Genomic DNA, 115343 nt, shown 5'->3' with positions numbered 1-115343 from the left:
GGTGCTAGTTATGGTCAGACCGGTGAAGGCTGGTTCGATAGCTTGGGTATGCTCAACGGCTTCCGCCGTAAAGCTCGCTCGATGGGTATCGAGTACATTGAAAACGAGGTCGCTAGCATTCAGCGCGAAGGTGATCGCATTACCGGCGTTCAGCTCGCCAGCGGTGAGCGAATCGGTTGTGGTTTGCTGGTCAATTGTGCGGGAACTCGCGGGACCAAGGTTGCCCGTATGGCCGGCCTGGATATTCCGGTCGAGCCACGTCGCCGCTCGTTGTTTGTCTTCGATTGCCGCACGCCGCTCGAAGGGACGGTACCACTGACGATCGATCCGACTGGCGTGTTCTTCCGCCCTGAGGGCAAGTTCTACCTCGGTGGCACCTATCCGAAGAACGATCCAGAGGTGGATTTCGAAGATTTTGAAGTCCTGCACGACGAGTTTGACGAAGAAGTTTGGCCAATCCTGGCCGAGCGCGTGCCCGCCTTTGAAGGAATCAAAGTCGTCAACTACTGGGCTGGTCATTACGACTTCTGTGTGCTGGACCACAACGCCATTGTGGGGCCGCATAACGAAGTAAGTAACTTCCTGTTCTGTAACGGTTTCAGCGGCCATGGGCTGCAGCAAGCCCCCGCAATTGGCCGCGGCCTGTCCGAGCTGATCACCTACGGTGGCTATCGCTCGCTGGACCTCAGTGCGCTGTCCTATCAGCGCGTGATCGATAACAAGCCATTCCTGGAAGACTCGGTCATTTGACCCCAAGCCTGAGGAGAACAACACAATGAATAATCCATCCAAAGGCAAGCGCAGTGGCGGTCAGGTTTTGGTCGATGCGCTGCGTATTAACGGCGTAGATCGAGCGTTCTGCGTACCAGGTGAAAGCTATCTCGATGTGCTGGATGCCCTTCACGACGTGAAAGACGAGATTCAATTGATCGTCTGCCGCCAAGAAGGTGGGGCGTCCTACATGGCCGAGGCCTACGGCAAACTCACTGGTAAGCCTGGCATCTGCATGGTGACCCGCGGGCCCGGGGCAACCAACGCTTCGGTTGGGGTGCATACCGCTTTCCAAGATTCAACGCCGATGATCCTCTTCATCGGCCAGGTTGCCCGGGATCAAATCGAGCGCGAAGCTTTTCAGGAAGTGGACTACCGTCGCATGTTCGGCCAGATGGCCAAATGGGTTGTCCAGATCGACGACGCTGCTCGAATTCCTGAACTGGTAAACCAAGCGTTTCAGCGTGCAATCAGTGGCCGACCAGGCCCGGTCGTCGTAGCACTGCCGGAAGATATGTTGACCGATTTGGTGGATGTGCCCGATGCACGACCAGCAAAGCGTGTCGAAGCCGCACCTGCTCCGGGTCAGATGAGCGAGCTGCAAACTTTGCTGGCGAAGGCAAAGAAGCCACTGGTAATTGCCGGCGGTGGTGCTTGGAATAATGACGCCGTCGCTGACCTTCAGCAGTTCGTGCAAAAGCAGAATTTGCCATTGGCTGCTTCGTTCCGCTGCCAGGATCTGTTCGACAATACAGATCCGCACTATGCAGGGGACATGGGATTGGCTGCCGGGCCAGTGCTGGTCGATGCGGTGAAGCAGTCTGATCTGCTGATCGTGATCGGTGCGCGTTTAGGCGAAATGACCACTGGTGGATATGCGCTGGTGGACATTCCGGTTCCTCAGCAAACCCTGATCCATGTACACCCAAGCGCTGAAGAGATCGGACGCGTTTATCAGCCTACTCTGGGTATCAACGCGGGTCCCGCTAGCTTCCTCAGTCAAGCTGCCGACTTGTCCCCAGTGCAACCTGATGCATTCACCGACTGGGTGAGCAGCTTGAATCGTGGGTATCGCGGTAACTTCGAAACACCTCGTTCGCCGGGCGATGTGCAGATGAGCGAGGTGATTTCGTGGCTGAACAAGTCTTTGCCGATCGACAGCATTCTGACCTGCGGTGCGGGTAACTACACCGGATGGGTGCACCGTGGCTATCAGCACCAGACTTTCCGGACGCTGCTTGGACCAACCAACGGTTCCATGGGGTATGGCGTCCCGGCGGCTGTCGCGGCGAAGCTGACATATCCTCAACGTACGGTCGTAGCCTTCGCCGGCGATGGGTGCTTCCTGATGAATGGCCAGGAACTGGCAACTGCTGCGCACTACGACGCACGCCTGATCGTGATCGTTGTGAACAACGGGATGTACGGCACCATTCGGATGCACCAGGAGCGTAGCTACCCAGGCCGTGTGTCCGGGACCGAATTGCATAACCCTGACTTCGCAGCATTGGCTCGTGCGTTCGGCCTGCATGGCGAGACAGTCACCCGAACTGAGGACTTCGCCGCTGCGTTTGAGCGCTGCCAGGAGTCGGGTAAACCAGCGCTGATTGAAGTGCAGGTCGATCCCGAGGCTCTGACCCCACGGATGACGCTCAGCCAAATCCGCGAAAAGGCTCTGGCCTCCAAGTAAGGTTCACCTCAAGTGGGGCGCGGTACAGGCCCCACTTTTTTTATTTCTTCGAACGAGCTAATCGACATGAAACTTGCCGATTCTGGTTTGCTGCGTGAAGTTTGCTACATCAACGGTGATTGGGTGCCGGCAGACAACGGCCAGCGCATCAACGTAATTAACCCCGCCACTGGCGAGACGTTGGGATTTATCCCTCGAATGGGCGCTGCTGAGACGCGTCGTGCCATCGAGGGCGCCGAAAGGGCGCTGCCTGCGTGGCGTGCTCTGACCGCTAAAGAGCGGGCCGTTCGCTTGCAAGCGTGGTTCCACGAAATCATGAGCCATCAGGAAGACCTCGCTCAGATCATGACCGCTGAGCAGGGAAAGCCGCTAGCCGAGTCTCGTGGTGAGATCGCTTTCGCTGCGGCTTACGTTGAGTTCTATGCCGAGGAAGGGAAGCGGATTTATGGAGACGTTATCCCTTCTCCAAGCGGAGATCGTCGACTGCTCGTGACCAAGGAGCCTATTGGCGTATGTGCAGCGATCACGCCGTGGAATTTCCCGGCCGCGATGATCACTCGCAAAGCTGCACCTGCGTTAGCAGCCGGATGCACCCTGGTGCTTAAACCTGCATCACAAACTCCTTTCAGTGCTTTGGCACTGTGTGTGCTGGCTGAGCGCGCAGGTATCCCGGCAGGTGTGCTGAGCGTGGTCACGGGTGACTCTGCAGCCATTGGTGGCGAGATTACAGCCAGCCCTATCGTGCGAAAGCTGTCCTTCACGGGCTCTACGCCAATCGGTATCCAACTGCTGCAGCAATCCGCAGCGACGGTGAAGAAGGTGACAATGGAACTGGGCGGTAACGCTCCTTTTATTGTCTTCGATGACGCCGATCTGGAGAAAGCGGTAGAAGGGGCGTTGATCGCGAAATTCAGGAACAGCGGCCAAACATGTGTGTGCGCCAACCGTTTCTACATTCAGGATGGGATTTATGATCGCTTCGTTGAGCGCTTCGCTGAGCGTGTCAACGAGTTGGTAGTTGGGAAGGGAGACCAGCCTGGCACTCAGGTGGGGCCAATGATTGATGGCCGCGCAGCGACAGGTGTAGAACAGATGGTCGCAGAGGCTGTTGAGGCGGGCGCTCGCGTTGTTACCGGTGGACGCCGTCACGCGTTGGGCGAGGCTTTCTTCGAACCGACCCTGTTAGCCGATGTGCAACCGCAAATGCGTGTAGCTCGGGAAGAGATCTTCGGGCCGGTCGCACCAATCTTCCGCTTCACTACGGAGGAAGAGGTGATCGTTGAGGCCAACAATACGGAATTCGGCCTGGCATGCTACCTCTACGCCAGAGACGTCGGCCGCATTTGGCGAGTCTCGGAAGCGCTCGAATATGGCATGGTCGGAGTGAACGTCGGGGTGGTGGCAACCGAGGTTGCTCCATTCGGAGGGGTGAAGTCCTCCGGGCTTGGACGTGAAGGCTCTCGTTACGGGATTGAGGACTATCTCGAGATCAAGTACGTTTGCCTCGGGCTTTAACTGTCCCACTTCAGATTCAAACCGATTGCTGCGCCAGATTGGCTATGCGTCGGTTTGGACTGAAGTGTCTAGAGGCATACGCAATGGCGGAGCAATTAATTGCTTTCCGCCAACAGCCGTTGATAGCGAGAAAGACTTTCCTCAAGGTGCTTGCGCAGTGCATTCCGTGCGCCGGTCACGTCACCCATGGTGATAGCCGATAAGATAGCACCATGCTCTCGTCCTATTTTCTTGATGTGCGCCAGACGATTTTTTCCGCCAACCTGGCTGTGCTTGAGATTCAGATCCAGGATGATATCCGGGCCTAGTGCTTCAAGCAGCTGAGCGAAGTGAGGGTTGTTGGTTGCCTTGGCGATCGCGAGGTGGAATTCAAAGTCAGCCTTCGCTTCTTCTTCGAGATTTGAGCCATCCAGAGCGTTGAAGCGATCGAAGGCTTCAGTAATCATTGCCAGGCTTGCAGGGGTTCGTCGTTCGGCTGCGCGGGCTACAGATTCAGTCTCGATGCCGAGGCGCAATTCCAGCACGTGCGCAGCAGCGCGAACATCATCGACGATGCTGCTGATGGCGAACCCAATTCTTTTTACGTCCTGCTCCACAACGAAAACACCAACGCCTTGTCGAGCTATGAGCCGGCCTCCTAAGCGTAATGACGCCACGGCTTCGCGGATGACGGGGCGACTGACGTTGAATTCTTTACAGAGGGCTTGCTCGGACGGAAGCTTCTCTCCTGGGCCATAAATGCCAGAGTCGATGCGATTCGACAGCTCACGGATAACGGATTCTGCGAGGTTACCCCTCCGAGTGTTGATTACTACATCCATTGTTGGGTCTCCACAAAAGCTAGCGTGTCACGATCAATAATCTACGGCATGATATTATGCTTGTATGTTATCAAATAACTGACCAATCAGGTGGATTTTAGGATAGCCCCGCCCATTCGCAACCAAGGCCTCTAATACGCAGGTTGCAGCGGCATAGCTCCTGGCAATTCTCAAAAGACCGCCAAACGGTCAATGTACCCGGTGACGTCTTGCACTTCGGATCACGCCATGACCGCTTCGTCATGCCAGCGGAATCTAAGTTACTGCTACCTCCCTACCAGGTCAGGGCTAGCCGTCCAGCATTGCCTGATACCGGGAAAGACTTTCATCAAGGTGCTTGCGTACTGCTGCCCGCGCCCCAGCTACGTCGCCCAGACTGATGGCCGACAGGATTGCCCCATGCTCACGAGCGATTTTACGGGTGTGCGCTTGTCTGTTGCTGCCTCGGACGTGTCGATGCTTAAGGTTCAGGTCCAAGATGATCTCGGGACCTAATGCTTCGAGTAGCTCGGTGAAATGGGGGTTGTTAGTCGCTCGGGCAATAGCTAAATGAAACTGGAAGTCGGCTTCGGCTTCCTCCTGGAGTGAAACATCTTCTAGGGCGTTGAAGCGATCATACGCTTCCGTAATCAGTGCCAAGCTGGCTGGGCTGCGTCGTTCGGCAGCGCGGGCTACTGATTCACTCTCGACACCAAGACGTAGCTCAAGAATCTGTGCTGCGGCTCTCACATCGTCGACGACGCCGTCGATAGCGAAGCCAATTTTTTTTACGTCCTGCCCAACAACAAATACTCCGACACCCTGGCGGGCAAGCAGGCGTCCTCCTAGCCTCAGAGACGCCACGGCCTCTCTTACCACTGGCCGGCTGACACTGAACTCTCTGCATAGCTCTTGTTCCGACGGAAGTTTGTCACCTGGCCCCCATGTGCCGTTGTCGATCCGGTGAGTGAGCTCTTGAATTACCGTCTCGGCCAGATTTGCTCGTCGTGATCCCAAGGTCTCACTCATATCGATTTCTCCTCCTTCTGCAGATTTGATCACCAAAATTTCTTTTTTCTCCGACAACGGCCTTAAGAGTCGCCAACGGATGAGCTCGATCGCGCATGTTTGAAGGGTTTGTCAGCATTTTGGTGATTCCTGCTCCCGTTTTTCTGCGCCGTAGGTGTTTCACCCCACGGCCCCCGGTCGTGCCCTCATCATAGCCCTATTGACAGTTAGCTGCTGACTGTTATCTTACAAGTGCATTGTCGTTTTCGCCAATGCATGTGGTGAGCGATGGCGAGGGCTCGTATTGCTTTCTGGCTCCTCACCCGCTTGCTCAGTGTCCCGACGTTGATACGACTACTACTGGGAGCACCAGAAATGAAGAAAAACAACAAAGAACGTGGGCTGATCGCGCTCGCGTCTGCGATTACCTTAATCATGAGTATGGGAACGGCGCAGGCGGCAGAAAGCCAAGTCGTGAAAATCGGATTCGCCGGCCCTCTGACCGGTCCATCGGCGCACCAGGGACAGGACGTCGAGCATGGGATCCAAATAGCTATCGAGGAGGCCAACCAGCAGCACCTGAAAATTGGCGACAAAGAAGCAGAATTCAAGCTGGTTTCCGAAGACGATGTTGCAGATCCTCGTACTGGCACCGCAGTAGCCCAGCGGCTGGTGGACTCTAAGGTTGCCGTAGTCATCGGTCACTACAACTCAGGGACCAGTATTCCCGCTTCGAAGATCTATGGCGCTGCTGGCATTCCGCAAATCTCGCCTTCAGCAACAAACCCAGCTCTGACGCAGCAAGGTATCCCCTCGGTATTCCGCGTGGTCAACGACGATGCAACGCTCGGCCGATATGCGGGTAATTACCTGGTCAGCAAGCTGGAAGCCAAGCGTATCGCAATTTTTGACGACCGCACCGCTTACGGGCAGGGGCTGGCGGATGAGGTTACCAAGGCAGTGAAAGCTGCGGGTGGCAACGTAGTGGTCCGCGAATACACGAACGACAAATCGACAGACTTCAACGCCATTCTTACGACTGCCAAAGCTCAAAAGGCTGACGCAGTGTTCTTCGCAGCGCTCGATTATCAAGCAGCGCCGATGGCGAAGCAGATGAAAAATCTGGGCTTGAAAGCACGCTTCATGAACATCGGCAACCTTCCAAATGACTCCTTCAAGCAGATGGCTGGTAGTGCAGCTGAAGGTGTTTACGCCTGGAACTACGGTACGCCTCTTTTAGAGATGCCAAAAGGCGCCGCCTTCGAGCAGAAGCTCAAGGACAAGTTTGGCGTTGGTGTGGTCCAGTCCTCGCCAGCAGCCTATGACGCTACCTGGGCGGCGATTAATGCCATGGTGAAAGCGGGATCTGCAGATCCTAAGGTTTATCTGCCGGTGCTCAAGACCGAAACCTATGAAGGCGTAACTGGAAGCATCGCTTTTGATGAGAAGGGCAACCTGAAAAACCCAGCAGCCACCGTCTTCCAGTTCGAAGGTGGCGCATGGAAAACGCTGGCTGTTCAACGGGATTGAACGACGTAAAGCCCTCGGATAATTAGCAGGCGAGCCTGCAAAAAAAAACAAAAAGACTTTATCCATCTGCCAGTCCCGACAACACAGCTAACGCCTGTGTTGTCGTCAACGCAGTTTCGAGGATTCAGCTCGTGGACGGTAATTTCGATATTCTGTTGCAACAGGTGCTCAACGGTCTTGTGCTGGGCAGCATTTATGCTCTTGTAGCGCTGGGCTACACCATGGTTTACGGCATCATCGGCTTGATCAACTTCGCCCATGGCGAAGTCGTCATGGTCGGTGCAATGGTGACCATTTCCGTTCTCACGATGCTTGCCGGCGCAGGATTTGCCCCCGGTATCGTAACCCTTCTGATCGCCATCATGGCTGCAGCAGTGGTCTGCATGCTGTTGGCGCAAGGCATGGAAAAATACGCCTACCGACCGTTGCGCAAAGCGCCTCGACTGACCCCTTTGATTCTGGCGATTGGTATCTCCATCGCTTTGCAGAATCTGGCGATGATGATCTGGGGGCGGGGTTATAAAACCTTCCCTGAGGTCGTGGAAACGCAGCCGGTTGATGTCTTCGGCGCAACTATGACCAATGTCCAGCTAGCCATCATGCTCATCGCTGTTGTGATCATGTTCGGCCTCTGGCTTTTGGTTGATAAGACCCGCTTGGGTAAGGCCATGCGCGCAACTGCACAGAACCAGGAAGTTGCAGGGCTCATGGGCATCAACATCAACAGGGTCATCTCTGCGACCTTTTTGATCGGTGCCAGCCTGGGCGCCATTGCGGGCGTGATGCGCGCGATCAACTACGGACAAGCCGATGCGTACATGGGACTGCTGCTTGGTCTCAAGGCGTTCTCAGCGGCTGTGCTCGGTGGTATCGGCAACCTATTTGGTGCTATGGCGGGTGGCCTGCTGCTGGGTCTCATCGAATCGCTAGCGGCAGGCTATACCGGTCAACTCACCGGAGGTTTTTTGGGGGCCAACTATCAAGACATCTTTGCGTTCGCAGTCCTGATTTTGGTGCTGCTGTTCCGGCCCAACGGTCTGCTTGGTGAACGCCAGGCTGATCGGGCATAAGAGGGCAACTCACCATGAAAAGTCCTAAAGCTCACTATCTGTTGCTCATTCTTGCGTTCGTAGCTCTGCCTTTCATCGTCGATGCGATACCGGTGTTGGGCCCTACCTGGGTTCGTATTCTTGGTTTCGCGATGCTCTACGTTTTGCTTGCACTGGGCCTCAACATCGTTATCGGGTACGCCGGTCTTCTGGACATGGGATACATCGGCTTCTATGCAATCGGAGCCTATTTGTACGCCCTGCTGGCTTCGCCCCACCTGAATATGGTTGGCATCACGGCGGGGGTCCTGGACTGGCCCCTCTGGGTCATCATTCCGGTCGCAGCAGTGGTTGCCGCGGTATGTGGGGTGCTCATCGGAGCGCCTGTGCTGAAACTTCGGGGCGACTATCTCGCCATTGTGACGCTTGGCTTCGGCGAGATTATTCGGATCTTCATGAATAACCTCGACCAGCCTGTGAATCTCACAAATGGTCCTCAGGGCATCAGCAACATTGCCCCTTTGCACATTGATGGGGGACCCTGGATCCACGCAGCGGGAGAAGGAAAAGCGCCTCTGCTTTCCCTGCAACAGAACTGGAGCCTTTTTGGACTCGATGTCTCTCCGGTAATCAGCTACTACCTGTTCTTCCTCTTCATCGTGGTTCTCTGCATCGTCTTGTCCAAGCGATTGGAAGTGTCACGTATCGGTCGCGCTTGGATGGCGCTGCGCGAGGACGAGGTAGCTGCAGAGGCTATGGGGCTCAATAAGCGAAACCTCAAGCTGCTGGCCTTCGCCATGGGTGCCACGTTCGGTGGGGTTTCGGGTGTGCTGTTCTCCAGCTATCAGGGATTCGTTAGTCCGGAATCGTTCACACTCATGGAGTCCATTATGGTTCTCGCCATGGTTGTTCTGGGCGGTATGGGCTCGATCAGAGGCGTCGTGCTTGGGGCGCTCATTCTTTCAGTTATGCCTGAGCTGTTCCGCGATCTGGTGAACTGGGTCCAGCCTTGGGTAATGGATAACGTCACCTTCATCAGTCGCGATATTTTGCGCAATGTTCTCGATGCCTCGACTCTGCGGATGCTTGTGTTCGGCTTCGCTCTCATCTTGGTCATGCGCTTTAGACCTGAAGGGTTGTGGCCATCCGATCGTCGTCGTGCCGAGCTTCAGGAAGGTGATCCTGAGCTTGAAACCCCAACTGCAGCCTTGAGTACTGTTGTCCACGCACCGGGTACGCAAGCGTCTTTTGAACATACGGCTAAAGAGGCGAACAAGGCATGAGCGACGTCCTTCTGGAGCTTCACCAGGTCAGCAAATTTTTCGGCGGCCTGCAAGCACTGCACGGTATCGATCTCAATATCCGTCGGGGCGAAATCCGCGGCTTGCTCGGCCCCAACGGGGCAGGCAAGACCACGCTTTTCAACGTACTGACTGGGCTTTATCAAGCCGAGCAGGGCAGGGTAGTTTTCGACGGTAAACCGTTGCGGATTAGCAAGCCTCATAAAGTGGTGGAAGCTGGGATATCACGAACCTTCCAGAACATTCGTCTCTTTCACAACATGACCGCGCTCGAGAACGTGATGATCGGCCGACACGTTCGTACCCATAGTGGCGTTTTCGGGGCGATCCTGCGGACACCGGCATGCGTGAGGGAAGAGCGTGAAATTCGGCAAGCCGCCAGGCATTGGCTGAACTATGTGGGTATCGCTCATCTTTCTGGCGAATTGGCAAAGAATCTCTCTTATGGCGATCAGCGTCGCTTGGAGATTGCCCGCGCACTGGCTACTGAGCCCAAGCTGATCGCCTTGGATGAGCCTGCTGCGGGCATGAATGCTTCGGAGACAGAGGGCTTACGCCAACTCATGTGCAAGATGCAGGCTGACGGCAAAACGGTGTTGTTGATTGAGCACGATGTGAAACTTGTGATGGGGCTGTGCGATCAAGTAACCGTTTTGGAATTTGGACGCAAAATCGCTGATGGACTCCCTGCTGATGTTCAGAAGGATCCGAGAGTCATTGAGGCTTACCTGGGTTCGGAGGCCGTAGCATGAAAAGCATACTGCAAGTGAATGATCTCAAGGTTTCCTACGGGGCTATTCAGGCCATCAAAGGCATTGATCTCCAGGTCACTGAAGGCGAGATGGTCGCTCTCATTGGTGCGAACGGGGCGGGCAAAACCACCACCCTTAAAACATTGGCTGGTCTCCTGAAACCCAGCGCAGGTCAGATCATCTTTGCTGGCAAAACACACGCAACCATTAAGAGTCACGATTTGATCCGGGAAGGGTTAGCACTCGTGCCTGAGGGGAGAGGAATTTTCCCCAAGCTGACTGTGCACGAAAACCTCGAAATGGGCGCTTTTTCTCGCACAGATGGCAAAGATGCTGTCAACGCAGATATCGAACGTATGTATGCAATTTTCCCTCGTTTGAAAGAGCGCGCTCATCAACTCGCGGGGACGATGTCCGGTGGTGAGCAGCAAATGCTCGCTATCTCACGAGCTCTGATGGGGCGACCGAAACTCTTGCTGCTTGATGAGCCATCGATGGGCTTGGCACCGATCATCGTGCAGAAGATTTTCGAAACGATTCGCGACGTAGTGAAAGGCGGAGTGACGTTGCTTCTGGTGGAGCAGAACGCGCGACTAGCGCTGCAGACGTGTGATCGTGCGTACGTGATTGACTCAGGGCGCATTGCCTTGACCGGAGCTTGCCAAGATTTGCTGCATGACAAACAGGTGCAGAAAGCTTACCTCGGTGAGTGAAGCGAATATTCAGCAGCGACAATAATTGTAAGCGTGATTTGAATAAAAAGCCTGAACGGGGATGTTGTTTTGAGCGATATAGAACGTTACGAGTTTGATACACGCGTCCATCACGTCATCAAGCATAACGGCTTAGTGTATTTGACTGGGCAAGTGGGAACTCCTGGCCAATCAGCGGCTGAGCAGACTCGCGAAGTACTTAACAAAATTGACAGACTTCTGGAGATTGCCGGTTCCGATAAGACGAAGATCCTTAACGCCGTCCTCTGGTTGGATGATCTTAGAGATTTTGATGAGGTCAATAAAGTTTGGGATGCTTGGGTTGTGAAAGAACAAGCGCCAGCACGTTCGAGCGGCCAAGTCAGAATGGCCAAGCCCGGGATGCTGGTGGAAATCATCATCACTGCAGCTGTTTGAGTCTAGCGCTACCAGTCAGTGAAATCTCGATTCTATGGCTTGACTGAGCTTAGAAAAATAATGACAAAACTCGCCACAGCACCGCTGTGGCGCGGTTGATCGAAGGTTTAGATGATGTCGTTTCATACTGATGAGCAGAGCTCCCTTCAGCATGGCTTGACCTCGCGTCAAGTGTCCATGATTTCCATTGCTGGAATCATTGGGGCCGGCCTATTCATAGGCTCCTCCAGCGCCATCGCAGCGGCCGGTCCCGCAATTCTCATTTCCTACGCTATGACCGGTTTACTAGTGCTTCTGGTGATGCGGATGCTTGGTGAGATGGCCGTAGCCAATCCAAACAGTGGTTCGTTCTCGACCTACGCAGGGGAGGCAATTGGGCCCTGGGCGGGTTTCACCATCGGTTGGCTTTACTGGTGGTTCTGGGTCCTGATCATACCCGTCGAGGCGATAGCCGGAGGGGACATTCTCCACACATATTTCCCCTCTATTCCGTCTTGGGTTTTTGCATTTGCAATAATGCTTATTCTGGCTTGTAGCAATCTAGTCAGTGTTAAGAATTTCGGCGAATTCGAGTTCTGGTTCGCACTGATAAAAGTTCTAGCCATCATCGCGTTTATCGTTGTCGGGGCGATGGCCGTTTTAGGCGTTTGGCCTCTAGCAGAAGTTTCAGGTCTGTCGAAGTTGACCTCGAATGGTGGTTTCATGCCCAACGGATGGGGAGCAGTGCTTGGAGGAGTGTTGATTACGATATTCTCATTCTTCGGCGCGGAGGTGGTGACAATTGCTGCAGCTGAGACCACCAATCCTCAAGAAAAGATTCGTCGCGCCACGAAGCTGGTTGTTTATCGAATTGCCGTGTTCTATCTTGTATCAATATTCCTGGTGATCGCACTAGTGGCATGGGATGACCCTCGTTTAGTTGAGGTCGGGTCGTTCCAACGCGTGCTTGAGGTGCTGCACGTGCCGGCGGCTAAGGTAATCGTGGATCTAGTGGTACTGGTAGCGGTGACCAGCTGCATGAATTCAGGGCTATATACTGCATCGCGTATGCTTTATTCTCTCGGGTCAAGAGGGGAGGCGCTGCCGATTACTAGGTATGTGTCCAGGAATGGAGCACCTACTGTCGCAGTCCTGCTTTCCACACTTGCCGGTTTTGCCGGATGTTTGCTGAATTACCTTTTTCCTGGAAAGGTGTTTAGTTTTTTGTTGTCAACTACTGGGGCAATGGCGCTGCTGGTGTACTTAGTAATCGCGGTGTCGCAGTTGCGAATGCGCGCCCGGGCAGAGCGTAATGGCGTCCAGCTGTCATTTAAGATGTGGCTTTTTCCGTGGCTTACATGGGTCGTAATTGGCGCGATATTAATGGTTTTAGGTTATATGTTAACCAATGAGCTATATCGATATCAGGCATTTATGACGGCCGGAGTGGCATTGTTTATTATGACGGTCTACGTTATTCGACGGTGGAAGGCTAGTCGCGCTGAGCGTGATAATGCTCTTGTGCTGGAGCAAAGTCATCGCTAATTATTTAGCCAGCGAGCAGCGGTGAGTTCTACCGCTGCTTCTGACTGGCGTCTCGACTAACAAATGGCCTGTGCAGGTTAAAGGTTGATGTTAGGCGCGCTCCAGATCAAGCACGAATACATCGACACGTCCTTCGCCAGCTGACTTGCTTCCGGTAATAAGAATTTCCCGCAATTGCTCAGCTGTTTGAGGGGTTAACATTCCTCGTGGTGGATTTCTAAGGCGCTTGTTGGCTGCTTGCTGATCGCCAAACCAAAGGACGAGATAGATGCCCTGGTTTTCTGCTCGCCAATCTGGTGTGTAGAGCGCATCTAGCTGCTTGTCTGCCCCCCTCCAGAGTTCCGAGTGCCACTGTCCCTTCACTTCCACCGGCACTCGGAGTGTACCCGCCGAGCAGGCAATATCGACTTCTTTGTCAGCAGCGACGTGAGCCTCAGGATCAAACGTGATCAATTTCGATCCCTGGCGGAGCAGCCCCAGTAGGTGATCACGACAGCGTTCCTCTGCAAAAGGTACACCACTATCATCATAGAAGCCGCGCCACGATTCGGCGTCGTCGCTCTTGATCTTAGCTTGGGCAATCGAGAGCTCCTCGAGTACTAAAGCCTGTAGATCGGCTACGGTCACGGGAATAAGATTACACAATATGGCGTTTATCGCTTCAAGTGTGGGAGGGGCGTAAACTGCCTCGACACACATGCGTGATTGCTCTGCAACAACAATCTTGATTGATTCCGTATAGCCGTCGCTCGGAGCATACCTTAAACGCGCCAAAGCAGCGACCGCATCTTCGCAGATATCATTACCAAGTCGATGGATGAGATGGGTCAGATAGTTGCTTGCGTCCCAAGGGTTTGTATCGCCTCCGGTAGTTCCAATTGGACGTTCTACCTTTGGCCAGTATGTACGAAAGTTTGCGATAATCCATTCAAGCTGCATGGGACTATGTTTGACGGTACCCTCGCCGAAACGGCCACCTGTGCGATTCCGCAAATGCCAAAGCAGCTCGGGCTCAATCGGTGAATTATTAAGCCGCTCCAGAGTTGGCTCATCATCAATGACAATGCCAATCGCTTCCCAGTTGCGCCTTCTCTCATGGTCAGTCAGACCCAAGCGACCTGCGGCGGCGCGGCGTAACGCCTCGAATCTTCCCGTGCGGATAAGCCGATCAATCAATTCTGTTTCCGGTTCGATCGGCATATCTGGAAAGCGTTCTAACCATTCTGTAGCTAGCTCGGCAGCAAGCTCAGCATGACGTTCGTCTCGCATAAGCGCATACAGGCCATCCACGGAAGTACACTTAGCCTGAAGCTGAGGCTCATGGTACAGCCGCATCGCATCCTCCCAAATGCCGCGAACTTGGATAGCCGCTTCAATCGCATCTTTCAACCCAACAATTCCAGCGTGATCGTCAATGCGGGAGCGGCGCAGTTCGAACATACCTGCCATAAGACGCTCATCAGACAGATCGTCGAACCCGATAGCTTTCCGAAAACGCTCGGCGAGTGCGGAGACGATAATATAGCCGGCTTCATAGTACCGACCCTGTGCGAGGCTTTCCGCCATGTTGTGCGCCGTGGGCATGGCTGGATCGAGCAGCATAAAAGCTTCGAAACCTACATGTGCAACTTCCCCGATATCGTCTCCAAGCCATTGAGAGACTCGCTTGTGGGCTGGCACATCCTCTCCAATGTCATTGAACAGGTTGAGATAAGCTTTGGCAGGGTCGATGATAGAGCGGTAGTTTCCTCGTCGCACCTCCTCGATATGAGTCGCATAGTACTTGCGGTGTTCTGCATGCGCTTCAGTTTGCTTTGCTTGGCGAGCCCGTTCCCTTTCAGCTTGCTTGATCTGCCACTCTGACAAAACCGGCACACCAAGATTCTCAATCCATTCTGATAGCTCAGCGGAGTGCGCAGCGAAGCGCCTCGCAGCTGCGCGAACCTCAGAATGGTTATCTTCACCAGGCGGTGTGAGCTGAACCAAATCGCGCCAGCGCTCATCACTGTGATCCAAGTGATCAAGCGTATCGAGTAACGCAGTCACATCCGCGGCGCTGGGAGCAAAAGCTGACGACCGCTCGTTCAATCGCCAGGCTCGCTGCCAGGGATTGTGATTACTCGGTTGTTCGAGCAACACATATCGCTGTATGGCCTGGCGTAAGCCATCTTCGCGCTGGATGAGCGCCTCGAGTTGCTGACGAGATTCGCGGTGATATCCGACGCTAGCATCAAATGGTTCTAGCCAAGCCCAGAGCTTTTGGGCAGTAACGCCACCGGTTTCCACGCGACGTGCGATAAGGTGATAGGCGAAATCAGTTAGGACGTCATTTCCGGGGCGGTCGTACCGTTTGCCAAGTGTTTGTGCTGCTACGGCTAAGCGGTCAAGAACCCCTTCAATCCTAGAGTCAGGAAGCCGCGTTTTTAAGCCTAGCAATACGCCAACTGTACTGCTGTCTTTGAGGGCATGGGCGACCACTAACTCGACGATAAGTCTGTCCTCCACCCGCTCGTAGCCAATATCATCAGCCAGCTCGATGGCCAAACGAGTTGATAGCTCATCATCATATCTGTGTAGTGAATGCAGAATAGACGACCAATCATTTTCACCATCTATTTCGAAAAGAGCCTCGCCTGCGGCCCTTCGGATCGCGAAAATCGCCTCTGAGTCGAGAATGATTTTTTGCAAATCATCTTTTAACTGCGATGCAATCTTTTGTCCCTTGACTGCTTCGAGCACAAGAAGGCATAGACCAAACGGCGTGCCTGGCGTTGTAATCAACCGCCGTATGTCCCCGATTAGCTCGGCTTGTGTGATACCACGTACGGAATAGGGTCTCCAATCCCGAAAACGAGGATTGTCTGCAGCCAGGAGCTCTAGCGCTTGAAGTAGCGAACGAGCTTGCTCGACTGTGAGATCGTCTGCGTCACCATACTCGATTATGCCCATTGGATCAGTGGAAATTACCGCCGGAGCAAGAGCCGGGTCATGAGCGAGCCACGCATGAATGCCACGTAAACTTGCCGGCACGAGACCGTGGCTGTGGAACATTGAAAGCAGGCGTCTGCGTTTGTGCGTGGTGTCAGCCTGTTTCACAAGCCATCGAGCCCCTAAGTATTCGCCGACACGACGATGGAGATAGCCGAAGCGATCAGCGCCATCGGATTTGAATAAGCGTGTGCCAAGCATTGCCCCTATGTGCTCGCCCCCAGGAAGGCTAGATATATCGGCAAGCTGCAACTCGCCTTCAGCAGAGTTGGCTGCGGATGTTCGGACGATGGCTTCGCTGCCAGTAAGGATCAAGCCAGCGAAGGCAGCGCCTGCGGCGTCGAGGCCTGTTTCTCGTGCGACTTGGTCGTGGGCCTTTGAATCCCGGTGCTCGACCCGCAACACCTCAACTGCACGGCTGAAGAGTTCGCTACGTGTCTCAGGCAGACTTCCCGCTCCGGCGACCCGGGCGATGAGTTCGAGGGTCTGCGGATTACCAAGTAGTCCGTTGAGCCCGCGCGTGTTGAAATGCTCGATCACCGTCTTGGCAGTACTGGCCCCAAGCGAGGCGCTCAGGAAGTTTGCCACGTCGTCATCATTAAAGGGCTCTAGATGCAGCTCAAGCGGCTCCTCTGCGTACTGTTCCCGAATAGCCTCCATCCCGGTGGCGCTACGCCAGTCTGCGACACGGCAAGCCAGAACGAAGTTTGGGTAGCCAAGTCTTCCAAGCTGGCGTAGCACCGAGTCAACCGCATCACCCTCTTTTTGGGCGTTTACTTCGTCAAGTGCATCGATCACCAAAGTTTTGGCGTCGTTAAGTAGTGATCTCGGGTCATGACGATTGATCAATTTGCGAGCGGTGCAATGTGCATAGCCAGGAGCATTAGCAAGCCATTCGAGCAGATGTGACTTGCCCATTCCCGCTTCTCCGAGAATGAGTAAAGGTTCGGTCCTTTTACGCAGCTCGCCCTGAGTTAGCGTGGCTCGGTCGTTTTGGGTTTCGTACCAAAGAGTCCGTTCGATTATCTCGTGCACCATCAAGTTTGCGCATTCACTCATGTCGTTCCGAAGCCTCGCCTGGAGCCCAAACCTGATTCTATCCTGCCGAGATTCAAGGCCTGCCTTATAGAACATCAAGTTAGCATTTTGGATGACACATTGCCGTCCGCGAATTCGGGCCCACGCTTGCCCAATCTGTCAATGGGCGAACGGATGCAAGTCAGAATGTTGCTAGAGCGGTGTCAATCCACACCCGCAGAGGTGCGAAAAACTGTCAATGTTTGCAGGCAGTATTGACTGTCAATGTCTGAAGCTAGTGACGCCTTAATGCATTGATTTTGCGAGAAATTATTTCTGTCAATCTACTGAAGGTTAGATGATGTGGTCCATTACTGGCCGGACGACCCGTTGGTGGCCGAAGCTACCGCACGGGCGAAGCCGCGCGGCAGCTGAAGCGAGCGGACAATTCAGTTTGGCAGACTACGTTCGATCAAAAATTCGTGTAGCTGCCCTTCGCCTACGGTGAGGTAGGCCCTGTGGTCGCAAGCAAACGTTTCCGTGGCCTTAGCCTTCACCTGGTGTCCCAAATGGTCGCGCCAGCGGCATCGAATGAACCGTTCTGTGACTTCCAGGGGCTCGAGCTTGAAGTAGTCGCCTTGTGTTACTGGCAGGTAAAGGCCCAAGTAACCGTTGTCGCTGATCATCAGCTGTCGTTTCACGGCGTAATGGGTGCTGAAGATATGATGATGCAGTCGGTCTTTGGTCTTGGAATGAAACCTGAAGCTGAACTTGGTCGCTTTATCGCCCCCAGACTCCAACCAATCGTTGGCGATCAGGCTTGCCACGGGGATATCGGTTGCTTTGCTGAGATGGATCGGGATCTTGCGGTCCCCATGGATCATGTAGATGCGGCCAAGAAAACTCTGTGCCGGCCAGGAAGTGTCGCTGGAAATATCTTTCATCGTGGTGCCCACCCGTGAGGTTCAGTTTGTAGGTTTCAACAGGAAGGTCACGATTTGACCCTCGTCGACGTTTAGCAGGTCCACCTTGTCGCCGCTACGGTGGGGGCCATCCGGTATGGCGCCCACCCTGTATCCACGCTGGTCGCGCAGATGGCAGAGCAGCCCTTCAGCGCTCAGATGCAGTGGCTCGATCTTCCAGTAGTCGGTGACTTTGGCATGCAGGTAAAAGCCCAGGTAACCATTGCGGCTGACACCGAGTTTTTTAATTCCCGCCTCGCTTGCAATGCTGATGTGGTAATGCAGGCGGTCTTCGGTGCGTGAATCGAAGCGAAAGTCCATCACCGGCGATTCTTTCCTGCCACCTGCTTGCAGCCAGTCATCTTCCGGGGGGATCTGCCAGGTGAATTTGTCGTCGCGGTGGCTCAGGCGCAGTGGGATGTCCGAGCCCAAGGCACGCTGGTACAGCTTGCCGCGAAACGACTTGGCGTAGTTCGCAAGAATGTGTTCGTCCATGCTGTGCTCCTGTGTAGGCATGCAAGGTTCATCACCTTATTGCCAAGGCTGGGCACTACGCAGAACGAAGACTTTCCTTCATGCCCCAGGCTGTGCATGGCCGGGTGACCCATGGGTGGTCGAGGCGACGGCACGTGCCAAACCCCGAGGAACATGAAGGAACTGTGGCACTCAAGGCGGCGTGGCGCGTTGCATGGCGCGGGTTATGTGGCGTTCGGAGGGGTGTCCGGCATGTGAGGCTACCGAACGGGAACCTTTTCGTGCTGATGTTGGGCCGCAGCAATGAAAAGAATGGAGTGAGGCGGCGTCAGCTGCCTTTCTTCCCATTCACATCTTTGAGGCTCTACACGATGAATCTCAGCGATATCTCCACCGATGATCCGATGTCCTTCGAGGCACTGAAGCTGTTTGATTGCACCATTCATGTGCTTGACCAGGGAGTCGCCTATCCGATAGTGCTCAGCGTAGAGGAGGACTATGCCGAATCCATCGTCCCTGGGCGTTGGGACTGGCTGATCAAAGGCGACCCTGACCAAGCGTATGAGGACGGCCGTCGTATCTTCAAATTCCATTTCCGCTCAAGAGACAATGAGCGGTTGCACTACCTGATCAGTGGTACTTCAAGCCGCTACGGGCGCCGGCTCGCCTGCAGCCATAAAGGCTATGTCGGTATGTATACCGCTGCTGATGCGATCAACATCTTCAAGCTGCAACCGCTTGCGTGGGATGGACAGCAGCTTCGTTGCCGGTGGCGAGACCATCTCGGGCAGACTGTAGAAATAGGTGAATACCCGGGTGATCCTAGAAGTTCCGATCGAAAAGGTGGTTATCTCGACCACCTGAACGTCAATATCACGGGTCCTACCGAGTTCCTGATAACACCAATCGGGTAAGCCTGCTGCATATCAACGGTCAGGCAGGTTCCAGCAGCATGAACAGCCGATACAGCACTACCGTGCTGAACAGTTGCAGGAACCCGCTGAGGCTATCCAAGGCCAATTCAACCCCTGGCGCCGGCTCGGGGAAGGCCATCAGCAGCAGCCCGTCGATCAGCCAGATCGGTGCCAGCACGCCGACCACGCAAATCATGATGCGCATGAAATGCCCGGTGGTCATGCTGGCACTTTCGCGCATCGCCTGCACCACCGGCCGGCCGCGCAATACCAGCAAATACTCGGCGAACACCAGGTTGATCATGATCCACACGCCCGGGAAGATGAACAGCGCAAGGCCCGCCATGATCAGCAGTGAACTGATCAGTATCAGCAGTGCAAGTTGCGGCCACAGTTGCACGGCACGCGCGAGCAGGTCGCGCTTGGGTGTTTCCTGGCCATTGCTGCGGGTATCGAGGTACAGGATCAGCGCGGCGCTGTACAGCGGGTAGAACAGCAGGCTGACCAGCATGCCGTAGGCCGGCGATGCCTGGTCGCCCATTTGCCGGTACAGCAGCTGGGTAAACAGCGCTTCCAGCACCACCAATGGCAGGCACAGCTGGAGAATGTTCGGCAGGTGGCGGCGGAAGAAGTACAGGGAGTCGCGCAGGACGCTCAGCGGATTCATCGGTCAACATCGCATGGCAGTAAAAACAGGGAGTCAACTTTAGCCCAAAGCAGGCTTGTGGCTGTCATTTGCTGAAAAAAGTTTCACGCCGCCGTAATTGAATCCCCCGCCTGCAGACCTCATCTTTGACGCTATCCGTTGTCCTGCTACCCACGAGGTCGCCCCATGAATACTGAAGAACAAACCCTGATCGACGGCCTGTTCAGCCGTATCAAGCAAGCCGAGGACCCGAGCCAGCCACGTGATGCTCAGGCTCAGGCGCGTATCGAGGAGCACTTGCGCCAGCAGCCGGCGGCACCTTACTACATGGCCCAGGCGATCCTGGTCCAGGAGGCTGCGCTCAAGCGCCTCGACGAGCAGAACAAGCAACTGGAAGCCGAGCTGAAGCAGGCGCGTGCCCAGGCTGAGGCCGCCCGCGCCAGTAGCGCGCCAAGCAGTGGTGGCGGTGGTTTCCTTTCCAGCATTTTTGGTTCGGGCGGCCGCAATACAGCTGCGGCCGTGCAGCCGCAACCAGTCGCTGCCGCCCCGGCACCATCGGCTGGCGGCTGGCGCGAACCAGCGGCCCCCGGCTATTCCCAACCGCAAATGCAGCAGCCCGGTTTTGCCGCCGCGCCGGCGCGCAGTGGTGCCAGCAGTTTCCTCGGTGGGGCGATGCAGACTGCAGCCGGCGTGGCCGGCGGTGTCTTGCTGGCGCAGGGCATCAGCAGCCTGTTCCATCATGATGCGCAGCCGCAGGAGGTGGTCGAAGTGATCAAGGAAGAGCCGGCACCCGCCAGTGACAGCGCTGGCTGGAACGACTCGGGCGCACAGCAGCACGTAGCCGACAACGGTGGTTGGGGCAGTGACCAGGGTGGTTATGCCGACACTGATTATGGCAGCGATGATGGCGGGTTCTTCGCGGACGACGATTCGTACGTCTGACAGGTCTGGCATACTGCTAGCATTTCTGGGGGCGCTTGGCGCCCCTTTCGCGACACAAGGCCGTTTCCTACCGCAGGAGCGGCCTTGCGTCGTGAAAGGGCTGCAACGCAGCCCCCGGATCCCCAGACCGGATATGAGGCACCAGGGTGAAAAAGATCGCGCTGTTCGCCGACGTGCAGAACCTCTACTACACCGTGCGCCAGGCCTACGGTTGCCATTTCAACTACACCGCGTTGTGGAACGCTGTCAGTCGCGAAGGCCAGATCGTCGAAGCCGTGGCCTATGCCATCGATCGTGGCGACAGCAAGCAGCAGCAGTTCCAGCAGATCTTGCGCAACCTCGGTTTCGACGTGCGGCTCAAGCCCTTCATCCAGCGCAGCGACGGCTCGGCCAAAGGTGACTGGGATGTCGGCATTACCCTGGACGTGATGGATGCCGCCAGTCGTGTCGACCAGGTGGTGCTGGCTTCCGGCGACGGTGACTTCGACCTGCTGCTGGAGCGGGTGATCCAGCGTCATGGCACCGAGGCAGTGGTGTATGGTGTGCCCGGGCTCACGGCACTGTCGCTGATCCGTGCCGCCACCCATTATGTGCCCATCGAGGGTGCGCTGTTGCTCAAACACTGAGGCCCTTGCATGGAACGTATCGCTGTCATCGACTTTGAAACCACCGGCATCAGCCCCGGCGCTGGCTGCCGCGCCACCGAAGTGGCGGTGGTGATGCTGGAGCGCGGGCGCATCGTCGAGCGCTACCAGAGCCTGATGAACGCAGGTGTTCCAGTGCCAGCTTTCGTTGCCGGGCTGACCGGCATCACCACCGCCATGCTGCGCAGTGCCCCGCCGGTAGACGAGGTGATGAACGAAGTGGCCGAGTTCGTCGGCGGCACCCCGCTGCTGGCGCACAACGCTGCGTTCGACCAGAAGTTCTGGGACTATGAACTGAGCCGCATCGGCCGTAGCCGTAGCCAGGCCTTTGCCTGTTCGCTGTTGTTGTCCCGGCGCCTGTTGCCGGCGGCACCGAACCACAAGCTGGGTACCTTGACCCGCTGGGCCGGGCTGCCGCATACGGGGACCGCGCACCGGGCCATGGCCGATGCCGAAATGGCCGCCAACCTGTTGCAGCACCTGGCCGGCGTGCTGCGCCACAGCCACGGTGTGCAGCAGCTGTCCCACGAGCTGCTCTGCCGCCTGCAGAAAACCCCGGCGGCGAAGGTTCGCGAAACCCTGGCCAGGTACAACTAGGGCTTCTTCTCCAGCTGCGCCAGCGGCACTCGCCGTTCCACGGCGCTGGAAAGAATGATCGAGGTTTTGCTGAAGCCGAACTGCGCGACCCGGTTGATCAGCTCTTCCAGCTCGGGCATCGAGCCCACCGCGGCCTGCATGATCACGCAGGGGTCACCGGTGACCCGGTGGCATTCAGTCAGCTGGGGGATCTGGGTCAATGCTTCATAGGCCTGCTGGTTACCGTGGCTGGCCAGGCGTAGCTCGATCACGCACTGGATCGGCAGGCCGATCTTGCTCATGTCGACCTTGGCCTGGTAGCCGGTGATGACCCCGCTGGCCTCCAGCTTGGCCACCCGTTCGGCCACCGCTGGCGCCGACAGGTTCACCTGGCGCGCCAGTTGCGCGAAGGTGGCACGGCCATTTTCGAGCAGGGCGGCGAGCAGCATGCGGTCGTATTTGTCCATGGGTTGTTCCTGCCTGGTTTCGATTCGCTGGAAAAGTGCCCGAATTACCATGAAATAAAAAGTGTTCTGGCGATTTAAAGCAGTTTTGTAACTTAAGTTTACACCGCAGCCTTTCTAAACTAAGCCACCCGTAAACGGATTTCGAGTGTGCCCCATGCCTGCCTCCCGTCGCTTCCCGCTGTTGCTCATCGGCGCTTTCCTGGCTTTGTACCTGGTCTGGGGGTCTACCTACCTGTTCATCCGTATCGGCGTCGAAAGCTGGCCGCCGATGCTCATGGCCGGGGTACGCTTCCTGATTGCCGGCGGCTTGCTGTATGGCTTCCTGCGCTGGCGCGGTGTGCCGGCGCCGACCTGGCCGCAGTGGCGGGCGGCGGGGGCGATCGGCTTCCTGCTGCTCAGTTGCGGCAACGGCGGCGTCACCGTGGCCGAACATGCCGGGGTGGCCTCGGGTGTGGCGGCGCTGGCAGTCGCGACGGTGCCGCTGTTTACCTTGCTGTTCGGCCTGCTGTTCGGGCACCGCAACTCCAGGCTGGAATGGGCGGGCATCGCCCTTGGGCTGGTGGGGATTGGCCTGCTGAACCTGGGCTCCAACCTGCAGGCCAGCCCGATAGGCGCGGCGCTGATCATTTTTGCCGCAGCGTCCTGGGCATTCGGCTCGGTGTGGAGCAAGACCCTGCCATTACCCCAGGGGCCGATGGCCAGTGCCGCGGAAATGCTGGTCGGTGGTGCCGTGCTGTTGCTGGGCAGCGTGCTGTCTGGCGAACGCATGACACAGATGCCTAGCGCCGCCGGCTGGGGGGCATTGGCCTACCTGGTGCTGTTCGGCTCGATCCTGGCCTTCAGTGCCTACATGTACCTGCTCAAGCATGTGCGCCCGGCGGCCGCCACCAGCTATGCCTACGTCAACCCGGCGGTGGCGGTGCTGCTGGGCATTATCTTTGCCGGGGAGCAGATCGGTGCCGAAGAGTGCGTGGCGATGGCGGTAATTATCGGCGCGGTGGTGTTGATCGGCCTGCCGCAGTGGCGCAGGGCGCCCGAACCTGCGCAGCCGCTGAAAGGTGAAATCTGCAAGTAGACAGGGGCGATGCGGTAAACTTGCCGCCTTCGCTGAACCCCCTGACGGTATTGCCATGAATTTCGCCAAACTCGGCCTGATCGAACCGCTGCTGCGCACCTTGCAGCAGCTGGACTACACCACCCCGACCCCGGTGCAGGCCAAAGCCATCCCCGCCGTGCTGGCTGGCCGTGACCTGATGGCCGCAGCCCAGACCGGCACCGGCAAGACCGCCGGCTTTGCCTTGCCCGTGCTGCAGCGCCTGGCTCTGGAAGGCGAGAAGGTGGCCAGCAACTCGATCCGCGCGCTGGTGCTGGTCCCTACCCGTGAACTGGCCGAGCAGGTGCACAACAATGTGCGCGAATACGCCGAGAACCTGCCGCTGAGCACCTACGCGGTGTACGGCGGGGTCAGTATCAACCCGCAGATGATGCGCCTGCGTCGCGGTGTCGACCTGCTGGTGGCTACCCCGGGGCGTCTGCTCGACCTGTTCCGCCAGAACGCGGTGAAGTTCAACCAGGTGCAGACCCTGGTGCTGGACGAGGCCGACCGCATGCTCGACCTGGGCTTTGCCGAAGAACTGCAGTCGGTGTACGCCGCACTGCCACGCAAGCGCCAGACGTTGCTGTTCTCGGCTACCTTCTCCGAGCAGATCCGCATGCTGGCGGGGCTGGCCTTGAATGACCCGCTGAGTATCGAAGTCAGCCCGCGCAATGCCACGGCCAGCAGCGTCAAGCAGTGGCTGGTGCCGGTGGACAAGAAGCGCAAGGTCGACCTGTTCTGCCACCTGCTGCGCAAGCAACGCTGGAAGCAGGTGCTGGTGTTCGCCAAGACCCGCAATGGTGTCGACCAACTGGTGGAGCGCTTGCTGGCCGAGGGTGTGAATGCCGACGGCATCCACGGTGACCGCCCGCAAGCCACCCGCCAGCGCGCCCTGGACAGCTTCAAGGCCCGGGAAATCCAGGTGCTGGTGGCCACCGACGTGGCGGCCCGCGGCCTGGATATCGATGACTTGCCCCTGGTGGTCAACCTCGACCTGCCGATCGTTGCCGAGGACTATGTGCACCGCATCGGGCGTACCGGGCGTGCCGGCAACAAGGGCGAGGCGATTTCGCTGGTGTGTGCCGATGAAGTGCAGTTGCTGGGAGCAATCGAAGTGCTGACCCGGCAGACCCTGCCGCGGCATGAGGAGCCGGATTTCATTCCCGACCACCGCGTACCGATGACCGATGCCAGCGGCCAGGTGATCAAGAAGCCGAAAAAGCCCAAGAAGCCGAAGGAAAACAGCGCCAAGCGTGGCTTGGGGCGTTGGATGGACAGTGCCGAGGCGGGCAGTGCAGCGCCAGCGGTGAAGGCGGTGCGCAAGGTGCCGAGCTTCAACGGTGGGCCGCGCAAGCGTAAGCCGTAGCCTGGGGAAGCTTGGCCCCTGTGGGAGCGGGCATGCCCGCGAAGCAGGCACCGCGATGCATGGCACGGGCTTCGCCCGTGTTCGCGGGCACGCCCGCTCCCACAGTGGATCGAGTATGTGTCAGGATTTGAGCCAGTCCGCCGCCGCCCGCCCGGCGCGCAAGCCGCTGGCAAAGCATGCCGTCAGCAGATAGCCCCCGGTCGGCGCTTCCCAGTCCAGCATCTCGCCAGCGCAGAACACCCCCGGCATGCTCTGCAGCATCAGGCCTTCATCCAGGGCCTCGAAACGCACCCCACCGGCGCTGCTGATCGCTTCATCCAGCGGCCGGGTGCGTACCAGCGTGATCGGCAATGCCTTGATCGCCGTCGCCAGCGCTTCAGGGTCGGCAAAGGTCGCCTGATCGGTCAGTTCGCGCAACAGCGCCGCCTTGACCCCATCGATACCCAGCTGGCTGTGCAGGTGCTTGGCCATGGAGCGCGAGCCACGGGGCCTGGCCAGCGCCTGGGCGACTTTTTCCACCGGCTTGTCCGGCAACAGGTCAAGCAACAGCTGCCCTTGGCCGGTACGGTTGATGGCTTCGCGCACCGGTGCTGACCAGGCATACACCAGGCTGCCTTCCACACCCTGGGCCGTGAGAATGAACTCGCCTTTGCGCGGCGTGCTGCCAGGGACGCTCAAGGCAATGTTCTTCAGCGGCGCACCGGCGAACTTTTCCTTCAGTAGCGTGCTCCAGCCGGCCACTTCGAAACCGCAGTTGCTCGGCCGCAGCGGCGAGATATCCACACCCCGTTCGGCCAGCAGCGCTTGCCAGCTGCCGTCGGAACCCAATCGCGCCCAACTGCCGCCGCCCAGTGCCAATACCACCACGGCAGGGGTGAGCAACCGTTCTCCCTGTGGATAAGCCATCCGCAACGCCCCTTCGGCATTCCAGCCCAACCAGCGGTGACGGGTGTGGATAACCACCCCGCTGTCGCGCAGGCGCTTGAGCCAGGCGCGCAGCAATGGCGCGGCTTTCATGTCGGTGGGGAACACCCGGCCCGAAGTGCCGACGAAGGTCTCGATGCCCAGGCCATGAATCCACTGGCGCAAGGCCTCGGCATCGAAGTCGCGCAGCAGGGCGTCGATATTGGCCTGGCGCTCGGCATAACGGCCGACGAAGGCCGGGTAAGGCTCGGAATGGGTGATGTTCATGCCGCCGACACCCGCCAGCAGGAACTTGCGGCCGACCGAGGGCATGGCATCAAACACTTCCACCGTCAGGCCCGCCTGGGCCAGTGCTTCTGCCGCCATCAGGCCGGCGGGGCCAGCGCCGATGACGGCAGCAAGGGAAGGGGCGGCGGGTTTCAGATCGGACATGGTGGGCAGCAGGCTGTGGAAAAGAGGCGCATTCTAGCGCAGCGTGGCCCATGGAAGCACTGGTCAGAAAATGATCAAGTGCTTCCAGGCCTCGGCCATCAAGGACTGCAGCGCCTTTCCCGCAGGTTATCCACAAGCGGCTCCACAGTCATTGTGAACAACCGATGACACGCGCCGCACTGTGGTGGAGGATGCCATGACGCTTGGCCAGCGCTACCCGGTCCTTGCTGTAACCGCCGCCGATCACCCCCACCACCGGAATGTCGCGGCCCAGGCAATGGCGCAGCACCGCTTCGTCACGCGCGGCAACGCCTGCGTCGGTCAGTTGCAGGTAGCCCAGGGCGTCGTCCTTGTGCACATCGACACCGGCGTCATACAGCACCAGGTCGGGACGATACAGCGGCAGCAGGTAGTTCAGGGCATCGTCGACCACCTTCAGGTAGGCCGCGTCACCCATGCCGCGTGGCAAGGGGATGTCCCAGTCGCTCTGCGCCTTGCGGGCCGGGAAGTTCTGTTCGCAGTGCAGTGATACGGTGATGGCATCTGGCGTGTCGTGCAGGATGCGCGCGGTGCCGTCGCCCTGGTGCACATCGCAGTCGAAGATCAGCACCCGGTGAACCCGGCCGGCCTCCAGCAGGTAGCGGCTGATCACCGCCAGGTCGTTGAAGATGCAGAAGCCGGCAGGGTGATCGTAATGGGCGTGGTGGGTACCACCGGCAAGGTGGCAGGCGATGCCATGCTGCAGCGCCATCTCGGCGCTCAGCAACGAGCCACCTACGGCGCGGACGGTGCGCCGGGCCAAGGCTTCGCTCCAGGGCAGGCCGAGGCGACGCTGGTCCTCACGGGACAGGTCGCCGTTCAGGTAGCGCTCGATGTAGCTGCGGTCGTGAGCCAGGGCGAGGATGTCGTTGGGGCAGATCTGCGGGCGCAGCAGGGCCTGGTCGGTGGTCAGCCCGCTGTCGACCAGGTGGTCATGCAGCAGGCGGAACTTGTCCATCGGGAAGCGGTGTTCGGCAGGGAACTCCGGGCTGTAGTCTTCGTGGTAGATCAGCGGCAGCGGCATGGCGGTTTCGCAATCGGGGCCAGCGCTGATCTTGCCAGTTCCGGGGTTGTGGTTGCTATCGCAATGCGAGCCGTGCAGGAGCGGCCTTGTGTCGCGAAAGGGCTGCACAGCAGCCCCGTCGCGTTGTGCATGTACGCCAGCACCTTGGGGCTGCTGCGCAGCCCTTTCGCGACACAAGGCCGCTCCTACAAGGGCGCAGTGTTATTTCGCGGTACCAGACCGGGCACAACAAAGGGCGCAGTGTTAATTCGCGGTACCAGACCGGGCACAACAAAGGACGCAGTGTTAATTCGCGGTACCAGGCCGGGCACAACAGAGGGCGCAGTGTTGTTTCGCGGTACCAGGCCGGGCACAGCAAAGTGCGCAGTGTTATTTCGCGATGCTGGACAGTACCCGCTGCCAGTCGGGCTCGTTCAGGCGCCCGAGGATACGCGCCTTGCCATTGCCATCCACCGAGACGAACAGCGCGCTGGCATACCCGCTTTCACGCTCGCCACCCACCACCTTTTGCTGGCGGGCAAAATGGTCGATGCAACCATTGTGGGTCACCAGCACCAGGTTATGCCCGGGCCGCTTGCGTGCCATCGCCTCCCGAGCGAACTGGCTATCACACCCTTCCAGCCAGTCCTCACTGGCCACCGCCTGGCCAAGAATGAAGTGCGCAGTCTGCCGCGTGCGCAATTTCGGGCTGCTGAGCATGTCGGCGTCGGCCAGGCCCAACTGCTGCAGCCCCTGGCCAACCCGGCTGGCGGCCTGGCTGCCAGCCACGGTGATACCGGTGGGGTCGTCCAGGCATGGCCCGGGGGCGCTGTCGCAGCGCTCGGCGTGACGAATCATCACGATCACCGCACCGTCGGCCCAGTCCTGCAGCAGGCCGCTATCGCTCAGTTGTTGCCCGTTGCCAAGGTCCACGATATGCGTCCTCGTCGCCAGCCAGGTGGTCAATGCCGCCACGACCATGCACAGGCCAAGTGCGGCGCCGAGGGTTTTGCGGGTCAGGCGTCGCTTGCGCCGGGCGTGGATGGCGGGGTGCCCCAGGGTGTTGCTCGATAGCATGCATGGCTCCGTTGGCATGGCCGCGCCTGGCGCGGCGGTGAATGGCGGCATCCTCTCAGGCCGGCTGTCGGGGGGCGGTGAAGGCCATGTGAAAATTGCATTCGGGGTGTGCACCGGCTAGGTGAAAGCCACGCCCGCGCCTACGCTGTAAACTGCAAGACAGTAAAACCGGAGCACGCCTCATGACCCCCATCCTGCAACTGGAAAGCGCACGCCTGGTGCTGCGCCAATGGCGCGACGAAGACCTGCGCGAGTTCGCCGCGATGTGCGCCGACCCGCAGGTGATGCGCTACTTCCCGGCGCCGCTGACACGCCTGGAGGCGGCTGCGCTGATCGGCCGCGTGCGCGGCCATTTCAACGAATACGGCTTCGGCCTGTGGGCGCTGGAGCGCAAGGACAGCGGTGCGTTCATTGGCATGACCGGGCTGTTGCACGTGGGCTTCGATGCCCATTTCACACCTGCGGTGGAAATCGGCTGGCGCCTGGCACGCCGCCACTGGGGCCTGGGTTTCGCCAGCGAAGCGGCGTGGACCTGCCTGCGTTGTGCTTTCGCCCAATTGCGCCTGGAAGAGGTGGTGTCGTTCACTAGCGAGAGCAACCTGCCGTCACAGAAGGTCATGCAGGCCATCGGCATGCAGCAGGACCTGCATGGCAGTTTCCAGCACCCCCGCCTGCCTGTAGGCCACCCGCTGCGCCCGCATGTGCTGTACCGCATCGACCGCGCTCACTGGGAGCAGACCCTGCGCGCCTGAATGCATGGCCATGCCCGGCAACAATGACAAACCCTGTATCATTTGCCCTCATAACAGCGCTGTAGAGATGTGTTGCCTTGCTAGGAGAACCCCCGATGAGTCATGTGTTGGACGACCTGGTCGACCTGTTGAGCCTCGAACCCATCGAGGAAAACCTGTTCCGTGGACGCAGCCAGGACCTGGGCTTCCGCCAGTTGTATGGTGGGCAAGTGCTGGGCCAGTCGTTGTCGGCAGCCAGCCAGACGGTCGAAGACGCACGCCATGTTCATTCATTGCACGGTTACTTCCTGCGCCCTGGCGATGCCAGCCTGCCGGTGGTGTATTCGGTGGACCGCGTGCGCGATGGCGGTAGCTTCAGCACCCGGCGGGTGACGGCGATCCAGAAGGGCCAGACCATCTTCACCTGCAGCGCCTCGTTCCAGTACGACGAGGACGGTTTCCAGCACCAGGCACCGATGCCTGAAGTGGTCGGCCCGGAGAACCTGCCCAGTGAAGTCGAACTGGCCCGGGCCATGGCCGAGCAACTGCCCGAGCGCATCCGCGACAAGGTGCTGTGTGCCAAACCGATCGAGATCCGCCCGGTCACCGAGCGCGACCCGTTCAACCCCAAGCCCGGCGACCCGGTGAAGTACGCCTGGTTCCGCGCCGACGGCAACCTGCCTGACATTCCGGCCCTGCACAAATACCTGCTGGCCTATGCTTCGGACTTCGGCCTGTTGACCACTGCGTTGCTGCCGCATGGCAAATCGGTGTGGCAACGCGACATGCAGATCGCCAGCCTCGACCATTCGCTGTGGTTCCACGGCAACCTGCGTGCCGATGAGTGGCTGCTGTACGCTACCGACAGCCCCTGGGCGGGCAATGCCCGTGGCTTCTGCCGTGGCAACATCTTCAACCAGGCCGGGCAACTGGTGGCGTCGTCGTGCCAGGAAGGCCTGATCCGCCATCGCAAGGACTGGGCATGAGCCTGGGCGAGGTCCGCAACTGGGTGTTCGACATGGACGGCACCCTGACCGTGGCCGTGCACGACTTCGCCGCCATCCGCGTGGCGCTGGACATCCCGGCCGAGCACGACATCCTCACCCACCTGGCGGCCCTGCCGGCCGACGAGGCGGCGGCCAAGCATGCCTGGCTGCTGGAGCACGAGCGCGACCTGGCGGTTGCCTCCAGGGCGGCGACCGGGGCGGTGGAGCTGGTGCGCGAGCTGGCCGAGCGGGGTTGCCGATTGGGCATTCTGACCCGCAATGCCCGTGAGCTTGCGCATGTGACGCTGGAGGCCATCGGCCTGGCGGACTGCTTCCCGGTCGAGCACATTCTCGGGCGCGACGAAGCCGCGCCCAAGCCGAGCCCGGACGGCTTGTTGAAGATCGCCAGTGCCTGGGGTGTGGCACCCCATGAGCTGGTGATGGTGGGGGATTATCGGTTCGACCTGGACTGTGGGCGTGCAGCAGGGGCGCGCACGGTGCTGGTGAACTTGCCGGACAACCCATGGCCGGAACTGGTGGACTGGCATGCGGCCGATTGCCGGGCCTTGAAGGTAATGCTGGGCTGAGTTTCTTGGCAGTGCTGGCCCTATCGCCGCCAAGCCCGCTGCCACAGGTACTGCACAGCTCTCAGGGCCAGTGGCGCCCTTGTGGGCGCTGGCTTGCCGGCGACAGGGCCGGACCTGTCTATGCTGAACCTCATTCTTTTCCCTGAACGGAGACCCCACCCATGACCAGCAAGGCCATCTACGTACAACCCGGCGGCGGCTACGACAAGGTCGAAGTCGGCACCTGCGAGGCCCCCGCACCCCAGGCCGGCGAGATCACCGTTCGCCTGCACGCCAGCTCCCTCAACTACCACGACTTCGCGGTGGTCAGCGGCATGTGGGGGCCGAGCGAGCGGCGCATTCCCATGGCCGATGGCGCAGGCGAAGTGGTCGCGGTGGGGAGCGGTGTCAGCGAGTTCCAGGTCGGCGACAGTGTGGTCAGCACCTTCTTCCCCGACTGGCTGGATGGCCAGGCCAATGTCGAGGGTTTCGCCAGGGTGCCTGGCGATGGTCTCGATGGTTATGCCCGCGAACAGGTCACCGCCCGTGCCAGCGCCTTCACCCTGGCGCCCAAGGGCTTCAGCCACGCCGAAGCCGCTACCCTGACCACCGCCGGCCTCACCGCCTGGCGCGCGCTGATGAGCGATGACCACCTCAAGCCCGGCGATACGGTGCTGGTGCAAGGTACCGGCGGCGTGTCGATCTTCGCCCTGCAGTTCGCCAAGCTCGCCGGCGCCACGGTGATCGCTACCTCGTCCAGCGACGCCAAGCTCGAACGTTTGAAGGCCCTGGGGGCCGATCACCTGATCAACTACAAGAGCACCCCGGCCTGGGGTGAGAAAGCGCGCGAGCTGACCGGCAACCGCGGCGTCGACCATGTGATCGAAGTGGGCGGCCCGGCGACGTTGGAGCAGTCGATGATTGCCGCGCGCATCGGTGGGCATGTGTCGTTGATCGGTATCCTCACCGGCGTGGCCGGGCAGTTGCCGCTGGTGCAGGCGCTGGTGCGGCAGATTCGCCTGCAGGGCGTGCTGGTGGGCAGCCGCGCCCAGCAGCAGGCCATGGTGCGGGCAATCGATGCCAATGGTTTGCGGCCGGTAGTGGACAAACATTTCGAGCTGGAACAGATCGTCGAGGCGTTCCGCTACCAGGAGAGCAACCGGCATTTCGGCAAGATCTGCCTGACCTGGTAACTACGCCTGCAAGGGCTTCGTGCAGGAGCGGCCTTGCGTCGCGATGGGCTGCGTAGCAGCCCCTCGGCTTGCGCACACAAGCTGAAAACCGGCGGCCGCTTTGCGGCCCTGTCGCGACGCAAGGCCGCGTCTACCGGAGAGGGTCAGGCCTGTTCGGGCAGCAGGCGATCGCGGCTATTGGACAGGTGCAGGCAAATGGCCGCCCGTGCCGCGTCCGGGTCTCGCCGGCGAATCGCATTGAGGATCGCCTCATGCTCGAGGTTGGCCAGGTACGCTTGCCGCGCCAGCTTCGCCCCGCTGCGCTCAGCCAACGCCATGCGGTTGCGCGGGATCAGGCCATTGCCCAGTTGCAGCAGCATCTCGGTGAAGTACAGGTTGCCGGTGGCCTCGGCAATCAACAGGTGAAAGCGCCGATCGGCCTCGATGCAGCTGTCGCCCGCGGCGGCCAGGTCCTGGTAGTCATCCAGCGCCTGGCGCATGCGTGCCAGGTGCCCATCATCACGGCGCAGCGCGGCCAGGGCGGCAGCCTGGCCTTCCAGGCCAATGCGCAGCTCCAGCAGGTCGCGCACATTTGCCGCGCTTTCCGCCGCGATGCGCAGGCCAGCCTGGGCCTGGCGCTCCATCACGAAGGTCCCGATACCGTGGCGTGGTTCCACCAGCCCCGATGCTTGCAGTTTCGACAAGGCTTCGCGGACAACGGTGCGGCTGACCCCGTGTTCGCGTACCAAGGTGTTCTCCGAGGGCAGTTTGTCGCCTGGCTTGAAGGTGCCCAGCAAAATCTGCTGGGTCAGGCTGGAGACCAGGTCGTGGGCTCGGCTGTGGCCGTATTTGCGTACGCGTTCGGGTTCCATGATGTGATCCGTTGCTGTCAGTGCTTGTATGACAAGTTAATCGATAGAAATATTTTTTGCTGATTTTTGCCACGCTCCAGACGTTCCATAGCGTGGCTATTCCTGCACGTTTTCGACAATTTTCCATTTTGACAGCTTGTATTTTGCAATTTTGACGACATTGTTGAGCTTGTCGTACAACTGCGCCGCGCATATGCTCCCTCCCACTGCCATGTCAGACAACTCCGCCCCGCACAAAAACAATTAGTGGGAGATCCGCAAGTGAACGATACCCTCGCTCCATCGACCCGGACTGACGGCGACGCGCTGGCCAGCGCCGTGGCCAAGGTCAAACGCCACGTCCTGCCGCTGTTCGTCATCATGTTCATCGTCAACTACCTCGACCGCGTCAACATCGGCTTTGTCCGCCCGCATCTGGAAAGCGACCTGGGCATCAGTGCCGCGGCGTATGGCTTTGGCGCCGGGTTGTTCTTCATCGGCTATGCGTTGTTCGAGGTGCCTTCGAACATGCTGCTGCAAAAGGTCGGCGCGCGCCTGTGGCTGACCCGCATCATGTTCACCTGGGGACTGGTGGCCACGGCCATGGCCTTCGTGCAGAACGAAACCCAGTTCTACGTGCTGCGCTTTCTGCTCGGCGTGGCCGAAGCGGGCTTTTTCCCCGGGGTAATCTACTACTTCACCCGCTGGCTGCCTGCCGCCGAGCGTGGCAAGGCAATTGCCATCTTCCTCAGTGGTTCGGCGCTGGCCTCGCTGATTTCCGGGCCGCTGGCCGGGGCGCTGATGCAGCTTCAGGGCCTGGGCATGCATGGCTGGCAATGGATGCTGTTCATCGAAGGCATGGCCTCGGTGGCGCTGTGTTTCTTCGTGTTCTTCTGGCTCGATTCCAGGCCACAGGATGCCAAGTGGCTGAGCCAGGCCGAGCAGGACGCGCTGGTGGCCACCATCGATCGCGAGCAGCGTGAACGCGAAGCCGTTGCAGCGGACAAGCCATCGACCTGGAGCCTGCTCAAGGACCGCCAGATCCTGCTGTTCTGCCTGATCTACTTCTGCATCCAGCTGACCATCTACGCCGCCACCTTCTGGCTGCCGAGCATCATCAAGCGCATGGGCGACCTCAGCGACCTGCAGGTCGGTTTGTTCAACTCGATCCCCTGGCTGATCTCGATCCTGGCCATGTATGCCTTCGCCGCCGGCTCCGCGCGCTGGAAGTTCCAGCAGGCCTGGGTAGCGGGGGCGCTGGTGGTCGCAGCCATCGGCATGTTCATGTCCACCACCGGCGGGCCGGTGTTCGCCTTTGTTGCGGTGTGCTTCGCGGCGATTGGTTTCAAGTCGGCGTCTTCGCTGTTCTGGCCGATCCCGCAGGGTTACCTGGATGCACGCATCGCCGCAGCGGTGATCGCCCTGATCAACTCGATCGGCAACCTCGGTGGCTTCGTCGCCCCCACCACCTTCGGCCTACTGGAGCAGCAGACCGGGTCGATCCAGGGCGGCTTGTACGGCCTGGCGGTGACCTCGGTGCTGGCCGCGATTGCCGTGTTCTTCATACGCACGCGCCCGAAGGGCGCCCCTTCCGACGACCTCAAGGCCCCTTCGGCCTTGGGCCAGAGCCACTGATGACTGCGAGACAACAACCATGAACCTGCAGACAACCCCCGCCATCCACACCGACACCCCGGTGGTCACCGACCTGCGCGTCGTCCCCGTCGCCGGCCATGACAGCATGCTGCTCAACCTCAGTGGCGCGCATGGCCCGTTCTTCACCCGTAACGTGGTGATATTGCGCGACAGCGCTGGCAATACCGGCCTGGGCGAAGTGCCCGGTGGCGAAAAGATTCGCCAGACCCTGGAAGACGCCCGCAGCCTGGTGCTTGGCCAGCCGATCGGCCATTACCAGCGCGTGCTCAATGCCATGCGCCAGACCTTCGCTGCCCGCGATTCGGCCGGGCGTGGCCTGCAGACCTTCGACCTGCGCATTACCGTGCATGCGGTGACCGCCATGGAGTCGGCGCTGCTCGACCTGCTCGGCCAGCACCTGAACGTGCCGATGGCGGCACTGCTGGGCGAAGGGCAGCAACGCGATGCGGTGAAGATGCTTGGCTACCTGTTCTACATCGGCGACCGCAAGCAGACCGACCTGGCCTACCGCAACGAAGCCGACAGCGACGATGACTGGTTTCGCCTGCGCCACGAAACAGCGCTGAGCCCCGACGCGGTGGTGCGCCTGGCCGAGGCCGCCGAGGCGCGCTACGGCTTCAGCGACTTCAAGCTCAAGGGCGGGGTGCTGCGTGGCGAGGAGGAAATGGAAGCGGTGACGGCCCTGGCCGAACGCTTCCCGCAAGCGCGCATCACTCTAGACCCGAACGGCGCCTGGTCGTTGCAGCAGGCTATTGCCCTGTGCCGTGACAAGCACGCTGTGCTGGCTTACGCCGAGGACCCGTGTGGTGCCGAGGACGGTTATTCGGGCCGTGAGGTGATGGCCGAGTTCCGCCGCGCTACCGGCTTGCCCACGGCGACCAACATGATCGCCACCGACTGGCGGCAGATGGGCCATGCGATCCAGTCACAGGCGGTCGACATTCCCTTGGCCGACCCGCATTTCTGGACCTTGCAGGGCTCGGTACGGGTGGCGCAGATGTGCAACGACTGGGGGCTGACCTGGGGGTCGCACTCCAACAACCACTTCGATATTTCGCTGGCGATGTTCACTCAGGTGGCGGCGGCAGCGCCGGGCGAGATCACCGCAATCGATACCCACTGGATCTGGCAGGACGGCCAGTGGCTGACCCGCGAGCCGCTGCGCATCGTCGATGGCCATGTGCGTGTGCCGGCGCGGCCAGGGCTGGGGGTGGAGCTGGATGAAGCGCAATTGGCCAAGGCCCATGAGTGCTACCGCAACATGGGCCTGGGCGCGCGCGATGACAGCGTGGCGATGCAGTTCCTGATTCCTGGCTGGCGCTTTGATAACAAGCGGCCTTGCCTGGTGCGCTGAGGCGGGTACAGGCCAGATGTAGCAAATGGGGCCCCGGTAAACCGGGGCTTTTTTGTTGATGCTGAACGTGGCTGGCCATGGCAGCACACATCCAGATGAAGAAACAAAAGCCGCGGATTGGCCGTTGTCGCCAGCGGACACGCCATTGGCAAAATCTGGCGCTGGTGAAAACGGCCTGTCGTGATCGAACAGTTCCGGGGCGTTCTCGTGTAATTTCCCACAGCCCTGCGCGGCTTAAATGAACCCCGACCTATGCGGACACCTGCTCTGTGACGCGTGCCAAATATCAACAACAGTGCGCGAGTAATGTGTCGACTTATTGATTTCAAAGGAGATATTTTCGCCTACGCCTGCCCGTCCTTCCTTGTGTCAGCAAAAAGAGAACAACATCAATGAACACCGTGGGATCTGATGGCAACCTTGCCCAAGGTTTCAAGCCTCGTCATGTAACGATGCTGTCCATTGCCGGCATCATCGGCGCCGGACTTTTCGTCGGCTCTGGCCATGCCATCGCGGCAGCCGGGCCAGCTACCATACTCTCCTATTTCGTGGCCGGGGCCCTGGTGGTGCTGGTCATGCGCATGCTCGGCGAAATGGCCGTTGCACACCCCGACACCGGTTCGTTTTCAACCTATGCCGACCAGGCCATCGGCCGCTGGGCCGGCTATACCATCGGCTGGCTGTACTGGTGGTTCTGGGTACTGGTGATTCCCATCGAAGCGCTGGCCGCCGGGCATGTACTGAATGCCTGGTTCCCGCAGGTGGACAGCTGGATCTTCGCCCTGGCCTCGGTGTTGCTGCTGGCCGGCACCAACCTGTTCAGCGTGGCCAAGTACGGCGAGTTCGAGTTCTGGTTCGCGATCCTCAAGGTCACTGCCATTCTCGGTTTCATCGGCCTGGGCTTCGCTGCGCTGATGGGCTGGTTGCCCAACCGCGAAGTCAGCGGCCTGAGCAGCCTGATGGCCGAGCATGGCGGCTTCGCACCGAAGGGCTGGTCGGCGGTGGTTGGCGCGTTCATTACCGTGATGTTCAGCTTCATCGGTACCGAGGCGGTGACCATCGCCGCCTCCGAGTCCAGCGACCCGTCGCGCAACATCGCCAAGGCCACCCGCTCGGTGATCTGGCGCATCAGCACCTTCTACATCCTGTCGATCTTCGTGATCATTTCGGTGGTGCCGTGGAACGACCCGCAACTGGCCGTGGTGGGCTCGTACCAGCGCGCACTGGAGATCATGAACATCCCCAACGCGGCCTTCATGGTCGACCTGGTGGTGCTGGTGGCGGTGACCAGCTGCATGAACTCGTCGATCTACATCGCCTCGCGGATGATGTATTCGCTGGCCAAGCGTGGTGACGCGCCGGCCATGCTCAACAAGACCTCCAAGGTCGGCGTGCCGCGTGCCGCAGTATTCGGCAGCACCCTGATCGGCGCGGCCATCGCTGTCCTCAACTACTTCGCGCCGAAGGGCGTGTTCGAGTTCCTGCTGGCCAGCTCCGGTGCCATCGCCTTGCTGGTGTACCTGGTCATCGCCATTTCCCAGCTGCGCATGCGCCGCCGCCTGGAGCGCGAGAACACCGAACTGAAGTTCCGCATGTGGCTGTTCCCGTACCTGACCTGGGCGGTGATCCTGTTCATTGGCGGGGCACTGGCAGTGATGATGTTTACGCCTGAACACCGGGCGGAAGTCAGCTCGACGTTGGGCCTGGCGATCGTGATTTCCTTCCTTGGGATCGTCACTTCGCGAGGCCACGCGCAACCCGTAGGGGTGCGTTCGATGGGGTGATTGGGTTCACCTGGCGGTAAGGCAAAGGGCACCAGTGGATGGTGCCCTTTGTTTTTTGCAGGTTTGTCGCCACCAAAAAAAGTCTCACCGCAGGCGAGACAATCTTGAAAATAAATGAGGTGATTTCTCATTCTCGTTCGGCATGTAGGGAAGGCCGGAATACAGGCCAGTCTGCCGATCCCTCTACGGAGCGAGAAAATGAGTTCGACCCCGGTTCCACAGCGCCATCCCTTGAGCCGCGCTTTGCACGGTGTTTTCCTGGGCCTGGTTGTCAGCAATTGTGCGCTACCTGCGCTGGCGCAATCTGCAACGTCCGAGCCCGACAGCCAGCTACAGCAGTGGAATATTCCTGCTGGCCCGCTGGCGCCAGCGCTTGACCGCTTTGCCCGCCAGGCAGGTGTCAGCCTGTCCTTCGATGCACAAGCCGTGGCCAACCGCAGCACTACTGGGGTGCAGGGGACGCTGGGCACCTCGGCTGCACTCTCGTCACTGCTACAGGGCACCCAGCTTCAGGCGGAGCAACAAGGACCGGGCGCCTATTTCGTGGCGCCACAACCCGCGCCTGCCGGCCCGCTGGAGCTTGGCGCCAGCGAGGACTACCGCCTGGCACCGGTGATCATCAACGCCAAGGTAAAGGCCAGCGCCGACGATGACAGCAACTCGGTGGTCGCCAAGGAGCTGTGGGTGGGCGGCAAGGTGGCCACCAGCATCCTCAATACGCCCGCTTCCGTGTCTGTGGTGACCAGCAAGGAAATGCAACAGCGCAGCGTCAGCACCACGGAAGAAGCGTTGCAATATACGCCGGGGGTAGTCAGCGACTACTACGGTTCGGACGACCGCAACGACTACTTTCTGATCCGTGGTTTCCAGGCCACCACCTACCGTGACGGCCTGACCTTGAGCTCGATGCGGGGTGTGCGGGAAGACCCTTACGCTTACGAGCGCATCGAGGTATTGCGCGGCGCCAACTCCACGCTGTTTGGCCCGGCAGACCCGGGCGGCTCGGTCAACTTCGTCAGCAAGCAGCCGCGTTTCGAGCAGTTTGGCCAGGGCTACGTGACATACGGCTCGTTCGACCATGCCGAAACCGGCATCGATGTCGGCGATGCACTCAACGAGGAAAAGACCTTGGCCGGGCGCTTCACCGCCAAGCTGCAGAACAGCGACCGAGAGTATGACCACTCCCAGGACGACAACCGCTTCGTCATGGGCGGCCTGACCTGGGCGCCTACCGACTACACCTCGGCCACGATGATCGTGGACTACCTGAAAACCAACAGTTCGCCGAACAGCGGTGGTTATCCACTGGACAAGGAATACGACCGCAGCGATTTCTATGGTGAGCCAGGCTACAACTTCCATGACGTGGAGCGCACCAGCCTCAGCGGCAACATCACCCACGACTTCGACAATGGCTTTGTGCTGCGCAGCAACCTGCGCTACAGCGAGCTGACCGATGACTTCGGCTACGCCTACCTGAGCGACAGCCCCGCGCGGGTTGGCACCGTCATTCCGCGTTACGTGTTCGGCACTGACAGCGATGCCGACCAGCTCAACGGTAACCTGATGCTGCAATACGATGCGCAGTTCGAGCATGTCGACAGCAGCACGTTGGTCGGTGTGGAGTACCTCGATTCGACTACCAGACAAAGCTCGATCTACGGCCTGGCGCCCTCCATCGACATTGCCAACCCGGTATTCACCGGCGTACCGGGCGGCCTTACGCCCTATACCCGGCAGAAGAACGATGCCACTACCAAGGCGGTTTTCCTGCAGCAGAACCTGTCGTTCTACGACCGCGTGATCGCCACTGCCGGCGTGCGCAATGACTCGATGGAGCTGTCGAGCAAGGAATACGTCGGTGGTGTCCAGGAAGAGAAGGACAACTTCTCGGAAACCTCCTACCGGGCTGCGCTGACCTACATCGTCAACGACGAGGTTTCCACCTATGTGAGCATGGTGGAATCCGTATCGCCGCCACAGGTTGGCGTTACACCGCAAACGGGCAAGCAGTACGAAGTGGGCGTGAAGTATTCGCCGATGGGGATGGACGCGTTGTTCTCGGCGGCGGTGTATGACCTCACCCAGGAGAACGTCACCATCGCCGTGGTACTGCCCAGCGGCATCATCGAGCAACAGACAGTGGGCGAGTCGCGCGTGCGCGGCCTGGACCTGGAAGCCAAGGCGCAGGTCACCCAGGACTTCAGCGTGATTGGCGCCTACTCGTACATGCAGTCCGAGGTGCTGCGCGGGGCGTTGTATGACGGGTCTTCGCTCAAGGGCAACGAATTCGCCACGGCGCCGAAGCACTCGGGGTCCTTGTGGGGCTACTACAGCATCCCGGGCACCGATGTGAGCGTTGGCCTCGGGGCGCGCTATGTGGGGGCCTACTATATGGACGCGGCCAACACCAAGAAGAGCGATGGCACTACGTTGTTCGACGCTGCGCTGAATTACCAGATCGCCAAGGGGACTGACTTGGCACTTAACGTCAGCAACCTGTTTGACGAGCAGCATGTGGTGGGCTCGGGGACAGCGAACTACTACAACCCGGGGCGGGAGGTGACGGCCAAGCTGAGTTATAGCTGGTAAGGCTGAGGGCGCGGTATCCCGGCCCAACGCCGGGATACCGGGCGTCCGCCAGTAAAATTCGGAGTATCGCAGCGAGGGTGAGCGAGGTGATGACTTTGCAACATAATGTTGCAACAGTTAATCAGTATCATTAACATTCATGTCGCAAGGAGCGCATTTGTCCCTATAAAAACAAGGTCGAAAGAATGCTGAAGATGCTCCTCGTGTACGTTCACCTGATCGCCACCTGTATCGCCCTGGGCAGGGTATTGCTTGCCGATCACAAGCTTTGGAGCTGGCGCAAAGAAGCGCTGGACCAGGCAAAGCAAGAGTACCTGGAAGAAACCAGGAAAATTGCCACCCTCGCATTACTGGCCCTTTGGGGCAGCGGTCTGCTGTTGGTACTTCAGGGGTATCTTCTTGAGGGCACGGCCTACTTGCTCAACCAGAAACTCTGGGCCAAGGTTGCCGTCGTCACGCTGCTGACGCTGAACGGCGGTCTTTTGCATCGCATCGGCTTCCCGTTGTTGCAAAAAGCGCTTTTCGTCCTGTTGCCACGTTCGGACCGTGGCCGTCTGGCACTCCTGGGTGCGTTCTCCATGAGTGGTTGGCTGTTTGCCGCTTTCCTGGGGGTAGCTCGTGCCTGGAACCATGTCATGCCATGCATGCATGTGTTGGCGGTGTTCACGGCCTTCGCTTTGCTGGCTTGTATCGTCGCGCTGGTGGTCGCCAGCAGCGCCGGTACGCTGGAGACTAGCGCTTCATAGTGGCGGACCGACTCGGTTGAGGCTGTTTCCGAGGATGGCCCTGCACCCCTAGCAGGGCCGTGCGGTGTTCAGCGCATCATGCCCAGTTCGGCATCATCCAGCAGCGCCTTGCCCAAGGCGCACAGGTAGTGCGCGGCCCAGATCAGCTTCGGTTTGTCTTCCATCAAACCCTCGATCGTCAGGTCCCGCGCATAGCCCATCAGTTCCGAGGCTTGCTCGCGGGCGTTCTGGCAGGGGATGCCGGGCTCGATGCGGAACAGTGGGTGGGTCTGGTTTTCACCTTGGTAGAAGATGGTTTTACCGACAGTGCATTTGTCGTCTTCGGTAGCCATTGAGCGATTTCCCTGGTGTGTTAGATGCCTGGGCTGGCGCTATCGCCGGCAAGCCGGGCTCCCACGCGTTTGGCGCCAGCCGGCCCATTGGCTAATCAGTGCACTTGCTGCGGGTGCGCTGGCTTTTGGATCTGCGCCAGCGCTGAGTCGAGCAGTTTGCGCAAGGCTTCAAGCTCGTGCATCGATGCCGTGATCAATAGCGATACCGGCGATCTCGGCTGCATCAGTACTGCCTGCTGGGCTACCGCTTCTGCACAGAGCGCGTAGTCCGAGGCCAGCATGAGGGTATCTTCCAGGGAATGGAGGTAATGGGGTGGATCGGGGACGATCTTAAGCATGGTGTGGCTCCTGTCGTAGTGAAGCGACCACCCGCCGCGGCTAAACAGTAGGGTGGCAGCTGTACGCGGGTTAGCCGACCGGGACGTCAGGCACCCGGCGCACCCGAAGGTGCCCCACGCACAGCCGCCATAAGGCGCCAATGCCGATTGCTCGGGATTGCACGGCTGTAGTGTCTGACGATGTCGGGCGGCTAAACCCGGTCGTTGGAGGGCAACGACACGCCGAGACTAGAGCCCGCATCCAGCACCTGCAACGGAAAACAGGCGCTGGGAGTATCTTTGGGAAACGGCCTACAAGGAAGGGGATAAATCCGATTTTTCGGCGCGCACACCTAAAACCCAGGCACAAAAAAAAGACGCTCGAGGGCGTCTTTTTTCTGGAATTTGGTGGAGCCGGGGGGATTTGAACCCCCGTCCGCCAGTACTCCGCTGTCGGTACTACATGCTTAGCCGTGTCTACTGAGTTAATCCGCAGCCGCCCGACGGGCAGGGTGCTTTGGACGAGTTGGGTGAGTTTTAGTCGCTTTGCCCCCAACGTGCTACACGACGATCCTGTTCTGTATGACAATCATTTCGGGTTTACAGGCATCCCCTGATGATTGCTGGAGCCGAAGCTACCAGGAGAGCGGGCTCAGCTGCTTACGCAGCGAGAGCGTAACCCTCGTAGTTTTCGTCATTGGCAACTATAGAAAGTTGCAACAGTGGATTTACGAGTTCTGTTACCAACTCGGCATGCACCTAGAGTTTCGCTACCGGCGTCGAATCCTAATCGGCCCCACACTAGCTCTAAGCTAACGCACCTTACGGTACGTGAGGCGGAGTATACGCCATTGTGCGGGCGACGTCGACAGCAGGGCCCGTCGCCCGCGCCTGGGGTCACGAGCCGCTGTTGCTGTCGCTGCCTTTTTCGGTCTTGTCCAGGCGCTCCAGCACCTTGCTGGTGATGGCGATGCATTCCTTGGTGTCGCCTGCGGCCTGGGCAGCCTTGGCCTTGTCGACGTGCTCGGTGATGGCCTTGTCCAGGCCTTCGGACGTGGCGCCGAGGGTGGCCATGTTGTCGTCGATCTTCTGCAGGTTGGTGGCGCAGAGGTCTTCGGCGGCAAACACCGGTGAAGCCAGCAGGGTGGCGGCCGCGAACAGGGCCGAAAGCGCGGTACCTTTCATGGGAGTCTCCTCTGGGGCCTCTGGAAGGTGGGCCTGTAAGGTGGACTGCGGGGGATTGGTGAGGGTTCCGTCGGGATGGTGGCGGGGTGAAATGAAGGGGATGGCACCGGCTTTGCCGGTGTTCGCGGGTGAACCCGCTCCCACAGGTACAGCGTGGGCCCAAAGCCGGAGCAATATCTGTGGGAGCGGGCGTGCCCGCGAAACAGACACCGCGGTGTATGGCACCGGCTGCGCCGGTGTTCGCGGGCATGCCCGCTCCCACACAGATTGCAGCGGCCGCTGGATTGCGTAAACGCTCAGATACGGCGCGGGCGGGTGACGCGGTCTACCAGGTAGACCAGGCCGTGGTAGTCGATGCCGCTGTGGCTGGACAGCCCGATCTCGCAGGTGCGGCTGGTGGAAATGCCTTCGCTGCAGTACTGCACCGCGTCCTTGAGGCTGCGCAGCGAGTGGGCGTTGAGCTCGGGGGTGGTGAAGCCTTTGTCGCCGGCAAAGCCGCAGCAATGAATGCCTTCGGGGATCACCACCTGCTTGCTGCAACGCCGCGCCAAGTCGATCAGCGCCTGGCTTTCCCCCAGGTGCTGGGTACTGCAGGTGACGTGCACGGCCACGGGCTCGTCCTGAGGGGTGAACTCCAGGCGGTCGAGCAGGTGGGTGCGGATGAAGCGCACCGGGTCGTACAGGTCCAGCCGGCTTTCACCCAGGTCCTGGACCAGGCGCAGCGTGCACGGGCTGGTGTCGCAGTAGACCGGGTCGAGGCCACCGCGGCTGGCGTGCAGCAGGGCATTGATCAGCTCCTGGCGCTTGTGTTCGGCCTGCTCGGGGTAGCCCTTGGAGGCGAACGGCTGGCCGCAGCACAGGCTGTCGGCGTTGTCGGGAAACACCACCTGGTAGCCGGCCTTTTCCAGCAACGCGCGGGTTTTGTCCAGTAGCGAACTTTGCTCGCGGTCGGCATAGGCCGGGCCCATCACCCGTGAAACGCACGCCGCCAGGTACACCACGCGCGGGCGGGCGTCGTGGCTGGCCGGGCCGACGGGCAGCGGGCGCAGGGGTTGCGGCATGGCCGGGGTCCACTGTGGCAGGCGGCCCTTGCTGGCCTTGCTCAACGTGGCGCTCAGGCGGCCCAGGCGCGGGGCACCAAGCAACTTGCGCGCGGTGTTGGCAGCGCTCAGGGTCAGGCGTGCGCCACCCAGGGCGGTGTGGAAGTTGTCGGCCAGCCAGTCGGCGGTCTTGGTGTGGTCAGCGGCCTGGTTGCGCAGTTTCTTCACCAGTTCACCGGTGTTGATGCCCACCGGGCAGCGCTGGGCGCACAGGCCGGTGGCGGCGCAGGTGTCGATGCCCTGGTACTGGTAGGCCCGGCGCAGCTCCCGGGTGTCGATGCCGGCGCGTTGCTTGGCCTGGATGTCACGCCACATGACGATGCGTTGGCGCGGGCTGAGGGTCAGGCCCTTGGAGGGGCACACTGGCTCGCAGAAACCGCATTCGATGCACTTGTCGACGATCTCGTCGGCGGCCGGCAGCGGCTTGAGGTTCTTCAGGTGGATGTCCGGGTCTTCGCTCAGCACCACGTCGGGGTTGAGGATGCCGTTGGGGTCGAGCAGGCGCTTGAGTTTCCACATCAGCTGGTAGGCGTCACTGCCCCATTCCAGCTCGACGAACGGCGCCATGTTGCGCCCGGTGCCGTGCTCGGCCTTGAGTGAACCACCGAACTCCACTGCCACCAGCTGTGCCACGTCGTCCATGAACGCCTGGTAACGGGCGACTTCCGCGGCGCTGTTGAAGCCTTGGGTGAAAACGAAGTGCAGGTTGCCTTCCAGCGCATGGCCGAAAATGATCGCTTCGTCATAGCGGTGCTTGTCGAACAGCTGGATCAGCCGGTTGACGCCTTCGGCCAACTGCTCGACCGGGAAGGTGACGTCTTCGATGATCACCGTGGTGCCGGTCTGGCGCACGGCGCCGACGGCGGGGAAGGTGTCCTTGCGGATTTTCCACAACTGGTTGTACACGGCCGGGTCTTCGCTGAAGTCGACCTGCTGTTCCAGCGGGAAGTCGGCGATCGCGGCCATTACCTGTTGCAGCTGTTCGTGCAGCAGGCTCTGGCTGGCGGCGCGGGATTCGATCAGCAGGGCGCAGGCGTTGCCCGACAGGCCTTTTACCCACAACGGCATGCCGGGCATGTTCTGCACCGAGCGCAGGCTGCGGCGGTCGAGCAGCTCTACCGCCGAAACCGGTTGCTGCTTGAGCACGGTCACCGCGCGGCAGCAGCTTTCGACGCTGGGGAACACCAGTAGGGCGCTGGCCTTGTGCGGGTGGTCGGGCACGGTGTTGTAGGTGACTGCGCTGATGAAGCCGAGGGTGCCTTCGGAGCCGACCAGCAGGTGCTGCAGGATGTCCAGCGGTTGGTCGTAGTCGACCAGTGCATTCAGCGACAGGCCGGTGGTGTTCTTCAGCCGGTACTTGTGCCGGATGCGCTCGGCCAGTGCGGTGTTGGCACGGGTCTCGCGGCCCAGGCGGGCCAGCGCTTCCAGCAGCTCGGCGTGGCTGGTTTCGAAGGCGGCGACACTGGCCGGGTCTTCGCTGTCCAGGCGCGTGCCGTCGGCCAGCACCAGGCGCAGGCCGGCCAGGGTTTGGTAGGTATTCTGCGCGGTGCCGCAGCACATGCCACTGGCGTTGTTGGCGACGATACCGCCGATCTTGCAGGCGTTGATCGAGGCCGGGTCGGGGCCGATCTTGCGCCCGAACGGGGCCAGCCAGGCGTTGGCCTGGGCGCCGATGACCCCTGGCTGCAGGCGGATCTGCTCACCCTGGCCACGGATTTCGCGGCCGTTCCAGTTGTCACCGAGCACGATCAGCACCGAGTCGCTGATGGCCTGGCCGGACAGGCTGGTGCCAGCGGCGCGGAAGGTGACCGGCACCCGCTCGCGCTGGGCCAGTTTGATCAGGCCGACCACTTCGTCCTCGCTCTCGACGCGTACCACCAGCTTGGGGATCAGCCGGTAGAAGCTGGCGTCAGTGCCGAAGGCCAGGGTGGCTGTAGGGTCGTCGAAGCGGCGTTCGGCGGGGATCAGGCGCTCGGCATCACGCAGGAACGCGGCAGGCAGGCTCATGCAGTCTCCTCGCGGGGCTGTGGCATCTTTGCACCACATGCCCCGGGTCAATCAGGCGGTCGTTGTTGCAGGCGTCAGGCGCCCAGTTCGCGTACCAGCGAGTCGCGGGTGATTTCGCTGATCGACTTGGCACCGGTCAGCACCATGGCCACGCGCATTTCCTTCTCGAACAGCTCCAGCAGGTTCTTAACCCCGGCCTGGCCGTGTACGGCCAAGGCGTAGAGGAAGGCGCGGCCGATCAGCACGGTGTCGGCGCCCAGGGCGATCATGCGCACCACGTCGAGGCCGCTGCGGATGCCCGAGTCAGCGAGGATCTTCAGCTCACCCTTGACCGCGTCGGCAATCGCCGGCAGGGCACGGGCGCTGGACAGCACGCCGTCGAGCTGACGGCCGCCATGGTTGGATACGACAATACCGTCGGCGCCGAACCTGACCGCATCACGAGCATCATCGGCATCGAGGATGCCCTTGATAATCATCGGGCCGTCCCAGAAGTCGCGGATCCATTCCAGGTCTTTCCACGAAATCGACGGGTCGAAGTTGTTGGCCAGCCAGCCGATGTAGTCGGCCAGGCCGGTAGGGTTGCCACGGTAGGCGGAAATATTGCCCAGGTCGTGTGGGCGGCCCATCACGCCGACATCCCACGCCCACTCGGGGTGGGTCATGGCCTGCAGCACGCGGCGCAGTGGGCCGTGCTTGCCGCTCATGCCGGAATGCGCGTCGCGGTAGCGGGCGCCGGGGGTGGGCATGTCGACGGTGAACACCAGGGTCTTGACCCCGGCAGCCTTGGCCCGCTCCAGGGCGTTGCGCATGAAGCCACGGTCCTTGAGCACGTACAGCTGGAACCACATCGGCCGGTCGATGGCTGGCGCTACTTCTTCGATCGGGCACACCGACACCGTGGACATGGTGAACGGAATGCCATGCGCCGCCGCCGCGCGCGCCGCCTGCACTTCGCCACGGCGGGCGTACATGCCGGTGAGGCCGACCGGGGCCAGGGCCACCGGCATGCTCAGGGTTTCGTCGAACAGGCGGGTCTCGAGGCTGAGCTCGGACATGTTCTTCAGCACGCGCTGGCGCAGGGCGATGCCGGCCAGGTCGGAGACGTTGTGGCGCAGGGTGTGCTCGGCGTAGGCACCGCCGTCGGCATAGTGGAACAGGAAAGGAGGCAGCTTGCGTTGGGCCGCGGCGCGATAGTCGGTAGAGGCGGAAATGATCATGGATTCTCGCAGCGTTGCTTGTGGGGGATTGCCGGGCGCACCAGGGCGCCCGGCCCCTTTCACTTTAGTGATGGACCAGCATGCCGGTCAGCCAGTAGGCCTGGATCAGGGTGATCAGGCCGACGAGGGTGGCGAAGAACAGGCTGTGCTTGACGGTGAAGCGGAACAGGTCGGATTCCTTGCCGACCAGGCCAGTGGCGGCGCAGGCCACGGCGATCGATTGCGGCGAGATCATCTTGCCGGTTACCCCGCCGCTGGTGTTGGCTGCAACCAGCAAGGTGTCGTTGACCCCGATCTGGTGCGCGGTGGTGGCCTGCAGCGAGCTGAACAAGGCGTTGGACGAGGTGTCCGAGCCGGTCAGGAACACGCCCAGCCAGCCGAGGAACGGCGAGAAGAACGGGAACGCCGCGCCGGTACCGGCCAGCACCAGGGCCATGGTGGAGGACATGCCCGAGTAGTTGGTGACGAAGGCGAACGCCAGCACCATGCCGATCGACAGGATCGGCCAGCGCAGTTCCCAGAAGGTTTCCTTGAAAGTGGTCAGACCAGTTTTGAAGTTGATCTTCAGCACCGCCATGGAAATCAGCGCCGAGAGGAAGATCGCGGTGCCGGTGGCAGAGATCGGGTCCAGCTTGAACACCGCCGGCATGGCGGTTGGCGCAGCCACGATTGGTGCGGCCTTGATCACCAGCTGGTCGAGGTGCGGGATGGCGAAGTTGAACACGAAGTTGTACATCGAGCCGCCTGCCGCAAAGGCCGCCTTGAACGGCTTCAGGGTCCAGATGGTGACCAGTACGGTGAGGATCAGGAACGGCGACCAGGCCTTGAAGATCTGGCCAAGGCTGTAGGGGCTTGGCTGGCTGCCACTTGGCTGCACCACGGCGGCGCCCACGCTGCCTTTGGCTTCGGCGAACGAGCGCTTGGGCTGCCAGACTTTCAGGAACAGGGTCAGGGCGATCAGGCTGGCCAGGGCCGAGGTGATGTCCGGCAGCTCCGGGCCGATGAAGTTCGAGGTGAAGTACTGGGTAACGGCGAAGCTCAGGCCGGCAACCAGGGCGGCAGGCCAGGTTTCCTTCACGCCGCGCAGGCCGTCCATCATGAATACCAGCCAGAATGGCACGAACAGCGACAGCAGCGGCAGCTGGCGACCGGTCATGGCGCCGATGTGGAAGGCGTCGATGCCGGTGACCTGGCCGGCCACGATGATCGGGATGCCCAGGGCGCCGAAGGCCACGGGCGCGGTGTTGGCGATCAGGCACAGGCCGGCGGCGTACAGCGGGTTGAAGCCCAGGCCCACCAGCAGCGCGGCAGTGATTGCCACCGGTGCGCCAAAGCCCGCCGCACCTTCCAGGAAGGCACCGAAGCAGAAGCCGATCAGCAGCACTTGCAGGCGCTGGTCGTCGGTAATCGACAGCACCGAGCTGCGGATCACTTCGAACTGGCCGCTCTTGACCGTGAGTTTGTACAGGAACACCGCGGCAACGATGATCCAGGCGATTGGCCAGAGGCCATAGAGGAAGCCGTACCCGGCGGCGGCGAACGCCATGTCGACAGGCATCTGGAAGGCAAAGATTGCCACCAGGATCGACAACGCCAGGGTGATGCTGCCGGCCACGTGGCCTTTGAGGCGGAACACGGCCAGGGCAAGGAAGAAGAACACGATGGGGATGACCGCCGCCAGTGCGGACAGGCCGAGACTACCAAGCGGGCTATAGAATTGTTGCCAGGTTTGCATATGGGGTGGCCCCTAATTGTTGTTGGTCAGGCACTGGCATTGGATAATTGGTAAGACCAATTTACAATGACTGGTCGCTAGGTTAAAAGCGCTGTCGTGGGTGTGTCAATTTGTCCCGTGCAAAACTTTGGTCGTGTGCCGATGAGTGGGCGCCTGATGCGCAGGGAAAAACATCACCTGATGGTGTTTGCACAGCCCTGGATCGGCGAGAATAGGCACCCCCGGAAATCTGCCGGGGGTTTGTGGAGAGCATGTGATGGTTTTTGATCAGGTCCGCCAACGGCGCCTGTCCGATGACATCGTCGATCGGTTGGAAGGGATGATTCTGGAAGGCACGCTGACCTCCGGGCAGCGGCTGCCGGCCGAGCGCGTCCTGGCCGAGCAGTTCGGCGTGTCCCGCCCGTCACTGCGTGAGGCGATCCAGAAGCTGGTGGCCAAGGGGCTGTTGGTCAGCCGCCAGGGCGGGGGCAATTTCGTTGCCGAGTCGCTGGGCTCGACTTTCAGCGACCCGTTGCTGCAGTTGCTCGAACACAGCGCCGAGGCGCAACGTGACCTGCTCGAGTTTCGCCATACCCTGGAAGCATCTTGCGCCTATTACGCCGCCCAGCGTGCCACCGAGCCAGACCGGGCGCGGCTGAAGGCGGCCTTCGATGCGTTGCAGGACTGCTATGCCCGGGCCGATGAAGTGACCCGGGTGGAAGAGGGCGCGGCCGATGCGCGCTTCCACCTGGCGATTGCCGAGGCCAGCCATAACGCTGTGCTGCTGCACACCATTCGGGGCTTGTTCGACCTGCTCAAGCGCAACGTGGTGACCAACATCGGTGGGATGTACCAGCAACGGGCCGAGACCCGCGACATGCTGATCAGCCAGCACCGGGAGCTGTACCTGGCCATTGTCGAGGGCAGGGCGGACGATGCGCGGGAGGTGTCCAGCCGGCACATTCTGTATGTGCAGGAGGTGCTGGAAGAGGCGCAGGAAGAAGCGCAACGGGTGGCGCGGGCGGAGCGGCGTAGCGGGCGCTGACGCAGTGTCTTCAGGCCTGGTGTAGGGGCGGCCTTGCGTCGCGATGGGGGCGAAGTAGCCCCAAGGCATCGGTCATCGGCCGAAATAGCTGGGGCTGCTTTGCAGCCCATCGCGACGCGAGGCCGCTCCTACACTGACCGTGGCGCCGGGTGGGGAGGTCAGTCTCCCTTGCCCTTGTTGCGCACGGCCCGCTGCAGCTCGCGGTTGGAATCGCGCTCGCGCATGGTGTCGCGCTTGTCGTATTCCTTCTTGCCCTTGCCCAGTGCGATTTCGCACTTGATCAGGTGCTTGCTCCAGTACAGCGCCAAGGCCACACAGGTGTAGCCTTTTTGCGCCACGGCCGCTTCCAGGCGTTCGAGCTCACGCTTGTTCAGCAGCAGCTTGCGCGTACGGATGGGGTCGGCGATGACGTGGGTGCTGGCCGTGGTCAGCGGGGTGATGTGGCTGCCGAACAGCCAGGCCTCACCATCCTTCAGCAGCACGTAGCTGTCAGTCAGGTGTGCCTTGCCGGCTCGCAGGCTTTTTACTTCCCAGCCGGACAGGACCAGCCCGGCCTCGAACTTGTGTTCGATGAAGTAATCGTGTCGCGCCTTCTTGTTTTGCGCGATGGTCCCGGTCGGATGTTTTTTTTGCTTAGCCATAGGGGCGGCATTATAGGCAAGTCGGAGCGTCGTCCGCTATGGGATTTCGGTGTGCTTGAGCCACCGGAATGAATACCGGACAATACGAACGCTGTCATAGCTACACAAACTGTTTTCGGCACGCTGCGAAGCACCGCCACCCAGCCCTGGAAGTGACGCCTGGATGACTACCCATATTCAACGCTCGGCCCTGCTGCCATACCCCGCCAAGGCGCTCTACGACCTGGTCAACGATGTCGCCAGCTACCCGGAATTCTTGCCTTGGTGCTCTGACTCCACGGTGCTCGAAGCCAGCGACACGCAAATGCGCGCCAAGCTTGAAGTGGCCAAGGGTGGCATGAGCCAGCAGTTCGTTACGCGTAACGTGCTGGTGCCGGGGCAGTCCATCGAGATGAACCTTGAGGAAGGGCCATTCACCCAGCTGCATGGCCTGTGGGTGTTCAAGCCGCTCGGGGAAAAAGCCTGCAAGATCAGCCTCGACCTGTCCTTTGATTACGCCGGGCCGATCGTGCGTGCCACGCTGGGCCCGCTGTTCAACCAGGCGGCCAACACCCTGGTCGATGCGTTCTGTCAGCGTGCCAAGCAGCTGAACAGCTGATTGCAAAAGCGGAAATAAAAAGCCCGGAACTGGTCCGGGCTTTTTTGTACCTGCTCGCCGCTTACTGAGGCGAGGTTTCCAGCGGTGCGGGGGTTGGCACCGGGGTGGTCTCGATGGTGTCGATCTCGCGCTGGATGGATTCTTCCACCGAACCTGGCTTGGCCGGTTTCTCTTCTGGCTGCGCGCTAGGCTGCCCTGGCTGAGTGGCCGGGCTGACCGTGGTGTCGCCGCTGCCACCGAGGATTTCCTGGTCGCGGCTGACGCCTGGCATGAAGTCGCCGGACAGGCTCACCAGCTGGTCGCTTTCGTTGAAGAACACGCTCATGCGTTCCTGCTGACGTTTGCCGCCGCCGGGCTGGATGCTGTACAGGTAATCCCAGCGATTGGTGTGGAAGGTGTCCTGGATCAGCGGGTTACCCATGATAAACCTTACTTGCCGACGGGTCATTCCGGGGCGCAATTGGTCTATCATGTCTTGCGTAACGACATTGCCCTGCTGGATGTCGATTTTGTAAACCCCGGGAAACGAGCAACCGGCGAGTGCGAGCAGTCCCACTAGGGTGAGGCTGGTTAGCAAGAGCTTGGTGTTTTGCATCGGTGGGCGACTTCCACTATCTTGGCTGGACAACGTAAACCCCGATCATACCCGTATTAAGAGAAGCTGCGAAGCAGCATCGGCGAGAAAGCTGACCATGGTTGAAAATAGCGAATTGCGCAAAGCCGGTCTCAAGGTGACCCTGCCTCGAGTCAAGATCCTACAGATGCTCGACTCGACCGAGCAGCGTCACATGAGCGCCGAGGATGTCTACAAGGCGCTGATGGAGGCTGGCGAAGACGTGGGCCTGGCCACCGTCTACCGCGTACTGACCCAGTTCGAAGCGGCGGGTCTGGTGGTTCGCCACAACTTCGACGGCGGTCACGCAGTATTTGAATTGGCTGACGGTGGCCACCACGACCATATGGTCAACGTGGATACCAGCGAAGTCATCGAGTTCATGGATGCCGAGATCGAAAAGCGTCAGCGCGAAATCGTGGCCGAGCATGGCTATGAGCTGGTTGACCACAACCTGGTCTTGTATGTGCGTAAGAAGAAATAACGTTTTTCTATCGTTATGAATGACAAAGGCGACCTTCGGGTCGCCTTTGTGCTTTGTGCGGTCTTGAGGTGTTGCGGGCTTCTGTAGGAGCGGCCTTGTGTCGCGAAAGGGCCGCAACGCGGCCCCAGGATTTCGGTATCGATGCATCAATTGCCGGGGCTGCTCTGCAGCCCTTTCGCGACACAAGGCCGCTCCTACAGAAAGCGCGGCATCAGGCCTTGCCGCTTACCACCATCTTGCGCGCATGCGCCAGCGATTCCTTGGTCAGGTCGATGCCACCGAGCATCCGTGCCACTTCCTCGACTCGCTCGCGCTTGCCCAGGCTGGTCACGGCAGTGTGGGTGGTGTCGCTGTTACGCACCTTGTGCACGAACAGGTGATGATGCCCTTGTGCGGCAACCTGCGGCAGGTGAGTCACGGTCAGCACCTGGCCGCGTTCGCCCAGGCGGCGCAACAGCTGGCCGACGATTTCCGCAGTCGGCCCACCGATACCGACGTCGACTTCGTCGAACACCAGGGTGGGAATGCGCGAGGTCTGCGCAGTGATGACCTGGATCGCCAGGCTGATGCGCGACAGCTCGCCACCTGAAGCGACCTTGGCCAGGGCCTTCAGCGGCTGGCCGGGGTTGGCGCTGACCAGCAGTTCGATCTGCTCCAGGCCATGCGGTGACAGGTCGCTGCCCTCGTTTGGTGTCAGGGCGATGCAGAAGCGCCCGCCGGGCATGCCCAGGCGCTGGATCTCCTGCTCTACAGCTACCGCCAGCTGTTGCGCGGCCTGCTGGCGCAGGGCGCTGAGCTCGCGGGCCTTCTCTTTATAGTGCTGGGCGAAGGCAGCCAGCTCCTCACCCAGCCGTTCGATCGATTCGTCACTGGCGTTCAGGCTTTCCAGCTCTTCCATCAACTGCTGCTGCAGGTGGGGCAGTTCGGTGGGGTGTACGCGGTGCTTGCGCGCCAGTGTATAGATGGTGTCGAGGCGTTCTTCCAGGGCCTGCAGGCGCATGGGGTCGGCGTCGAAGTTGTCGAGGAAGCGGTTGAGCTCGCCGACGGCCTCCTCGACCTGGATCTGTGCGCTGGCGATCAGGTTGGCCGCCTCGCTCAGTGCCTTGGGCGCGTGGGTGGCGGCACCCAGGCGGTTGAGGCTGGCGGTGAGGGCGCTGAGCACGTTGCCCGAATCGCTTTCGCTGCATTGGTCGATGACCTGGCGGCAGATGCCGAACAGGGCTTCGGCGCTGGTCAGTTGCTTGTGTTCCTGCTCCAGTTGCTCCAGTTCGTGCTCGCCCAGGCCGAGGTTGTCCAGCTCTTCCAGCTGGTAGCTGAGCAACTGGTGGCGGGCGCGTTGCTCGTCGCCGGAATTGGACAGGCGCTCCAGCTCCAGGCGGGTCTGGTTCCAGCGCTTGGCGGCCAGCTGCACCTGGCGGGCCAGGTCGACGGCACCGGCGTACTCGTCGAGCAGGCGACGGTGGGTGTCGGTCTTCAGCAGCGACTGGTGCTCATGCTGGCTGTGGATATCGATCAGCAGTTCGCCCAGCGCCTTGAGGTCGCCGAGCGGGCAGGGCGTGCCGTTGATGTAGCCGCGGCTGCGGCCTTCGGCGGTGATCACCCGGCGCAGGATGCACAGGCCGTCGTTGTCCAGGTCGCGCTCGGCCAGCCAGGCATGGGCCTCGGGAATGTCCACCAGGTCGAAGGTGGCGAGGATGTCTGCCTTGTCCGTGCCGGGGCGCACCACGCCGCTGTCGGCCCGGTCGCCCAGGGCCAGGCCGAGGGCATCGAGCATGATCGATTTGCCGGCGCCGGTTTCGCCGGTGATGACGGACATGCCGCGGGCGATCTCGAGGTCGAGGTGTTCGACGATGGCGTAGTTGTGGATGGACAGGTGCACCAGCATGAGGGCAGCTCCCGAAAGTCAGGTCTGGTTATTTATACAGTACTTTTTTCAGGCCTGCCAATGCCCTCTGGCGGATTCTGTTGCGACCGGCAAAACCCACGTGCCCCTTGAAGCTGGTTTTTTCGGCCCCATATAGCCGGCAGACACGGCGAGCTTTGCTCGTACAACCGAAATTGCGGAGGAGAGACCCATGGCTGACGAACAGCTGAATGAACAGGACCTTAACGCCGAAGAGGCCGGTGCAGTGGATAACGGCGCCCGCATTCAGGAGCTCGAGGAGCAGCTGGCCGCCGCCAAGGATCAGTCCCTGCGTGTCGCTGCTGAAGCGCAGAACAGCATTCGTCGCGCCGAGCAGGAAGTCGACAAGGCGCGCAAGTTCGCTCTCGAGAAGTTTGCTGGCGACCTGCTGCCGGTGATCGACAGCCTGGAAATGGCCCTGTCGCACCTCAACCCAGAGGACGAACAGGTCAAGAACACGCGTGAAGGCGTCGAGCTGACCCTGAAGATGTTCCAGGACACCCTCAAGCGCTACAACCTCGAAGCCATCGACCCGCACGGCCAGCCGTTCAACCCTGAGCATCACCAGGCCATGGCCATGCAGGAAAACGCCGAGGTAGAGCCGAACAGCGTGCTCAACGTATTCCAGAAGGGTTACCTGCTCAATGGCCGTCTGCTGCGCCCCGCCATGGTGGTGGTCAGCAAGGCGCCGAGCGCGCCGCAACCCTCTATCGATGAAAAGGCTTGAAATCCTTCCGGGCATCCCCATCTAGGTGTCAAGCCTTCAAGTATTACCGCAGTTGGCCAAAGTAGTCGCTGCTACCAAATTCAAGTTTCGGGAGAGTTAACATGGGCAAAATCATCGGTATCGACCTGGGGACCACCAACTCGTGCGTCTCCGTTCTGGAAAACGGTAACGTCAAGGTCATCGAAAACGCCGAAGGCGCGCGTACCACCCCTTCGATCGTGGCCTACGCCAACGACGGCGAAATCCTGGTAGGTCAGTCGGCCAAGCGCCAGGCTGTGACCAACCCGCACAACACCCTGTTCGCAGTGAAGCGCCTGATCGGCCGCCGCTTCGAAGAAGACGTCGTGCAGAAAGACATCAAGCTGGTGCCGTACAAGATCGTCAAGGCCGGCAACGGCGACGCCTGGGTGCAGGCCAGTGGCAAGGACATGGCACCGCCGCAGATCAGCGCCGAAGTGCTGAAAAAGATGAAGAAAACCGCCGAAGACTACCTCGGCGAGCCAGTTACCGAAGCGGTCATCACCGTTCCGGCCTACTTCAACGACAGCCAGCGCCAGGCCACCAAGGACGCTGGTCGCATCGCCGGCCTGGACGTGAAGCGCATCATCAACGAACCGACCGCCGCTGCGCTGGCCTATGGCATGGACAAGGCCAAGGGCGACCACACCGTCATCGTCTATGACCTGGGTGGTGGTACCTTCGACGTATCGGTCATCGAAATCGCCGAAGTCGACGGTGAGCACCAGTTCGAAGTACTGGCCACCAACGGGGACACCTTCCTCGGTGGTGAAGACTTCGACATGCGCCTGATCGACTACCTCGTCGACGAGTTCAAGAAAGAGTCCGGCATGGACCTGAAGAACGATCCGCTGGCTCTGCAGCGCCTGAAGGAAGCTGCCGAGAAGGCCAAGATCGAGCTGTCGTCCTCGCAGTCGACCGACGTCAACCTGCCGTACATCACCGCTGACGCTACCGGTCCGAAGCACCTGAACGTGAAGATCTCCCGCGCCAAGCTGGAATCGCTGGTCGAAGACCTGGTTCAGCGCACCATCGAGCCGTGCCGTATTGCCCTGAAAGACGCTGGCATCGACGTCGGCAAGATCGACGACGTGATCCTGGTCGGCGGCCAGACCCGCATGCCGATGGTGCAGAAGGCCGTTGCCGACTTCTTCGGCAAGGAAGCCCGCAAGGACGTCAACCCGGACGAAGCCGTGGCCATGGGTGCTGCCATCCAGGGCGCCGTACTGGCTGGTGACGTGAAGGACGTACTGCTGCTGGACGTCAGCCCGCTGACCCTGGGTATCGAAACCATGGGCGGCGTGATGACCTCGCTGATCGAGAAGAACACCACCATTCCGACCAAGAAGTCGCAGGTGTTCTCGACTGCCGACGACAACCAGGCTGCCGTGACCATTCACGTGCTGCAGGGTGAGCGCAAGCAGGCTGCGCAGAACAAGTCGCTGGGCAAGTTCGACCTGGCTGACATCCCGCCGGCTCCGCGTGGCGTACCGCAGATCGAAGTGACCTTCGACATCGACGCCAACGGCATCCTGCACGTCAGCGCGAAAGACAAGGCCACCGGCAAGTCGCAGTCGATCGTGATCAAGGCCAACTCCGGCCTGTCGGACGAAGAAATCGAGCGCATGGTGCGTGACGCCGAGGCCAACGCCGAGGAAGACCGCAAGTTCGAAGAGCTGGCCGCTGCCCGTAACCAGGGTGACGCGCTGGTTCACTCGACCCGCAAGATGGTCGCTGACGCCGGTGACAAGGTTACCGCCGAAGAAAAAACCGCCATCGAGGCTGCCGTGGTTGCCCTGGAAGCCGCTGTCAAAGGCGACGACAAGGCTGCCATCGACGCCAAGGTCGAAGAGCTGTCCAAGGTTTCGGCACCGGTTGCCCAGAAGATGTACGCCGAGCAGTCGGCCGAACAGCCTCAGGGTGGCGCGCAGCACGCCGAGCCGGAAGCCAAGCACGATGACGTGGTTGACGCCGAGTTCGAAGAAGTGAAAGACAACAACAAGCAGTAATCCCTGCATGTTGTCGGCCAGTTCACCGTCGTTTGCCGGTGAGCTGGTAGGATGTCGCCGCGCGGGGGCTTGCTCCCGCGTTGGCGTATCTGGAATTCGAGAATCTTTACAGCATCTGTCAGCAGCCCCGGTGGGCAAACGGCAGGTGCTGATGGCGTGGCGCAGATGCCAGACGCCCAACAAGGTGCAAATGACCTATGTCCAAGCGTGATTATTATGAGGTCCTGGGTGTCGAGCGCGGCGCCAGCGAAGCTGACCTCAAGAAGGCTTATCGCCGTCTGGCGATGAAGTACCACCCTGACCGCAACCCCGGCGACAAGGAGTCGGAAGACAAGTTCAAGGAGGCCAACGAGGCCTACGAAGTGCTGTCTGACGCGAGCAAGCGCGCGGCGTTCGACCAGTATGGTCATGCTGGCGTGGACCCGAGCATGGGTGGCGGTGGTGCCGGTTTCGGCGGCGCCAACTTCTCCGACATCTTTGGCGATGTGTTCAGCGACTTCTTCGGCGGTGGCCGCGGCGGTGGACGTGGCGGCGCCCAGCGTGGCAGCGACCTGCGCTACACCCTGGAGCTGAACCTGGAAGAAGCGGTGCGTGGCACCACGGTCAGCATCCGTGTGCCTACCCTGGTCAACTGCCAGCCGTGCGACGGCTCCGGTGCCAAGAAGGGCTCCACGCCGTCGACCTGCCCGACCTGTGGCGGTATCGGCCAGGTACGCATGCAGCAGGGCTTCTTCTCGGTGCAGCAGACCTGCCCGCGCTGCCATGGCCAGGGCAAGATCATCACCGACCCGTGCCCTTCGTGCCACGGCGAAGGCCGTGTCGAGGAATACAAGACGCTGTCGGTCAAGGTGCCAGCGGGTGTCGATACCGGCGACCGTATCCGCTTGTCGGGCGAAGGCGAGGCCGGTACCCATGGTGGCCCGACCGGCGACCTGTACGTGGTGATCAATGTGCGTGAGCACGAGATCTTCCAGCGTGATGGCAAGCATCTGTACTGCGAAGTGCCGATCAGCTTCACTGATGCCGCCCTGGGTGGTGAACTGGAAGTGCCCACGCTCGATGGCCGGGTGAAGCTGAAGATCCCCGAAGGCACCCAGACCGGCAAGCAGTTCCGCCTGCGCGGCAAGGGCGTTGCCCCGGTGCGCGGTGGTGGTGCCGGTGACCTGTTGTGCCGGGTGGCGGTGGAAACCCCGGTCAACCTCAGTCGCCGCCAGCGCGAGCTGCTGGAAGAGCTGCGTGATTCACTGGAAGGCGACAGCTCCCACTCGCCCAAGGCCAGTGGCTGGTTCGATGGCGTGAAGCGCTTCTTCGGCGACCTCTGACAAGGAAATGGCTATGCGACGTATTGCAGTGATGGGCGCGGCAGGGCGAATGGGCAAGACCCTCGTCGAGGCCGTGCAGCAACAGGCGCCACAGGCTGGCCTGACCGCGGCGATCGATCGCCCGGACAGTACGCTGGTGGGGGCTGATGCCGGTGAGCTGGCGGCCCTGGGCCGTATCGGCGTGCCAATTTCCGACGACCTGGCCAAGGTGGTCGACGAATTCGACGTGCTGATCGACTTCACCCATCCCTCGGTCACCCTGAAAAACCTGGCGTTCTGCCGCAAGGCGGGCAAGGCCATGGTCATCGGTACCACAGGCTTCACGCCGGAAGAGAAGCAGCAGCTGGTCGACGCCGGCAAGGAAATCCCGATCGTCTTCGCCGCCAACTTCAGCGTTGGCGTCAACCTCTGCCTGAAGCTGCTGGATACCGCGGCGCGCGTGCTGGGTGACGATGTGGATATCGAAATCCTCGAGGCGCATCACCGGCACAAGGTCGATGCGCCGTCCGGCACTGCGCTGCGCATGGGGGAGGTGGTTGCCCAGGCGCTGGGGCGCAACCTGCAGGAAGTGGCTGTGTATGGTCGCGAAGGGCAGACTGGGGCGCGTGAGCGCCAGACCATCGGCTTCGCCACCGTGCGGGCGGGTGACGTGGTGGGTGACCATACCGTGCTGTTTGCCGCCGAGGGCGAGCGCGTCGAGATTACCCACAAGGCCTCCAGCCGCATGACTTTCGCCAAGGGTGCCGTGCGTGCGGCGTTGTGGCTGGACGGGCGCGAGCCTGGCCTGTACGACATGCAGGATGTGCTCGAGCTGCGTTAAGCAGTTCGAGCGGTGCTGGCTTCTTCGCGGGCTTGCCCGCTCCCACACGGATTGTGAAGCTCCTGTGGGAGCGGGCAAGCCCGCGAAGAAGCCAACGCCGATGTCAGCCTGTCGCATTGATGTGTTTTAGAGACACATCTGCGGTAGACCGAAAACGCACTTTTCTGTAAGCTACAGCTTTAGTGTGTCCACTAAAAGCGCGCAGCGAATTGAATTCAGCACATGAAAGCGGGGTGACGTGTCCATACGTCACTCCGCTTTTTTGCAACCTGCGATCGCCCTTTCATGCTTGATTAACGGGAGGTCTTCTTGACAAAGCCAGCCATACTCGCCCTTGCCGACGGCAGTATTTTCCGCGGTGAAGCCATCGGTGCCGACGGTCAGACCGTTGGTGAGGTGGTCTTCAACACCGCTATGACCGGCTACCAGGAAATCCTTACAGACCCTTCCTATGCGCAGCAAATCGTTACCCTGACCTACCCGCACATCGGCAACACCGGCACTACCCCGGAAGACGCCGAGTCCAACCGCGTCTGGTCCGCTGGCCTGGTCATCCGTGACCTGCCGCTGCTGGCCAGCAACTGGCGTAACACCCAGTCGCTGCCGGAGTACCTCAAGGCCAACAACGTCGTTGCCATCGCCGGCATCGACACCCGTCGCCTGACCCGAATCCTGCGTGAAAAGGGCGCTCAGAACGGTTGCATCCTCGCCGGTGACAACATCAGCGAAGAAGCCGCCATCGCCGCTGCCCGTGCCTTCCCCGGCCTGAAGGGCATGGACCTGGCCAAGGTCGTTTCCACCAAGGAACGCTACGAGTGGCGCTCCAGCGTGTGGGAGCTGAAGACCGACAGCCACCCGACCATCGACGCTGCCGACCTGCCATACCACGTGGTCGCCTTCGACTACGGCGTCAAGCTGAACATCCTGCGCATGCTGGTCGCTCGTGGCTGCCGCGTGACCGTGGTGCCGGCCCAGACCCCGGCCAGCGAAGTGCTGGCACTCAACCCGGACGGCGTGTTCCTGTCCAACGGCCCTGGCGACCCCGAGCCGTGCGACTACGCCATCCAGGCGATCAAGGACATCCTCGAGACCGAGATCCCGGTGTTCGGCATCTGCCTCGGCCACCAGCTGCTGGCCCTGGCCTCCGGCGCCAAGACCGTGAAGATGGGCCACGGCCACCACGGCGCCAACCACCCGGTGCAGGACCTGGATACCGGCGTGGTCATGATCACCAGCCAGAACCACGGCTTTGCCGTTGACGAGGCCACCCTGCCGGGCAACGTCCGCGCCATCCACAAGTCGCTGTTCGACGGCACCCTGCAGGGTATCGAGCGCACCGACAAGAGCGCGTTCAGCTTCCAGGGTCACCCTGAAGCGAGCCCTGGCCCGACCGATGTCGCGCCTCTGTTCGATCGTTTCATCGATGCCATGGCCAAGCGCCGCTGAGCATCCTGCTTCAAGGCCCCGGGCCGGCTCGCGCCGCGCCCGGAAGCGCCTGACCCAGATTGTTCAAGGCGGCTTGCCGACTGACCCCGGATTTGAGTGACAACCATGCCAAAACGTACAGACATCAAAAGCATCCTGATTCTCGGCGCCGGCCCGATCGTGATCGGCCAGGCCTGCGAGTTCGACTACTCCGGCGCCCAGGCCTGTAAAGCCCTGCGCGAGGAAGGTTTCCGCGTCATCCTGGTGAACTCCAACCCGGCCACCATCATGACCGACCCGGCCATGGCCGACGCCACCTACATCGAGCCGATCAAGTGGCAGTCGGTGGCCAAGATCATCGAGAAAGAGCGCCCTGACGCGCTGCTGCCGACCATGGGTGGCCAGACTGCGCTGAACTGCGCCCTGGACCTGGAGCGCCACGGCGTTCTGGAAAAGTTCGGCGTGGAAATGATCGGTGCCAACGCCGATACCATCGACAAGGCCGAAGACCGCTCGCGCTTCGACAAGGCGATGAAGGACATCGGCCTGGAGTGCCCACGCTCCGGTATCGCCCACAGCATGGAAGAAGCCAACGCGGTGCTCGAGCGCCTGGGCTTCCCGTGCATCATCCGTCCGTCGTTCACCATGGGTGGCACCGGTGGCGGCATCGCCTACAACCGTGAAGAGTTCGAAGAAATCTGCGCCCGTGGTCTGGACCTGTCGCCGACCAAGGAACTGCTGATCGACGAATCGCTGATCGGCTGGAAGGAATACGAGATGGAGGTGGTCCGCGACAAGAAGGACAACTGCATCATCGTCTGCTCGATCGAGAACTTCGACCCGATGGGCGTGCACACCGGCGACTCGATCACCGTTGCCCCGGCACAGACCCTGACCGACAAGGAATACCAGATCATGCGCAACGCCTCGCTGGCGGTGCTGCGTGAGATCGGTGTGGAAACCGGCGGTTCCAACGTGCAGTTCGGTATCTGCCCGAACACCGGCCGCATGGTCGTGATCGAGATGAACCCGCGGGTTTCGCGTTCCTCGGCACTGGCCTCCAAGGCTACCGGTTTCCCGATCGCCAAGATCGCTGCCAAGCTGGCGGTCGGCTACACCCTCGACGAACTGCAGAACGACATCACTGGCGGCCGCACTCCGGCATCCTTCGAGCCGTCGATCGACTACGTCGTCACCAAGCTGCCACGCTTCGCCTTCGAGAAGTTCCCGAAAGCCGACGCCCGCCTGACCACCCAGATGAAATCCGTGGGTGAAGTGATGGCCATCGGCCGTACCTTCCAGGAATCCCTGCAGAAAGCCCTGCGCGGCCTGGAAGTCGGCGCCTGCGGCCTCGACCCGAAAGTCGACCTGGCCAACCCGGAAGCCTCCAGCATCCTCAAGCGCGAGCTGACCGTACCGGGCGCCGAGCGTATCTGGTATGTGGCTGATGCCATGCGCGCCGGCATGACCTGCGAGCAGATCTTCGACCTGACCGGCATCGACATGTGGTTCCTGGTGCAGATGGAAGACCTGATCAAGGAAGAAGAGAAGGTCAAGACCCTGGCCCTGTCGTCGATCGACAAGGACTACATGCTGCGCCTCAAGCGCAAGGGCTTCTCTGACCAGCGCCTGGCCAAGCTGTTGGGTATCACCGACAAGAACCTGCGCCGTCACCGCCACAAGCTGGAAGTGTTCCCGGTGTACAAGCGCGTCGACACCTGCGCTGCCGAGTTCGCCACCGACACCGCCTACCTGTACTCCACCTATGAGGAAGAGTGCGAGGCCAACCCGTCGACCCGCGACAAGATCATGATCCTGGGTGGCGGCCCCAACCGTATCGGCCAGGGTATCGAGTTCGACTACTGCTGCGTACACGCCGCGCTGGCGCTGCGTGAAGACGGTTACGAGACCATCATGGTCAACTGCAACCCGGAAACCGTCTCCACCGACTACGACACCTCCGACCGCCTGTACTTCGAGCCGCTGACCCTCGAGGACGTGCTGGAAGTGTGCCGCGTCGAGAAGCCGAAAGGCGTGATCGTCCACTACGGCGGCCAGACCCCGCTGAAACTGGCCCGCGCCCTGGAAGAAGCCGGCGTACCGATTATCGGCACCAGCCCGGATGCCATCGACCGTGCCGAAGACCGTGAGCGTTTCCAGCAGATGGTGCAGCGCCTGAACCTGCTGCAGCCGCCAAACGCTACCGTGCGCAGCGAAGAAGAAGCCATCAGCGCTGCTGGCGGCATCGGCTACCCGCTGGTGGTGCGCCCGTCCTACGTGCTGGGTGGCCGCGCCATGGAAATCGTCTACGAACTGGACGAGCTCAAGCGCTACCTGCGTGAAGCTGTACAGGTGTCGAACGACAGCCCGGTACTGCTCGACCACTTCCTCAACTGCGCCATCGAGATGGACGTGGATGCGGTGTGCGACGGTACCGACGTGGTGATCGGCGCCATCATGCAGCACATCGAGCAGGCCGGCGTGCACTCCGGCGACTCGGCATGCTCGCTGCCACCTTACTCGCTGAGCAAGGAAGTGCAGGACGAGGTCCGCGTACAGGTCAAGAAAATGGCCCTGGAGCTGGGCGTGGTCGGCCTGATGAACGTGCAGCTGGCCCTGCAGGGCGACAAGATCTACGTGATCGAAGTCAACCCGCGCGCCTCGCGTACCGTGCCGTTCGTGTCCAAGTGCATCGGCACCTCCCTGGCGATGATCGCGGCCCGCGTCATGGCCGGCAAAACCCTGAAAGAGCTGGGCTTCACCCAGGAAATCATCCCCAACTTCTACAGCGTCAAGGAAGCCGTCTTCCCGTTCGCCAAGTTCCCAGGGGTTGACCCGATCCTCGGCCCTGAGATGAAATCGACCGGTGAAGTCATGGGTGTCGGTGACAGCTTCGGTGAAGCCTTCGCCAAGGCCCAGATGGGTGCCAGCGAAGTGCTGCCGACCGGCGGTACCGCGTTCATCAGCGTGCGCGACGACGACAAGCCGCAAGTGGCTGGCGTTGCCCGCGACCTGATCGCCCTTGGCTTCGAAGTGGTCGCTACTGCCGGCACCGCCAAGGTTATCGAGGCGGCTGGCCTGAAAGTGCGCCGTGTGAACAAGGTGACCGAAGGTCGCCCGCACGTGGTCGACATGATCAAGAACGACGAGGTGTCGCTGATCATCAACACCACCGAAGGCCGCCAGTCGATCGCCGATTCCTACTCGATTCGTCGCAATGCGCTGCAGCACAAGATTTACTGCACCACCACCATTGCGGCCGGTGAAGCCATCTGCGAGGCGCTGAAATTCGGTCCGGAAAAGACCGTTCGTCGCCTGCAGGATCTGCACGCAGGATTGAAAGCATGAGCATTACCAAGTACCCGATGACCGTCCAGGGCGCTCGCGCCCTGGAAGAGGAGCTGCTGTTCCTGAGCAAGACCGAGCGCCCGCGCCTGAGCCAGGCCATTGGCGAAGCGCGCGAGCTGGGTGACCTCAAGGAAAACGCCGAATACCACGCCGCTCGTGAAGAGCAGGGCATGGTCGAGGCGCGTATCCGCGATATCGAAGGTCGCCTGCAGAACTCGGTGGTGATCGACGTGACCACCATTGCGCACACCGGCAAGGTGATTTTCGGCACTACCGTGGTGCTGGCCAACACCGAAACCGATGACGAAGTGACCTACCAGATCGTTGGCGAAGATGAAGCCGACGTGAAGAAAGGCAAGCTGTCGAACAGCGCCCCGATCGCCCGTGCCATCATCGGCAAGGAAGAAGGGGATACCGTTGTCGTGAAGACGCCGAACGGTACGGTCGAGTACGAGATTGTCGAAGTCAAGCACATCTGACCGGCGCCTGCGGGCGCCATCCCTCGAGGGGATCCTCTGGCAACTGGCCCAGGTTTTCTGGGTCGGTGGCCTGTGGGTGTTCCACGTTGGGTTGGTGCCTGCGCTCAAGGTCAGTGGCCTGGCGCCGCTGCTGGTGCAGGACATCGCCGGGCAGATCGACCGCTGGTTGATCGGTGTGGCGATGCTTGGCTTGCTGATCCAGTTGGCCGTGCTGGCCAGAGTGGACGGCCTGGCGGCCTGGTGGCGGCAGTTCCGGGGCCAGATGCTGTTGCTCGGCCTTGGCGCCTGCGTGGGGTATTACACCTTGCGCTACGGCATTTCCGTGGGCGAGCGCTGGCAGATGTTCTGCTTCCTGGTGCTGGGCTTTTCAGGGATTGTGCTGGTGGCCCAGCCGGTTCCGGTCAAAGTGCGCCGCTAGCCCAGGCTGTCACGGGCGTTGTAGGAGCGGCCTTGTGTCGCGATGGGCTGCGAAGCAGCCCCCTGGATATCAGCTTCGCCGCAGATACTGCAGGGGGCTGCTTCGCAGCCCATCGCGACACAAGGCCGCTCCTACAGGTAGCCCGCCGATCCGGGCGCCAAGCCGTTACTTGTAACGGTGAATGTTGGACAGCTGCTTGTTCGGCTGTGGGTTCTTGCGGTAGATCAGGGCTTTCTTGCCGATGGTCTGCACCAGCTCGGCGCGGCCGGCCTTGCACAGCTCGGCAATGGTCTCGGCGCGTTCTTCGCGGTCTTCCGAACGAATCTCGACCTTGATCAGCTCGTGGTCGACCAGGGCGCGCTCCAGTTCGGCAATGACGCCTTCATTCAAACCGTTGCCAGCAACGATCAGGACCGGCTTCAGGTCGTGACCAATGGACTTGTATTGCTTCTTCTGCTCGTTATTGAGCGGCATAATCTGACCCTTTCCGTCTGATTCTGTAAAATTGACCGGCATTTTACCCGAGGGCCACCGGCTCCGCCCAGTCAATCACGACGCATATCATCGAGGTGCCCCGTGGTACAACGTTCCAAAAGCAGCGCCAACTGGCTGCGAGAACACTTCAACGATCCTTTTGTGAAACAGGCGCAAAAGGACGGCTACCGCTCACGTGCGAGCTACAAACTGCTGGAGATCCAGGAAAAGGACCGGCTGATCCGCCCAGGCATGAGCGTGATCGACCTCGGCGCCGCCCCCGGCGGCTGGTCGCAGGTGACCAGTCGTCTGATTGGTGGCCAGGGGCGACTGATCGCTTCCGACATCCTGGAGATGGACTCGATCCCCGACGTGACCTTCATCCAGGGCGATTTCACCCAGGACGAAGTGCTGCAGCGCATCCTCGAGGCGGTCGGCGATTCGCACGTAGACCTTGTGATTTCCGACATGGCCCCCAATATGAGTGGTACGCCCGCGGTGGACATGCCGCGTGCGATGTTCCTCTGCGAGCTGGCGCTCGATCTGGCAACCCGCGTGCTGAAGCCTGGCGGCGATTTCCTGATCAAGATCTTTCAGGGCGAAGGCTTTGACGTATACCTCAAGGACGTGCGCAGCAAGTTCGACAAGGTGCAGATGCGCAAGCCGTCGTCGTCGCGGGACCGTTCCCGTGAGCAGTACCTGCTGGGCCGGGGTTTCAAAGGGGCATGAAAGGTTTCAAGCGGGGTGGCCGATAGTTATTTCCAATCGGCCGCCGCGTCAGGATCGTCCGAACTTCGTGTAGTCTAGCTTTCACAAAGGGTTACAGACGGTGCCTGCGTCTGCGTAGGTAATGTAGTAAGTTAGGGCGATGAATATCATGCGAGGAACGGCTGCGTCGTGCGCCGACCTCAGAGGGTAGCGAATTGAACGACATGGCAAAGAATCTGATCCTGTGGTTGATCATCGCAGCTGTCCTGGTGACGGTGATGAACAACTTCTCCAGCCCTAACGAGCCGCAGACCCTCAACTATTCCGACTTCATCCAGCAGGTCAAGGATGGCAAGGTCGAGCGCGTGACCGTCGACGGCTACATCATTACCGGCAAGCGCGCCGACGGCGACAACTTCAAGACTGTGCGTCCGGCCATTACCGACAACGGCCTGATCGGTGACCTGGTGGACAACCACGTCATCATCGAAGGCAAGCAGCCCGAGCAGCAGAGCATCTGGACCCAGCTGCTGGTGGCCAGCTTCCCGATCCTGGTGATCATCGCCGTGTTCATGTTCTTCATGCGCCAGATGCAGGGCGGTGCGGGCGGCAAGGGCGGGCCGATGAGCTTCGGCAAGAGCAAGGCGCGCCTGCTGTCCGAAGACCAGGTCAAGACCACCTTGGCAGACGTTGCAGGCTGTGACGAAGCCAAGGAAGAGGTTGGCGAGCTGGTCGAGTTCCTGCGCGACCCAGGCAAGTTCCAGCGCCTGGGTGGCCGTATCCCCCGCGGTGTGCTGATGGTCGGCCCGCCCGGTACCGGCAAGACCCTGCTGGCCAAGGCCATCGCCGGCGAGGCGAAGGTGCCGTTCTTCACCATTTCCGGTTCCGACTTCGTGGAAATGTTCGTGGGTGTCGGTGCCAGCCGTGTGCGCGACATGTTCGAGCAGGCCAAGAAGCACGCCCCCTGCATCATCTTCATCGACGAGATCGACGCCGTTGGTCGCCACCGTGGCGCCGGCATGGGCGGTGGTCACGACGAGCGTGAGCAAACCCTCAACCAGCTGCTGGTGGAGATGGACGGCTTCGAAATGAATGATGGCATCATCGTCATTGCCGCCACCAACCGTCCGGACGTGCTCGACCCGGCGCTGCTGCGCCCGGGCCGTTTCGACCGCCAGGTGGTGGTTGGCCTGCCGGACATCCGCGGCCGCGAGCAGATCCTCAAGGTGCACATGCGCAAGGTGCCGGTCGGCGAGAACGTCAACCCGGCGGTCATTGCCCGTGGTACCCCTGGCTTCTCCGGCGCCGACCTGGCCAACCTGGTCAACGAGGCCTCGCTGTTTGCCGCGCGTGCCAACAAGCGCCTGGTCGAAATGAAAGAGTTCGAGCTGGCCAAGGACAAGATCATGATGGGCGCCGAGCGCAAGACCATGGTCATGTCCGAGAAAGAGAAGCAGAACACCGCCTACCACGAAGCTGGCCATGCCATCGTTGGCCGCCTGGTGCCTGAACACGATCCGGTCTACAAGGTGTCGATCATTCCGCGTGGCCGTGCCTTGGGCGTGACCATGTTCCTGCCGGAAGAAGACCGCTACAGCCTGTCCAAGCGCGCACTGATCAGCCAGATCTGCTCGTTGTACGGCGGCCGTATCGCCGAGGAAATGACCTTGGGCTTCGACGGGGTTACCACTGGCGCGTCCAACGACATCATGCGGGCCAGCCAGATCGCCCGAAACATGGTGACCAAGTGGGGCCTGTCCGAAAAGCTCGGCCCGCTGATGTACGCCGAGGAAGAAGGCGAGGTGTTCCTGGGCCGCAGTGCTGCCAGCCAGCATGCCAGCGTTTCCGGCGAAACCGCCAAGCTGATCGACTCGGAAGTTCGCAGCATCATCGACCAGTGCTATGCCACGGCCAAGCAGTTGCTCACCGACAACCGCGACAAGCTCGACGCCATGGCCGAAGCGCTGATGAAGTACGAGACCATCGACGCCGAGCAGATTGACGATATCATGGCCGGCCGTACCCCTCGCGAGCCGCGCGATTGGGATGATGACTCCGCTTCGGGCAAGCCTGCCACCCAGGGCGATCGCCCGGAATCGCCGATCGGCGGTCCGGCGGCTCAACACTAAGGGCGTCTATGAGCTCAGTGCAGTACCCGACCCGGTTGCCTTGCGGCAACCGGGTTCTTGATTTGTCGCGTACCCATGTCATGGGTATTCTCAACGTCACCCCCGATTCCTTCTCCGACGGTGGCCGCTTCAACCAGCGCGACGAAGCGTTGCGCCATGCCGAAGCGATGGTTGCCGCTGGCGCCACGCTGATCGACATCGGCGGAGAGTCCACGCGGCCAGGCGCGCGCGCGGTGTCGGTGACCGAAGAGCTGGAACGGGTGGCGCCCATGGTCGAGGCCATTAACAGCCGCCTCGACGTGGTCATCTCGGTCGATACCTCCACGCCAGCGGTCATGCGAGAAGCGGCGCGCCTCGGTGCCGGGCTGATCAACGACGTACGTGCCCTGGAGCGCGATGGTGCCTTGGATGCTGCTGCCGATACTGGCCTGCCGGTGTGCCTCATGCACATGCGTGGCGAGCCGGGTAACATGCAGGACAATCCCCAGTACCAGGATGTGACCGCCGACGTTGCGCGTTATCTTGAACAGCGGATGGCCGCCTGTGCTGCGGCGGGTATCGAAGCTGACAGAATCATCCTTGACCCGGGCTTCGGTTTCGCCAAGACACTGGCGCACAACCTGAGCCTGTTCAAGCACATGGAAGCGCTCTATCGCCTTGGGCGCCCGCTGCTGGTGGGTGTTTCACGCAAGAGCATGATCGGCCTGACGCTGGAACGTCCGGTCGGCGAGCGGTTGTACGGCAGCCTGGCGCTGGCGGCATTGGCCATGACCAAGGGGGCGAGCATCCTGCGTGTCCACGACGTGGCCGAAACCGTTGATGTGGTGCGCATGATCGCTGCGGTGCAGAACGCCGAATAAGAACATTGGAGTCCCTATGAGCAGAAAATACTTTGGTACCGACGGCATCCGTGGCCGTGTCGGCGAATACCCGATCACGCCAGACTTCATGCTGAAGCTCGGCTGGGCAGCCGGCATGGCTTTCCGCAAGCAGGGCCACTGCCGGGTACTGGTGGGCAAGGACACGCGTATCTCCGGCTACATGTTCGAGTCCGCACTCGAGGCCGGCCTGTCTGCGGCAGGTGCCGACGTGATGCTGCTCGGGCCGATGCCGACCCCGGCCATCGCCTACCTGACGCGTACCTTCCACGCCGAAGCCGGTATTGTCATCAGCGCCTCGCACAACCCGCACGATGACAACGGCATCAAGTTCTTCTCGGGCCAGGGGACCAAGCTGCCGGACGAAGTCGAGCTGATGATCGAGGAGCTGCTCGACCAGCCCATGACCGTTGTCGAGTCGAGCAAGCTGGGCAAGGTTTCGCGCATCAACGATGCTGCCGGCCGCTACATCGAGTTCTGCAAGAGCAGCGTGCCCACCAGCACCAGCTTCGATGGCCTCAAGCTGGTGGTCGACTGCGCCCATGGCGCCACCTACAAGGTTGCGCCAAGCGTATTCCGCGAGCTGGGCGCCGAGGTGACCGTGCTGCATGCCCAGCCGGACGGCCTCAACATCAACGAAAACTGCGGCTCGACACACATCGAATCGCTGCAGGCCGCCGTGCTGGTAGGGCATGCCGACCTGGGCATCGCTTTCGACGGTGACGGCGACCGGGTGCTGATGGTCGACCATACAGGCGCTATCGTCGACGGTGACGAACTGTTGTTCATCATCGCTCGCGACCTGCACGAGCGCGGCAAGCTGCAGGGCGGGGTCGTGGGTACGCTGATGAGCAACCTGGGCCTGGAGCTTGCGCTGAAGGAGCTGGGCATCCCGTTCGTGCGTGCCAAAGTCGGTGACCGTTACGTCATGGCCGAGCTGCTGGAGCGCGAGTGGCTGCTTGGTGGTGAGAGTTCCGGTCACGTGGTGTGCTGCAACAACACCACCACCGGTGACGCGATCGTTGCCGCGCTGCAAGTGCTGATGGCGCTGAAGCGCCGTGGTGAAACCCTGGCCCAGGCCCGTCAGGCCCTGCGCAAATGCCCGCAGGTGTTGATCAATGTGCGCTACGGCGCCAGCAAGGTCGACCCGCTGCAGCACCCCTCGGTCAAGGAAGCCAGTGCCAAGGTAACCGAGGCGTTGGCTGGCCGTGGTCGCGTGCTGCTGCGCAAATCCGGTACCGAGCCTCTGGTGCGGGTCATGGTCGAAGGCGAGGACGAAAGCCAGGTGCGTGCCCATGCCGAAGCGCTGGCCAAACTGGTCGGCGAAGTTTGTGTCTGAAGGCGCTTGCCAGCGCAGATAGGGTTGGGTACTATCTGCGCCCACTTTGACCGACGAGGTAAAGCATGCGTCGCCCCATGGTAGCTGGTAACTGGAAGATGCACGGTACCCGCGCTAGCGTCGCTGAGCTGACCGAAGGCTTGAGAAATCTGGCCTTGCCGAGCGGAGTGGAAGTCGCGGTGTTCCCACCGGCCCTGTTCATCAATCAAGTGATCGATGGTCTGGCAGATAAGGGAATCATCGTCGGCGCACAGAATTCTGCAATACAGCCCGAACAGGGCGCGCTGACCGGGGAAGTTGCTCCGGAACAGCTGGTTGAAGCAGGTTGCAAGTTGGTCTTGATTGGTCATTCGGAGCGTCGCCAGATTGTTGGTGAAAGCGACGAAGTGCTCAATCGCAAGTTTGCAGCTGCCCAGGCCAAAGGTTTGAAGCCAGTGCTTTGCATCGGGGAAACCCTGGAAGAGCGCGAGGCTGGCAAAACGCTCGAAGTTGTCGGGCGTCAACTAAGCAGTATCATCGAAACATTCGGTGTTAAAGCTTTTGCCAATGCAGTAATTGCCTATGAGCCTGTATGGGCCATCGGCACCGGCCTTACGGCCACGCCGCAGCAGGCTCAGGATGTGCACGCAGCCATCCGCAGCCAGCTGGCGGCAGAAGATGCTGAAGTGGCTGCGAAGGTGCAGCTGCTCTACGGCGGCAGCGTGAAGGCGGCCAATGCGGCCGAACTGTTCGGCATGCCGGATATCGATGGGGGGCTCATTGGTGGGGCTTCCCTGAACGCAGACGAATTCGGTGCAATTTGTCGCGCCGCAGGAAACTGAACAAATGCTGGAAACAGTCATCGTTGTTTTTCATCTGTTGGCAGCGCTGTCGCTTGTAGTGCTGGTTCTGTTGCAACAGGGTAAGGGTGCGGAAGCAGGTGCATCTTTCGGCGCGGGTGCTTCAAATACCGTGTTCGGGAGCCAAGGTTCTGCAACCTTCCTGAGTAAATTAACTGCTGTACTCGCTGCCACTTTCTTTTTGACAGCACTTGGGTTAGGATACTTCGCGAAGCAACAAGCTCACCAGCTTAGCCAAGCAGGTCTTCCAGATCCAGCAGTGCTAGAAGTGAAAGAGCCGCAGAAACCGGCAGTTAATGATGATGTACCGGTGCTCCAGCAGCAGAAGAGCGAAACCACCACGAACACTGGTGATGTACCTCCTCCGGCACAAGAGCAGAAGTAACGGGTTTCAAGTAGTAGTATTGCCGAGGTGGTGGAATTGGTAGACACGCAACCTTGAGGTGGTTGTGCCCATAGGGTGTAGGGGTTCGAGTCCCCTTCTCGGTACCAATTAAAGCTTGAGAGCCCGCTTTAGCGGGCTTTCTTGCAGGTGAAGGTTCGGATTTGACCCTTGAGAGGGTTCGGTCTTATACTTTTGCCCCAGCTTTGTCGCGGGGTGGAGCAGCTTGGTAGCTCGTCGGGCTCATAACCCGAAGGTCGTTGGTTCAAATCCAGCCCCCGCAACCAGCTTCAGCGGAGCCCCTTTTCAGGGGCTTTTTGCTAACCGAACAGTTTTCGGCGTCGTTGTCCAACGGCGCTTTCAGGGATGGGCGCTTTGCCCATTTTTTATTTGCACAGCATGCACGAGGGGGTTCAGGTGTCGAGCAAGCTAGAACAGTTGCAGGCCTTGTTGGCCCCGGTTGTCGAGGGTCTGGGCTATCAATGCTGGGGGATCGAATACGTTTCCCAAGGTAAGCATTCGGTACTGCGCATCTACATCGACAAGGAAGGCGGCATCCTGGTGGACGACTGCGAAGCGGTCAGCCGTCAGGCCAGCGCAATCCTCGATGTAGAAGATCCGATCAGCAGTGAGTACACCCTCGAGGTGTCTTCTCCAGGCATGGATCGCCCACTGTTCACTCTGGAACAGTTTGCCTCGCATGCCGGCGAACAAGTGAAGATCAAGCTGCGCTCACCCTTCGAGGGTCGTCGTAACTTCCAGGGCCTTCTCCGCGGTGTGGAGGAGCAGGACGTGGTGGTCCAGGTGGACAATCAGGAATTCCTGTTGCCGATCGACTCGATCGACAAGGCCAATATTATTCCCAGTTTTGACTGAGACGTGCCGGGCCCGGCGGACTATCCGGGCCCAATGGCTTGCGCAAGGCGAGGCGTACGATGAGCAAAGAAGTACTGCTGGTTGTTGAATCGGTATCCAACGAAAAAGGTGTACCGCCCGGCGTCATTTTCGAAGCGCTGGAAGTGGCCCTGGCCACTGCAACCAAAAAACGTTTTGAAGACGAAGTCGACCTGCGTGTGGAAATCAACCGCCACACCGGTAGCTACGAGACCTTCCGTCGCTGGACCGTGGTCGACGAGGCCGATCTTGATGATCCGGCGATCGAGACCTGGCTGGACAAGATCAAGGACACCCACCCCGAAGCCAAGGTCGGTGACGTGATCGAAGAGAAGATCGAGTCGATCGAGTTCGGCCGTATCGCCGCCCAGACCGCCAAGCAGGTCATCGTGCAGAAGGTCCGTGAGGCCGAGCGTGCCCAGGTGGTGGATGCCTACCGCGAACGCGTTGGCGAGATCATTTCCGGCACCGTCAAGAAGGTTACCCGCGACAACGTCATCGTTGACCTGGGCAACAACGCCGAGGCCCTGCTGGCCCGCGAAGACATCATTCCGCGCGAGACCTTCCGTGTTGGCGTGCGCCTGCGTGCGCTGCTGAAGGAAATTCGCACCGAAAACCGTGGCCCACAGCTGATCCTGTCGCGCACCGCGCCGCAGATGCTGATCGAGCTTTTCCGCATTGAAGTGCCGGAAATTGCCGAGGGCCTGATCGAAGTCATGGCTGCCTCCCGTGATCCGGGTTCGCGAGCCAAGATCGCCGTCCGCTCCAAGGACAAGCGCATCGACCCGCAAGGTGCCTGCATCGGCATGCGTGGTTCGCGCGTCCAGGCCGTATCCGGGGAGCTGGGTGGTGAGCGTGTGGATATCGTCCTGTGGGACGATAACCCGGCGCAGTTCGTCATCAACGCCATGTCGCCGGCTGAAGTCGCGGCGATCATCGTTGATGAAGATGCCCATGCCATGGACATCGCCGTCGCCGAGGACAACCTGGCCCAGGCCATTGGCCGTGGCGGTCAGAACGTTCGCCTGGCCAGTCAGCTGACCGGCTGGACCCTGAACGTGATGACCGAGAAGGACATCCAGGCCAAGCAGCAGGCCGAAACCGGTGACATCCTGCGCAATTTCATCGATGAACTGGAAGTCGACGAGGAGCTGGCCCAAGTGCTGGTCGACGAAGGCTTCACCAGCCTCGAAGAAATTGCCTACGTACCGTTGGAAGAAATGCTCAACATCGATGGCTTTGACGAAGAGATCGTCAACGAGCTCCGCGCTCGAGCCAAGGACCGTTTGTTGACCAAGGCCATCGCTACCGAAGAAAAACTGGCAGATGCCCACCCAGCCGAAGACCTGCTCTCCCTCGAGGGCATGGACAAGGACCTGGCGGCGGAACTGGCGGTGCGCGGCGTGGTTAACCGCGAAGACCTGGCCGAGCAGTCGATTGACGATCTGCTCGACATCGACGGCATCGACGAAGAGCGTGCCGGCAAGTTGATCATGGCCGCCCGAGCCCACTGGTTCGAGTAATTAGGCGCGGCCTGAGGAGAGAAGTGCATGACGCAAGTCACGGTGAAAGAACTGGCCCAAGAGGTCGAGGCACCGGTAGAGCGCCTGCTGCAGCAGATGCGTGAGGCAGGTCTGCCGCACACCGACGCCGGTCAGGTAGTGACCGACAATGAGAAGCAGACCCTGCTGACTCATTTGAAGAGCAGCCACAAGAGCAAGGCGGAAGAGCCGCGCAAGATTACCTTGCAGCGCAAAACCACCAGCACCCTGCGTGTCGCCGGTAGCAAGAGCATCAGCGTAGAAGTACGCAAGAAGAAAGTATTCGTGCAGCGCAGCCCGGAAGAAATCCAGGCTGAGCAGAAGCGTGAGCTGGAAGAGCGTCGCGCGGCCGAAAACGCCGCTCGCGAGAAGGTCGAGGCCGAAGTTCGCCAGCGCAACGAAGAGCAGGCTCGCCGTCAGGCTGCCGAAACCGCTGCTGCCGCACCTGCACCTGCTGCCAAGCCAGAGCCGGCACCTGCCGCTGCCCCGGCCCCGGTAGTTGCCGACGCCCCGGCCTCCGAAGACGCCGCAGCCCGTGCTGCCGAGCGCAAGAAGGACGAAGCCCGTCGTAACGAAGGTCGCACCCGTGACGAAGACCGTCGCGGTGGTGAGCGTCGTGGCGAGGCCCCGCGCGTGTCGATCAAGGTCAAGGTCAAGGAGAAGGAAAAGGCTCCGACGCCTCGTGCCGCGCCGCGCACCACCGATGAAGAGAGCGATGGCGTACGCCGTGGCCGCGGTGGCAAGAGCAAGCTTAAGAAACGCAACCAGCACGGCTTCCAGAACCCGACCGGTCCGGTCATTCGTGACGTGACCATCGGCGAGACCATCACCGTCTCGGAACTGGCCCAGCAGATGTCGGTCAAGGCCGCTGAAGTGGTCAAGTTCATGTTCAAGCTGGGTACCCCGGTTACCATCAACCAGGTGCTCGACCAGGAAACCGCTCAGCTGGTCGCCGAAGAACTGGGCCACAAGGTGACCCTGGTCAGCGATACCGCCCTGGAAGACTCCCTGGCCGAATCGCTGAAATTCGAAGGCGAAGTCGAATCGCGTGCACCGGTCGTTACCGTCATGGGTCACGTTGACCACGGTAAGACCTCGCTGCTCGACTACATCCGTCGTGCCAAGGTTGCCGCAGGCGAAGCCGGTGGTATCACCCAGCACATCGGTGCCTACCACGTGGAAACCGACCGCGGCATGGTCACCTTCCTCGACACCCCTGGCCACGCCGCGTTCACCGCAATGCGTGCCCGAGGTGCCAAGGCCACCGACATCGTCATCCTGGTGGTGGCAGCGGACGACGGCGTGATGCCGCAAACTCGCGAAGCCGTTCAGCATGCCAAGGCAGCTGGCGTTCCGCTGGTGGTCGCGGTGAACAAAATCGACAAGCCGGGTGCCGACATCGACCGCATCCGTAACGAGCTGGCCGTCGAAGGCGTGACCTCCGAGGACTGGGGTGGTGACACGCCATTCGTCAAGGTTTCGGCGAAGATGGGTACCGGTGTCGACGAGCTGCTCGAAGCCGTCCTGCTGCAGGCCGAGATCCTCGAGCTGACCGCTACCCCGACCGCTCCAGGTCGTGGCGTGGTCGTCGAATCGCGCCTGGACAAGGGCCGCGGCCCGGTGGCTACCATCCTGGTTCAGGACGGTACCCTGCGTCAGGGCGACATGGTCCTGTGCGGCTCCAACTATGGCCGCGTGCGTGCCATGCTCGACGAGAACGGCAAGCCTGTGAAGGAAGCCGGCCCGTCGATCCCGGTCGAGATTCTCGGCCTGGACGGTACCCCGGAAGCCGGTGACGAGCTGTCGGTGGTGGCCGACGAGAAGAAGGCCCGTGAAGTGGCCCTGTTCCGTCAAGGCAAGTACCGCGAGGTCAAGCTGGCCCGTGCTCACGCCGGCAAGCTGGAAAACATCTTCGAGACCATGGGTCAGGAAGAGAAGAAGACCCTCAACATCGTCCTCAAGACCGACGTGCGTGGTTCCCTGGAAGCACTGCAGGGTTCGCTGTCGGGCCTGGGCAACGACGAAGTTCAGGTGCGCGTGATCGGTGGCGGCGTCGGTGGTATCACCGAAAGCGATGCCAACCTGGCGCTGGCTTCGAATGCAGTACTGTTCGGCTTCAACGTGCGTGCCGATGCCGGCGCGCGCAAGATCGTCGAGCAGGAAGGTCTGGATATGCGTTACTACAACGTGATCTACGACATCATCGAAGACGTCAAGAAGGCCCTGACCGGCATGCTCGGCAGCGATGTTCGCGAGAACATCCTGGGTGTCGCCGAAGTGCGTGACGTGTTCCGTTCGCCGAAGTTCGGCGCCATCGCTGGCTGTATGGTCATCGAGGGTACCGTGTACCGCAACCGTCCGATCCGCGTACTGCGCGAAGACGTTGTGATCTTCGAAGGCGAGCTGGAATCGCTGCGTCGCTTCAAGGACGACGCCTCCGAAGTCCGTTCGGGCATGGAGTGCGGTATTGGCGTGAAGAGCTACAACGACGTCAAGGTCGGCGACAAGATCGAAGTCTTCGAGAAAGTCCAGGTGGCTCGTACCCTGTAAGGGGCGAGCGTGGTGCAGGCCCCGCCCCAGGGCGGCTGGCAGCACCTCTGAAGGTAGCGCCCGGTCAGGCTTCAGCCTGACCGGGCGTTTGCCGCTTTAAGTTACAGGTAGCAAGAATGGCAAAAGAATATAGCCGTACCCAACGCATCGGCGACCAGATGCAGCGCGAGCTGTCGGAGCTGATCCGCCGTGAAGTCAAAGACCCGCGCGTCGGCCTGGTGACCATCACGGCCGTCGACGTCAGCCGCGACCTTGGCCACGCCAAGGTGTTCATCACCGTGATGGGCGCGGACGGCAGCGACGCCGTACCGCAGACCCTCAAGGCCCTGACCAGCGCCGCAAGCTTCCTGCGCCTGCACCTGGGCCGGGTAATGCAACTGCGCAGCGTGCCGCAACTGCATTTCCACTTCGACGAAAGCGTCAGCCGTGGTGCCCACCTGTCGGCACTGATCGAGCGCGCGGTCGCCGAAGACCGTCAGCACAAGGATGCCGACCAGCCGGACACCGAGGAGTAAGCGGTGGCCCAGGTCAAACGTATCCGCCGCAACGTCAGCGGCATCATCCTGCTCGACAAGCCGCTGGGCTTCACCTCCAACGCTGCGCTGCAAAAGGTGCGCTGGCTGCTCAACGCGGAAAAGGCCGGCCACACCGGCAGCCTCGACCCGTTGGCCACCGGCGTGCTGCCGCTGTGCTTTGGCGAAGCGACCAAGTTTTCGCAGTACCTGCTCGATTCGGACAAGGGCTACGAAACGGTCATGCAGATGGGGCAGACGACCAACACCGGCGATGCCGAAGGTGAAGTGTTGCAGACCCGCGAAGTGACCGTTGGTCGTGCCGACATCGAGGCACTGCTGCCGCGTTTTCGCGGCCAGATCAGCCAGATACCGCCGATGTACTCGGCGCTCAAGCGTGACGGCCAGCCACTGTACAAGCTGGCACGTGCAGGAGAGGTAGTGGAGCGCGAGGCGCGTTCTGTTACTATTGGCCGCTTGGAGTTGCTCGAGTGCGAAGGCACCCGTGCACGGCTGAGCGTAGGATGCAGCAAAGGCACCTATATCCGCACCCTGGTGGAGGATATCGGCGAAGCCCTTGGCTGCGGCGCCTATGTCGCCGAGCTGCGCAGGACCCAGGCCGGGCCCTTCGTGCTGGCACAAACGGTCACCCTCGAGGAACTCGAACAGGCCCACGCCGAAGGTGGTAACGAAGCGCTCGACCGCTTCCTGATGCCTTCGGACAGCGGCCTGCAGGACTGGCCACTGGTGTGCCTGTCCGAGCACAGTGCGTTCTACTGGCTGCATGGCCAGGCGGTACGCGCGCCGGACGCACCCCAATTTGGCATGGTCCGGGTACAGGATCACAATGCACGCTTCATCGGTATCGGTGAAGTGAGCGAAGACGGGCGCATTGCGCCGCGTCGGCTGATTCGGTCGGAATGACCGAAACCGTAGGGCCAGGCAACCGCCAAACCCCACGGCAACAAGGGTGGCTGTCAGTAGGCACGGTCACACCTTTTTTATTAATACAGGGATTTGTCCCTGGCCTATTGGACCCCGCGTGCGGGATCCGTTATCAGGAGAAGCCACATGGCCCTCAGCGTTGAAGAAAAAGCTCAGATCGTTGCCGAATACCAGCAAGCCGCCGGCGATACCGGTAGCCCGGAAGTGCAGGTTGCTCTGCTGACCGCCAACATCAACAAGCTGCAAGGCCACTTCAAGGCCAACGACAAAGACCACCACTCCCGTCGTGGTCTGATCCGTATGGTCAACCAGCGTCGTAAGCTGCTGGATTACCTGAAGGGCAAAGACACCACTCGTTACAGCGCCCTGATCGGTCGCCTGGGTCTGCGTCGCTAATAGCGGCCTGGCCAGTGGTGTGCATGGCGTGTCGCAGGCTTCGGCAGGGCTGTTTTGCAGTGCTGCCGTTGGACACGCCACGCGTATCTCCGAGGTTGGCAGCCTGGCAATGCTGAGCGGATCTTCCGTTTGGTGCCAGGCTCCCAGCCTCGTGTTGTATCTGGACGGTCAATGGGGCCGATTCCCCGTTCTGCCCAAGAATTCGCAAGAAACCAGTTCCCCCAGAGCCACTGAAAAAAGGTAGGAAACCGTGAACCCGGTAATCAAGAAATTCCAGTTCGGTCAATCGACCGTTACTCTCGAAACGGGCCGTATTGCCCGTCAGGCAACCGGCGCCGTGCTGGTTACCGTCGACAACGACGTCACCGTGCTGGTGACCGTGGTCGGTGCCAAACAGGCCGATCCAGGCAAGGGCTTCTTCCCGCTGTCGGTCCACTATCAGGAAAAGACCTACGCCGCCGGCAAGATCCCAGGTGGCTTCTTCAAGCGTGAAGGCCGTCCTTCCGAGAAAGAGACGCTGACCTCGCGCCTGATCGACCGTCCGATCCGCCCGCTGTTCCCAGAAGGCTTCATGAACGAAGTGCAGGTCGTCTGCACCGTGGTTTCCACCAGCAAGAAGACCGACCCGGACATCGCCGCGATGATCGGTACCTCGGCTGCCCTGGCCATTTCCGGCATTCCGTTCGAAGGCCCGATCGGCGCCGCCCGCGTTGCCTTCCACGAAAGCACCGGCTACCTGCTGAACCCAACCTACGAGCAACTGGCTGCCTCGAGCCTGGACATGGTCGTTGCCGGTACCGAGTCGGCCGTACTGATGGTTGAATCGGAAGCCAAGGAGCTGACCGAAGACCAGATGCTGGGCGCCGTGCTGTTCGCCCACGACGAATTCCAGGCGGTGATCCAGGCCGTCAAGGAACTGGCCGCCGAAGCCGGCAAACCGACCTGGGACTGGCAGCCAGCCCCGGCCAACACCGAGCTGATGAACCTGGTGCGTGCCGAGTTCGGCGAAGCCGTTTCGCAGGCCTACACCATCACCCAGAAGGCCGACCGCTACAACCGCCTGGGCCAGCTGCGCGACGAGGCCGTTGCCCGTCTGAGCAACGAAGAGACCGGCCCGTCCGCTGGTGCCATCAAGGAGATCTTCGGCGAGCTGGAATACCGCACCGTCCGCGAGAACATCGTCAACGGCAAGCCGCGTATCGACGGCCGCGACACTCGCACCGTGCGCCCGCTGAACATCGAAGTTGGCGTTCTGCCGAAAACCCACGGTTCGGCACTGTTCACCCGTGGCGAGACCCAGGCCCTGGTCGTCGCGACCCTGGGTACTGCCCGTGACGCGCAGTTGCTGGACACCCTGGAAGGCGAGAAGAAAGACGCCTTCATGCTGCACTACAACTTCCCACCGTTCTCGGTAGGTGAGTGCGGCCGCATGGGCGGCGCTGGCCGTCGTGAAATCGGCCACGGCCGCCTGGCCCGTCGTGGCGTGCAGGCCATGCTGCCGAGCGACAGCGAGTTCCCGTACACCATCCGCGTGGTTTCGGAAATCACCGAATCCAACGGTTCCAGCTCCATGGCTTCGGTGTGTGGTGCTTCCCTGGCCCTGATGGACGCTGGCGTGCCGATGAAGGCGCCGGTTGCCGGTATCGCCATGGGCCTGGTCAAGGAAGGTGACAAGTTCGCCGTCCTGACCGACATCCTGGGTGACGAAGACCACCTGGGCGACATGGACTTCAAGGTAGCCGGTACCGCCAAAGGCGTCACCGCGCTGCAGATGGACATCAAGATCAACGGCATCACCGAAGAGATCATGGAAATCGCCCTGGGCCAGGCCCTGGAAGCGCGCCTGAACATCCTCGGCCAGATGAACCAGATCATCGCCCAGTCGCGCAGCGAGCTGTCGGCCAACGCCCCGACCATGATCGCGATGAAGATCGACACCGACAAGATTCGTGACGTCATCGGCAAGGGCGGCGCCACTATCCGCGCCATCTGCGAAGAGACCAAGGCTTCGATCGATATCGAAGACGACGGCTCGATCAAGATCTTCGGCGAAACCAAGGAAGCGGCAGATGCTGCCAAGCAGCGCATCCTGGGCATCACCGCCGAGGCCGAGATCGGCAAGATCTATGTCGGCAAGGTCGAGCGCATCGTCGACTTCGGCGCCTTCGTCAACATCCTGCCGGGCAAGGACGGCCTGGTGCACATCTCCATGCTGAGCGATGCTCGCGTCGAGAAAGTCACCGACGTGCTCAAGGAAGGCCAGGAAGTCGAAGTACTGGTACTGGACGTGGATAACCGCGGCCGTATCAAGCTGTCGATCAAGGACGTTGCCGCGGCCAAGGCCTCGGGCGTCTAAGCGACTGCCGAGCAATGGAAAAGGGCCCTTCGGGGCCCTTTTTTCATGGCCGCAAGGGAACCTTTTGCGGACTTGCATCTTGCATGCAGGTTTACCGTGCAGATTGCAAAATGCACGACCCCGGGCGCTTTCTGATGTTTGTAACTCATTGATTTATAATGGAAAAAGCGAAACGGTAAAGCTGGCATAGCGCATGCAACTACTCTTGTACCTGTCGCCAGGACATACGGCGCAGACCTTTCGAAAAACAGGAGTGACCCACATGAAGAAGTTCGCCATTGCTGCCGCTACTGCTACCGCTCTGACCCTGACCATGGCTAACGCGGCATTCGCCCAGCAATCCACCCAAGCCCCGATGACGCTGGCGGCTGGTGAGGTGACCAAAACCAAGGAAGCGGCCTCCGATACCTGGATCACCACCAAGGTGAAAGCTGACCTGATGACCGAGAAAGGTGTGCCTGGAAGCGATATCAAGGTCGAAACCAACAAAGGCGTCGTGTCGCTTTCCTCTGACACGCCGGTGACCTCTGCACAGAAAGAGATGGCGATTTCCATCGCCAAGAAGATCAAAGGCGTACAGGCTGTTTCGGCTGATGGTCTGAAAGCCGAATAAGGAATGTCCCGTCGGCCAAAGGGATTTGGCCACCTCTTCCGGAAGGGGCCGCTGTGCGGCCCCTTTTCAATTACAGCATCGGGTTGCGTGACAGCACATCGCTTTCGAAGCATTCCTGCTCGATGATCAATGGCTCCACCAACGGGCGGCTGTCGCGAAAATGCGCCGTGCGGGTATGCGCTTCATAGGCAGCGTCGTCACGGTAGATCTCGTACAGGTAGATCACCTCCGGGTCGACCCGGTCCTGTGCCACATCGAAGACCAGACAACCGGGCTCGGTAGCAACGGAAGCCTCGGCATTGGCTTTGATCGCGGCCAGGAAGTCCTCCACGCAACCGCGTTTCACGCGGGTCTTGATGAACAGGCTATACACAAGGCGTTCCTTTTGTTTTAAATTCGTTTTCGAATTGTATACAAAAAAGGAACCCTGCCAATGTCCGAATTGCCTGCCCGTCCTGGTCGCTTGAACGGCCTGCGCCACATTGCCTTGCTGGTACCCAACCTGGAGGAGTGCGAGCGCTTCTACGTCGATGTGCTGGGCATGGAAGTGCTGAATCGCGCCAACGAGGACCTGGTGTACCTGACCTGTGGTAACGACAACCTGTCGCTGGGGCGTGGGGCAGGGGCGGCCAATGGCTTGCAGACCCTCGACCACTATGGGTTCATCGTCGACAGCGTGGAGGAACTGGAGGCTTGGTACCAGTACTTCAAGGCGCGTGGCGTGACCTTGCTCGACAAGCCGTTCAACCACGGTGACGGCGCGCGCAGCTTCCACCTGTTGGACCCGGCTGGGAACAAGGTGCAGCCGCTGTATCACCCGGCGGTGTCGGGGCAGCGGCTGGTCCAATAGCTTATACGTGGCCATTGTGGGAGCGGCCTTGCGTCGCGAAAGGGCCGCGAAGCGGCCCCCGGTCCCTGGCACTGATGCAATGGCTGGGGCCGCTTCGCGGCCCTTTCGCGACGCAAGGCCGCCTACAGATCCGCGGTCAGGCTGCTATCTACTCAGCATCCAGGTGCATCGGCGTCACCACCCGCCCATCGCTCTCAGGCTGCCCCAGGTTGGTATCGATGAAATACACCCGGTCATCTTCCAGCTGGCCTTTGTCGACCAGGTAATCCTTGATGCTGCTGGCCCGTTCCTGGCCCAATGTGCGTAGCAGCGCAGTGCTCTCGGCCCACGACTTGATCACCGCCTCGCGCAACTTGGCAGTGCGCTCTTCGCGGCCCAGTTGCTCCCATTCGGCAGGTGGTTGCTGCTTCAGGCGGTTGCGGTAGATGCCTTCGAGCATCGCCGGTTTGTCACGCTCATCGACCACCAGCATGGAGGCATTGGCCGGCACCTTGTCACCCCGGCGTTGCAGGATCTTGTACCAGGTAGCCTGGTATTCGCGTTCCAGCCGTTGCTGGGCGATCAGTGGGCCGTCGCTGGCCTGGGCGCTGGTGCCTTCGATTTCCAGACGCAGCTCCGGGCGTTCCTTCAGCGCCGAAGCCAGCTTGTCCAGCGAGGCCTGGGCGTCCTGGCCTAGCTCGCTGGAGCCCGGGGCGAAAGCCACGCTGCCCAGGTCTTCCGAGCCGCCGCCAGTAACCAGCCCGCCGATGAACTTGAAGGGTGCCTGTGCCGCGCGCAGTACCAGGTTGCGCAGGGTCTGCCAAACGATCGGCATTACGCTGAACTGTGGGTTGTTGAGGTCGCCGGACACCGGCAGCTCGATCGAGATCTTGCCTTCGGTATCCTTCAGCAGCGCCACCGCCAGACGGATCGGCAGGTCCACTGCATCCGGGCTGTCGACCTTCTCGCCCAACTGCAGCTGTTCTACCACCACCTTGTTCTCGGCCTTGAGCTGGCCATTGGTGATCAGATAGTGCAAGTCGAGGTTGAGCCGGCCCTTGCGGATGCGGAAACCGGCGAACTTGCCAGAATAAGGCGTCAGGGTGGTCAACTCGACGCGCCTGAAACTGGTGGCGATGTCCAGGCTGGCCAGCGGGTTGAACGGGTTGAGTGCACCTTTGATGGTGACCGGTGCGTAGCGATCGACCTTACCCTTCACATCGACCTTGGCCGGTACCGGCTTGCGGTTGTCGATGGTGCCGATCCGGCCGTTGAGCTGCTGGATGGCGGTGGCGAAGTTGGGTGTGAGGGACAGGTCGGCGAAGTTGGCCGAGCCGTCGTTGATGTCGATCTGGCCGATGTGAATACCCAGCGGCTTGTCGCCGCTGGCAGTGGCCGGCTTGGCCGAGGCCGGTGCTGGGCTCGGGGCGCCGGCCGGCTGCGGGATCAGCAAGTCGTTGATGTTGGTGGTGCGGTCTTCGTTGATGATGAAGCGCGCGTAGGGCTGCAGCAAGGTCACCTTGTCGATCGACAGCGCGTCGCCATGGACATAGGACAGGCCGTCGACATTCACCTGCTGCCATTTGACGAAATCGCGGCTCTTGATGGTATCGAGGGTATGCAGCTGGCTCACCTGTGCCTTGCCGGTGACGCTGAAGGCCAGTGGTGCGGTGTTCTTCAGGTCGACATTGAGGTCGCTCGAGAGCATGCCGCTGCGCAGTTCCAGCAGGATGAACGGGCTGATATAGGCCTGGGCCACGCGCAGGTCGATGTCGCGGGTGCTGACGTCCAGCTTGGCCCAGATCGGCGCCAGGTTGACCTGGCCGGTTGCCTGCAGCTTGCCTTGTCTTCCCACGCCGGTGTCGAGCTTGAGCTTGAAGGGGGACTGGTTGAGGCTGTCGAAACCTTGCAGGTCAGCGTTGAGCGGGCCCACGTCGAGGGCCACCGGCTCTTTCTGCGTACGGTCTGCCAGGTGCACCAGGTAATTGCGCAGCTGTACGTCCTTGAGCAGTACCTGCCAAGGCTTGCTCGGCGCTTTCGCCGCTTGTTCCTTGGGGGTGGGCTCGGCGGCGGCCGGTTCGGCCTTTTCCTTTGGCGTGGCCTTGGTTGGCTGGCTGGCGAACAGCTTCTGCCAGTCGAGCTGGCCGTCCTTTTCCAGCGCGGCCCAGGTCTCCAGTTTTTCGCTGCGGATCTTGCCCACGGTGACCAGCTGCTTGACCAGGTCGACCGAGGTTTCGCTCACCTCCAGGCTGGCCAGGCGAGCCAGTGGGCGGCCATCCGGCGCCTTGATGGCGAACGGTGCGATACGTAGCGAGGCGTTGTCCAGCAGCAGTTCGGTCTGCTTGGCGAGGTTGAGCTTGTAATGGGTATCGAGGCTGACCACACCCTCTTCCAGCACCAGTGGCACGGCATCGCGTACATAGGGCCAGAACGCCTTCATCTTGCCTTCGGTAATTTTCAGCGTGCCCTCGGAGGCGATCGGCGCCAGGCTCAGTGTGCCTTTCCAGTCGATGCGCCCGCCATTGGGGCCATTCGCCACCAGGGTCATGTCGGCATTGTCGTTGGGCAAGGTGCTGAGGTTTTTCAGCTCCAGGTTCATGTTGTCGTAGAGGAACTCGATCGGCTCGCTCGGGCGCAGGTCTTCGAAGTGCAGGTAGCCCTCGCTGAGCTTGATGCTGGCGATGCGCAGCGGGAACGGGTCGCTGGGCGGCTCGTCGGGCTTGGCCTGGCTGGCGGGTAGCTTGAACAGGCGAGTCAGGTTGAGCGTACCGTCCTTGGCGAACAGCACTTCGTTGCGCGGCTTGATCAGTTCCACCGCCTCCAGATGCAGTGCGCCGCTCCACAGGCTGTCGAGCGAGAGGTTGGCATACAGCCGGTCGAAGCCGACCTGCTCCTTGCCGGGCTCGCCGATCTGCAGGCCCCAGACCGTCAGTTCGAGGCTGAAGGGGTTGAGCTCGATCCGTTCGAGGTGGGCAGGCACGGTCGCGTACTGGGCCAACTGCTGGTTGGCGATGCGCAGCGCGACACCGGGAAGGACGAGAAAGCCAAGAAGGCTGTAGAGGGCTAGCAGGGCCAGCAGTGCGCCTGCGGCGCGAGTCAATCCTTTGTACATGTGTCGCTTCGTCTGTCTAAGCAGGAGAGCTTGGAGTATGGCACGTTAAATCAGTTCCGCTGAGGCGACCGTTTGCCCTTATTCGATGCCCATGCGCCGTTTCGCCCGTTGCGCCGAGCCGTTACGCATTGCCCAACGCAGTAGCGGCGCGGTGCGGCGCAGGCCCAGGCGGATCATGCGCCGCTGCAGCGGGCCGTGCCGCAGGCCGAGCATGGCCTGGGCCCAAGCAGGTAGCAGGTCGAGGCCAGCGTGCAGCATCAGCTTGCCCACCGGCTGTGCCAGGCGGCTGGGGGCGGGGGCGTCGAGCAGGATATCGAGCACCTGGAGGCTGCGGGCATCGCAAAGCAACTGCGGGCGCATACGCAGCAGGTAATCCTCGACCTGCTGGCGCGAGCGCGGCACGTCGCGCGCACCCAGGCGCTCGGCAATCAGCGCGATCTCTGCGTAATAGGCGTCCTGTTCGGCAACTGCAAGATGCGGGTTGCAGTACCGCAGGTGGGCACTCAGGAAGCTGCTGACTTCGGCCACATGCACCCAGGTCAGCAAGGCCGGGTCGCTGGCCGCATAAGGGCGGCCGTCCGGCGCGGTACCGGTTACCTGCAGGTGGATGGTGCGGACCTTGTCGATCAGCCATTCGGCATCGCGGGTGGCGCCGAAGGTGGTGCCGGAAATGAACTGGCTGGTACGGCGCAGGCGCCCGAGCAGGTCTTCACGGAAATTGGAGTGGTCCCACACCCCGGCCAGGGCCAGCGGGTGCAGGAGCTGCAGCATGAGGGCGCTGATGCCACCCACCAGCATGCTCGGGAAGTCACCATGCACTCGCCAGCTGATGCTGTGCGGGCCGAACAGGCCGGGGTCGCCCTTGGGTGATTCCAGGTCGAGCTGGCCGAGGGCCAGCCCGGTAAGGCTCATGACCTGGGTTTCGATGCGGCGGCGAAGGGCTTCCATGGCGACCTGTCATGCAGGGTAGCCACGCGAGCGGCCACCGGTTACTGGTTGAGGCGTTTGTCGATCAGGCCCTGCACCACGCTGGGGTCGGCCAGGGTCGAGGTATCGCCCAGGTTGTCCAACTCGTTGCAGGCGATCTTGCGCAGTATACGCCGCATGATCTTGCCTGAGCGTGTCTTGGGCAATGCCGGGGCCCACTGGATCAGCTCAGGTTTGGCGAAACTGCCGATTTCCTTGCTGACCAAAGCCAGTAGCTCGGCCTTGAGCGCGTCGTCCGGTGTTACCCCGTTCATCGTCGTGACGAAGGCGTACACCCCCTGGCCCTTGAGGTCGTGGGGGTAACCAACCACCGCCGCTTCGGCAACGCTGTCATGCAGCACCAATGCGCTTTCCACCTCGGCGGTACCGATGCGGTGCCCGGAAACATTGATCACGTCGTCGATGCGCCCGGTGATCCAGTAGTCGCCATCGGCATCGCGGCGAGCGCCGTCGCCGGTGAAGTAGTAGCCGGGCATGGGCTTGAAGTAGGTGTCGACCATGCGCTGGTGGTCGCCATAGACACTGCGGATCTGCCCTGGCCAGCTGGCCTTGATGACCAGCAAGCCGGCACCCGGGCCTTCGATCAGCTTGCCCTTGTCATCCAGCAGCAGCGGTTGCACGCCGAACATGGGCTGGCTGGCGCAGCCGGGCTTGAGTACCTGCGAGCCGGGCAGCGGGGTAATCATGATGCCGCCGGTTTCGGTTTGCCACCAGGTATCGACGATGGGGCAGCGCTTCTGGCCGACGGCTTCGAAATACCATTCCCAGGCTTCCGGGTTGATCGGCTCGCCGACGCTGCCGAGCAGGCGCAGGCTCTGGCGTGAGGTGCCCTGCAGCGGCCCGTCGCCTTCGCGCATCAGGGCGCGCAAGGCGGTTGGGGCGGTGTAGAAGATGTTCACCTTGTGCTTGTCCACCACCTGCCAGAAGCGCGAGGTGTCGGGGTAGTTGGGCACCCCTTCGAACATCAGCGATATCGCGCCATTGGCCAGCGGGCCATAGACGATGTAGCTGTGGCCGGTGACCCAGCCGACGTCGGCAGTGCACCAGAACACCTCGCCATCACGGTAGTCGAACACCACCTTGAAGGTCAGGGTGGCCTGCAGCAGGTAGCCGCCGGTGGTATGCAGCACGCCCTTGGGTTTGCCGGTGCTGCCGGAGGTGTACAGGATGAACAGTGGGTCTTCGGCCTCCATCGGCTCGACAGGGCAATCGTCGCCGGCCTTTTCCGTTGCCTCGTGGTACCAGAGATCGCGGCCTTCGGCCCAGGCGACATCAGCGCCAGTTCGGCGTACCACGAACACGCTGCTGACGGCGGGGCAGCTGAGCAGCGCTTTGTCGACGTTCTGTTTCAGCGGGATGCGCTTGCCGCCGCGCACGCCTTCATCAGCGGTGATCACGGTGCGGCAGTCGGCATCGAGAATGCGGTCGCGCAGGGCATCGGGCGAGAAGCCACCGAACACCACCGAGTGGATGGCGCCGATGCGGGTGCAGGCGAGCATGGCGAAGGCGGCCTCGGGGATCATCGGCATGTAGATGCATACCCGGTCGCCTTTCTTCACCCCTCGCGCCTTCAGGGCATTGGCCAGGCGGCAGACCTGACGGTGCAGTTCGCGGTAGGTGATGGCCTTGGCATCCTGGGGGTCGTCACCTTCCCACAGCAACGCGGTCTGGTCGCCGCGCCGGGCCAGGTGGCGGTCGATGCAGTTGTAGCTGACATTCAGCTGGCCGCCGTCGAACCAGCGCGCCTGGCCGGTCTTCAGGTCACATTGCTGCACGCTCGACCAGGGCTTGATCCAGTCCAGGCGCCGGGCTTGCTCGGCCCAGAAAGTGTCGGGATCGTCGACCGACTGGCGGTAGAGGCGGCGGTAGTCGTCGGGGGAAAGGGCGGCGGACTGGCTGACTGCCAGGGCCTGCGGGTAGTTGCGGATATCGAACATGGCGGGTGGTCCTGCTCTTGTAAGGGGCGATGGACTGCAACGGCTATTCGATAGGACAGTGTAGCTAGAGGTGGTGTTCCTTGAGGCCGGGCCCGGTAGGAACGGCCTTGTGTCGCGATGGGGCGCGAAGCGGCCCCGACAATTGACGCACCAGGGCTGAAATCCCGGGGCCGCTCTGCGGCCCATCGCCACACAAGGCCGCTCCTGCACGGAGCGACCGAGTGGCGTTGGGATCAACCGCGGTGACGGCCGCGGAAATAGTTGATCAGGCCCTGGGTGGAGCCGTCCTCGGCGCTGTCTTCCAGGCTGCCGACCAAGCGCTGGTAAACGCCCTTGCCCAGCTCCTTGCCCAGTTCCACGCCCCACTGGTCGAAGGCGTTGATACCCCAGATCACGCTCTGCACGAACACCTTGTGTTCGTACATCGCCACCAGGGCGCCCAGACGGCGTGGGCTGATGCGTTCCACCACCAGGGTGTTGCTCGGGCGGTTGCCCGGGATCACCTTGTGCGGGGCCAGCTTCTCGATGTCCGCTTCATTCAGGCCCTTGGCGCGCAGCTCGGCCTCGGCTTCTTCGCGGGTCTTGCCCAGCATCAGCGCCTGGCTTTGCGACAGGCAGTTGGCGTACAGCCACTGATGATGGTCGGCGACCGGGTTGAAGCTCACCACCGGCACGATGAAGTCGGCCGGAATCAGCTGGGTGCCCTGATGTAGCAGCTGGTGGTAGGCGTGCTGGCCGTTGCAGCCGACGCCGCCCCAGATCACCGGGCCGGTATCGGTCTTCACCGGGGTGCCATCCTGCAGCACGCTCTTGCCGTTGGACTCCATGTCCAACTGTTGCAGGTGCTTGGTGATGTTGCGCAGGTAATGGTCGTACGGCAGGATCGCGTGGCTGTTCGCGCCCCAGAAGTTGCCATACCAGACGCCCAGCAGGGCCAGCAGCACCGGCATGTTCTTTTCGAACGGCGCGGTCTGGAAGTGCTGGTCCATGGTGTAGGCACCGGACAGCAGTTCCTTGAAGTTGGCCATGCCGATGGCCAGGGCAATCGGCAGGCCGATAGCCGACCACAGCGAGTAGCGCCCGCCCACCCAGTCCCACATCGGGAAGATGTTCTCTTCGCGGATGCCGAAGGCCACGGCAGCGGCCTTGTTGCTGGATACGGCGATGAAGTGGCGGTACAGCTCGGCTTCCGAGCCGCCCTGGGCCAGGTACCAGGTGCGTGCAGCCATGGCGTTCTTCAGCGTCTCGAGGGTGTTGAACGACTTCGACGAGACGATGAACAGGGTGGTTTCAGCACGCAGGTTGGCCGACAGCTCGTGGAATTCGCTGCCGTCGATGTTCGCCAGGTAGTGGCAGCGCACGCCGCGTTGGGCATAGGGCAGCAGCGCTTCGGAGACCAGTTCGGGACCGAGGAACGAACCACCGATGCCGATGTTGACCACGTCGGTGATCGGCTTCTCGCTGTAACCGCGCCATAGGCCGTCATGGATGCGGCCGACCAGTTCGGTGATCTGGTTGAGCACCTTGTGCACTTCCGGCATGACGTTCACGCCGTTGACGCTGAGCTTGTCGCCTACCGGGCGGCGCAGGGCAGTGTGCAGCACCGGGCGGCCTTCGGAGGCGTTGATGATTTCGCCGCTGAACATCGACTTGATGGCATCTTGCAAGCCGACCTGGTCGGCCAGGTTCACCAGCAGGTCACGGGTCTGTTCGGTGATCAGGTTCTTCGAGTAGTCGAGGAACAGGCCACAGGAACTCAGGGAGAACTGGTCGAAGCGTTTGGCGTCGGCGGCGAAGGCTTCGCGCATGCTGAAGCCTTGCATGGCGTCGCGGTGTTGCTGGAGCGCCTGCCAGGCGGGCAGGGCCGTCACATCGTGGGGTGTACGGTAATACGCCATTGCGCGGGGTTCCCTTGGTGCGTGGTGATGCCTTGGACACGGCAGTCGTTGCCGGGTTCAGGCTGGCATCATTATAGGCAAAGGCCACTGGCAGGGAATGGGTATGGCAGAGGGAATTTGGGGCGTCTTGCGCCCCTGCAGGAGCTGGCTTGCCTGTGAATGGGCTGCAAGGCAGCCCATGCCGTTACGCGGTCTTCTCTTCCACATGCAAGTACAGGTTGTCGATCAACCGCGTGTTGCCCAGGTAAGCCGCCGCGATCACTACCAGGTCGCGGTCATCGATCATTGCCGGACGCAGGCTCACTGCATGGCGCACTTCCAGGTAGTCCGGGCGGAACCCCGCGGCAGTCAGTTGCGCCTGACCTTCGGCAACCAGCGCCGCGAAATCACGCTGGCCCCGGCCAATGGCCGCAGCGATATGCTGCAACGTGCGGTACAACGCCGGTGCTGCGGCCCGCTGCTCAGGCGTCAGGTAACCGTTGCGCGACGACAGCGCCAGGCCATCTTCGGCACGCACGGTAGGCTCGCCGATGACCTGGATCGGCATGTTCAGGTCGCGCACCATGGCGCGTATCACCGCCAGCTGCTGGAAGTCCTTTTCGCCGAACACGGCAAGGTCGGGCTGGACCATGTTGAACAGCTTGGTGACCACGGTAGCCACCCCTTCGAAATGCCCGGGCCGGCTGGCGCCGCACAGGCCTTCGGAAAGCTGGGGAACGCTGACGCGGGTTTGCACGCTCATGCCGTCGGGGTACATTTCGTCGACGGTGGGCGCGAACAACAGGTTGCAGCCGGCCTGCAACAGGCGCTCCTGGTCGGCGGCCAGGGTGCGCGGGTACTTGTCGAGGTCTTCGTTGGCGCCGAACTGCAGCGGGTTGACGAAGATGCTGGCGACCACGAAATCGGCCCGCTGCGCGGCCTTGGTTACCAGGGCCGCGTGGCCGCTGTGCAGGTTGCCCATGGTCGGCACGAAGCCGATGCGCTTGCCTTCACTCCGGGCGCGGGCAACGGCGGCACGCAATTCGCGGACGGTCTTGACTGTATTCATGCACTGAACCCGTGTTCGCTGCCAGGGAAGCTGACCTGCTTGACTGCCTCGACGTAGGCGACGAGGGCGCTGTGGATATCCGGCTGGCCTTGCATGAAGTTCTTCACGAACTTCGGTACGCGACCGCTCAGCGACAGGCCGAGCATGTCGTGCAGGACCAGCACCTGGCCGTCGGTGCCGCTGCCGGCACCAATACCGATTACCGGAATACCGACGGCACTGGTGATTTCCGCCGCCAGTTCGCTGGGCACGCATTCGAGCAGCAGCATGGCCGCACCAGCCTGCTCCAGGGCGATGGCATCGGCACGCATTTGCCGGGCCTGGGCTTCCTGGCGGCCCTGAACCTTGTAGCCGCCCAGGACGTTGACGGTTTGCGGGGTCAAGCCCATGTGCGCGCATACCGGCACGCCACGTTCGGCCAGCAGGCGGATGGTCTCGGCCAGCCAGGCAGCCCCTTCGATCTTGACCATGTGGGCGCCGGCCTGCATCAGCGTGGCACTGTTGGCAAAGGCCTGTTCCGGGGTGGCATGCGCCATGAACGGCAGGTCGGTGAGGATCAGCGCGCCGTCGTTGCCGCGTTTGACGCTGGCGGTATGGTAGGCCATGTCCGCGGTGGTTACCGGTAGTGTGCTGTCGTGGCCTTGCAGGACCATCCCCAGCGAGTCACCCACCAGCAACACTTCGACGCCGGCCTGGCTGGCGGCCTTGGCGAAGGTCGCATCGTAGCAGGTCAGCATGGTGATTTTTTCACCCTTGGCCTTGAGGCCATTGAGGGTGGTCAGGGTTACTTCAGGCATGTAGGAAATTCCTCGTTCAGGCGCTGTAAAAAACGACTGCATTCAACGCGTAGTCATCTTCCGGAGCGGCACATCATCGCGCGTGATGTTCGGGCACAGGTCCGTCCGGGCCTAAATACGGGTAGCGGCACTTCGGTGCCACACGGGACGCCTATAGTCGTGAGCGAGGTGGGGGAAGTCAATGACCCTGTTACCGCATTGTTACGTTCAGGGTGTTACTGGCGTTACCGCGCCGCTGTGCACGGCTGGAACGCCCGGCCTACAGGCGTTCGAGACCGACGAACGGGCACGCTTCGAGCAGTTGGGCGAGGGCGCGGCCATCGGCCAGACGGAAATCGCCCGGTACCAGTTCGGCCAGCGGATACAGCACGAAAGGCCGGGCATGCATGTGGTAATGCGGCACCTTCAGGCGCGGTTCATCCAGCACCTGGTCGCCGAACAGCAGAATGTCCAGGTCCAGTGTGCGCGGGCCCCAGCGCTCCAAGCGCACACGGCCCTGGTCATTTTCGATAGCTTGCAGCGCATCGAGCAGGGCCAAGGGCGGCAGGGCGGTATCCAGGGCGGCGACGGCATTGGTGTAGCGCGGTTGACCTGGCAGCAGTGAGTCACTGGTATACAGGGCCGAAGCCGCCACCAGGCGCGTACTTTCTACCTGGTCGAGCGCCTGCAGGGCATTGCGCAACTGCTCGGCCGGTGCGTCCAGGTTGCTGCCCAGGCCGATATAGGCGCGGGTGGTCACTCGAATGCCTCGTCGCCGCCGCGCTTGCGCTTGCCGCCGCTGCGCTTGCGTTTACGTGGGCCGGCGCCGCTGCCTTCGTCACGGCTGCCCAGCTCGCGGATCATCTCGCGGCGCTCGCTGTCGTTGGCATCCTGGTAGTCGGTCCACCACTGGCCGAGTTCGTCGGTTTCTTCCCCGGCGCTTTCGCGCAGCAGCAGGAAGTCGTAACCGGCGCGGAAACGCGGGTTGTCCAGCAGCACATCGGCGCGTTTGCCGCTGCGTCGCGGCAGACGCTCCTGCATGTCCCAGATCTCGCGGATTGGCAGGGTGAAGCGCTTGGGGATGGCGATGCGTGCGCATTGCTCGGCAATCAGGTCGTGGGCTGCACCGTTCATGGCCGGGATGGGCGGCACGCCCTGGGCTTGCAGGTGCAGCACGCGGGCCGGCAGGGCTGGCCACAGCAGCGCGGCGAAGAGGAACGCCGGGGTTACCGGTTTGCCTTGCTTCACGCGCAGGTCGGTGTTGTGCAGCGCCTGGCTGATCAAGGTATGGGTGTAGGTCGGGCGCTCGTCCAGGGCATGTGCACTGGCCGGGAACAGCGGTTCGAACAGCTGCAGGTCGACCAGCATTTCGAAGGCGATGGCGCCCTGGCCGGAGAGGAACAGCTTGAGGCTCTCCTCGAACAGGCGTGCCGGCGGAATCTCGCGCAGCAGCGGTGCCAGTTCGCGCACCGGTTGGACAGTGTGCTTTTCGATACCGAAGTCGAGCTTGGCGGCAAAGCGCACCGCGCGCAGCATGCGCACAGGGTCTTCCTGGTAGCGATGGGTCGGGTCACCGATCAGGCGCAGCAGGCGGTTACGGATATCGTGCACGCCATTGGCATAGTCGAGAATGCGCTCGCTGACCGGGTCGTAGTACAGGGCGTTGATGGTGAAGTCGCGGCGTTGCGCGTCTTCTTCCAGGGTGCCGTACACGTTGTCCCGCAGGATGCGGCCACTGGCATTGTGCGACGAGCGGTGGCTGTCACCCTGGTCGTCTTCCGAATGGTGGGCGCGGAAGGTGGCGACTTCGATGATCTCACGGCCGAAATGCACGTGGACCAGCTTGAAGCGGCGACCGATGATACGCGCGTTGCGGAATTCGGCACGGACCTGTTCGGGGGTAGCGCTGGTGGCGACGTCGAAGTCCTTGGGAGTGATGCCAAGCATCAGGTCGCGGACACAGCCACCGACCAGGTAGGCCTGGTAGCCGGCGCTCTGCAGGCGTTCCACGATGTTCACCGCATGGCGGCTGAACTGGTGGCGCTGCAGCGAATGCTGGCTCTTGTTGATCACCTCAGGTGTGGTACGCCTGTGATGCGGGCCCGGTACGGGCGGGCGGAACGACTGGAACAGCTTCTTCAGCATGGGATGCACTGTTTGAAGGAATGTTCGGCCAAGAATAGGAGAATGGCCGCATGATGGGCGGGGATTCTAGCATTTACTCAAGGAATGGTGTAGGCGGGTAGCAGGATGCCTGCCGGAACGGTAGAAACGACAAGGGGAGCCTAAGCTCCCCAAGAAGTCGTTGCGTGCTCTTATTGTTTTTCTGCTGGGCTTCTTGTTTTTGTTGAGTGCCCTGCCCACAAATCTCGAAGCTTGTGGACGACCCCCAAGCCAGGGGTTAAGAGCAAACGGATTGCTTTGGCCGCTGATGTCACGTTGATCGGTTGATCCAACCAGTTCAGGCGCTGCTTTGAGTGCAGTTTTTGTTGTTCTCTGCCTGGTTGTGGGGCAAGCCCCAAACACGCATCCTCTCCAAAAGAATCAGTTAGCTGCGCCTCCGCCGTCTTGTTTTTATTGTGCGTGAGCCGTTTCGTCTTGTTCTTATTCTGAGTTGCAGTGCTTGTTATTGTTCTTGTACCAGACATATAGCAGATGCCGTGCCAACTTTTGAAAAGTCAGCGAAATCAAGGGGTTGAGGCGTTCGTGGGAAATTTCGCAGGCTGAAAATGTCGAAATTTCGTTACCGTATGCCTCGGGAACTGTTACGGCGGTCAAGGCCGGGTAACAGATTTCCGTGGGGGCTGATGTGTTACCTGGGGTGTGTGCGCTGGTTTTGCCGGCCCTTTCGCGGGCACGCCCGCTCCCACAGGAGTTGCCACCCTCTAGGGCAGTGAAATTCCTGTAGGAGCGGGCGTGCCCGCGAAAGGGCCGGAGAGTTTGTAGACAGGGGCAGGAGGAACCTCCCGCCCCGGTAGATCGATTATTCGCTGGTAGCGTTGCTCTTGCGCCGCGGAATGCCCAGGCGCTGGCGGCGTTCCCACAGGCACTTGCGGCTGACCCCGAGCTTGCGGGCCAGCTCGGTTTCGGTCATGTGGTCCTGGTGCTCGAGCACGAAGTGCTGGAAGTAGTCTTCCAGCGACAGGTCCTCGGTCGGTTCGTGGCTGGCGTTGGCTGCACTCGACACAGCCAGGGCGTTGTCGAGGATCTCGTCCTCCTCCAGGTCGCTCAGCTCGATATCGATGCCCAGCAGGTCGGCGGAAATTTCTGCACTCTCGCTGAGGATTACCGCGCGCTCGACGGCGTTTTCCAGCTCCCGCACGTTACCCGGCCAGCTGTAGTGACGAATGGCCTGCTCGGCTTCGGCCGAGAAATGCAGGTCGTCACGGCCGATACGCGCACTCTGGCGGGCCAGGAAGGCACTGGCAATCTCGTTGACGTCACTGCCGCGCTCGCGCAGGGCCGGCAGTTTCAAGGCGATCACGTGCAGGCGGTAATACAGGTCTTCACGGAACTGGCCGGCCTTGGCCAGGTTCTTCAGGTCGCGGTGGGTTGCGGCGATCAGGCGCACATCGACCTTCTGCGACTGCACCGAACCGACCCGGCGAATTTCGCCTTCCTGCAGTACACGCAACAGGCGGGCCTGGGCTTCCAGCGGCAGTTCGCCGATTTCGTCGAGGAACAGGGTACCGCCGTCGGCGGCTTCCACCAGGCCCGCCCGCCCGGCACTGGCGCCGGTGAACGCGCCTTTCTCGTGGCCGAACAGTTCGGACTCGATCAGCGTTTCCGGGATGGCTGCGCAGTTCACCGAGATCATCGGCGCCTTGGCCCGGCGCGACAGGTTGTGCAGGGCACGGGCCACCAGCTCCTTGCCGGTACCCGACTCGCCCTGGATCAGCACGTTGGAGTCGGTGGGCGCGACCTTGCGGATCTTGCTGTACATATCCTGCATTGGTGGGCAGGAACCGATGATGCCGATTTCGCCGTTGGCCTGGGCATTGCCCTTGTCGGCCGGGGCCGCCTTGCCATTGCTGGCGCGCGGCTCGGCGACCGGTGCGGTGGCTGGGGCGGCCTGCCGGTCGCGCAGGATACGCGCCACGGCCTGGAGCATCTCGTCATGGTCGAAGGGCTTGGCGATATAGTCCACCGCGCCCATTTTCATCGAGTCGACCGCCGAGCGCAGGCTGGCATAGCTGGTCATGATCAGTACCGGGGTACCTTGGCCGAGCTTGATCAGTTCGGTGCCGGGTGCGCCTGGCAGGCGCAGGTCGCTGACGATCAGGTCGAAGGTGGCAATGCTGAAGCGTTCCTGGGCTTCCTGCACCGAGCCGGCTTCGCTGACCTGGTACTGGTTCCGTTCGAGCAGGCGACGCAAGGCCGAGCGGATGATGGTTTCGTCTTCGACGATCAGAATGTGCGGCATTGATTCAATTCTCTCGACGGTCTCGAATTTCAGGGGACGTCGCTACGACATGCCGGGGCAGGGTCACGCGGATCCGGGTGCCACGTTGCCGTTCGATATCGGCAGGGCTGTCGATGGTGATTTGCCCATAATGCTCTTCCACGATGGAATAGACCAGAGCGAGCCCCAGTCCGGTTCCTTCGCCCGGGTCCTTGGTGGTGAAGAAGGGTTCGAACAGGCGGTCCATGATGTTCTTCGGGATCCCGCTGCCTTCGTCCTCGACGATCAGGTCGACGGTGTGCTCGTTGACCTCGCTGCGCACGCGCACGGCGCTGCCGGGCGGCGAGGCGTCGCGGGCGTTGGATAGCAGGTTGATCAGCACCTGGGCCAGGCGCTGCGGGTCCCCTTCGACCCAGTGGTCCGGGTCGCAGAGGTTGAAGAACTGTACTTCGAAATTGCGCCGGTTCAACGCCAGCAGACCAATGGCATCCTGCGCCACTTCGGCCAGGCACACCGGCTCTTCGCTGTTCTGGTGGCTGCCGCCGGCATGAGCGAAGCTCATCAGCGACTGCACGATGCGCGAAACCCGCTTGGTCTGTTCCAGAATCTGACTGGACAGCTCGATGATTTCACCGTCGCCCTCGCGTTCCTCGCGCAGGTTCTGTGCCAGACAGGCGATGCCGGTGATCGGGTTGCCGATCTCGTGGGCCACGCCAGCCGCCAGGCGGCCGATGCTGGCCAGGCGTTCGGAGTGTACCAGCTTGTCCTCCAGCGCCTGGGTTTCGGTGAGGTCCTCGACCAGCAGCACCAGGCCGCTGTTGCCGGGTGCCAGCGGCTCGTCGATCGCCGCCTTGTGCAGGTTCAGCCAGCGCGGCTGGCCATCCAGCGCCAGGCGCTGCTTGTGCAGGTGTTCGTCGGGCACGTTGATGAACCCTTGCAGCAGGCTGCGCCAGGGCTCGTCGATGGTGACCAGGCGCGAGCCGACCACGTGCTTGGCGGCGATGCCGGTGAGCTCCTCCATGGCCTTGTTCCACATCAGGATTTCCTGGTCCTTGGCCAGCGAGCAGACGCCCATTGGCAGCTCTTGCAGGGTCTGGCGGTGGTAGCGGCGCAGGGCGTCGAGTTCGGCGGCCAGGCCGGTCAGGCGCGAGTGGTAGTCTTCCAGGCGGCTTTCGATGAAGTGGATGTCCTCGGTCACGTAGTTTTCGTTACCAGACTTGTACGGCAGGAAGGTCTCGACCATGTCCTGCGCCACACTCGGCCCCATCAGGCCGGACAGGTTGGCCTCGATACGGTCGCGCAGGCGGCGCAAGGCATAGGGGCGGCGTTCATCGAATGGCAGATAGAGGTCGCGCAGGGCCTGTTCCACTTCCTTCTGTGCGGCCTTGGCGCCCAGTGGCTTGGCCAGCTGGGTGGCGAATTCCTGCGGCGAGGCAGCGTGCAGCTCGCGGCGCTGTGGGCGACGCACGTTGTCCACTGCGCAGGCTTCGGCTGCGCTGACCTCTTCATTGCTGGCGTTGGTGAACAGCGAGATCAGGGTGAACAACAGCACGTTGGCCGCCAGCGAGGCGATCGCTGCCATGTGCCAGCTGGTGTCGTCCAGCACGTAGATCATGTCCAGCAGCGGGATGTAGAAGCCCTGCAGGTTGCCCAGCAGCGGCAGCAGCATGGTCACCATCCACACCAGGGTACCGGCCAGCAGGCCGGCGATGAAGCCGCGGCGGTTGGCGGTGGGCCAGTACAGCACCGACAGCACGCCGGGCAGGAACTGCAGGGTGGCGACGAAGGCGACGATGCCCAGGTTGGCCAGGCTCTGGTGGTTGTTCTGGGTCAGGTAGAACATGAAGCCGGCGGTGATGATGGCGACGATCAGCGCGCGCCGGGTCCACTTCAGCCAGCGGTAGATATTGCCTTCGGCCGGCGGCTGGTACAGCGGCAGCACCAGGTGGTTGAGGGCCATGCCGGACAGCGCCAGGGTGGTGACGATGATCAGCCCGCTGGCAGCCGACAGGCCGCCGATATAGGCCAGCAGCGCCAGTGCCTGGTTGTTGGCGGCGATCCCCAGGCCCAGGGTGAAATACTCGGGGTTGGTGCTGGCGCCCAGGCGCAGGCCGGCCCACAGCACCAGCGGTACGGCCAGGCTCATCAGCAGCAGGAACAGTGGCAGGCCCCAGCTGGCACTGACCAGCGAGCGCGGGTTGAGGTTTTCGGTGAAGGCCATGTGGTACATGTGCGGCATGACGATGGCCGAGGCGAAGAACACCAGCAGCAAGGTGCGCCATGGCCCCTCCTGCAGCGGGGTGTGCAAGGCCGCCAGGGCGGTCTGGTTCTGCAGCAGCCACACCTCCAGCTGGTGCGGGCCGCCGAACACGCCATACAGGGCATACAGGCCGATGCCGCCCAGCGCCAGCAGCTTGATCACCGACTCGAAGGCGATGGCGAAGACCAGCCCTTCGTGTTTTTCGCGGGTGGCGATGTGCCGCGAACCGAAGAAGATGGTGAACAGGATGATCAAGGTACAGAAGGCGAAGGCCACTCGGGCCTTGACTGGTTCGCCGGTGAGGATGCTGATCGAATCGGCCACTGCCTGGATCTGCAGGGCCAGCAAGGGCAGCACGCCGATCAGCATGAAAATGGTGGTCAGCGCGCCGGCCCAGGTACTGCGGAAGCGGAACGCCAGCAGGTCGGCCAGCGATGACAGCTGGTAGGTGCGGGTGATCTTGAGAATCGGGTAGAGCAGCACCGGTGCCAGCAGGAACGCGCCGGACACCCCCAGGTAACAGGCGAGGAAGCCGTAGCCGTACTGGTAGGCCAGGCCGACCGAGCCATAGAAGGCCCAGGCACTGGCGTATACGCCCAGCGACAGGGTGTAGGTCAGCGGATGGCGAATGATCGAACGTGGGATCAGGCCCCGTTCGCTGATCCAGGCCACGCCGAACAGCACCATCAGGTACGCGGCGCTGATCAGGATCATCTGGGTCAGGCTAAAGCTCATCGGCATCTCGTTGGCTCTGCAGGATGAAGGTGACGACGATCAGGATCAGCCAGAGCAGGTAAGGGCGGTACCAGGCTCCGGTCGGTTCGATCCACCAGTCCATGATGGCCGGGGAGAACAGGTAGATCCCCACGACCAAAAGCAGGACCAAACGATAGATGTACATGCTGGCCTCGATGGTTGGGCGCTGCGGGCTTGGACTTATTATTGGCGCAAATGGCGGGGGGGATGCTAGCGGGAATCCATGGGGTTCGCCAAGAGGTTGAATTTATTGGGCTTTTGTTTTTGCGGGATGGGTTGCCTGTGCCGGCCTCTGCGCGGGCGCGCCCGCTCCCACAGGTAAACCACAAAGCTTGAAGGTGGTGTAGTTCCTGTGGGAGCGGGCGTGCCCGCGAAGAGGCCGGTATGCCTTAGCGCAAATCAGCCTCTGGCACCGTGGTGCGCTGCGCAATCGCCTCGGGCTTCCACTGTTTGCGGGCCACTGCCAGCACTTCGGCCGGTGTCGCCAGCAACAGCTCGGGTTCGGTCTCCTGGCCCAGCGCCCGCAATGCCCGCAGCAACAGCGGCGTGGCATGCTCCGCCTGCAGCGGCGGCGAACGGTACGATTTGCCCAGTTTGTGTCCATCCGGCTGGACGATCAGCGGTATATGCAGGTAGCGCGGTTGCGAAAAGCCCAGCAACTCTTGCAGGTACAGCTGGCGCGGGGTGTTGTCGAGCAGGTCGGCGCCGCGCACGATGTCGGTAACACCTTGCCAGGCATCATCCAGTACCACCGCCAGCTGGTAGGCATACAGCCCGTCGCGGCGCTGGATGACAAAATCCCCTACCTCACGCCCCAGGTGTTGCTGGAACTCGCCCTGTACCCGGTCGGTAAAGCGATAGATCAGTTCCGGTACCCGCAAGCGGATCGCCGCGCCTTCACGCGCATGCCCGGCGTTGCGACAAAAACCGGGGTAGATGCCGTTGTAACCCTCCAGTTGCTTGCGCGAGCAGGTACAGGCATAAGCCAGGCCCATGTTGAACAGGCGATCGACCACTGCGGCGTAGGCGTCGTGCCGCTGGCTCTGGAACACCACTTCGCCATCCCATTCCAGGCCATAACGCTCCAGCGTTTGCAGGATGGCATCGCGGGCACCGGGCATTTCCCGCGGCGGGTCGGTATCCTCCATGCGCAGCAGCCAGCGGCCGTTGACGGCGCGGGCATCGAGCCAGGAGGCGAGGGCGGCGACCAGCGAGCCGAAGTGCAGGAAGCCGCTGGGAGTGGGGGCGAAACGCCCGATGTAACGGGTATCGGTCATGGTCAGGCTGGGCATGAAAATGAAACGGGGCGCATGATGCGCCCCGTCCGGATGGAAGAAGGATCAGCCTTTGCCGACCGTCTTTTCCTTTTTCTCGGCAATTTCCTTGCAGTCGAAGCACAGGTCCGCAGTAGGACGGGCTTCCAGGCGACGCAGGCCGATCTCGATGCCGCACGATTCGCACCAGCCGTACTCGTCGGCCTTGATCTTTTCGAGGGTCTTGTCGATCTTCTTGATCAGCTTGCGCTCGCGATCGCGGTTGCGCAGCTCCAGGGCGAATTCTTCTTCCTGGCTGGCGCGGTCGGCCGGGTCGGGGAAGTTGGCTGCCTCGTCCTTCATGTGGTCCACAGTGCGGTCGACACTTTCCATCAAGTCTCGCTTCCAGGCGCCGAGAAGCTTGGTGAAGTGCTGTTTCATGGGCTCGCCCATGTACTCTTCACCCTTGGTTTCTACGTAGGGCTCGACACCGTACATGGTCTGGGCTTTTTGCTTTTCTACGGTGGACATGAATAGACCGCCTCTCACTCATCTGATCCAATGCGCAGGCTGCTCCATCTCCGGCACCCGCCGGCCCTGCGACTGCGAGCCGCCGAACTTACCAGATAGATCGGGGGTGCGCTACCCCGCCCGATCTTGCTGATTGACACCGGCCTGAGCGGTACGTTCGATCGCTCGCAGAGGTAGAATCTCCAGTTTAGACCCTATTGAGAGAAGGTCATGGCCCACCCTTACAGCGCGCGCAGCCGCGCCATCGAACCCTTCCATGTCATGGCGCTGCTGGCCCGGGCCAACGAGCTGCAGGCGGCCGGGCACGACGTGATCCACCTGGAAATCGGCGAGCCGGACTTCACCACCGCTGCGCCGATCGTCGCCGCTGGCCAGGCGGCACTCGCCGCCGGGCACACCCGGTATACCGCTGCTCGCGGCCTGCCGGCGTTGCGCGAAGCGATTGCCGGTTTCTACGGCCAGCGCTATGGCCTGAATGTCGACCCTGAACGCATCCTGATCACCCCGGGTGGCTCCGGGGCACTGCTGCTGGCCAGCAGCTTGCTGGTCGACCCTGGCAAGCACTGGCTGCTGGCCGACCCGGGTTACCCGTGCAACCGCCACTTCCTGCGCCTGGTCGAAGGCGGGGCGCAACTGGTGCCGGTCGGCCCGGAGGTCAACTACCAGCTGACCGCCGACCTGGTGCAGCGCCATTGGGACAAGGACACCGTTGGTGCCCTGGTGGCCTCGCCAGCCAACCCCACCGGCACCGTGCTGGGCCGGGACGAGCTGGCCAGCCTGTCCACTGCCACTCGGGAGCGCCACGGCCACCTGGTGGTGGACGAGATCTACCATGGCCTGACCTACGGCATGGACGCGCCCAGTGTGCTGGAAGTGGATGACTCGGCGTTTGTGCTGAATAGTTTTTCCAAGTATTTCGGCATGACCGGTTGGCGCCTTGGCTGGCTGGTAGCGCCGCCGGGTGCGGTGGCAGACCTGGAAAAGCTGGCACAAAACCTGTACATCAGCGCGCCGAGCATGGCCCAGCATGCCGCGCTGGCGTGCTTCCAGCCCGAGACCCTGGCCATTTTCGAAGAGCGCCGCGCCGAGTTTGCCCGCCGTCGCGACTATCTGTTGCCTGCACTGCGCGAGCTTGGCTTCCGCATTGCCGTCGAACCGCAGGGGGCCTTCTATCTGTATGCCGACATCAGCGCCTTTGGTGGTGATGCGTTCGCCTTCTGCCGGCATTTCCTGGAAACCGAGCACCTGGCCTTTACCCCGGGCTTGGATTTCGGCCGGCACCTGGCCGGCCATCATGTGCGTTTCGCCTATACCCAGAGCCTGCCGCGCCTTGAGCAGGCGGTGCAGCGGATTGCCCGCGGGCTGCGGAGCTGGCAGGGCTGATGCAGTTCTTTCCTCCACTCGAACAGGGTCGCCTGCTGCGCCGCTACAAACGTTTTCTGGCAGACATCGAACTGGCCAGCGGCGAACAGCTGACCATCCACTGTCCGAATACTGGCTCCATGCTCAACTGCATGCGCGAAGGTGGGCAGGTGTGGTTCAGTCGCTCCAGCGACCCCAAGCGCAAGCTGCCGGGCACCTGGGAGATCAGTGAAACCCCACAGGGGCGGCTGGCCTGCGTGAATACCGGGCGGGCCAACGGGCTGGTCGAAGAAGCCTTGCGTGCCGGGGTCATCGCCGAACTGGCCGGTTTCACCGCGCTCAAGCGTGAAGTGGCCTATGGCGAGGAAGGCAGCCGCATCGACTTTCGCCTGGATTTCGACGGCGCCCCGGCCTATGTCGAAGTCAAGAGCGTGACCCTCGGCTACCCCGACAGCCTGGTTGCGGCGTTCCCTGATGCGGTAACCCAACGCGGTGCCAAGCACCTGCGCGAGCTGGCCAAGCTGGCCCGGCAGGGGGTACGCGCAGTGCAGTTGTATTGTGTGAACCTGACCGGCATCGACGCCGTGCGCCCAGCCGCGGAAATCGATGCAGCCTATAGCCAGGCCCTGCATAGCGCAGTGGCCGACGGCGTGGAAGTGCTGGCCTATGGCACGCGCCTGGACGCCGCAGGTATCGTCATCGATCGCCGTCTGCCGGTGCTGCTTGGCCCTTGAGCCAGATTCCCTGGCTGTCTTCATGGCAGCGCAGGGCCTGCAACTGCTTGCCCTCGCAGGGCCCGGCCACGCATTCGCCGCTGTCGATCAGGAACAACGCGCCATGATGGGCGCAGTGGATCAGGCTGGCGCCGTCGTCGAGAAATTCATCTTCGGCCCAGTTCAGCGGGATGCCGCGGTGCGGGCACAGGTTGCGGTACAGATGCACCTGGCCCTGGCGGCGCACGCCGAACAGTTCGATGCCGTCTACGCTGAAGGCGCGGCTCTGGCCTTCGGCCAGGCCTTGGGAGGTACAAAGGAAATGCATGGCAGGGATGGCCCGTGAAAGCGATGGTAGCCTGACGCACCAAGGCGGGTGATTCTTCAATCGCCCATGAGTTGCGCCTGGTTGCCTATGGTGCGCAGTTCCGCCGCCCGCTACAAGGCGCGCGGCCAGCCAGGGGAAGGAAACCTGAGCGGGTTTGCCCGCGACGGTTGTGCAGCCATGGCGCTGCAGTCAGGTGCATGTACATGCCAATGAACAAGAGGTACCCCATGCGTCATCCGCTGCTCTCCGGTTTCGCGCTGTGCCTGGTGCTGGCCTTGGGTGGCTGCCAGGCCAGCCTGCCGCCGCTGCCCGCCTGGCAGAGCAGTGAAGGGCGCAGCCATGCCGAACTGGGGCACATCGTCGAGCTTGCCAGCAGCCAGTTGATCAGCCCTGAGCAATTGCTGCAGCGTTTGTCTGGTGCCCCACGGGTGCTGGTCGGTGAAAAGCACGACAACCCCGACCACCATGCGCTGCAACTGTGGCTGTTGCGCGCCCTGCAAGGGCAGCGGGCGCAAGGCAGCCTGTTGCTGGAAATGCTGCAGCCCGAGCAACAACCGTTGGTGGACAAGCTTGCCGGGCAACCGGTGCCGGCAGACCTGCCCCAGGCCCTGGCCTGGCAGGACGGTTGGGATTGGCAGCTGTATGGGCCGATCATCACCGAAGCCCTGCGACAACATGTGCCTTTGCTGGCAGCCAACCTTTCAACCGCCGAGATGCGCCAGGCTTATCGGCAGCCGGCGTCGTTGCTCGGTGAGCGTTCCAACGCGCCAGTGGTCCAGGCGGCCCTGCTGGAGCATGTGCGTGCCGGGCATTGCGGGATGCTGCCGGAAAGCCAGTTGCCGGCGATGCTGGCCGTGCAACAGCAGCGTGACCGACGCATGGCCGAGCGCTTGCTGGCGGCGCCGCAGCCGGCGCTTCTGTTTGCCGGGGCCTATCACGTGCGCAAGGATTTGGGCGTGCCGTTGCACCTGGCTGACCTGGGCGCGCAAGGAGAAAGCACGGTGCTGGTGTTGGCGGAGGTGGGCGACCGGGTCGAGGCGACCGAGGCCGACTATGCGTGGTATACGGCGGCGACACCGGAGCAGGACTATTGCGCGCAGATGCGGCGCTAGCTCAGGTAGAAAACACTGGCCAAAAAAAGACCCGGCAAACTGCCGGGTCAATAACCGTGATTAGCCTGATGAGGAGATAATCTGAGAGTCCGAACCAGGGGCTCTTAGCTTATCCAACCAGTCTCGCGACCAGTTGTGATAATCATAACGATTCTCATTTCGAGGTCAATCCCTTTACCACGATTATTTCGGATTTTTTTGCGGCGGGCATTTTGCGTCCAGCTGCTGGTTGAGCGCTTCTTTGCGTTCTAGCGGCAGATCGTTCCAGTGCATGTCCAGAAGCGCGCCTTCAATGGCATACAGCAGCACCTTCGATGCGCGGAACCCTCGCGTCTTCACGGCCTGGTACGCACCCACCGCGCCCAGTCGTCGCAGATCCGATGCACTGTGGATGCCCGCTGCATGCAGCCACTGCGCAGAGGTCTTGCCAAGGTTCTTCAGATGCTGCAATTCATCGTTCATCGAGCCTCCTTGCGATGGCTGAACGGGTCATGGGGAGATAAATCGCGAGCAGGTCAGAGAGGAGTGTAGCGGGGGTTGGGAAATGCGCGGCCTTTTGCCATTGGGTGCGACGAGATGTCCCGTGGGGACCTTCGCGGGCTTGCCCGCTCCCACAGGTGCGGCACAGCTTTCAGGGCCTGTGCTGTACCTGTGGGAGCGGGCAAGCCCGCGAAGAGGCGCCCACGGGAAAGCGCTGAACCTACAGCCCAGGCAAGCGCTGGCGAATCTGCTCGATCACCTGGTCCATGCTACCGGCACTCTGGGTATCGACGCGGGTGCTCTGCACCAGTTCCTCCGCATCCAGCGGCTCACGGCTGGCCTGCTGGGCCTTGAGCACTTCCAGGGTGGCATCCGACGGGTCGGTGTTTTCTGCCTGGCGCTGCTCCAGCCAGCTGGCAATGACCGCGTCCGGTGCATGGCAGTCGAGGATCAGGAACGGCACACCGGTCTGGCTGGCCACATCGGCTGCCGCCTGGCGCTGCTCACGCTTGAGATAGGTGGCATCCAGCACTACCGGGAAGCCGGCACGCAGCACGGTTGCCGCGACTTCGTGCAGGCGCTGGTAAGTCGCGGTGCTGGCGTCCTGGGCATAGATGCCACTGCTCAGCTGGCCCGCGTCGGCCTGCTGCTGCTCGCCAAACAGGCGCTTGCGCTCGACGTCCGAACGCACGCGGACGGCGCCCAGGGCCTCGACCATCCGCATGGCCACGTGGCTTTTGCCCACCGCCGAAACGCCGTGGGTAATGGCCAGCAGGCGCGACGGGATGGCGCTGTAGCTTTCTGCCAGGTTGGCGTAGTTGCGGTAGGTGCGCAGGGTGGTTGCACGCTGCACGCCATCGGCGTTGGCCGGCATGCTGAACAATGCCACCTTGGCCCGTACCAGCGCGCGGTAGGCCTTGTAGAAGTTGAGCAACTCGAGGCCCTGGTAGTCACCGGTCAGTTCCAGGTACTGGCTGATGAAGCGCCGGGCCAGGCACTTCAGGCCACGGTCTTCCAGGTCCATGGCCAGGAAAGCGGTGTCGGCGTAGACGTCGGTCAGGCGGAACGGTTCGTTGAACTCGATGCAGTCGAAGATCACCACCTGGCCATCGATCAGGGTGGCATTGCCCAGGTGGATGTCACCATGGCACTCGCGGATGAAACCGTTGGCCTTGCGCTGTTCCAGCAGGCCATGCAGGCGCTCGAAGCTGCTGCGTGCCCAAGCCGCGAGGGCGTCGAGCTGTCGCAGGTCGGCCTTGTCGCTGAGGAACGGGCGAATCTGCTCGAAGTTCTGTTCCACCGGCGCCATCACGCTCTCCGGCGTGCCCAGAGGGTGCTCTACAGGCACGCGGGGAGCCTGCAGGTGGAACTCGGCGATCTGCCGGGCCATCTGGTCGATGTGCGCGCCGTTCAGTTCGCCATTGGCCTGCAAGGTGTTGAGCATCTGCCCCTGGGGGAACTGGCGCATCTTCAGCACGTACTCGATGGCTTCGCCTTCACCACCGATCTGCGGCGCCTCGATGCTGCCGGTAATTGGCAACACCTCCAGGTACAGGCCGTCGGTCAGGCGCTGGTTCAGGCGCAATTCTTCGTTACAGAAATGCCGGCGCTGGTCCAGGCTGGTGAAATCGAGGAAGCCGAAGTTCATCGGCTTCTTGATCTTGTAGGCATACTCGCCGGTGAGCAGAACCCAGGAGATATGCGTCTCGATCAGCTGGAACCCCTCCACGGGGTGAGGGTACAGGGCAGGGTTCTGCAGCGCGGTGATAAGGGCTTGGCTCACGGGAAATCCTTCCGGGGCAGGGAATTCGAATGCGCCATTATGGTCAATGGTGCCGCCCCTGCCTACCGCCGGGCCGTCTGCCCAGCCTTTATAAAGTGCGTATAATCCGCCGCCATGACTCGAACCCGAAATCCCCGTACCCCTCAGAAACGCCCGACCGGCCGCTCTCGCGCCTGGCTGGGCTGGGCCTTGAAGCTCAGCCTGGTCGGCCTGGTGATCGTTGCCGGCTTCGCGGTTTACCTCGATGCCGTTGTCCAGGAAAAGTTTTCTGGCAAGCGCTGGACCATCCCGGCCAAGGTGTATGCCCGGCCGCTGGAGCTGTTCACCGGGCAGAAGCTGAGCAAGGACGACTTCCTCACCGAGCTGGATGCGCTCGGCTATCGGCGTGAAAGCGCAGTCAACGGCCCCGGTGCGGCATCGGTCAATGGCAATACGGTCGATCTCAACACCCGGGGCTTCCAGTTCTACGAGGGCATGGAGCCGGCTCAGTTCGTGCGGGTGCGCTTCTCGGGCGACTACGTGGCGGGCCTTTCCGGGGCCAACGGCAAGGCGCTCGATGTGGTGCGTCTGGAGCCGCTGATGATTGGCGGCATCTACCCGAAAAACCTCGAAGACCGCATCCTGATCAAGATCGACCAGGTGCCCAAGTACCTGCTTGAAACCCTGGTGGCTACCGAAGACCGTGATTTCTACAGCCACTTCGGCGTGTCGCCCAAGTCCATCGCCCGCGCCGTGTGGGTCAACACCTCGGCCGGCTCGATGCGTCAGGGTGGCAGTACCCTGACCCAGCAGCTGGTGAAGAACTTCTACCTCACCAGCGAGCGCAGCCTCAGCCGCAAGCTGACCGAGGCCATGATGGCCGTGCTGCTGGAGCTGCACTACGACAAGCGCGAGATCCTCGAGGCCTACCTCAACGAAGTGTTCGTCGGCCAGGACGGCCAGCGTGCGGTGCACGGCTTCGGCCTGGCCAGCCAGTTCTTCTTCAGCCAGCCGCTGTCGGAGCTGAAACTGCACCAGATCGCCCTGCTGGTGGGCATGGTCAAGGGGCCGTCCTACTACAACCCGCGGCGCTACCCCGAGCGCGCCCTCGCGCGCCGCAACCTGGTGCTCGACCTGGTGGCCGAACAGGGTGTGGCCAGCCAGGCCGAGGTGGATGCGGCGAAGCAGATGCCGCTGGGCGTGACCAAGCGCGGCAGCCTGGCAGACAGTTCGTTCCCGGCATTCCTCGACCTGGTCAAGCGTCAGCTGCGCCAGGATTACCGCGATGAAGACTTGACCGAAGAAGGCCTGCGCATCTTCACCAGTTTCGACCCGATCCTGCAGATGAAGGCCGAAGCCTCGATGAGCGAGACCTTCAAGCGCCTGGCGGGCCGCAAGGGGGCTGACGATGTCGAGTCGGCAATGGTCGTGACCAACCCGGAAACCGGTGAAGTGCAGGCGCTGATCGGCAGCCGTCAGGCCGGTTTCGCTGGCTTCAACCGCGCCATCGATGCGGTGCGCCCGATCGGCTCGCTGGTCAAGCCGGCGGTGTACCTCACCGCGCTGGAGCAACCGACCAAGTACACGCTGACCAGCTGGGTGCAGGACGAGCCCTTCTCGGTCAAAGGTGCCGACGGCCAGGTCTGGCGGCCGCAGAACTACGACCGCCGCCCGCACGGCACCATCTACCTGTATCAGGGGCTGGCCAACTCCTACAACCTGTCGACCGCCAAGATCGGCCTGGAAGTCGGCGTGCCCAATGTGATCAAGACCATTGGCCGGCTGGGCGTGAATGTCGACTGGCCTGCCTTCCCGGCCATGCTGCTGGGCGCCGGCGGTATGTCGCCGATGCAGGTGGCGACCATGTACCAGACCATCGCCAACGGCGGCTTCAATACGCCAATGCGTGGTATCCGCAGCGTGCTCACCGCCGAAGGCGAGCCGCTCAAGCGCTACCCGTTCCAGATCCAGCAGACCTTCGACCCAGGGGCCATCTACCTGGTGCAGAACGCCATGCAGCGGGTAATGCGCGAAGGTACCGGCCGCTCGGTATACAACACCTTGCCGCGCACGCTGACCCTGGCGGGCAAGACCGGTACCAGCAACGACTCGCGTGACAGCTGGTTCTCCGGTTTCAGCCAGGACCTGCTGGCCGTGGTGTGGATGGGCCGAGACGACAACGGCAAGACGCCGTTCACTGGCGCGACCGGTGCCCTGCAGGTGTGGACCAGCTTCATGAAGAAGGCCGACCCGCTGCCGTTGGACATGCCGCAACCGGATAACGTGGTTCAGGCGTGGATTGACCCCTACAGTGGCCATGGGTCTGATGGCAGCTGTCCGGGAGCGGTGCAGATGCCGTATATTCGCGGGAGTGAACCGCCCGCCGGTGCGACCTGTGGCGGCGAGCAGGATCCAGTTGAATCGGTCATGGACTGGGTCAAAGGCTGGATGAATTAAGCACAGGCTGCATTGATGAGGTGTGACGTGAACAAGTGGCTGTTTCCTGCCGTGACGGCGCTGGCTGTGCTCCAGGGGTGTGCCAGTGTGCCGCGCGGCAATATTCCGGTGGTCGACTCGAGCACCCGTGTGTCCAATAGCGAGCGCATGACGGCCAAGCGCACGACGGCTGGCTACAACGCGGGCACCGCACAAGCGCAAACGCTGCCCGAGGACTCCGGCGTCACCGTGATGATCCCGCAGGGTGCGGGTGCCTCCGGTATCCAGACATTCCCGGCGGCCAACGGCTCGGCACCGATCAGTACCTCGCCGATCACGCCGGGGCCGATCACGACCGGACCGGTCAGTTCGGCGCCTATGACCACCAATCCAAACCCGATCGCCGACGAACCGTTCGATATCGCCGCGATGAACAGCGCTTCGCAAAGTACCAGCGCCCCAACCGGTATCCCGCGTAGCGGTGGCGCTGCAGGCGGGCTCTCGGCAGATGAGCAGCTGGACGGTCCGGTACTGGCGTTGCTGACCACGGCGCAGTCGCAGCAGGGCAGCGGCGACTTCAACGGCGCTGCTTCCAGCCTGGAGCGCGCCCAGCGCATTGCCCCGCGCGAGCCGCAGGTGCTGTACCGTCTGGCCCAGGTGCGCCTGTCGCAAGGTGATGCGCCGCAGGCCGAGCAGCTGGCGCGTCGCGCCCTTACCTATGCCAATGGCCGCCCGAGCCTGCAGGCGGAACTGTGGAACACCATCGCCCAGGCCCGCGAAAAGCAGGGTGATAGCGCTGGTGCTGCGCTGGCCCGGCAAAAGGCTCGGGTCAACTTGTGATGATCGAGCAACGCATTCTGGATATTGCCGACCATCTGATGCTGATCGAGCGTGAGTTGCAGGTACAAGGCTGGTGGGATGCCGATGCACCAAGCGACGAGGCACTGGCCAGCACCGTACCGTTCGCCGTCGACACCCTCAGCTTCGAGCAATGGCTGCAATGGATCTTCCTGCCGCGCATGAAGATCATCATCGAGCTGGGCCACCCGCTGCCCAGTGCCTCGGGCATCCTGGTCATGGCCGAAACCGTATTTACCGACCGCCCGGAACAAAGCCGCGAGCTTCGCCGCCTGTTGGCAGCTTTCGATCAATTGATTGCTCCTTCCGCCTGATTTCTTCAGTTTTTCCTTCAAGGGCCGCAGATTGTGGCCCTTTTTTATGGAAATCTTATTAATTCTGCTGCTGAAGCGATTTTTAGTGGTGGCAGGAATTCATCTTGGCGAAAAATTGGCAATAATTTTTCTTGACTTGTTGGCGCCGAATCAGAAGAATCCAATCTCCGCTGTAGAGGGACTGCCAGAAGCAGACCCGCTAAGCAGATCATGAGGCGCACACCCGCGCCGACCTGTTACACCCCGCAACGCGTTACCTCGCGCTGGGTGGGAAAACCCCGCAACACTCTGGGGCGCTCCCAATACTTGCTCAGTCAGTGCTGACGTTCGCTCATGCTCTGCTTGGCAGTAAACCTATTAAGACCCGTCCAGTGAGGGCGGTATTCTGGCGTTTTAGAGGTGAACAACGTGGAGCTTTTATCTGGCGCTGAGATGGTCGTCCGCTTCTTGCGTGACGAAGGCGTTAAGCACATCTACGGGTACCCTGGTGGTGCTCTCCTGCATGTTTACGACGCGCTGTTCAAGGAACCGGAAGTCGAGCACATCCTGGTTCGTCATGAGCAGGCGGCTACCCATATGGCGGACGGCTACGCCCGTGCCACCGGCAAGGCCGGCGTGGTACTGGTAACTTCCGGGCCTGGTGCGACCAATGCCATTACCGGTATTGCCACTGCCTACATGGACTCGATCCCGATGGTCATCCTGTCTGGCCAGGTGCCCAGCACCATGGTCGGTACCGATGCCTTCCAGGAAACCGACATGATCGGTATTTCGCGGCCGATCGTGAAGCACAGCTTCATGATCAAACATGCCAGCGAAATCCCGGAAGTTCTGAAAAAAGCATTCTACCTGGCGCAATCCGGTCGCCCAGGCCCGGTCGTGGTCGACATTCCAAAAGATATGACCAACCCGGCCGAGAAGTTCGAATACGTCTACCCGAAAAAGGTCAAGCTGCGTTCCTACAGCCCGGCCGTTCGTGGTCATTCCGGGCAGATCCGCAAGGCTGCGGAGATGCTGCTGGCCGCCAAGCGCCCAGTGGTGTACTCCGGTGGCGGGGTGATTCTCGGCGGTGGCTCCGAAGCCCTGACCGAAATCGCCAAGTCGCTGAACCTGCCGGTCACCAATACCCTGATGGGCCTCGGTGGCTTCCCGGGTACTGACCGCCAGTTCCTCGGCATGCTCGGCATGCACGGCAGCTTCACTGCCAACATGGCCATGCACCATGCCGATGTCATCTTTGCCGTCGGCGCCCGTTTCGACGACCGCGTGGTGAACGGCCCGGCCAAGTTCTGCCCGAACGCCAAGATCATCCACATCGACATCGACCCGGCGTCGATCTCCAAGATGATCAAGGCCGACGTGCCGATCGTCGGGCCGGTCGACAGCGTCCTCAGCGAGATGCTCGGCATCCTCAAGGAAATCGGCGAGCAGCCTGACAAGGCGGCGCTGGATGCCTGGTGGAAGCAGATCGATGAATGGCGTGGCAATGGCGAGCTGTTCCCCTACGACAAGGGCGACGGCAACGTCATCAAGCCGCAGAAGGTCATCGAGACCCTGTGCGAAGTGACCCATGGCGACGCCTTCGTCACTTCCGACGTCGGTCAGCACCAGATGTTCGCGGCGCAGTACTACCGTTTCAACAAGCCGAACCGCTGGATCAACTCCGGTGGTCTGGGCACGATGGGCTTCGGCTTCCCGGCGGCGATGGGCGTCAAGCTCAACTTCCCGGACCAGGACGTCGCCTGCGTGACTGGCGAAGGCAGCATCCAGATGAACATCCAGGAGCTGTCCACCTGCATGCAGTACGGCCTGCCGGTGAAGATCGTCAACCTGAACAACGGTGTGCTGGGCATGGTCCGCCAGTGGCAGGACATGTCCTACAACGGTCGTCACTCGCATTCGTATGTCGAGTCGCTGCCTGACTTCATCAAGCTGGCCGAGGCCTATGGCCATGTGGGTATCCGCATCACCAGCCTGAAGGACCTCAAGCCGAAGCTGGAAGAAGCGTTTGCGATGAAAGACCGCCTGGTGTTCATCGACATCGCGGTTGACCGCAGCGAGCACGTCTATCCGATGCAGATCAAGGATGGCTCGATGCGTGACATGTGGCTGAGCAAGACGGAGCGTACCTGATATGCGGCACATCATTTCCCTGCTGCTGGAAAACGAACCAGGTGCGTTGTCCCGTGTGGTCGGCCTGTTCTCCCAGCGTAACTACAACATTGAAAGCCTGACCGTGGCGCCGACCGAAGACCCGACCCTGTCGCGTCTGACGCTGACTACCGTTGGCCATGACGAAGTGATCGAGCAGATCACCAAGAACCTGAACAAGCTGGTCGAAGTGGTCAAGCTTGTCGACCTGTCGGAAAGCGCTCACATCGAGCGTGAACTGATGCTGGTCAAGGTCAAGGCTACCGGTGCCCAGCGCGCCGAGATCAAGCGCACCACGGACATCTTCCGTGGCCAGATCGTCGACGTCACCGCCAGCGTGTACACCGTGCAGCTGAGCGGCACCAGCGACAAACTGGACAGCTTCATCCAGGCGATCGGCACTGCATCGATTCTCGAAACCGTGCGCAGCGGCGTTACCGGCATTGCCCGTGGCGACAAAGTGCTCAGCATCTGAATTCCACAAATTAGCGATGGCTCCGCAGGGGCCGAGATATAACCAGGGGTATTTTCATGAAAGTTTTCTACGATAAAGACTGCGACCTTTCCATCATCCAGGGTAAAAAAGTCGCCATCATCGGTTACGGTTCCCAGGGCCACGCTCAAGCGTGCAACCTGAAGGACTCCGGTGTAGATGTCACCATCGGTCTGCGTAAAGGTTCGGCCACCGTTGCCAAGGCAGAAGCCCACGGCCTGAAAGTGACCGACGTTGCCTCCGCCGTCGCTGCTGCCGACCTGGTCATGATCCTGACCCCGGACGAATTCCAGGGCCAGCTGTACAAGCAGGAAATCGAGCCGAACATCAAGAAGGGCGCTACCCTGGCCTTCTCCCACGGCTTCTCGATCCACTACAACCAGGTGGTTCCGCGTGCCGACCTCGACGTGATCATGATCGCGCCGAAGGCCCCTGGCCACACCGTTCGCTCCGAGTTCGTCAAAGGCGGTGGCATCCCTGACCTGATCGCTATCTACCAGGACGCTTCGGGCAACGCCAAGAACGTCGCCCTGTCCTACGCCTCGGGCGTTGGTGGCGGCCGTACCGGCATCATCGAAACCACCTTCAAGGACGAGACCGAAACCGACCTGTTCGGCGAGCAGGCTGTTCTGTGCGGTGGTACCGTCGAGCTGGTCAAAGCCGGCTTCGAAACCCTGGTCGAAGCTGGCTACGCGCCGGAAATGGCCTACTTCGAGTGCCTGCACGAGCTGAAGCTGATCGTTGACCTCATGTACGAAGGCGGCATCGCCAACATGAACTACTCGATCTCCAACAACGCCGAGTACGGTGAGTACGTTACCGGTCCGGAAGTCATCAACGAAGAATCCCGCAAGGCCATGCGCAACGCCCTGAAGCGCATCCAGGACGGCGAGTACGCGAAGATGTTCATTTCCGAAGGTGCTACCAACTACCCATCGATGACCGCCAAGCGCCGCAACAACGCCGCTCACGGCATCGAAATCATCGGCGAGCAGCTGCGTTCGATGATGCCGTGGATCTCGGCCAACAAAATCGTCGACAAGACCAAGAACTAAGTCTGTCGAAAGATGAAAAACGCGGCTTCGGCCGCGTTTTTTCGTTCTGGCTGCCGGCTTCTGGTATAAAGCAGACCAGTGGCCCGCTGTTAGAACCTGTCTTGCGGGCCCGTGTCGAACATTTTCCATCCTGTTGCAAGGTACCCTCCATGAGCGAACGTCCCGAAGAGCCGAACAAGCCCTCCGACGCCGAAAGCCTGCTACCTGTCGATGAGCACGTTGAAGAAGGGCATGATGCCGAAGGGCGCAAGGTGCGCCACCGTGGCATCTATCTGCTGCCCAACCTGTTTACCACCGCCAACCTGTTTGCCGGTTTCTACTCCATCATCAGCTCGATGAGCGCGCAGAGCGCCCTGAGTGCCGGTGACCCGCGCGAGGCGAGCAAGTACTTCGCCTTCGCAGCCATCGCCATCTTCGTGGCCATGGTGCTCGATGGTCTTGATGGCCGTGTCGCGCGCATGACCAATACCCAGAGCGCCTTCGGTGCCGAGTACGATTCGCTGTCGGACATGGTCGCCTTTGGTGTGGCCCCGGCCTTGCTGGCCTTCGGCTGGGCGCTGGGCGACATGGGCAAGGTCGGCTGGATGGTCGCCTTCATCTATGTGGCCGGTGCGGCGTTGCGCCTGGCACGTTTCAATACCCAGGTCGGTACAGCCGACAAGCGCTATTTCATCGGCCTGGCCAGCCCGGCCGCGGCGGGCGTGGTGGCGGGTACCGTGTGGGCGTTCAGCGACTACGGCATCCAAGGTTCCAAGCTGTCGTTCCTGGTGGCGCTGCTGGTGGCGGCTGCCGGCATGCTGATGGTCAGCAACATCAAGTACAACAGCTTCAAGGAGCTGGACCTCAAGGGTCGCGTGCCGTTTGTAGCGATCCTGGCCGTGGTGCTGGTATTTGCCGTGGTCTTCAGCGACCCGCCGCGCATCCTGCTGCTGATCTTCCTTGCCTATGCGGCTTCGGGGCCGATCCAGTTCCTGCTCAAGGGGCGTCGGCGTAAAGCCTGACAGCCCGTTAATGTTGGAATAACCCTCCGGCTCCATAGTCTTACTGGTACATCCGCTATCCAGTGCTATGGAGCCGCCCATGCTCATCAAGCTATCCAGGTCTTCCGAATGCAAGGCATCGGAGATCACCGCA

100 protein-coding genes, 2 tRNA genes and 1 other RNA gene (2 of these 103 running past the window's edge) are annotated in these 115343 nt (G+C 61.4%); 64 read left to right on the top strand and 39 right to left on the bottom strand.

The features are described from left to right. From ACJA3S_RS22520 to ACJA3S_RS22510, 3 genes are all read left to right on the top strand, one after another. Positions 1-750: the 3' portion of an NAD(P)/FAD-dependent oxidoreductase gene (locus ACJA3S_RS22520; protein WP_406820050.1), read on the top strand. Its footprint begins 447 nt before the window's first position; 750 of the gene's 1197 nt are visible here — the last part of the coding sequence; its start codon lies beyond the left edge, outside the window; the stop codon is at positions 748-750. Positions 751-775: 25 nt separating this feature from the next. After that, positions 776-2461, top strand: a complete 1686-nt coding sequence (locus ACJA3S_RS22515; RefSeq protein ID WP_406820049.1) for a thiamine pyrophosphate-binding protein — start codon at positions 776-778, stop codon at positions 2459-2461. A 66-nt stretch (positions 2462-2527) separates the two neighbouring features. Further along, positions 2528-3976: an NAD-dependent succinate-semialdehyde dehydrogenase gene (locus tag ACJA3S_RS22510; protein ID WP_406820048.1), complete on the top strand. Its 1449-nt coding sequence runs from the start codon at positions 2528-2530 to the stop codon at positions 3974-3976. A gap of 95 nt (positions 3977-4071) precedes the next feature. On the opposite strand, the gene ACJA3S_RS22505 is transcribed toward ACJA3S_RS22510, so the two are convergent. Next, positions 4072-4797: a FadR/GntR family transcriptional regulator gene (locus ACJA3S_RS22505; RefSeq protein ID WP_406820047.1), complete on the bottom strand. Its 726-nt coding sequence runs from the start codon at positions 4795-4797 to the stop codon at positions 4072-4074. Positions 4798-5085: 288 nt separating this feature from the next. Continuing rightward, positions 5086-5805: a FadR/GntR family transcriptional regulator gene (locus ACJA3S_RS22500; RefSeq protein ID WP_406820046.1), complete on the bottom strand. Its 720-nt coding sequence runs from the start codon at positions 5803-5805 to the stop codon at positions 5086-5088. Between the two features lie 354 nt (positions 5806-6159). Between ACJA3S_RS22500 and ACJA3S_RS22495 the strand changes: the two genes are divergently transcribed. The 7 genes from ACJA3S_RS22495 to ACJA3S_RS22465 all read left to right on the top strand — a co-directional run bounded on the left by ACJA3S_RS22495 (position 6160) and on the right by ACJA3S_RS22465 (position 13070). Continuing rightward, positions 6160-7314 (top strand): branched-chain amino acid ABC transporter substrate-binding protein, encoded by a 1155-nt coding sequence (locus ACJA3S_RS22495; RefSeq protein ID WP_406820045.1) that lies wholly within the window; start codon positions 6160-6162, stop codon positions 7312-7314. Between the two features lie 131 nt (positions 7315-7445). Then, positions 7446-8384: a branched-chain amino acid ABC transporter permease gene (locus ACJA3S_RS22490; protein ID WP_406820044.1), complete on the top strand. Its 939-nt coding sequence runs from the start codon at positions 7446-7448 to the stop codon at positions 8382-8384. Positions 8385-8398: 14 nt separating this feature from the next. Continuing rightward, positions 8399-9646: an ABC transporter permease subunit gene (locus tag ACJA3S_RS22485; protein ID WP_406820043.1), complete on the top strand. Its 1248-nt coding sequence runs from the start codon at positions 8399-8401 to the stop codon at positions 9644-9646. Beyond that, the gene (locus tag ACJA3S_RS22480) at positions 9643-10416 is read left to right on the top strand and encodes an ABC transporter ATP-binding protein (protein ID WP_400810922.1); all 774 of its coding nucleotides are present in this window, start codon (positions 9643-9645) and stop codon (positions 10414-10416) included. The genes ACJA3S_RS22485 and ACJA3S_RS22480 overlap by 4 nt, the downstream gene beginning before the upstream one ends. Continuing rightward, positions 10413-11129, top strand: coding sequence for an ABC transporter ATP-binding protein (locus ACJA3S_RS22475; RefSeq protein WP_406820042.1), 717 nt, complete (start codon positions 10413-10415; stop codon positions 11127-11129). Before ACJA3S_RS22480 ends, ACJA3S_RS22475 begins: the two co-directional genes overlap by 4 nt. 69 nt (positions 11130-11198) lie before the next feature. Continuing rightward, positions 11199-11546: a RidA family protein gene (locus ACJA3S_RS22470; RefSeq protein WP_406820041.1), complete on the top strand. Its 348-nt coding sequence runs from the start codon at positions 11199-11201 to the stop codon at positions 11544-11546. A 114-nt stretch (positions 11547-11660) separates the two neighbouring features. Beyond that, positions 11661-13070 (top strand): amino acid permease, encoded by a 1410-nt coding sequence (locus ACJA3S_RS22465; protein ID WP_406820040.1) that lies wholly within the window; start codon positions 11661-11663, stop codon positions 13068-13070. A gap of 90 nt (positions 13071-13160) precedes the next feature. Here the strand turns inward: ACJA3S_RS22465 and ACJA3S_RS22460 are convergent, their stop codons facing one another. The 3 genes from ACJA3S_RS22460 to ACJA3S_RS22450 form a co-directional block, all read right to left on the bottom strand. Then, positions 13161-17117 (bottom strand): NACHT domain-containing protein, encoded by a 3957-nt coding sequence (locus tag ACJA3S_RS22460; RefSeq protein ID WP_406820039.1) that lies wholly within the window; start codon positions 17115-17117, stop codon positions 13161-13163. A 407-nt stretch (positions 17118-17524) separates the two neighbouring features. Next, positions 17525-18019 carry a hypothetical protein gene (locus tag ACJA3S_RS22455; RefSeq protein WP_406820038.1) on the bottom strand — a complete coding sequence of 165 codons (495 nt, stop codon included), beginning with the start codon at positions 18017-18019 and terminating at the stop codon, positions 17525-17527. 21 nt (positions 18020-18040) lie between these two features. Beyond that, positions 18041-18532 (bottom strand): hypothetical protein, encoded by a 492-nt coding sequence (locus ACJA3S_RS22450; RefSeq protein WP_406820037.1) that lies wholly within the window; start codon positions 18530-18532, stop codon positions 18041-18043. A 260-nt stretch (positions 18533-18792) separates the two neighbouring features. On the opposite strand from ACJA3S_RS22450, the gene ACJA3S_RS22445 reads away from it, so the two are divergent. Further along, positions 18793-19425 carry a hypothetical protein gene (locus ACJA3S_RS22445; protein ID WP_406820036.1) on the top strand — a complete coding sequence of 211 codons (633 nt, stop codon included), beginning with the start codon at positions 18793-18795 and terminating at the stop codon, positions 19423-19425. 19 nt (positions 19426-19444) lie between these two features. Here ACJA3S_RS22445 and ACJA3S_RS22440 read toward each other — a convergent pair whose 3' ends face one another. Continuing rightward, on the bottom strand, positions 19445-20092 hold the full coding sequence (locus ACJA3S_RS22440) for a YciC family protein (RefSeq protein ID WP_406820035.1): 648 nt from the start codon (positions 20090-20092) through the stop codon (positions 19445-19447). Between the two features lie 165 nt (positions 20093-20257). Between ACJA3S_RS22440 and ACJA3S_RS22435 the strand changes: the two genes are divergently transcribed. From ACJA3S_RS22435 to ACJA3S_RS22425, 3 genes are all read left to right on the top strand, one after another. Beyond that, entirely contained in the window at positions 20258-21013 is a 756-nt protein-coding gene (locus tag ACJA3S_RS22435) for a DUF2076 domain-containing protein (RefSeq protein WP_406820034.1), read from the top strand. A gap of 146 nt (positions 21014-21159) precedes the next feature. Further along, complete coding sequence (locus ACJA3S_RS22430) at positions 21160-21639, top strand: NYN domain-containing protein (protein ID WP_170032818.1); 480 nt, start codon at positions 21160-21162, stop codon at positions 21637-21639. A gap of 9 nt (positions 21640-21648) precedes the next feature. Next, the gene (locus ACJA3S_RS22425) at positions 21649-22254 is read left to right on the top strand and encodes a PolC-type DNA polymerase III (protein WP_406820033.1); all 606 of its coding nucleotides are present in this window, start codon (positions 21649-21651) and stop codon (positions 22252-22254) included. On the opposite strand, the gene ACJA3S_RS22420 is transcribed toward ACJA3S_RS22425, so the two are convergent. Next, on the bottom strand, positions 22251-22700 hold the full coding sequence (locus ACJA3S_RS22420) for an Lrp/AsnC family transcriptional regulator (protein WP_406820032.1): 450 nt from the start codon (positions 22698-22700) through the stop codon (positions 22251-22253). The genes ACJA3S_RS22425 and ACJA3S_RS22420 overlap by 4 nt on opposite strands. A gap of 154 nt (positions 22701-22854) precedes the next feature. Here ACJA3S_RS22420 and yedA point away from each other — a divergent pair, with 154 nt between their 5' ends. After that, on the top strand, positions 22855-23775 hold the full coding sequence (yedA, locus tag ACJA3S_RS22415) for a drug/metabolite exporter YedA (RefSeq protein WP_406820031.1): 921 nt from the start codon (positions 22855-22857) through the stop codon (positions 23773-23775). 55 nt (positions 23776-23830) lie between these two features. Further along, the gene (locus tag ACJA3S_RS22410) at positions 23831-25162 is read left to right on the top strand and encodes a DEAD/DEAH box helicase (RefSeq protein WP_225779341.1); all 1332 of its coding nucleotides are present in this window, start codon (positions 23831-23833) and stop codon (positions 25160-25162) included. Between the two features lie 120 nt (positions 25163-25282). Here the strand turns inward: ACJA3S_RS22410 and ACJA3S_RS22405 are convergent, their stop codons facing one another. From ACJA3S_RS22405 to ACJA3S_RS22395, 3 genes are all read right to left on the bottom strand, one after another. Then, positions 25283-26518, bottom strand: a complete 1236-nt coding sequence (locus tag ACJA3S_RS22405; RefSeq protein ID WP_406820030.1) for a TIGR03862 family flavoprotein — start codon at positions 26516-26518, stop codon at positions 25283-25285. A gap of 148 nt (positions 26519-26666) precedes the next feature. Next, the gene (locus tag ACJA3S_RS22400) at positions 26667-27581 is read right to left on the bottom strand and encodes a histone deacetylase (RefSeq protein ID WP_406820029.1); all 915 of its coding nucleotides are present in this window, start codon (positions 27579-27581) and stop codon (positions 26667-26669) included. 369 nt (positions 27582-27950) lie between these two features. Then, a complete protein-coding gene (locus ACJA3S_RS22395; RefSeq protein ID WP_406820028.1) occupies positions 27951-28637 on the bottom strand; it encodes a histidine phosphatase family protein in 687 nt (228 codons plus the stop codon). 182 nt (positions 28638-28819) lie between these two features. Between ACJA3S_RS22395 and ACJA3S_RS22390 the strand changes: the two genes are divergently transcribed. The 4 genes from ACJA3S_RS22390 (at position 28820) to ACJA3S_RS22375 (ending at position 32113) form a co-directional block, all read left to right on the top strand. Further along, positions 28820-29389 carry a GNAT family N-acetyltransferase gene (locus tag ACJA3S_RS22390; protein WP_406820027.1) on the top strand — a complete coding sequence of 190 codons (570 nt, stop codon included), beginning with the start codon at positions 28820-28822 and terminating at the stop codon, positions 29387-29389. Positions 29390-29484: 95 nt separating this feature from the next. Further along, positions 29485-30354: an acyl-CoA thioesterase II gene (gene tesB, locus ACJA3S_RS22385; protein WP_406820026.1), complete on the top strand. Its 870-nt coding sequence runs from the start codon at positions 29485-29487 to the stop codon at positions 30352-30354. Continuing rightward, positions 30351-30941: an HAD family hydrolase gene (locus ACJA3S_RS22380; RefSeq protein WP_170032800.1), complete on the top strand. Its 591-nt coding sequence runs from the start codon at positions 30351-30353 to the stop codon at positions 30939-30941. Before tesB ends, ACJA3S_RS22380 begins: the two co-directional genes overlap by 4 nt. A 161-nt stretch (positions 30942-31102) precedes the next feature. Beyond that, positions 31103-32113, top strand: a complete 1011-nt coding sequence (locus tag ACJA3S_RS22375; RefSeq protein WP_406820025.1) for an NAD(P)-dependent alcohol dehydrogenase — start codon at positions 31103-31105, stop codon at positions 32111-32113. A gap of 143 nt (positions 32114-32256) precedes the next feature. On the opposite strand, the gene ACJA3S_RS22370 is transcribed toward ACJA3S_RS22375, so the two are convergent. Beyond that, positions 32257-32964, bottom strand: coding sequence for a FadR/GntR family transcriptional regulator (locus ACJA3S_RS22370; RefSeq protein WP_406820024.1), 708 nt, complete (start codon positions 32962-32964; stop codon positions 32257-32259). A 261-nt stretch (positions 32965-33225) separates the two neighbouring features. Here ACJA3S_RS22370 and ACJA3S_RS22365 point away from each other — a divergent pair, with 261 nt between their 5' ends. From ACJA3S_RS22365 to ACJA3S_RS22345, 5 genes are all read left to right on the top strand, one after another. Further along, a complete protein-coding gene (locus ACJA3S_RS22365) occupies positions 33226-34578 on the top strand; it encodes an MFS transporter (RefSeq protein ID WP_406820023.1) in 1353 nt (450 codons plus the stop codon). 19 nt (positions 34579-34597) lie between these two features. Further along, the gene (gene gudD / locus ACJA3S_RS22360) at positions 34598-35953 is read left to right on the top strand and encodes a glucarate dehydratase (RefSeq protein ID WP_406820022.1); all 1356 of its coding nucleotides are present in this window, start codon (positions 34598-34600) and stop codon (positions 35951-35953) included. Positions 35954-36345: 392 nt separating this feature from the next. Continuing rightward, the gene (gabP, locus tag ACJA3S_RS22355) at positions 36346-37737 is read left to right on the top strand and encodes a GABA permease (protein WP_406820021.1); all 1392 of its coding nucleotides are present in this window, start codon (positions 36346-36348) and stop codon (positions 37735-37737) included. A 198-nt stretch (positions 37738-37935) separates the two neighbouring features. Next, positions 37936-40329, top strand: coding sequence for a TonB-dependent siderophore receptor (locus ACJA3S_RS22350; RefSeq protein WP_406820020.1), 2394 nt, complete (start codon positions 37936-37938; stop codon positions 40327-40329). 185 nt (positions 40330-40514) lie between these two features. Continuing rightward, complete coding sequence (locus ACJA3S_RS22345) at positions 40515-41075, top strand: hypothetical protein (RefSeq protein WP_406820019.1); 561 nt, start codon at positions 40515-40517, stop codon at positions 41073-41075. A gap of 68 nt (positions 41076-41143) precedes the next feature. Here ACJA3S_RS22345 and ACJA3S_RS22340 read toward each other — a convergent pair whose 3' ends face one another. From ACJA3S_RS22340 to ACJA3S_RS22310, 7 genes are all read right to left on the bottom strand, one after another. Further along, entirely contained in the window at positions 41144-41407 is a 264-nt protein-coding gene (locus ACJA3S_RS22340; protein WP_186686664.1) for a DUF3077 domain-containing protein, read from the bottom strand. Positions 41408-41502: 95 nt separating this feature from the next. Next, on the bottom strand, positions 41503-41745 hold the full coding sequence (locus ACJA3S_RS22335; protein ID WP_406820018.1) for a hypothetical protein: 243 nt from the start codon (positions 41743-41745) through the stop codon (positions 41503-41505). A gap of 385 nt (positions 41746-42130) precedes the next feature. After that, positions 42131-42522: a transfer-messenger RNA gene (gene ssrA / locus ACJA3S_RS22330) on the bottom strand. A gap of 99 nt (positions 42523-42621) precedes the next feature. Then, complete coding sequence (locus ACJA3S_RS22325; RefSeq protein ID WP_186672838.1) at positions 42622-42909, bottom strand: hypothetical protein; 288 nt, start codon at positions 42907-42909, stop codon at positions 42622-42624. Positions 42910-43205: 296 nt separating this feature from the next. Beyond that, complete coding sequence (locus tag ACJA3S_RS22320) at positions 43206-46016, bottom strand: FAD-binding and (Fe-S)-binding domain-containing protein (RefSeq protein ID WP_406820017.1); 2811 nt, start codon at positions 46014-46016, stop codon at positions 43206-43208. 74 nt (positions 46017-46090) lie between these two features. Then, a complete protein-coding gene (gene lldD / locus ACJA3S_RS22315; RefSeq protein WP_170032778.1) occupies positions 46091-47236 on the bottom strand; it encodes an FMN-dependent L-lactate dehydrogenase LldD in 1146 nt (381 codons plus the stop codon). Positions 47237-47300: 64 nt separating this feature from the next. Next, positions 47301-48971, bottom strand: coding sequence for a lactate permease LctP family transporter (locus tag ACJA3S_RS22310; protein ID WP_406820016.1), 1671 nt, complete (start codon positions 48969-48971; stop codon positions 47301-47303). A 256-nt stretch (positions 48972-49227) separates the two neighbouring features. Here ACJA3S_RS22310 and ACJA3S_RS22305 point away from each other — a divergent pair, with 256 nt between their 5' ends. Next, positions 49228-49995, top strand: coding sequence for an FCD domain-containing protein (locus tag ACJA3S_RS22305; protein WP_170032774.1), 768 nt, complete (start codon positions 49228-49230; stop codon positions 49993-49995). A 158-nt stretch (positions 49996-50153) separates the two neighbouring features. On the opposite strand, the gene smpB is transcribed toward ACJA3S_RS22305, so the two are convergent. After that, the gene (gene smpB / locus ACJA3S_RS22300) at positions 50154-50636 is read right to left on the bottom strand and encodes an SsrA-binding protein SmpB (RefSeq protein WP_406820015.1); all 483 of its coding nucleotides are present in this window, start codon (positions 50634-50636) and stop codon (positions 50154-50156) included. Between the two features lie 163 nt (positions 50637-50799). On the opposite strand from smpB, the gene ACJA3S_RS22295 reads away from it, so the two are divergent. Then, complete coding sequence (locus tag ACJA3S_RS22295) at positions 50800-51234, top strand: type II toxin-antitoxin system RatA family toxin (RefSeq protein ID WP_170032772.1); 435 nt, start codon at positions 50800-50802, stop codon at positions 51232-51234. 61 nt (positions 51235-51295) lie between these two features. Here ACJA3S_RS22295 and ACJA3S_RS22290 read toward each other — a convergent pair whose 3' ends face one another. Further along, positions 51296-51829: an outer membrane protein assembly factor BamE gene (locus ACJA3S_RS22290; RefSeq protein ID WP_186672854.1), complete on the bottom strand. Its 534-nt coding sequence runs from the start codon at positions 51827-51829 to the stop codon at positions 51296-51298. A 97-nt stretch (positions 51830-51926) separates the two neighbouring features. Between ACJA3S_RS22290 and fur the strand changes: the two genes are divergently transcribed. Further along, positions 51927-52331, top strand: a complete 405-nt coding sequence (gene fur / locus ACJA3S_RS22285) for a ferric iron uptake transcriptional regulator (protein WP_012274258.1) — start codon at positions 51927-51929, stop codon at positions 52329-52331. Between the two features lie 211 nt (positions 52332-52542). Here fur and recN read toward each other — a convergent pair whose 3' ends face one another. After that, positions 52543-54216: a DNA repair protein RecN gene (recN, locus tag ACJA3S_RS22280; RefSeq protein ID WP_406820014.1), complete on the bottom strand. Its 1674-nt coding sequence runs from the start codon at positions 54214-54216 to the stop codon at positions 52543-52545. Between the two features lie 190 nt (positions 54217-54406). On the opposite strand from recN, the gene grpE reads away from it, so the two are divergent. The 8 genes from grpE (at position 54407) to ACJA3S_RS22240 (ending at position 64800) form a co-directional block, all read left to right on the top strand. Beyond that, entirely contained in the window at positions 54407-54961 is a 555-nt protein-coding gene (grpE, locus tag ACJA3S_RS22275; RefSeq protein ID WP_406820013.1) for a nucleotide exchange factor GrpE, read from the top strand. Positions 54962-55062: 101 nt separating this feature from the next. Further along, on the top strand, positions 55063-56988 hold the full coding sequence (gene dnaK, locus ACJA3S_RS22270; protein WP_406820012.1) for a molecular chaperone DnaK: 1926 nt from the start codon (positions 55063-55065) through the stop codon (positions 56986-56988). A gap of 197 nt (positions 56989-57185) precedes the next feature. Beyond that, the gene (gene dnaJ / locus ACJA3S_RS22265) at positions 57186-58310 is read left to right on the top strand and encodes a molecular chaperone DnaJ (protein WP_225779319.1); all 1125 of its coding nucleotides are present in this window, start codon (positions 57186-57188) and stop codon (positions 58308-58310) included. A gap of 13 nt (positions 58311-58323) precedes the next feature. Further along, positions 58324-59130, top strand: coding sequence for a 4-hydroxy-tetrahydrodipicolinate reductase (gene dapB, locus ACJA3S_RS22260; RefSeq protein WP_170032760.1), 807 nt, complete (start codon positions 58324-58326; stop codon positions 59128-59130). A 309-nt stretch (positions 59131-59439) separates the two neighbouring features. Next, positions 59440-60576 (top strand): glutamine-hydrolyzing carbamoyl-phosphate synthase small subunit, encoded by a 1137-nt coding sequence (carA, locus tag ACJA3S_RS22255; RefSeq protein ID WP_406820011.1) that lies wholly within the window; start codon positions 59440-59442, stop codon positions 60574-60576. A 105-nt stretch (positions 60577-60681) separates the two neighbouring features. Then, positions 60682-63903: a carbamoyl-phosphate synthase large subunit gene (carB, locus tag ACJA3S_RS22250; RefSeq protein ID WP_015271865.1), complete on the top strand. Its 3222-nt coding sequence runs from the start codon at positions 60682-60684 to the stop codon at positions 63901-63903. Beyond that, positions 63900-64382, top strand: coding sequence for a transcription elongation factor GreA (greA, locus tag ACJA3S_RS22245; protein ID WP_046613135.1), 483 nt, complete (start codon positions 63900-63902; stop codon positions 64380-64382). The genes carB and greA overlap by 4 nt, the downstream gene beginning before the upstream one ends. Beyond that, positions 64360-64800 (top strand): MFS transporter, encoded by a 441-nt coding sequence (locus tag ACJA3S_RS22240; protein ID WP_170032758.1) that lies wholly within the window; start codon positions 64360-64362, stop codon positions 64798-64800. Before greA ends, ACJA3S_RS22240 begins: the two co-directional genes overlap by 23 nt. Before the next feature lie 165 nt (positions 64801-64965). Here the strand turns inward: ACJA3S_RS22240 and yhbY are convergent, their stop codons facing one another. Further along, the gene (gene yhbY, locus ACJA3S_RS22235) at positions 64966-65274 is read right to left on the bottom strand and encodes a ribosome assembly RNA-binding protein YhbY (RefSeq protein ID WP_003249945.1); all 309 of its coding nucleotides are present in this window, start codon (positions 65272-65274) and stop codon (positions 64966-64968) included. A 102-nt stretch (positions 65275-65376) separates the two neighbouring features. Between yhbY and rlmE the strand changes: the two genes are divergently transcribed. From rlmE to ACJA3S_RS22155, 16 genes are all read left to right on the top strand, one after another. Next, complete coding sequence (gene rlmE, locus ACJA3S_RS22230; RefSeq protein ID WP_015271862.1) at positions 65377-66003, top strand: 23S rRNA (uridine(2552)-2'-O)-methyltransferase RlmE; 627 nt, start codon at positions 65377-65379, stop codon at positions 66001-66003. Positions 66004-66206: 203 nt separating this feature from the next. Continuing rightward, positions 66207-68111 carry an ATP-dependent zinc metalloprotease FtsH gene (ftsH, locus tag ACJA3S_RS22225; protein ID WP_170032756.1) on the top strand — a complete coding sequence of 635 codons (1905 nt, stop codon included), beginning with the start codon at positions 66207-66209 and terminating at the stop codon, positions 68109-68111. An 8-nt stretch (positions 68112-68119) separates the two neighbouring features. Next, entirely contained in the window at positions 68120-68971 is an 852-nt protein-coding gene (gene folP, locus ACJA3S_RS22220) for a dihydropteroate synthase (protein ID WP_406820010.1), read from the top strand. Between the two features lie 16 nt (positions 68972-68987). Further along, positions 68988-70328, top strand: a complete 1341-nt coding sequence (glmM, locus tag ACJA3S_RS22215; protein WP_406820009.1) for a phosphoglucosamine mutase — start codon at positions 68988-68990, stop codon at positions 70326-70328. Between the two features lie 65 nt (positions 70329-70393). Then, positions 70394-71149 carry a triose-phosphate isomerase gene (gene tpiA, locus ACJA3S_RS22210; protein ID WP_406820008.1) on the top strand — a complete coding sequence of 252 codons (756 nt, stop codon included), beginning with the start codon at positions 70394-70396 and terminating at the stop codon, positions 71147-71149. Between the two features lie 4 nt (positions 71150-71153). Then, the gene (gene secG / locus ACJA3S_RS22205; RefSeq protein WP_170032748.1) at positions 71154-71552 is read left to right on the top strand and encodes a preprotein translocase subunit SecG; all 399 of its coding nucleotides are present in this window, start codon (positions 71154-71156) and stop codon (positions 71550-71552) included. Positions 71553-71573: 21 nt separating this feature from the next. Then, positions 71574-71659: transfer RNA gene (locus ACJA3S_RS22200), tRNA-Leu, on the top strand. A 100-nt stretch (positions 71660-71759) separates the two neighbouring features. After that, positions 71760-71836: transfer RNA gene (locus ACJA3S_RS22195), tRNA-Met, on the top strand. A gap of 130 nt (positions 71837-71966) precedes the next feature. Beyond that, the gene (gene rimP, locus ACJA3S_RS22190; RefSeq protein WP_003249960.1) at positions 71967-72425 is read left to right on the top strand and encodes a ribosome maturation factor RimP; all 459 of its coding nucleotides are present in this window, start codon (positions 71967-71969) and stop codon (positions 72423-72425) included. A 59-nt stretch (positions 72426-72484) separates the two neighbouring features. Continuing rightward, the gene (gene nusA, locus ACJA3S_RS22185; RefSeq protein WP_170032746.1) at positions 72485-73966 is read left to right on the top strand and encodes a transcription termination factor NusA; all 1482 of its coding nucleotides are present in this window, start codon (positions 72485-72487) and stop codon (positions 73964-73966) included. A 27-nt stretch (positions 73967-73993) separates the two neighbouring features. Continuing rightward, the gene (gene infB, locus ACJA3S_RS22180) at positions 73994-76534 is read left to right on the top strand and encodes a translation initiation factor IF-2 (protein WP_170032744.1); all 2541 of its coding nucleotides are present in this window, start codon (positions 73994-73996) and stop codon (positions 76532-76534) included. Positions 76535-76650: 116 nt separating this feature from the next. Next, the gene (gene rbfA, locus ACJA3S_RS22175; RefSeq protein WP_170032742.1) at positions 76651-77049 is read left to right on the top strand and encodes a 30S ribosome-binding factor RbfA; all 399 of its coding nucleotides are present in this window, start codon (positions 76651-76653) and stop codon (positions 77047-77049) included. Between the two features lie 3 nt (positions 77050-77052). Next, positions 77053-77970: a tRNA pseudouridine(55) synthase TruB gene (gene truB / locus ACJA3S_RS22170; RefSeq protein WP_170032740.1), complete on the top strand. Its 918-nt coding sequence runs from the start codon at positions 77053-77055 to the stop codon at positions 77968-77970. 147 nt (positions 77971-78117) lie between these two features. Further along, positions 78118-78387, top strand: a complete 270-nt coding sequence (gene rpsO / locus ACJA3S_RS22165) for a 30S ribosomal protein S15 (RefSeq protein ID WP_003249971.1) — start codon at positions 78118-78120, stop codon at positions 78385-78387. Positions 78388-78637: 250 nt separating this feature from the next. Continuing rightward, on the top strand, positions 78638-80743 hold the full coding sequence (gene pnp, locus ACJA3S_RS22160; protein WP_170032738.1) for a polyribonucleotide nucleotidyltransferase: 2106 nt from the start codon (positions 78638-78640) through the stop codon (positions 80741-80743). Positions 80744-81005: 262 nt separating this feature from the next. Next, positions 81006-81356, top strand: coding sequence for a BON domain-containing protein (locus tag ACJA3S_RS22155; protein WP_170032736.1), 351 nt, complete (start codon positions 81006-81008; stop codon positions 81354-81356). 70 nt (positions 81357-81426) lie between these two features. Here ACJA3S_RS22155 and ACJA3S_RS22150 read toward each other — a convergent pair whose 3' ends face one another. Then, positions 81427-81729: a putative quinol monooxygenase gene (locus ACJA3S_RS22150; RefSeq protein ID WP_406820007.1), complete on the bottom strand. Its 303-nt coding sequence runs from the start codon at positions 81727-81729 to the stop codon at positions 81427-81429. 60 nt (positions 81730-81789) lie between these two features. Between ACJA3S_RS22150 and ACJA3S_RS22145 the strand changes: the two genes are divergently transcribed. Then, positions 81790-82206, top strand: coding sequence for a VOC family protein (locus ACJA3S_RS22145; RefSeq protein ID WP_170032732.1), 417 nt, complete (start codon positions 81790-81792; stop codon positions 82204-82206). 148 nt (positions 82207-82354) lie between these two features. On the opposite strand, the gene ACJA3S_RS22140 is transcribed toward ACJA3S_RS22145, so the two are convergent. From ACJA3S_RS22140 to dksA, 13 genes are all read right to left on the bottom strand, one after another. Then, a complete protein-coding gene (locus ACJA3S_RS22140) occupies positions 82355-85297 on the bottom strand; it encodes a DUF748 domain-containing protein (protein WP_406820006.1) in 2943 nt (980 codons plus the stop codon). A 78-nt stretch (positions 85298-85375) separates the two neighbouring features. Next, positions 85376-86245, bottom strand: a complete 870-nt coding sequence (locus tag ACJA3S_RS22135; RefSeq protein WP_406820005.1) for an oxygenase MpaB family protein — start codon at positions 86243-86245, stop codon at positions 85376-85378. Positions 86246-86286: 41 nt separating this feature from the next. Next, positions 86287-88221, bottom strand: coding sequence for an acetate--CoA ligase (gene acs, locus ACJA3S_RS22130; protein WP_406820004.1), 1935 nt, complete (start codon positions 88219-88221; stop codon positions 86287-86289). A gap of 233 nt (positions 88222-88454) precedes the next feature. Then, positions 88455-90119, bottom strand: a complete 1665-nt coding sequence (gene pgi, locus ACJA3S_RS22125; protein WP_170032724.1) for a glucose-6-phosphate isomerase — start codon at positions 90117-90119, stop codon at positions 88455-88457. A gap of 184 nt (positions 90120-90303) precedes the next feature. Further along, the gene (gene panC / locus ACJA3S_RS22120; RefSeq protein ID WP_170032723.1) at positions 90304-91167 is read right to left on the bottom strand and encodes a pantoate--beta-alanine ligase; all 864 of its coding nucleotides are present in this window, start codon (positions 91165-91167) and stop codon (positions 90304-90306) included. Beyond that, complete coding sequence (gene panB, locus ACJA3S_RS22115; RefSeq protein WP_170032721.1) at positions 91164-91964, bottom strand: 3-methyl-2-oxobutanoate hydroxymethyltransferase; 801 nt, start codon at positions 91962-91964, stop codon at positions 91164-91166. The genes panC and panB overlap by 4 nt, the downstream gene beginning before the upstream one ends. 259 nt (positions 91965-92223) lie before the next feature. Next, positions 92224-92703 (bottom strand): 2-amino-4-hydroxy-6-hydroxymethyldihydropteridine diphosphokinase, encoded by a 480-nt coding sequence (gene folK / locus ACJA3S_RS22110; protein ID WP_406820003.1) that lies wholly within the window; start codon positions 92701-92703, stop codon positions 92224-92226. Further along, on the bottom strand, positions 92700-94088 hold the full coding sequence (locus ACJA3S_RS22105; protein ID WP_225779301.1) for a polynucleotide adenylyltransferase PcnB: 1389 nt from the start codon (positions 94086-94088) through the stop codon (positions 92700-92702). The genes folK and ACJA3S_RS22105 overlap by 4 nt, the downstream gene beginning before the upstream one ends. An 838-nt stretch (positions 94089-94926) precedes the next feature. Further along, complete coding sequence (locus ACJA3S_RS22100; RefSeq protein WP_406820002.1) at positions 94927-96366, bottom strand: sigma-54-dependent transcriptional regulator; 1440 nt, start codon at positions 96364-96366, stop codon at positions 94927-94929. A 4-nt stretch (positions 96367-96370) separates the two neighbouring features. After that, a complete protein-coding gene (locus ACJA3S_RS22095) occupies positions 96371-99346 on the bottom strand; it encodes a sensor histidine kinase (RefSeq protein ID WP_406820001.1) in 2976 nt (991 codons plus the stop codon). Beyond that, positions 99330-99506 (bottom strand): hypothetical protein, encoded by a 177-nt coding sequence (locus tag ACJA3S_RS22090; RefSeq protein WP_003250005.1) that lies wholly within the window; start codon positions 99504-99506, stop codon positions 99330-99332. Before ACJA3S_RS22090 ends, ACJA3S_RS22095 begins: the two co-directional genes overlap by 17 nt. Positions 99507-99750: 244 nt before the next feature. Next, on the bottom strand, positions 99751-100638 hold the full coding sequence (gene gluQRS / locus ACJA3S_RS22085) for a tRNA glutamyl-Q(34) synthetase GluQRS (RefSeq protein WP_406822292.1): 888 nt from the start codon (positions 100636-100638) through the stop codon (positions 99751-99753). Between the two features lie 63 nt (positions 100639-100701). After that, positions 100702-101145: an RNA polymerase-binding protein DksA gene (gene dksA, locus ACJA3S_RS22080; RefSeq protein WP_046613112.1), complete on the bottom strand. Its 444-nt coding sequence runs from the start codon at positions 101143-101145 to the stop codon at positions 100702-100704. Between the two features lie 210 nt (positions 101146-101355). Here dksA and ACJA3S_RS22075 point away from each other — a divergent pair, with 210 nt between their 5' ends. Beyond that, on the top strand, positions 101356-102528 hold the full coding sequence (locus tag ACJA3S_RS22075; RefSeq protein WP_406820000.1) for a pyridoxal phosphate-dependent aminotransferase: 1173 nt from the start codon (positions 101356-101358) through the stop codon (positions 102526-102528). After that, entirely contained in the window at positions 102528-103241 is a 714-nt protein-coding gene (gene sfsA / locus ACJA3S_RS22070; protein ID WP_170032709.1) for a DNA/RNA nuclease SfsA, read from the top strand. The genes ACJA3S_RS22075 and sfsA overlap by 1 nt, the downstream gene beginning before the upstream one ends. Here the strand turns inward: sfsA and ACJA3S_RS22065 are convergent. Then, positions 103204-103548 carry a Rieske (2Fe-2S) protein gene (locus ACJA3S_RS22065; protein ID WP_406819999.1) on the bottom strand — a complete coding sequence of 115 codons (345 nt, stop codon included), beginning with the start codon at positions 103546-103548 and terminating at the stop codon, positions 103204-103206. The two genes, sfsA and ACJA3S_RS22065, sit on opposite strands and share 38 nt — an antisense overlap. Before the next feature lie 227 nt (positions 103549-103775). Between ACJA3S_RS22065 and ACJA3S_RS22060 the strand changes: the two genes are divergently transcribed. Next, the gene (locus tag ACJA3S_RS22060; protein ID WP_406819998.1) at positions 103776-104660 is read left to right on the top strand and encodes a ChaN family lipoprotein; all 885 of its coding nucleotides are present in this window, start codon (positions 103776-103778) and stop codon (positions 104658-104660) included. Positions 104661-104843: 183 nt separating this feature from the next. Here ACJA3S_RS22060 and ACJA3S_RS22055 read toward each other — a convergent pair whose 3' ends face one another. Further along, entirely contained in the window at positions 104844-105122 is a 279-nt protein-coding gene (locus ACJA3S_RS22055; RefSeq protein ID WP_170032702.1) for a TfoX/Sxy family protein, read from the bottom strand. Between the two features lie 238 nt (positions 105123-105360). Beyond that, on the bottom strand, positions 105361-106923 hold the full coding sequence (locus ACJA3S_RS22050) for an AAA family ATPase (RefSeq protein ID WP_406819997.1): 1563 nt from the start codon (positions 106921-106923) through the stop codon (positions 105361-105363). A gap of 114 nt (positions 106924-107037) precedes the next feature. Between ACJA3S_RS22050 and mrcB the strand changes: the two genes are divergently transcribed. The 8 genes from mrcB to msrP all read left to right on the top strand — a co-directional run. Beyond that, positions 107038-109359 carry a penicillin-binding protein 1B gene (gene mrcB / locus ACJA3S_RS22045; protein ID WP_186686747.1) on the top strand — a complete coding sequence of 774 codons (2322 nt, stop codon included), beginning with the start codon at positions 107038-107040 and terminating at the stop codon, positions 109357-109359. 15 nt (positions 109360-109374) lie between these two features. Then, positions 109375-110178: a tetratricopeptide repeat protein gene (locus ACJA3S_RS22040; protein WP_406819996.1), complete on the top strand. Its 804-nt coding sequence runs from the start codon at positions 109375-109377 to the stop codon at positions 110176-110178. After that, positions 110178-110510: a YqcC family protein gene (locus ACJA3S_RS22035; RefSeq protein ID WP_406819995.1), complete on the top strand. Its 333-nt coding sequence runs from the start codon at positions 110178-110180 to the stop codon at positions 110508-110510. Before ACJA3S_RS22040 ends, ACJA3S_RS22035 begins: the two co-directional genes overlap by 1 nt. A 408-nt stretch (positions 110511-110918) precedes the next feature. Further along, positions 110919-112643: an acetolactate synthase 3 large subunit gene (locus tag ACJA3S_RS22030; protein WP_170032692.1), complete on the top strand. Its 1725-nt coding sequence runs from the start codon at positions 110919-110921 to the stop codon at positions 112641-112643. A gap of 1 nt (position 112644) precedes the next feature. After that, complete coding sequence (ilvN, locus tag ACJA3S_RS22025) at positions 112645-113136, top strand: acetolactate synthase small subunit (protein ID WP_003250040.1); 492 nt, start codon at positions 112645-112647, stop codon at positions 113134-113136. Between the two features lie 56 nt (positions 113137-113192). Then, positions 113193-114209 (top strand): ketol-acid reductoisomerase, encoded by a 1017-nt coding sequence (ilvC, locus tag ACJA3S_RS22020; RefSeq protein ID WP_013974255.1) that lies wholly within the window; start codon positions 113193-113195, stop codon positions 114207-114209. Between the two features lie 149 nt (positions 114210-114358). Next, positions 114359-115210, top strand: coding sequence for a CDP-diacylglycerol--serine O-phosphatidyltransferase (gene pssA / locus ACJA3S_RS22015; protein ID WP_170032690.1), 852 nt, complete (start codon positions 114359-114361; stop codon positions 115208-115210). Positions 115211-115289: 79 nt separating this feature from the next. Further along, positions 115290-115343: the 5' portion of a protein-methionine-sulfoxide reductase catalytic subunit MsrP gene (gene msrP / locus ACJA3S_RS22010; protein WP_406819994.1), read on the top strand. The gene runs 960 nt beyond the window's last position; only the first 54 of its 1014 coding nucleotides appear in the window; the start codon lies at positions 115290-115292; its stop codon lies beyond the right edge, outside the window.

The sequence above is a fragment of the Pseudomonas sp. KnCO4 genome (genome assembly GCF_045344305.1).
Lineage (GTDB): Bacteria > Pseudomonadota > Gammaproteobacteria > Pseudomonadales > Pseudomonadaceae > Aquipseudomonas > Aquipseudomonas anuradhapurensis.
Note: the sequence above shows the minus strand (reverse complement) of the source record. Positions and strands in the feature narration are given on the sequence as shown.

Bases quoted from the DNA above. Each gene is read 5' to 3' on its own strand.
- ACJA3S_RS22515 (WP_406820049.1), top strand. From the start codon at position 776: ATGAATAATCCATCCAAAGGCAAGCGCAGTGGCGGTCAGGTTTTGGTC.
- ACJA3S_RS22510 (WP_406820048.1), top strand. From the start codon at position 2,528: ATGAAACTTGCCGATTCTGGTTTGCTGCGTGAAGTTTGCTACATCAAC.
- ACJA3S_RS22505 (WP_406820047.1), bottom strand. From the start codon at position 4,797: ATGGATGTAGTAATCAACACTCGGAGGGGTAACCTCGCAGAATCCGTT.
- ACJA3S_RS22500 (WP_406820046.1), bottom strand. From the start codon at position 5,805: ATGAGTGAGACCTTGGGATCACGACGAGCAAATCTGGCCGAGACGGTA.
- ACJA3S_RS22495 (WP_406820045.1), top strand. From the start codon at position 6,160: ATGAAGAAAAACAACAAAGAACGTGGGCTGATCGCGCTCGCGTCTGCG.
- ACJA3S_RS22485 (WP_406820043.1), top strand. From the start codon at position 8,399: ATGAAAAGTCCTAAAGCTCACTATCTGTTGCTCATTCTTGCGTTCGTA.
- ACJA3S_RS22480 (WP_400810922.1), top strand. From the start codon at position 9,643: ATGAGCGACGTCCTTCTGGAGCTTCACCAGGTCAGCAAATTTTTCGGC.
- ACJA3S_RS22475 (WP_406820042.1), top strand. From the start codon at position 10,413: ATGAAAAGCATACTGCAAGTGAATGATCTCAAGGTTTCCTACGGGGCT.
- ACJA3S_RS22465 (WP_406820040.1), top strand. From the start codon at position 11,661: ATGTCGTTTCATACTGATGAGCAGAGCTCCCTTCAGCATGGCTTGACC.
- ACJA3S_RS22460 (WP_406820039.1), bottom strand. From the start codon at position 17,117: ATGAGTGAATGCGCAAACTTGATGGTGCACGAGATAATCGAACGGACT.
- ACJA3S_RS22455 (WP_406820038.1), bottom strand. From the start codon at position 18,019: ATGAAAGATATTTCCAGCGACACTTCCTGGCCGGCACAGAGTTTTCTT.
- ACJA3S_RS22450 (WP_406820037.1), bottom strand. From the start codon at position 18,532: ATGGACGAACACATTCTTGCGAACTACGCCAAGTCGTTTCGCGGCAAG.
- ACJA3S_RS22440 (WP_406820035.1), bottom strand. From the start codon at position 20,092: ATGAATCCGCTGAGCGTCCTGCGCGACTCCCTGTACTTCTTCCGCCGC.
- ACJA3S_RS22435 (WP_406820034.1), top strand. From the start codon at position 20,258: ATGAATACTGAAGAACAAACCCTGATCGACGGCCTGTTCAGCCGTATC.
- ACJA3S_RS22425 (WP_406820033.1), top strand. From the start codon at position 21,649: ATGGAACGTATCGCTGTCATCGACTTTGAAACCACCGGCATCAGCCCC.
- ACJA3S_RS22420 (WP_406820032.1), bottom strand. From the start codon at position 22,700: ATGGACAAATACGACCGCATGCTGCTCGCCGCCCTGCTCGAAAATGGC.
- yedA (WP_406820031.1), top strand. From the start codon at position 22,855: ATGCCTGCCTCCCGTCGCTTCCCGCTGTTGCTCATCGGCGCTTTCCTG.
- ACJA3S_RS22410 (WP_225779341.1), top strand. From the start codon at position 23,831: ATGAATTTCGCCAAACTCGGCCTGATCGAACCGCTGCTGCGCACCTTG.
- ACJA3S_RS22405 (WP_406820030.1), bottom strand. From the start codon at position 26,518: ATGTCCGATCTGAAACCCGCCGCCCCTTCCCTTGCTGCCGTCATCGGC.
- ACJA3S_RS22400 (WP_406820029.1), bottom strand. From the start codon at position 27,581: ATGCCGCTGCCGCTGATCTACCACGAAGACTACAGCCCGGAGTTCCCT.
- ACJA3S_RS22395 (WP_406820028.1), bottom strand. From the start codon at position 28,637: ATGCTATCGAGCAACACCCTGGGGCACCCCGCCATCCACGCCCGGCGC.
- ACJA3S_RS22390 (WP_406820027.1), top strand. From the start codon at position 28,820: ATGACCCCCATCCTGCAACTGGAAAGCGCACGCCTGGTGCTGCGCCAA.
- tesB (WP_406820026.1), top strand. From the start codon at position 29,485: ATGAGTCATGTGTTGGACGACCTGGTCGACCTGTTGAGCCTCGAACCC.
- ACJA3S_RS22380 (WP_170032800.1), top strand. From the start codon at position 30,351: ATGAGCCTGGGCGAGGTCCGCAACTGGGTGTTCGACATGGACGGCACC.
- ACJA3S_RS22375 (WP_406820025.1), top strand. From the start codon at position 31,103: ATGACCAGCAAGGCCATCTACGTACAACCCGGCGGCGGCTACGACAAG.
- ACJA3S_RS22370 (WP_406820024.1), bottom strand. From the start codon at position 32,964: ATGGAACCCGAACGCGTACGCAAATACGGCCACAGCCGAGCCCACGAC.
- gudD (WP_406820022.1), top strand. From the start codon at position 34,598: ATGAACCTGCAGACAACCCCCGCCATCCACACCGACACCCCGGTGGTC.
- gabP (WP_406820021.1), top strand. From the start codon at position 36,346: ATGAACACCGTGGGATCTGATGGCAACCTTGCCCAAGGTTTCAAGCCT.
- ACJA3S_RS22350 (WP_406820020.1), top strand. From the start codon at position 37,936: ATGAGTTCGACCCCGGTTCCACAGCGCCATCCCTTGAGCCGCGCTTTG.
- ACJA3S_RS22345 (WP_406820019.1), top strand. From the start codon at position 40,515: ATGCTGAAGATGCTCCTCGTGTACGTTCACCTGATCGCCACCTGTATC.
- ACJA3S_RS22340 (WP_186686664.1), bottom strand. From the start codon at position 41,407: ATGGCTACCGAAGACGACAAATGCACTGTCGGTAAAACCATCTTCTAC.
- ACJA3S_RS22335 (WP_406820018.1), bottom strand. From the start codon at position 41,745: ATGCTTAAGATCGTCCCCGATCCACCCCATTACCTCCATTCCCTGGAA.
- ACJA3S_RS22325 (WP_186672838.1), bottom strand. From the start codon at position 42,909: ATGAAAGGTACCGCGCTTTCGGCCCTGTTCGCGGCCGCCACCCTGCTG.
- ACJA3S_RS22320 (WP_406820017.1), bottom strand. From the start codon at position 46,016: ATGAGCCTGCCTGCCGCGTTCCTGCGTGATGCCGAGCGCCTGATCCCC.
- lldD (WP_170032778.1), bottom strand. From the start codon at position 47,236: ATGATCATTTCCGCCTCTACCGACTATCGCGCCGCGGCCCAACGCAAG.
- ACJA3S_RS22310 (WP_406820016.1), bottom strand. From the start codon at position 48,971: ATGCAAACCTGGCAACAATTCTATAGCCCGCTTGGTAGTCTCGGCCTG.
- ACJA3S_RS22305 (WP_170032774.1), top strand. From the start codon at position 49,228: ATGGTTTTTGATCAGGTCCGCCAACGGCGCCTGTCCGATGACATCGTC.
- smpB (WP_406820015.1), bottom strand. From the start codon at position 50,636: ATGGCTAAGCAAAAAAAACATCCGACCGGGACCATCGCGCAAAACAAG.
- ACJA3S_RS22295 (WP_170032772.1), top strand. From the start codon at position 50,800: ATGACTACCCATATTCAACGCTCGGCCCTGCTGCCATACCCCGCCAAG.
- ACJA3S_RS22290 (WP_186672854.1), bottom strand. From the start codon at position 51,829: ATGCAAAACACCAAGCTCTTGCTAACCAGCCTCACCCTAGTGGGACTG.
- fur (WP_012274258.1), top strand. From the start codon at position 51,927: ATGGTTGAAAATAGCGAATTGCGCAAAGCCGGTCTCAAGGTGACCCTG.
- recN (WP_406820014.1), bottom strand. From the start codon at position 54,216: ATGCTGGTGCACCTGTCCATCCACAACTACGCCATCGTCGAACACCTC.
- grpE (WP_406820013.1), top strand. From the start codon at position 54,407: ATGGCTGACGAACAGCTGAATGAACAGGACCTTAACGCCGAAGAGGCC.
- dnaK (WP_406820012.1), top strand. From the start codon at position 55,063: ATGGGCAAAATCATCGGTATCGACCTGGGGACCACCAACTCGTGCGTC.
- dnaJ (WP_225779319.1), top strand. From the start codon at position 57,186: ATGTCCAAGCGTGATTATTATGAGGTCCTGGGTGTCGAGCGCGGCGCC.
- dapB (WP_170032760.1), top strand. From the start codon at position 58,324: ATGCGACGTATTGCAGTGATGGGCGCGGCAGGGCGAATGGGCAAGACC.
- carB (WP_015271865.1), top strand. From the start codon at position 60,682: ATGCCAAAACGTACAGACATCAAAAGCATCCTGATTCTCGGCGCCGGC.
- greA (WP_046613135.1), top strand. From the start codon at position 63,900: ATGAGCATTACCAAGTACCCGATGACCGTCCAGGGCGCTCGCGCCCTG.
- yhbY (WP_003249945.1), bottom strand. From the start codon at position 65,274: ATGCCGCTCAATAACGAGCAGAAGAAGCAATACAAGTCCATTGGTCAC.
- ftsH (WP_170032756.1), top strand. From the start codon at position 66,207: ATGGCAAAGAATCTGATCCTGTGGTTGATCATCGCAGCTGTCCTGGTG.
- folP (WP_406820010.1), top strand. From the start codon at position 68,120: ATGAGCTCAGTGCAGTACCCGACCCGGTTGCCTTGCGGCAACCGGGTT.
- glmM (WP_406820009.1), top strand. From the start codon at position 68,988: ATGAGCAGAAAATACTTTGGTACCGACGGCATCCGTGGCCGTGTCGGC.
- tpiA (WP_406820008.1), top strand. From the start codon at position 70,394: ATGCGTCGCCCCATGGTAGCTGGTAACTGGAAGATGCACGGTACCCGC.
- secG (WP_170032748.1), top strand. From the start codon at position 71,154: ATGCTGGAAACAGTCATCGTTGTTTTTCATCTGTTGGCAGCGCTGTCG.
- nusA (WP_170032746.1), top strand. From the start codon at position 72,485: ATGAGCAAAGAAGTACTGCTGGTTGTTGAATCGGTATCCAACGAAAAA.
- infB (WP_170032744.1), top strand. From the start codon at position 73,994: ATGACGCAAGTCACGGTGAAAGAACTGGCCCAAGAGGTCGAGGCACCG.
- rbfA (WP_170032742.1), top strand. From the start codon at position 76,651: ATGGCAAAAGAATATAGCCGTACCCAACGCATCGGCGACCAGATGCAG.
- rpsO (WP_003249971.1), top strand. From the start codon at position 78,118: ATGGCCCTCAGCGTTGAAGAAAAAGCTCAGATCGTTGCCGAATACCAG.
- ACJA3S_RS22155 (WP_170032736.1), top strand. From the start codon at position 81,006: ATGAAGAAGTTCGCCATTGCTGCCGCTACTGCTACCGCTCTGACCCTG.
- ACJA3S_RS22145 (WP_170032732.1), top strand. From the start codon at position 81,790: ATGTCCGAATTGCCTGCCCGTCCTGGTCGCTTGAACGGCCTGCGCCAC.
- ACJA3S_RS22140 (WP_406820006.1), bottom strand. From the start codon at position 85,297: ATGTACAAAGGATTGACTCGCGCCGCAGGCGCACTGCTGGCCCTGCTA.
- ACJA3S_RS22135 (WP_406820005.1), bottom strand. From the start codon at position 86,245: ATGGAAGCCCTTCGCCGCCGCATCGAAACCCAGGTCATGAGCCTTACC.
- acs (WP_406820004.1), bottom strand. From the start codon at position 88,221: ATGTTCGATATCCGCAACTACCCGCAGGCCCTGGCAGTCAGCCAGTCC.
- pgi (WP_170032724.1), bottom strand. From the start codon at position 90,119: ATGGCGTATTACCGTACACCCCACGATGTGACGGCCCTGCCCGCCTGG.
- panC (WP_170032723.1), bottom strand. From the start codon at position 91,167: ATGAATACAGTCAAGACCGTCCGCGAATTGCGTGCCGCCGTTGCCCGC.
- panB (WP_170032721.1), bottom strand. From the start codon at position 91,964: ATGCCTGAAGTAACCCTGACCACCCTCAATGGCCTCAAGGCCAAGGGT.
- ACJA3S_RS22105 (WP_225779301.1), bottom strand. From the start codon at position 94,088: ATGCTGAAGAAGCTGTTCCAGTCGTTCCGCCCGCCCGTACCGGGCCCG.
- ACJA3S_RS22100 (WP_406820002.1), bottom strand. From the start codon at position 96,366: ATGCCGCACATTCTGATCGTCGAAGACGAAACCATCATCCGCTCGGCC.
- ACJA3S_RS22095 (WP_406820001.1), bottom strand. From the start codon at position 99,346: ATGCCGATGAGCTTTAGCCTGACCCAGATGATCCTGATCAGCGCCGCG.
- ACJA3S_RS22090 (WP_003250005.1), bottom strand. From the start codon at position 99,506: ATGTACATCTATCGTTTGGTCCTGCTTTTGGTCGTGGGGATCTACCTG.
- gluQRS (WP_406822292.1), bottom strand. From the start codon at position 100,638: ATGACCGATACCCGTTACATCGGGCGTTTCGCCCCCACTCCCAGCGGC.
- dksA (WP_046613112.1), bottom strand. From the start codon at position 101,145: ATGTCCACCGTAGAAAAGCAAAAAGCCCAGACCATGTACGGTGTCGAG.
- ACJA3S_RS22075 (WP_406820000.1), top strand. From the start codon at position 101,356: ATGGCCCACCCTTACAGCGCGCGCAGCCGCGCCATCGAACCCTTCCAT.
- sfsA (WP_170032709.1), top strand. From the start codon at position 102,528: ATGCAGTTCTTTCCTCCACTCGAACAGGGTCGCCTGCTGCGCCGCTAC.
- ACJA3S_RS22065 (WP_406819999.1), bottom strand. From the start codon at position 103,548: ATGCATTTCCTTTGTACCTCCCAAGGCCTGGCCGAAGGCCAGAGCCGC.
- ACJA3S_RS22060 (WP_406819998.1), top strand. From the start codon at position 103,776: ATGCGTCATCCGCTGCTCTCCGGTTTCGCGCTGTGCCTGGTGCTGGCC.
- ACJA3S_RS22055 (WP_170032702.1), bottom strand. From the start codon at position 105,122: ATGAACGATGAATTGCAGCATCTGAAGAACCTTGGCAAGACCTCTGCG.
- mrcB (WP_186686747.1), top strand. From the start codon at position 107,038: ATGACTCGAACCCGAAATCCCCGTACCCCTCAGAAACGCCCGACCGGC.
- ACJA3S_RS22040 (WP_406819996.1), top strand. From the start codon at position 109,375: ATGAGGTGTGACGTGAACAAGTGGCTGTTTCCTGCCGTGACGGCGCTG.
- ACJA3S_RS22035 (WP_406819995.1), top strand. From the start codon at position 110,178: ATGATCGAGCAACGCATTCTGGATATTGCCGACCATCTGATGCTGATC.
- ilvN (WP_003250040.1), top strand. From the start codon at position 112,645: ATGCGGCACATCATTTCCCTGCTGCTGGAAAACGAACCAGGTGCGTTG.
- ilvC (WP_013974255.1), top strand. From the start codon at position 113,193: ATGAAAGTTTTCTACGATAAAGACTGCGACCTTTCCATCATCCAGGGT.
- pssA (WP_170032690.1), top strand. From the start codon at position 114,359: ATGAGCGAACGTCCCGAAGAGCCGAACAAGCCCTCCGACGCCGAAAGC.